We start from the raw sequence: 115,343 nt of genomic DNA, 5'->3' as shown, positions 1-115,343 counted from the left end.
GTCTTTGACGTATGTTCGGACCGGTGGCTCCATACGGGACCATCTGCAGACGTGCCGGCACGCCCCGTGCGGCGCTGGAAACCGAAGATGGAGGAGTCGACATGGCTCAGACTATTTCCGCTGAAGAAGGAGCCCTTCGCAAGGGACAGCAGGCCGTCGCCGAGGCGAAGGCCGGCATCGACCAGCAGACCAAGAAGGTCCGCGGCGATATCGAGCAGCTGCGCGCCTACTGGACCGGTGCTGCCGCCGGTTCGTTCACCCAGCTCATGCAGCGCTGGGACGCCGAGACGAGCAAGCTCAACAACGTGCTGATCGATCTCGAGAACGCGCTCCGCGGCACCGAGCAGGATCAGGCCGCGACCGAGCAGGAGCACCAGCAGGCTATCTCGGGCCTCGGTGCGATGATGTCGGGCGCCTGAGCGCCGCCTACGTGAGTTTTTGAGACCAAGGAGAATTTGATGCAGTCGATGTCGGTGCAGACCGCTCAGGTGAGCGTGCTGTCGCAGGAGATCCGTACCGGAGCCCAGAACATTCGCGCGGAGCTGGAGCGCCTCGAGTCCGAGGTCTCGCGCCTGCGCGCGGCCTGGAACGGTGAGGCCCAGAACTCGTACGACGCCGCCCAGCGGCAGTGGACCCAGTCGCTCACCGAGATGCAGAGCCTGCTCGAGCGCATCTCGAGCAGCACCGAGCAGATCTCGCAGGCGTACAACGCCAGCGACGCCCGCAACGCGGGTCGCTTCGGGGGCTGATCCCCGGTTCCGGGCCTGCCGAGAGCGGGCCCGGGCATTCCGAATCACGGCCGTCTCGGCCGCGGCGATGCGCTGCGGCCGGGGCGGCCTGCGCGGCTCCGTCCGCTGAGCATGATCCGAGGAGCACGATCCGATGACGAGCACGATCGCCTACAGCCAATCGTCGATGCAGTCGGCGCTGGACAACGTGCTGGAGTGCGAACGCGCGCTGCAGCAGACGGCGTCGTACGCGCGGCAGTACTGCTCGCTCGACGGCGCGTTCGGGCTGCTGATGCAGCCCCTGCAGCCGATCCATAACGCCGCTCGCGACGCCGTCATGAAGAACCTGCAGACGCTCGGCGAGACCCTGCAGCAGACGGCTCGGAGCGTGCAGGACGGCATGACCGACATGCGCGGCTGCGAAGACGACCTCGTGCGTCGGATCAAGGCCCTCGAAGACGAGGTCGCGGCGCTCAAGGCGGGGTCCGGTGGCACCGGCGGTGGCGCGCCCGTCGGCGGTGGTGGCGGTGGCGTTTCCGGCGGTGGTGGCGGTGGCATGTCCGGCGGTGGCGGTGGCGGGGTCTCCGGCGGCGGTGGGGGCGGCGCACCGGTGCCGGCGCCGGTCGCGCAGCCCGAGGTCCCGAAACCCGAGGTGAAGCCCGATCCCGTGCCGAAGCCCGAGCTGGAGGACGACCACGGGAAGGACCGGGATCACGACGATCACGGGAAGCACCACCACGGAGAGCATTGCCAGTGCGGGTGCGGCGATCACCGCGATCCGAAGGACACAGAGACGCAGCCCGGCTGCCCGCGTGGATGCGCGGATTGCGCCGCAGGGAAGACCCATCTGCCCGAGTGGATCCGAGAGCACCTGGTGCGGGACGGCGTGCCCGAGTCCGAGATCGAGGAGCTCGCCCGGCGCTGGGGTGAGCGGGAACCGCTCGTGGCCGAGCACGAATCGAGCATCGGGTACGAGCCGATCAGCGAGAGCGACGGATCGCAGGTCCGACCGCAGCACCCGGACCCGCGTGCCGGATCCGTGTTCTCGATCGACGCGGTGCTGGGCCGGGTATACGGCGACCGAATGTCGCCGGCAGATGTGAAGGAGATGGCCCGATGAGCAGCGCGAGCGCACCGCCGATCGGCGTCGATACCGTGCTGGTGCCGCCGAGCACCCCCAGCCTCGTCGAACAGACCAAGCAGCGGGTCGCCTCGCAGAGCGGATCGCTGCTCGGACAGATCGACGCGGTCGTCGGTCTGCTGATCGGTTTCAGCCCGCTCGAGGAGTGGGTGTACAAGCCGTTCATCGGGGACTGGAACGCGATGGAGGTCGCCGGCGAGGCCTGGCCGAAGTGCGGCCAGGCGGTGCAGCTGATCAACGAACGGGTTTCGACGCTCGGGAGCTTCGTGGACGACGGCTGGCAGGGCAAGGCCGCCTACAGCTTCGGCGAGTGCCACGCGAAGCTCGGGCAGCTGCTCGAACGGCTGCCGCAGCAGTGCGAGCAGGCCGGTGAGATGGACAAGCACCTCGCCGAGTTCGCGCGCAAGATCCTCGACTTCATCAACGAGGTCATCTCGGGCATCGTCGGTTTCGGCCTCGAGATCCTGTCGATGCTCGCGGTCCCGGTCGTCGGCGAGATCAACCTCGCCGCGGTCCTCGAGATCGCGATCCCGATCGTCGCGGGTTGGGCGATCGAGATCGTCGACCTGTTCAACGAGTTCCTCGGCTTCCTCGACGCGGTCATCGCGATCCACACCGGCATGGTCGGTCTGCTCGGCGGGGTCCGCGATGCGCTCACCACCCTGACCTCCCTCGCATCGGTGGGGCTCGCGATCTACGACGTCGGGTCCTCGGTGAAGGGCGCGGTCGGCGACATCAACAAGATCGGCGGCGCGGGCGAGCATGCCCCGGGCGGCGGACACGCCCCCGGAGGCCGTGCACCGCGCATGCCGCGGATCCCGGTCTGAACCCAGAGCAGACCGAACAGACCACGAACGAGCAGAAGAGGAATCGGCGATGATGGATCCGGCTGAGGCGATCGCGCGACTGAGCGAAGCATCGGAGCGCCTCGGCGCGCGCACCGAGCAGCTTGCGATCGAGCGACAGCAGCGGGAGGCCGCGCGCGCGAAGCTCAACGAGCAGATCGCCGAGGCGCGACGCTCGGGCGAGCACGGGCGCGACTGGCAGGTGCTGCAGCAGCGCATCGATCTCGGGCAGACCAGCGAGTTCCAGATCGTGCAGGGGCTCGACTTCTCGGCCGAGGCGCGAGCGGTGCGCGCGGCCATGGGGAAGGCGCTGGGCCAGGCGTTCGAGGAGCAGGAGGCCGACGGTCCGAGCCCGGTGGCGATGGATCCGGGTCTCGCCGCGGCGCAGGAGCGCCTCGTCGCGACCCTGCAGCGGCTGCGGGAGTTCGGCACCCCGGAGCAGCCGTGAGCATGATGGTGTGCGGGTCGACTTCTTCGGGAGCCGACACCGGTGAGAACGAGCAGAATCAGAAGATGAACGTGGGAGAGCGCAGTGGGAGCTAAGCGGATCAGCCTGTCGGACGGGTTCGAGGACCTGCTCGGCACCCTGCGCGGTGCCACGGGGGACTACCCCAGCGAGACAGAGATGTCGGTAGTGAGCGGTGAGGGGGCGGGCGTTGCGGACCTGTATAAGAAGGCCCTCCGAACGTCTGGCGGTGAGATATTCAAGCAGATCAAGCTTCTAGACGAACGCTTGCAAGAAGCCGAACAGAAGATGCGCCAGTCGATCGCTGAGCAGAAGAACACCGAGTCGCAGGCGGCGGACACGCTGCGCAGGCTGCTCGCCGATCTGGAAGGCGTTCGGGGCGATGTTGTGGGCGAGGCGCCCGTGCCCGCGAAATCGGCGAATAAGTCTCCTGCGCCCAAGAACACGGATTTCGGAAAGCCGGGGTCCGCCTGATGCGCCGCAGATTGACTAGCCTTGCCGCGGTCACCACCATCGGCTTCTTGACGCTGCTCTCGACGCCGGCGATGGCATCCTCCGTACTGTCAGAAACGCAGCGGTCGGATGCACTGTGGTACGCCGACAAGTGGTTCGATTTTGCGAAGCTGCGTGCTGAGGGTGCGACGGGTAAGGGTGTGAAGGTCGCGGTGATCGATCAGGTGCTCAATCCTGATGTGCCTGAGTTGCGGGGTGCGAATGTCACGGTGAAGGGCACGACGTGCGTTGATCCGAGGACGAAGAAGCCTGCGCAGATCGTGTCGTCGGATCCGAAGCTTGCTGAGCATGGCACGAATGTGGTGTCGATGCTGGTGGGCAATGGCAAGGCGGGTGATGGTGGTGCGGGTGCGCGTGGGATTGCTCCGGATGCTGAGGTCTGGTTCTACGGGATCGGTGCGTTGAGTGATGCGAAGTCGTGCACGGTGCAGGATCCGACGGTGAAGCCGGGCGGGATCGACCTCACCCGAGACATCTATATGAGCGACGCGACCTCCGAGCATCCCTCGGTAATGGAGAACGTGAAAGGCCTTTCGACGTTCGATCCGACGTCGATGGCGGCGCGTGCGGCGATTCGTGACGGGGCGGACGTGATTTCGCTGTCGGTATCGGGCGGAGCAGCGCCCGATTGGTATCACGCGGTTGCTGAGGCTCAGATCGCGGGTGTGCCGATCGTCGTGGGTACCGGGAACCCGGACGAAGGCTTCCGCCTGGTTGGCGGACCAAGCAATATGAACGGTGTCGTGCCCATTTCCGCGGTGGACTCGGACGGGGCCCAGATCAAGGGTCCGGAAAGCGGGACGACCGGAGTCGGCTCGACCTCGATGGCATTCGCGGCGCCCGGCCAGAACCTGCTCGGGGTCGGAACCGCTGATGAGTGGGGTCCGTCGTCGATCTCGGGCACCTCGTATGCGACGCCGCTCGTGGCGGGCGGGATCGCATTGGGACTGCAGAAATATCCGGAGGCATCGGCGTTCCAGGTGCTGCAGGGGCTGGTGCGTACGACCGGCAAGGGTGCCGTGCACGAGCCGGTCTGGGCCGACGAGCATATGGGTTACGGTTATGCGAACCCGGCCGGGATGCTCGCGACCGATGTGGCGAAGTTCCCGAACGAGAACCCGCTGTTCGTGACGAGCCTGGAAGACCCTCGTTGTCACCTGAGAGGTTTCTCCGGAGAAGTTGATTCGGAAGGCGAATGGAACTGTTCGTGGAGTACAGGCCCATTCCCCGCGGGAGTGGGGTTGCTGAAGGCGGTGAAGGCGGGTGAGAAGAGCGCGGTGAACAACACCGGTCAGCCGGCCTGGTCGCCGTATTCGAAGGAAGCGAAGCCCGGCGCTCCGAAGGGGGCGGAACCTGTGGCGTTGCTGGCCGGGCTGCCGATGTGGGCGTGGGTGCTCGTAGGAATCGGCGCTTTGGTGCTCATCGGAGCGGTCGTCGCGATCGTCGCGGTGACGGCATCCAACCGGAAACGCGCGGCACGCCTGCAGCATGACGCCGCTGGAGACGTGTCCGGCGGCGTTGCGCCGGGGCATTCGGTCCCCGTACCCACTGACTCCAAGCTCCCGGGAGGAACCTCATGAGCGCCGCCGAAGACGAACTGGTTCGCCTCACTGCCGGTGTGTACTGGCGCATCGACAAGCTCACACAGATGATGAGCTCCCTCAATGCGCTGGAGCGCCGAGTGACGACCGTGAGCAGCGCGATCGAAGGCGGAGAATGGGAAGGGCAGGCTGCGCTGGTCGCCAAATCGCAGCTCGACGCGATCGCGGAGACCTTCACGAAAGCCTCTGATTGGGTGGGCAAGGTCTACCAGCTGATCGGCGACCACAGCGGTGAGGTGCAGCGCGAGGCCGAGACGAAGCTGAACGGGCTGCCGGGCGGCGATCTGCCCGCTGCGGTACGCGACGCGATCGACAGAGGACGGCCGCAGCCGCTGCTGGAGTTCGGGCTCGATGCCGCGCTGCGCGGACCCGCGGCGATCTTCGCCGCGGGCGAGTTCTTCTCGAACCGGCGCGCGGAAGCGGCGCAGCACGCGCTTGAGCAGCTACAAAGTTCGATCGCTAAGAAGAAGCGTGCGCTGGACGACTTGGTCGCACGTGGATTCGACAAGGTGCCACCGAAACCGGTCGCAGGGCTGACACCGATCCCGGGCCCGCAGCCAGGAGGCCCCAGCGGTTCGCAGCTCGGACCGGGAACCGGAGGCACCGGTGGCGGGCCCGGCAGCTTGGGCGGCGGCCCCGGCGTCGGTGGCGCACCGCACCTCCCTGGTCCGAGCACTCACCCGGGTGTTCCGGGCCCCGGGCCGGGCAACGAAGTACCGGGTCCCGATCCCGACGGACCGCCGAACCCGGGACGCCCGCCGTTCCCCGGAGAGCCTCCCGTACGGCCCGAACCGCCGGTTCCGGGTGGTGGTCCGGACGACGGTGGCCCGCGGAACCCCGGTGACGGCCCCAGCGTCGACAGTCGGCTCGACGGTACCATCGGGCGGACGGGGCTCGGCGCTGCCGGTCTCGGTGCGGTCGGTCTCGCCGCGGGTGCCAAGATCGCGAGCAGCGGCAGCGGGCTCGGCGGTGTGCTGGGCGGAGTATCAGGGCTCGGCCAGGGTGCCGCCGGTCTCGGCGCGAGCGGAGGCCTGCGCGGTGCCGCGACGGCGGCGGGCGCGGGCGGCGCGAGCGGTGCGGGTACCGGCGGGTCCGGTGCCTCGGGCGCTCGTGGCGGCCGCCCGGGAATGATGATGGGCGGTGGCGGCGGAGCCGCAGGTGCCGACAAGAAGGGCAGCAAGCGCGGCCTCGGCGGCTACCTGGCGCCGAAGCTCGAGGACGAGGGCGACGGCGGTCCCGCCTCACGCGCTTCGCGTGCGGGCAGCCGAGGCGACGACCCCTCGGATGGCTGATTCGGGAAAGCGCCAGTTGAACGAATCGAGCGTGCGCGTCTCCCGCGAGCGGAACCCGAGGTCTCGAGAGGGAGGAGCGCCGTGAAGAAGGTGCGTTTCGCCGGTGCCGCAGCGGCTGTCGCTGTCGGCCTTCTTCTCGCGACCCCGGCGGCGGGCATCGCATCCGATCGGATGACCGCTGAGGAGCGGTCGGGTGCGTTGTGGAACACGCGGAAGTGGGACTTCGATGCTCTGCGTGCTGAGGGTGCGACGGGTAAGGGTGTGAAGGTCGCGGTGATCGATCAGGTGCTCAATCCTGATGTGCCTGAGTTGCGGGGTGCGAATGTCACGGTGAAGGGCACGACGTGCGTTGATCCGAAGACGAAGAAGCCTGCGCAGATCGTGTCGTCGGATCCGAAGCTTGCTGAGCATGGCACGAATGTGGTGTCGATGCTGGTGGGGAACGGCAAGGCGGGTGATGGTGGTGCGGGTGCGCGTGGGATTGCTCCGGATGCTGAGGTTTGGTTCTACGGGATCGGTGCGTTGAGTGATGCGAAGTCGTGCACGGTGCAGGATCCGACGGTGAAGCCGGGCGGGATCGACCTCACCCGAGACATCTTCCTGGGCGACGCAAACAAGAACACCCCCTCGGTAATGGAGAACGTGAAAGGCCTTTCGACCTTCGATCCGACCTCGATGGCGGCGCGTGCGGCGATTCGTGATGGGGCGGACGTGATTTCGCTGTCGGTCTCGGGAGGCGCAGCGGCCGACTGGTATCACGCGGTTGCTGAGGCTCAGATCGCGGGTGTGCCGATCGTCGTGGGTACTGGAAACCCGGACGAAGGCTTCCGCCTGGTCGGAGGACCCGGGTATATGAATGGCGTCGTCCCCATTTCCGCGGTCGACTCGGACGGGGCCCAGATCGAAGGTCCGGAAAGCGGGACGATCGGCAGGGGCTCGACCTCGATGGCGTTCGCCGCACCTGGTCAGAACCTGCTGGGGGTCGGCACTGCTGATGAGTGGGGTCCGTCGTCGATCTCGGGCACCTCGTATGCGACGCCGCTGGTCGCCGGCGGGATCGCATTGGGACTGCAGAAATATCCGGAGGCATCGGCGTTCCAGGTGCTGCAGGGGCTGGTGCGTACGACCGGCAAGGGCGCCGTGCACGAGCCGGTCTGGGCCGACGAGCATATGGGTTACGGCTACGCGAACCCGGCCGGGATGCTCGCGACCGACGTGGCGAAGTTCCCGAACGAGAACCCGCTGTTCGTGACGAGCGTGGACGACCCGCGCTGCCATGCACGGGACTATCCCGCGAAAGTCAACGCAGAAGGTATCTGGAAATGTGCCTGGAGTACAGGCCCCTTCCCGCCGGGAGTGAACTTCCTCAAGGCGGTGAAGGCGGGCGAGAAGAGCGCGGTGAACAACACCGGTCAGCCGGCCTGGTCGCCGTACTCGAAGGAAGCGAAGCCCGGCGCCCCGAAGGGGGCAGAACCTGTGGCGGTGCTGACCGGGCTACCGATGTGGGCGTGGGCGGTCAGCGGAGTCGGCGTGCTCGTGCTGATCGGGGCCATCGTCGCGATCGTCGCGGTAGCCGCATCGAAGGGCGGGCGTGCGCGGCTCGGCCGGGAACTCGGGGCCGAGACTTCCCGCTCGGCGTCCGGTTCAGCAGCGCCGATCGGCCGCCCGCCGAGTTCGTCGTGATCGTCGACAGAGTCAGGTGCTGCGCCTTCCCTGACGCGCAGATGCGTGCTGAAACAGCGGATCGAAGCGACTAGGCTGCCAGTACGAACCGGTACGGTCGTCCGACGAGCGCTAAGGAGCACAACCGAGTGAGCAGTCGTCTCGCCCCGCCGCGAGTGCCCTCCGGCAACGTCACGCTGCAGACCCCGCCCGAGCTCGAGGCGGGCGACGGCGGCAGCAGCATGTTGACCTCCGCGCTGCCCATGCTGGGCAGCGTGGGCGCGATCATCATGGTGTCGGTCAGCAACGCGGGCCCGACGGGATGGATCACCGGCGGGATGTTCCTCATCTCCGCCCTCGGCTTCGTGTTCGTGAACGGCTGGCGGCAGCGCGCCACCCGCCAGGCCACGATCCTCAGCTCACGGCGCGAGTACCTCGCCTACCTGTCCGAGCTGCGCACCACGGTGCGCACGGCAGCGAAGGCGCAGCGGCGCGAACGCAACTGGCGGTATCCGGCGCCCGAAACGCTCTCCTATCTGGTGGAGGACGGCACCCGCGTCTGGGAGCGCGATCCCAACGTCGACGACCACCTCGCCGCTCGCATCGGCGTCAGCGACCAGCCGCTCTGCCTGAACCTGGTCGCTCCCGAGCTGCCGCCGATCACCGACCTCGACCCGGTCGCCACGACGGCCGCGCACCGCTTCATCATGACGCACGACACGCAGAGCGGGCTGCCCACCTACCTGCGGCTCAGCCGGTTCCGCAGCATCCAGCTCGTCGGCGAGGATCTCGATCCGTTGCGGGGCCTGGCCCGCGGCATCATCACCCACCTCGCGTCCTTGCAGAGCCCGGACGACCTGCAGATCGTGATCGCGGCGAGTCCCGACGCGCTCCCGCACTGGGAGTGGGCGAAGTGGCTGCCGCACACGCAGTCCTCCCGGCTGCGCGATTCGCTCGGAACCGCGCGCATGATCGGCTCCGACCTGCCGACGCTGCTGCGGATGCTGCCGGCCGACCTGCGGGAGCGCCCCCGATTCGTCCCCGACACCCCATTCCCCGGCCCGCACCTGCTGGTCGTGGTCGACGGCGCCCGGGTCTCGCCCGGCGACTCGGTGTTCGCCGGCGGACTCCAGGGCGTCACCGTGCTCGACCTGCCGAACACCTGGGACGACAACGACGACCCGGAGACCGCGCGCATCCACGTCTCGGGCGGCATCGCCGAGCTCGCGGAGGGGCGGGCGCAGCAGGAGACCATCGTGCCGGACGACATGAGCCTCGTCGAAGCCGAGGCCGTCGCGCGACGACTGGCGCCGCTCGCGCGCGAGCTCGGCGGGAACGGTCCGGTGTCGCGCACCAGCAAGCGGCAGCAGGATCTGCTCGAGCTGCTCGGAATGCCCGACGTCCGCGACCTCGACCTGTCGCAGCAGTGGCGGATCCTCCCGGAGCGCGACCGGCTGCGCGTGCCCATCGGCCAGGACGCCGACGGCGCCCCGCTGGTCCTCGACCTCAAGGAGTCCGCCTCGCAGGGCATGGGCCCGCACGGCCTGATCATCGGCGCGACCGGTTCGGGCAAGTCCGAGGTGCTCCGCACGCTCGTGCTCTCCCTCGCCCTCACGCACTCGCCCGAGCAGCTCAACTTCGTGCTGGTCGACTTCAAGGGCGGCGCGACGTTCGCGGGCATGGCCGACATGCCCCACGTCTCGGCGATCATCACGAACCTCGGCGAGGAGATCAGCCTCGTCGACCGCATGCAGGACGCGCTGCAGGGCGAGATGGTGCGCCGGCAGGAGCTGCTGCGCTCCGCGGGAAACTTCGTGAACGTCGGCGAGTACGAGAAGGCGCGCAAGAACGGCCGTGACGACCTGCCCCCGCTCCCGGCGCTGCTGATCGTCGCCGACGAGTTCTCCGAGCTGCTGAGCGCGAAGCCCGAGTTCATCGAATCGTTCGTCGCGATCGGCCGGCTCGGCCGATCCCTGCACGTCCACCTCCTGCTGGCCTCGCAGCGGCTCGAGGAATCCCGACTCAAGGGCCTCGACACCCACCTCTCGTACCGGATCGGCCTGCGCACCTTCTCGGCCGCGGAATCGCGCACCGTGATCGGGGTCCCCGACGCCTACCACCTGCCGCAGGAGCCGGGCGGCGGCCTGCTCAAGGTCGGCAGCGACACCGAACTCACGCAGTTCCGCGCCGCCTACGTCTCCGGTCCGCCGCCGGCCCGCCGCATCACCGCGGCCGCCGACGCCGCGGACGGCACGGCCCAGGCCATGCGGATCGTCCCCTTCACGGCCGCCGCGCAGGACCTCTCGGACCCCGTGGCCGAGGCCGCAGCGGCCGAGGCGACCGCCGAGCGCCGGGCCGCCGAGCTCGCCGCCGCGGAGCCGGTCGAGGACCGCAGCACCTTCGAGCTGGCGGTCTCCCGCATGGCCGGTCAGGGCCCCGCGGCCCACCGGGTGTGGCTGCCCCCGCTCGAGGAGCCCGCCACCCTCGACCAGCTGCTCGGCAAGCTGGCGGTCAGCTACGAGCTCGGCCTGCACGCCCCGCGCTGGCGGGAGCACCGCCGGCTCACGGTGCCGATCGGCATCACCGACGTGCCGCTGCAGCAGCGCCGCGACGTGCTCACCCTCGACCTGTCGGGGGCCGCGGGCCACGTCGCGATCGTGGGCGCGCCCCTGTCGGGCAAGAGCACGGTCGCCCGCACGCTGGTCTCGGCCCTGGCGCTCACGCACACCCCGTTCGAGGTGCAGTGCTTCGTGATCGACTTCGGCGGCAGCTTCGCGGGCCTGCGGGACCTGCCGCACCTCGCCGGACTCGCGACCCGCGGCGAACCCGAGGTGATCCGCCGTACCGTGGCCGAGGTGACCTCGCTGCTCAACGCGCGCGAGGCGTTCTTCCGCGAGAACGGGATCGACTCGATCGACACCTACCGCGCTCGCCGCGAACCCGGGGTGCTCGACGACGGCTACGGCGACATCTTCCTCGTGATCGACGGCTGGGCGACGCTCCGCAGCGACTACGAGGCGCTCGAGGTCGCGATCCAGCAGATCGCCGCCCGCGGACTCAGCTTCGGCGTCCACATCGTGCTCACCGCCAGCCGGTGGCTGGACGTGCGCCCGAACATCAAGGATCTGCTCGGCGGGCGCATCGAGCTGCGGCTCGGCGACCCCTCCGACTCCGAGGTCAACCGTCGGGCAGCGGGCAACGTCACCGCGATCCCCGGCCGCGGCCTCGACCCGGCCGGACTGCAGATGCTCACCGCGCTGCCCCGGATCGACGGCGACACCGCAGCGGACACCCTCGTCGACGGCGTCGAGGACCTGGTCGCGAAGATCGGCAGCGCCTGGCAGCGCGAGCCCGGACCGAAGCTGCGCCTGCTGCCCGAGCGGCTCCCGCTCGACGAGCTCCGGGCGCACCCGGCCGCGAACCCGAAGACCCTGCTGCTCGGCCTCGACGAGGCGGAGCTCGCCCCGATCGGGATCGATCCCGCCCGCGAACAGCACCTCTTCCTCTACGGGGATTCGGGGTCGGGCAAGTCCTCGATGCTGCGCACCCTCGTCCACGAGATCAGCCGACGCTACGAACCGGGCGCCGCCCGCATCTTCATGGTCGACTACCGCCGCGCCCACCTCGGCGAGATCCCCGAGGAGTACCTGGGGGCCTACCTCACGACCGCCGACCAGGCCGTCGGCGCGGTGAACCAGCTCGTCGAGTTCTTCCGCGACCGGCTCCCGGGCCCGGACGTCACCGCCGAGCAGCTGCGGAACCGCAGCTGGTGGAGCGGCGCCGAGGGCTTCGTCATGATCGACGACTACGACCTCGTCGCCACCCAGCAGGGCAATCCCGCCGCCCCGCTCGCGCAGCTGCTGGCGCAGGCCGGCGACGTGGGGCTCCACGTCATCGTCACACGGCGGTCGGGCGGCGCATCGCGTGCGGCCTACGACCCGATCCTGCAGGGCATGACCGACCTCGGCGTGACCGGCATCCTGCTGAGCGGGAACCCCGAGGAGGGGCAGTTGATCGGCAAGGTCAAGGCGATCCCCAGCGTTCCCGGGCGGGCTCAGGTGATCTCGCGATCCCGGGGCCTGCAGATCGGCCAGCTCGCGTACGTGCCCACCGCGCACGAGGCGGCCGGATAACCGCAACGCGATATCCGGGGAGGAACGGCAGCGCGGATTCAGAATTCCGGATCCGCGAATTCCGCGGTATTCTGCGGCAAGGTTTGCCGCTGAGCTGCCGGTAAGGAAGAATCGGCAGCGTATCGGCGCTTGCGGGGAACGTGTAGAGGAGTTCGCGATATGGGGAATGCTCCCTTCTGGGTCATGTTCGGGGTGTCCGGTCTGATCGGTCTCGGACTGTACATCTGGTACCTCGCCGCGCTCTCGCGGCTGTTCCCCAAGCTCGACCTGCCGTCGTCCCACGGATGGATCCCGGTCTGGAACGACTGGCGCCTGCTGCAGCGCGCCGATCTGCCGGGCTGGCTGATCCTCGCGTTCCTCGTGCCCGGCCTCGCGATCATCGGCTACATCGTGCGACTGATCGCCTACCACCGCCTCACCACCGAGGCCCGGGGCAGCGTCGGCTACACCGTCGCGGGCGCGTTCATCCCCGCGCTCTGGGCGACCCTGCTGAATGGGCACATGGCGCGTTCGGGCGGCGGCGTGATGCGCCAGTCCTCCGGATTCTCCGATTTCGCTCCGGCCGGTCAGCAGCCGGGTGGATTCGCGCCGCAGCCCGGTGGGTACGCGCCCCAGCCGACCCAGCAGCCGACCGGTTTCGCGCCGCAGCCCGCGCACCAGCAGTTCGCGGCTCCGGCGGCCCCGGCGCAGCCCGCGGCGCCGCAGTTCGCGCCGCAGCCGGGCCAGCCGCAGGCCGCCGCGTATCAGCAGCAGACTCCGCAGCAGCCGGCGCCCCAGCAGTCGTTCGCGCCGCCGCAGCCTCCGGCCGCCGCGCAGCCCGCGCCCGCCGTCCAGGATCCGTGGGCGGTGCAGCCGGCGCAGCCCGCACCGGAGCCGACCGACTTCGACGCGCTGCTCGCCGAGGGGAAGCAGCCGGCCGCGTCCGAGGCGGCGCCCCCGGTGCCGCGGCACGCCGCACCCGAGGCGGCTCCCCAGCTCGACGGCCCGCTCGGCAGCGACACCGAGCGGGAGTACGCCCGGCTCGCGGCCGAGGGGCTCCAGGCGCCGCCGGCGTCCCGCCTCGAGCCGCAGGCGCCGCCGCAGCCGTTCTCCTGGCCGGATTCCGCACCCGCCGCACCCGCCGCACCCGCCGCGCGGGCGGCCGCTCCCGCGCCCGCCGTGCCTCACGCGGAGGCGCCCGTGGCGCCCGGCGTCCCGCCGGTTCCGGCCGCGGCGCCCGCTCCGGTGCCGCCGATCGTCAGCGCCCCTCCGATCCCCGTCCCGGTCGCACCGGCGGCCGACCCGGCGCTCGATCCGTCCGTCGTGAACACCGACTCCGAGTCCGCATACACGACGCGCAAGGTCCGCAAGGCGGAGCCCGCGGCCGACGCCGCCGATGCCGCGCCGCAGGCGATGCCGGCCGAGGTCGAGCGCACCGACGACGAGCTGGACCGCACCGTGGTCGTCGCCCGCCGCCCGCGCATCGATTGGGTGCTGGAGCTCCCCGACGGCGAGCGGTTGCCGCTGCGCGACGAAGAGGTCATCATCGGCCGGAAGCCGCGCGGGCCCGAGGGCATGGCGCTGCTCACGATCCCGGATCCGACGCGCACGCTCTCGAAGTCGCACGCGCGCCTGCGGTACGACGGCGACATGTGGTCGATCGAGGATCTCGGCTCGACCAACGGCCTGGTGCTGCTGTTCGACGACGACACCGAAGAGGACGTGACCCCGCACTCGGAGGTGCTCGCCACCGAGCGCATGGTGATCGGCACCCTCGAGGTGCGGCTGATCCGCAACGGTGACGCGTGATCGGACTCGAGGCCGCGGCCCTCACCCACCCCGGCCTGCGCCGCGCGGTGAACGAGGATTCGCTGCTCGCCAGGGACCCGGTGTTCCTGGTCGCCGACGGTATGGGCGGGCACGACGCGGGTGACCGTGCCAGCCGCGCCGCCATCGAGGCCTTCTCGGGGCGGTTCGCCGCGACGCCCGAGGGCGTGCCCATCACCCAGATCGAGGGCGCCATCGACAGCGCCCGCGCCGCGGTCGCGGGGCTCTCCGCTCAGACCGAGCGCGGCGCCGGGTGCACGCTCACCGGCGCGATCCGCACCTCGGTCGAGGGCGTACCCCACTGGTACGTGCTCAACATCGGCGACTCCCGCGTCTACCTCCACCGGGGCTCCGAACTCGTGCAGGTGACCCGCGACCACTCGCTGCAGGAGGAGCTGCGCGCGGAGGGCAGCGCGGACGCCGAGCGCGTGTCGCGCAACGTGATCACCCGGGCCCTCGGCTCGCTCGACTCCCGGCACGACGCCTGGCTGGTGCCCATCGAGGCGGGAATGCGCGTGCTGATCTGCTCGGACGGCCTGACGACGGAGGTCGGCGACGACGACCTGCGCGCGGTGCTCACCATGACCGCCAACGTCGACGCCGCGGCCGACGAGCTGGTGCGGCGCGCCTGCGCCGCCGGCGGCCGCGACAACATCACGGTCGTGCTGGTCGAGGTCGCCGGGGGCGGATCCGCGCCGAGCGGCGGGTTCGACGACGAGGACGAGAACGACCGGACCATCGAACGGACCCGGCCCGGCGCGCGGGCCTGAACAGCGCGGAACGCCCCTCCGAGCGGGCGTTCAGAGCGCATCGTGGGAGAATGCTCCGGTGCTCGCTCCGGGGATCGGCCCGCGCGACCGCTGCGAGGAAGGAACACGGTGAGGATCGAAGTCGAGGCCGTCACCAAGGGGCCGGGCGGCCGTGCGCTGCCGCAGACCTCGCTGACCGTCGAGAGCGGCCGTGCCGTGTTCGTCGAGGCGGAGACCGCCCAGCGGCCGACCGTGCTCGGGCTCATCGCCACGGGCCGCATGAAGCCCGACACCGGCTCGGTCCGCCTCGACGGCGAAGCCGACCGGCGCGCGCTGCGGCACCGCACCGCGCTCGTGGACGCGCCCGACGTGAGCGAGCCGCACGGCGACGTCCGGCTGGGCGACGTGGTCGCCGAGGAGCTCATGTTCGCCGGGCAGCGCCGCGGACTGCTCGCGGTCCGGCGCGAGCTCGATCGGCTCGGGCTCCGCGACGAGGAGCGCACGATCATGGCCGACCTCGCACCCGGGGCGCGCGTGCGCGCACTGAGCGAGCTCGCCCTGCTGCGGCCCGACGTCGAAGCGCTCGTGATCGTCTCGCCCGACCGGCACGGCGGCGATCCCGAGGAGTGGTGGCGCATCGCGTGCGAGATTGCCGAGCGCGGGACCGCCGTGCTCGTGATCGCGGGTCTCGCGGCCCGCGCCGCGATCGAGGCCCACCCCAACGGGTGGGGGACGGGCGAGGTGACGCCCCTGCGCGCCGAGCATGCGGCGAGCATCGCGGCAGCGCTCGCGGCCGGTGAGGCGGAGAGCGCCGGCACCGACGCGCACGGAACGGGAGCAGACGCGTGAAGATCCTGCAGATGATCCGCTCCGAGTTCGCCCGCCTGTGGGCGACCAAGATGGCGCGTCTCGCGTTCGTGGCGCTCATGTGCGTCCCGCTGCTCTACGGCGGGCTCTACCTCTGGGCCAATCAGGATCCCTACGCCAAGCTGGACCAGGTGCCCGTCGCGCTCGTCGTCTCGGACGAGGGCGTGCAGCACGGGGATACGACGCGCAACGTCGGCGACGAGGTCGCGAAGCAGCTCATCGACGACGGCAGCTTCGACTGGAATCGAGTGAGCGCGAAGGAGGCGAAGCGCGGCGTCGGCGCGGGGGACTACGACTTCTCGGTCACGATCCCGAAGGACTTCACCGCGGCGCTCGAATCGTCGCGAGGCACCGATCCGCATCGCGCGGAGGTGTTGCTCACCACCAACGACGCGAACAGCTATCTCGCCTCGACCATCGGCGAGCAGGCGGTCAAGCAGATCCGCCAGCAGATCGTGAAATCGGTCAACCAGGAGGCCGCGAAGCAGTTCCTCGACGGGCTCGCCCAGGTGCGCACCTCGCTGGGGGAGGCGCACGAGGGCACCGTCAAGCTCGGCACCGGCGCGGGCTCCGCGAAGGACGGCGCGAAGAGCGCGAAGGACGGCGCGGGCAAGCTCGCCACCGGACTCGATCAGCTGCGCACGGGGACCGCGTCGTTGCCCGCCCAGACCGAGCAGCTCGCGAACGGCGCGGCGAAGGTCGCGGGAGCCGACGCCGAGATCGCCCGGATCGGGCGCGAGGTCGCGGGCGGCAGCCAGCAGGCGGTGGATCGGCTGTCGGGGGACCGTCAGGCGATCATCGACGAGCTCAAGAAGGCCGGCCTCGACCAGGCGGCCATCGACCGGGTCGCGGGTCGCCTCGACCAGGCCGGCTCCGCGCTGCGCGAGGCGAACACCAAGGTGCAGGGCGCGAGCGCGCAGCTCGATCAGCTGCAGGCCGGATCCCAGCAGGTGGCCGACGGTGCACGCAAGCTCGCCGACGCCACCCCGCAGCTCGCGAACGGCATCGCCACCGCGGCGGACGGGGCCGGAACGCTGACCGACGGGCTCGGCACGCTCGAGACCGGGCTCGGCACGCTGCAGAACGGCATCGGGACGCTCGGTCAGGGACTCGCGGCGGGCATCGAGAAGATCCCCGAGAGCGACGCCGCGCTGCGCGCGAAGCAGGCGCAGAACATCTCGGATCCGGTCGACGTCCAGACCTCGAAGGTCACCTCCGCGGGCACCTACGGTGCCGGTCTCGCTCCGTTCTTCGTGAGCCTCGCCGCCTGGATCGGCATCTACGCGCTCTTCCTGATCCTCAAGCCGGTGTCTCGCCGGGCGATGACCGCGCTGCGCAGTCCGCTGCCCGTCGCACTCGCGGGCTGGGCGACCCCGGCGCTGCTGGGCGCGATCCAGATGGCCGCGCTGTACGCGATCGTCACGGGGACCCTGGGCTTCAGGGCCGAGCATCCGTGGGCGGTGTACGGCATGATGGCGCTCGCATCGGCCACGTTCGCGGCCATTATCCTGGCGCTCAACGTCTGGTTGGGCAGCGTCGGCCAGTTCATGGGCCTCGTGCTCATGGTGCTGCAGCTCGTCACCGCCGGCGGTACGTTCCCCTGGCAGACGCTGCCGGAACCGCTCGCGACGCTGCACCACTACCTGCCGATGTCGTTCGCGGTCGACGGGATCCGCCAGGTGATGTACGGCGGCAACCTCTCGCACGCGGTGAACGACGCGCTGCTGCTCGGGCTCGTGCTCGTGGCCGCGGTGCTGCTCTCCGCGGTCGGAGTGGGGCGCCAGATGCGCTCGCGCACGCTGCGCGACCTGCAGCCGAGCCTCATCGGCTAGCCCCCGCAGGCCGAGCACTGCCGCCGGCCCGCGGCCCGCGGCCCGCGGCCCGCGGCCCGCGCATCGCCGTGTGCGTCGAGGTTGCAGTCGTGCATGGAATGACGCGGGATTCCATGCACGACTGCAACCTCGACGGGCTCCGCGGTTGCTCGCGAAAATTGGCTATGTCATATTTCCGCGGTGCACGCCGGGAGAACGGTGCACAAACTCGCTCCGTATAAGGGGCATGCACCGCACGGGATCCAGTGCGCGTACACACGCGCATCAGCGTGCCAGAACTGTGACCTTTTCCGGTTCCTCGACGCCGAACCCGTCAGTACCATTGCACTGGTAGTCGAGGCGGACTCCACCGGGAGCCGCACCGATCCGACGATTCGACGAAGCATCACCGGAAAGGAACACCGATGTTCTCACGCCCCTCCACCCGCCGACTGGCAGCTGCCACGGCGCTCGCCGCAGGCGCGGCACTCGCACTCTCCGGCTGCTCGGGCGGCCTCGCAAGCGGCGGCTCCGGCGGCGGTGACGACAAGGGCGCCATCAAGCTCGGCATGCTCGCCCCCTTCTCCGGCTCCGAGGCCGCCTTCGGCGACTACATGAAGAACGGCGCGCAGCTCGCCATCGACGAGATCAACGCCAAGGACGGCGTCGACGGACGCAAGCTCGAGCTCGTGACCGAGGACGACGCCTGCGACGCGACCACCGCCGTCGCCGCCGCGCAGAAGCTCGTCACCGCGGGCGTCAAGGGCAGCGTCGGCGGATACTGCTCCGGCGCCACCCTACCGACCCTGCCGATCTTCAAGGACGCCGGCATCGCCATGGTGATCCCCGCAGCGAACTCGAACCAGCTCGTCGGCCAGGGCGCGTTCCTCGTCAACGGCACCGGCACGCAGCAGGCCGAGGCGGCCGTGAAGTGGGTCACGAAGGCGAACGCGAAGACCGTCGTGATCGTTGACGACAACCAGGCCTACCCGAAGGACCTGGGCGACTCGATCGAGAAGCAGGCCTCCGGGTTCACCGTCAAGCGCGAGCACGTGAACCCGAAGGAGAAGGACTTCTCGGCGAACGTCAACAGCATCCTCTCGTCGAAGCCGGACTACGTCGTCTGGACGGGCTACTACCAGGCCGGCGGTCTGCTCATCAACCAGCTCCGCGGCGCGGGCTACACGGGCCCGATCCTCGTCGGCGACGGCTCGGTCGACGCGCAGCTCTCGGCCATCGCCGGAGCCGACTCGATGAAGGACGTGTACGGCACCTTCACCCGCACGCCCGACATGCTCGAGAACGGCGACAAGTGGATCGCCGACTACAAGAAGGTCTCGGGCGGGAAGGCCCCCGGCCCCTACTCGATCCAGACCTACGAGGCGGTCAAGGTGATGGCGCAGGCCATGACCGACGCCAAGGGCACCGACTACACGAAGGTCGTCGATGCGCTCAAGGGCCTCAAGGACTTCCCGCTGCTGACCGGCAACCTGACCTTCGCCGCGGACGGCTCCCGCGAGGGCGGCGGCTTCGTGATCGTGGCCCCGACCGGAACCGACGGCGCGTTCGTGCTGAAGGACGACCTGAAGTAGCGGGCGCTCGAGGACGGGGAGTCCGTCGTCGCGCTCGACGACGGACTCCCCGCCCCCACGCGTCCTCTCAGGCCTGAGAGGCACCACATGTTCCAACTCATCTGGAACGGGCTCTTCGTGGGTTCGTTCTACGCCCTGGTCGCCCTGGGCTACAGCATGGTCTACGGGATCATCAAGCTGCTGAACTTCGCGCACGGCGACCTCTACATGCTCGGCTCGTTCTTCGCCTTCGTGGTGCTCGGCGGGGTCACCGGGCTGTTCGGGATCGGTTCGATCCCGATCCTGCTGCTCGTGCTGCTCATCGCGATGCTGCTGACCGGCGGCATGGGCGTGCTCATCGAGCGCGTCGCCTACCGTCCGCTCCGCAAGAGCCCCCGGCTCTCGGCGCTGATCACCGCCGTCGGCGTCTCCTTCACCCTCGAGTACGCGGTGCGGCAGATCTTCGGCGCGAGCCCCCTGGTCTTCCCCGTGCGCCTCGGCGGCGGCCAGATGGAGATCCTCGGCGCCCGCGTCACCATGCCGCAGATCGTGCTCATGGTCGTCGCGGCCGTGCTCATGTTCCTGCTGCAGCGGTACGTGATGCACTCGCGCGAGGGACGCGCGATGCGCGCGATCGCGCTCGACCAGAACGCTGCGCTGCTCATGGGCGTCAACGTCAACAAGGTCATCTCGCGGACCTTCTTCATCGGATCGGCGCTCGCGGGCGCGGCCGGTGTGATGGCGGCCGCCTACTACGGATCCATCGACTTCCTCATGGGATTCGTGATCGGACTCAAGGCGTTCACCGCGGCGGTGATCGGCGGCATCGGCAACCTCTACGGCGCGATGGTCGGCGGCATCGTCCTCGGCATGCTCGAGTCGTTCGGCACGAACTTCTTCGGCGGGGAGTGGCGCGATGTGTTCGCGTTCGGGTTCCTGATCCTGTTCCTCGTGTTCAAACCCACCGGCCTGCTCGGCGAGCGCGTCGTGGAGAGGGTGTAATCATGGCGAAGACCACTCGGCGCCTGGAAGCGCCCAAGCCCTTCCTCGATCGGCCGCCGGCCGTCTCGGGCCTGCTCGCCCCCGAACGGTTCATGAAGGTGGTCGCCCTCGTGCTGTTCGTCGCGGCGGCCGTGCTGCCGTTCATCTCGGCGAGCCCGTACCTGATCTCGATCCTCACCTCGGCCATGATCTACGTCGTGCTCGCGATGGGGCTCAACGTGGTGGTCGGCTACGCCGGGCTCCTCGACCTCGGCTTCATCGCCTTCATGGCGGTCGGCGCCTACACGAGCGGGATCCTCACCACGACCTTCGGCTGGAGCATGCTCGAGACGATCCCGGTCGTGGTGCTCGCCTGCATCGTCGCCGGCCTCGTGATCGGCGGCCCGACGCTGCGCCTGCGCAGCGACTACCTCGCGATCGTCACGCTCGGTTTCGGCGAGATCATCCGCATCACGGCGAACAACCTGGACATCACGGGCGGCCCCTCGGGCATCCACGGGATCCCCACCTGGTCGTTCTTCGGCTGGTCGTTCTCGGACGGGCTCGTGCTCGGCGGCATCACGTTCAACTCGAAGATCCTCTTCTACTACTTCGTGCTGTTCGTCGGCATCGGTCTCGCGGTCGTCGCGGTCTCCCGCCTCGGCAAGGGCAAGCTCGGTCGCGCCTGGAAGTCGGTGCGCGACGACGAGGACGTCAGCGAGGCGATGGGCATCAACGGCTACAAGACGAAGCTGATGGCCTACATCATCGGCGCCGTCTGGGGCGGCTTCGCGGGCACCCTGCTCGCGGCGCACCTCTCGGCCATCTCGCCCAACAGCTTCGAGTTCCTGTACTCGGCGCTCGTGCTCATGGCGGTCGTGCTCGGCGGCATGGGATCGACGCCCGGTGTGATCATCGGCGCGCTCTTCGTGTCGCTCGCGCCCGAGTTCCTGCGCGAGTTCAGCGAGTGGCGCTACCTGCTGTTCGGCGTGCTGCTCGTGGTCGCGATGATCTTCCGCCCCAAGGGGATCTGGCCGGCCAACGCGGTGCTGCCGTTCCTGAAGAAGCGGCAGATCCCGCAGGTGCCGCCGACGGCGGTCGTCGGCGTGGTCGGCGAGCTCGATGACGACGCAGAGGAGGGACGACGATGAGCGATATCCAGGCAACCGCCGCGGCCCCGACGGATCCGAGCCCGGGCGGCGCCCGCGGCCCCGTGATCCTCGAGGTGCGCGACCTCGCGGTCTCGTTCGGCGGCATCAAAGCGGTCGACGGCCTGAGCTTCTCGGTGCACGAGGGCGAGATCGTCTCGGTCATCGGACCGAACGGCGCGGGCAAGACGAGCGCCTTCAACTGCATCTCGGGCTTCTACCGGCCGAACGCGGGATCCGTCGTGTTCGACGGCGAAGCGATCACGCGCAGGAAGCCGTCACGGATCACGCAGCTCGGCATGGCGCGCACGTTCCAGAATGTGCGGCTCTTCAAGGAGATGACCGTGCTCGACAACGTCAAGACGGGCATGCACTCGCGGCTCCGGCAGAACGTGTTCGACGCGATGCTGCACACCCCGCGATACCGCCGCAGCGAGGCGAAGTGCACGGAGGACGCGCGCGGCTGGCTCGACTTCGTCGGCTTCCGCGCCGACGACGAGCTGCTCGTCACGCAGCTGCCCTACGGCGAGCAGCGCCGCGTCGAGATCGCCCGTGCGCTCGCGACGGAGCCGAAGCTGATCCTGCTCGACGAGCCCGCCGCCGGCCTCAACCACAACGAGAAGCAGGAGCTGATGGCGCTGATCCGCAAGATCCGCGCGCTCGGCGTCGGCATCGTGCTCATCGAGCACGACATGGGCCTCGTCATGGAGATCTCCGAGCGGATCGTGGTGCTGAACTACGGCAAGGAGATCGCCGACGGCACCCCCGCACAGGTGAAGAACGATCCGCTCGTGATCGCCGCGTACCTCGGAACGGAGGAGGACGAATGAGCAAGCTCGTGCTCGAGGACGTCGAGCTCTACTACAACCGTGTGCACGCCCTGCGCGCGCTGTCGTTCGAGGTCGGGGAGGGCGAGATCGTCGCCCTGCTCGGCAACAACGGCGCCGGCAAGACGTCGACGCTGTCGATGCTCTCCGGGCTCGTCCGCGCGAAGAGCGGCCGGGTGACGTGGGGCGACAAGGACCTGACGAAGCTCCAGCCGTGGGACATCGTCGGTGCCGGGCTCCTGCACATCCCGGAGGGGCGGAAGATCTTCTCCACCATGACGGTGCACGAGAACCTGCTCCTCGGCGGGTACCTCGTGAAGGATCAGAAGCTCATCCAGGAGCGCGCGGACTACGCCTACGAGCTGATGCCGCGCCTCGCGGAGCGGCGCACCCAGCAGGGCGGCACCCTCTCGGGCGGCGAGCAGCAGATGCTCGCCCTCGGCCGGGCGCTCGTCGGAGGGCCGAAGCTGCTGCTGCTCGACGAGCCGTCGATGGGTCTCGCGCCGCTGATCGTCAAGCAGGTGATGGAGATCATCGCCGCGGTCAACAAGCAGGGCACCACGATCCTGCTCGTCGAGCAGAACGCGCGCGCCGCGCTGAAGATCGCGGACCGGGCCTACGTGCTCGAGTCGGGCCGCGTCACCATGTCGGGCCCGGCGAACGAGCTCGCCGCCGACCCGCGCGTGATCGAGGCGTACCTGGGGGCCTAGGCGCCGACCGCCGGTTGAGCGAGCGGAGCGAGTCGAAACCCATCCGGTCTCCTCCCGTTCCCCGCTCAACCGGCGGTTCGCTGCGCTCTGCGCAGCGCCAGCCCCGACGCGACCGCGCTGCTCGTGACGATGAGCGCGACACCGATCCACTCGGCGGGCTGCAGCCGCTCGCCGAGCAGCGCCCAGCCGACGAGCGCGGCCCACACGGGGCTCGTGCTGGTCAGGATCCCGAACAGGCCGGCCGGGAGCCGGCGCAGGGCCAGCAGGTCGATCACGTAGGGCACGATCGACGAGAGCAGCGCGCAGCCCGCCGCGAGCAGCAGCGCCGTCGCGGTCGGCGGGTGCCCGGCGAACCAGACGATCGCGACCGGCAGCCAGACGACGGCCGCGACCGCGCTCGCCGCCGCGGTCCCCTCGATGCCGGGCAACCGCCGGCCGAGCGTGCGGTTGAGCAGGATGTAGCAGGCCCAGGCGGCTGCCGCGATGAGCCCGAACCCGATCCCGACGAGGTCGGATGCCGGGCCGGGGTGGGTGAGCACGACCACGCCCGCCGCCGCGAGGAGCGCGCATGCGGCATCGACGATCCGGCGCGAGCTGAGCAGCGCGACGGCGAGCGGACCGAGGAACTCGAGGGTGACGGCGAGGCCGAGGCCGATCCGCTGCACGGAGAGGTAGAGCGTGAGGTTCATGATCGAGAAGACGAGCGCCAGCCCGAGCACGGGCCACCACTCGGCGGCGCGGTAGCGCGCGAAGCGCGGGCGGGCGACGGGCAGCAGGATCGCCGCGGTGACCAGCTGCCGCACGGCGACGACGCCGACCGGACCCATGACGGGGAAGGCGAGCGCCCCGAGCGCGGCGCCCACCTGGTTGACCGCGAACCCCGAGAGCGACATGGCGATCCCGAGCGCCCGCGCTCGGGTCGGTGCGGGTGCGGGCGCGGTCGGCGCGTCCGGGATGCCGGTCGCGGTGCTGCGGGCGATGGTCATGCGGGCAAGGATAGGGGCGATCCGTACGCGGGCGTGGTGCGTTCTGCGACGCTGCCATACGATGTGGTTATGGAGTGGACGCTGCGCGAACTGCGGTGCTTCGTGACCGTGGCGGACGCCGGATCGTTCACCGAGGGCGCCGCGCGGCTCTTCGTCTCGCAGGCCGCCGTCTCCCGGACCATCGCGGGCCTCGAACGCGGTCTCGGCGCGCAGCTGCTGCGCCGACTGCCGAGCGGGTGCACACCGACACCGGCGGGATGGGAGCTGCTGCCCGCGGCCCGGCGCGTGCTCGCGGAGGCCGACCGGTTCACCGAGTTCGCGGGATCGCGGCGCGAGGTCCTGCGGGTCGGCTACGCGTGGGCGGCGCTCGGCGTGCACACGGCCCGACTGCTGCGGGACTGGTCGCCCGCCGACACCGGATCCGACCTCGAGCTGGTGCGCGTCGAGACGGCGGAGGCGAGCCTGCTCGAGCAGCGGTGCGATGCCGCGATCATGCGCCGCCCGCCGAGCGATCCGGTGTTCGAGTCGACGGTGCTCGGGCACGAGCGTCGCGTGGTCGCCTTCGCCGAGGACGACGCCGGCTGGGGCCGCCGTCGGCAGCTGAGCCTCACCGAGATCGCCGAGCGCACCGTCGTCATCGATGTGCGCTCGGGCACCACCGACGCCGGGCTGTGGGCGGGGAACGCCGCGCCCGCGTTCATCGAGTCGAACAGCGTCGACCAGTGGCTCGACCTCATCGCCGCGGGCCGCGGGGTGGGCATCACCGCGGAGGCGACCTCGCACCACCACCGACGGGACGGGGTGCGGTACCGCGGCATCTCGGACGTCGAGCCCGTACCCGTGCTGCTCGTCTGGCGGCGCGGCGAACGCGGTCCGGCGATCGACGCGCTCGTGGGGCGTGCGCGGTCGCTGTACGCGAGCGGATCCTAGGCCGCTACTCCAGGTCGAGGAACGCGCCCAGCGGGAGCGGCTGCGCCACCGGACGCTTCGCCGAGGTGCTCAGCGAGCCCCGGGCATCGCCGCCGCTGAGGCACGACACCGCGAACCCGCAGACGCGCCCCTGGCACCAGCCCATGCCGGCCCGGGTCACGCCCTTCTCGGTGCGCAGATCCTCGGCCGCGAGCTCCGCCCGTGCTTCGAGCAGGGCACCCGCCGAGACCTCCTCGCAGCGGCACACGACGGTCGACTCGGTGAGCCGATCCCGCCATCCCGCGGGAACCGGGTGAGCGAGGTGCATCGCCTCCGCGAACCCGCGCTGCCGCGCGAGTGCGCGCAGCTCCCCGGGCGCCACCGGACCGGACGCGCCCGACACGACCTCGGCGCCCGCGGAGCGTCCGGCGATCCGCCCCTCCAGCACCGCGAGCACGGCTCCGCCGACACCCGTGAGCTCGCCCGCGAGGAACAGGCCGGGCACCGAGGAGCGCCCGTGCTCGTCGACCTCGCAGACGAGCGAGCCGTCGACGTCCACTCGCGTCGCCGCGCCGAGCTGCACGGGGAGTTCGAGCTGTGGGGTGAACCCCCAGCCGAGGCCGACGCCGTCGATGCCGTCGATCACGCGCTCCGACCCGGGCACCACGCCGCCCGCGCCCGAGACGCGCGCCGTGCGCACCGCCTCGACCCGGTCGTCGCCCAGGATCTCGGTGATGACCGTGCGGATCCGGTACGGGATCCGGTGCCGCAGGAACGCCCAGGCGTACTCGGCTCCCTCGAGCGCCTTCGCGGGCACACCCGCGGCACGGTGCGCGCGCGGCAGCCAGCCGGTGAGCGACGCCGATTCGCAGACCGCGGCGACCGCGCCGCCGGCCTGCACGATGTTGGCGGCGACGGGCAGGAGGAAGGGGCCGGTGCCGGCGATCACGAAGCGGCGGCCCGGCAGCATGCCGTTCTGCTTCACGAAGGCCTGGATGCCGCCCGCCGCCATGACGCCGGGCAGGTCCCAGCCGGGAACGGGCAGCTGCCGGTCGTAGCCGCCGGTGGCCAGAACGAGGCGCGATGCGCGGATCGACGGTACGGGTGCAGATCCCGCGCCGTGCGCCGGCGCGAGCTCGAGCGCGAAGCGATCGCCGCCCCCGGGCCCGCCGCCGATGCGCCGTGCCATCCAGACGCTGGTCGCAGGGAAGTACGCGATGGCCCCGGACGAGACGCCGGAGTCGAACGCGGCCCGCAGCGCGAGATACTCTCCCCAGCCGTGGTGGAACGCGCCGTCGTCGGTCACGCCGGCGGCTTCGGAGCGGTGCCGCCAGAACTGGCCGCCGGGCTGCTCGGCGGCGTCCACCACCGCGACGCGCGCGCCCTGCGCGACCGCCGCGCCGGCGGCGGCGAGGCCCGCGGGCCCGGCGCCGACGATCGCGACGTGGAGCGCGGGCGCGGCGCCGGTGCTCCGGGCGGTCATGCCGCGTCGCCTTCGACCGTGGGCGCCTCGGATGTCTCGGGTGCCCCGGATGTCTCGCTGCGCGGTCCGCCCGCAGAGCACACCCGCATGCCCTCCGTCAGAGGGATCATGCACGCGCGCTGACCCGATTCCCCGTCGATCTCGACGAGGCAGTCGAAGCAGACGCCGATCCCGCAGAAGAGGCCCCGCGGCTTGCCCTCGCGGGTCGTGCGCCAGGCCGCGCGACCGGTGGAGATCAGCGCGGCGGCGACGCTCGCGCCCGGTTCGGCCTCGATCGGCTCGCCGTCGAAGCTCGCGCGCACGCGCGCGCCGGGATCGGGGCTCATGCGGACGCCTCCTCGGGTGCGGGGACGGCCTCGGGATGCGCGGCCAGGAACTCGGGTTCGTCGAAGCGCTCGGGTCGGAACGGCGCGAGCGGCAGCTCGGGGGCGGCGCCCGCGATGGCCTGGGCCAGCAGCTTGCCGGTGCCGGCCGCGAGGCCGATGCCGGCTCCCTCGTGGCCGCAGGCGTGCCAGAGACCGGGCGCGCGCGGATCGGGGCCGATCACGGGCAGGTGGTCGGGGCAGTAGGGGCGGAAGCCGTGGTAATGCCGCAGGATCCGGGTGCGTTCGAGGAACGGGAAGAGCTGGATCGCGTTGCCGGCGATGGTGCGCAGCGCTTCGGTGCTGATCGCGCCGTCGAAGCCGACGCGCTCGCGGCTCGACCCGATGAGGATCGTCCCCGCCGGCGTGCCCTCGACCACGGGCGAGGCCTGCAGGCCGGCGTCGGAGCTGCCGACGTTGTCGACGTACTCGGCGGCGTAGACCTTGTGGTGGACCATCGGCGGCAGCGGCTCGGTGACCAGCACGAAGCCGCGGCGTGGCAGCACGGGCACGTTCACCCCGGCCATCCCGGCGAGCTGACCGGCCCAGGTGCCGGTGGCGTTGACGACGTGCGCGGCCGAGAAGTCCCCGCGCGGGGTCTGGACGCCGGTGACTCGATCGCCCGAGCGGAGGAACCCGGTGACGGGGGTGCGCACTTCGAGGCGCGCGCCGAGATCGCGGGCCAGGCGCAGGAGGCCGGTCGCGGCGAGGATCGGCTGCACCTGGCTGTCCTCGGGGTAGAACGCGGCGCCGAGGGCCCGATCGGTGACGTGTGGCTCGAGCTCGCGGAGCCCCGCGGCGTCGAGGCGTTCGGCGACGATGCCGAAGTCGCGCTGCGATGCCGAGAACCGCTCGAGCGAGGCGAGGCTGCTCTCGCGCGAGGCGACGATGATGCCGCCCTTCGCCTCGAACTCCCAGCGGTGGCCGTGCTCGGCGAGCTCGCCCTTCCAGAGATCGAGCGAGTACCGGGTGAGTTCCAGCTCGGGGCCGAGCTCCTTGTCGGAGACGAGGATGTTGCCCTCGCAGCGCGAGGTGGTGCCGCTCGCGGGCAGATCCCGTTCGAGCACGGTGACCGAGAGGCCCGCTCGGGCGGCGAAGTAGGCGGTGGCGGCTCCGATGATCCCGGAACCGATGATGAGGACGTCGGAGGTGCGGCGGGTCATGCGCTCCCGTCCTCATCGGATCCCGGCGGTGCCTCGGAACGGTCGATCTCGCCCGTCGCCCACGACTTGCGCGCGTGGCCGATGTGCTCGCGCATGAGGCGTTCCGCGGCGGCGCCGTCGCCCGCGCGGAGCAGCTCGATGAGGCGGTGGTGCTCGCCCGCGCTCTCGGCGAGGCGGCCGTCGCGCGCGAGCGTGGCGATGCCGTACATGCGGGTGCGCACGCGCAGCGACGTGGCGAGCGAGACGAGCTGCGGATTACCGGTGAACGAGAGCACCAGCGCGTGGAACTCGCGGTCGTCGCGCAGGTATTCGACGAGGTCCTCGCGCTCCGCGGCGCGACGGCAGGAATCGGCGAGGCGCGTCAGCTCCTCGTAGGCCGCCTCGGGAACGTTGCCGACGACGCCGTGCATCGACGGCGGCTCGACCAGCAGTCGGATCTCGGCGAGGTCGTCGAGATCCGACTGGCTCATCGCGGTGACGCGGAAGCCCTTGTTCTTGATCGTCTCGACGAGGCCCTCGCGCGCCAGATCCATCATCGCTTCGCGCACGGGTGTCGCCGAGACGCCGAGCGCCTGGCCGAGGGTGGGCGCCGAAACCAGCGAACCCTCCGCGAGTTCGCCGGTGATGATCGCGGTGCGCAGCTGGTCGAGCACGGTCTCGCGCAGGTTCAGCGGACGCTTGAGCGGTGTGAGACGGGCGCGGGGCTCGCGGGCGGGGACGGTCGACATGGGATCTCCTCAGTTCTCCCTGGCGAGCCGGCCCTCGGCGAACACCACGGAGGCGCAAATCAGATCCTCCCATGACATCCCGACACCCGTGTAGACGGCGGGGCGTCCCGGGGTGCGGACGACGCGTCCCGAGACCAGATCGTGCAGGTTCGCGGGAGGAGCCGATTCCCACCCGGCGTCGTCGATCGCGGTGGCCAGATTGCCGTTCTCGCGGCGGGCGGAGTCCCGGCCCTCGACCACGATGTCGGCGCGCGATACGAGGGCATCGTCCAGCTCGCGGAGCTCGCGCCCGTGCGTGCCGACGGCTGCGACGATCGCGTGGTCGCGCACGAGCGAGCCGTCGAAGAGGGGCGCGCTGGCGCTGGTGACGCACAGGATCACGTCGGCCTCGCGCACCGCGTCCTCCGGATCCGACGTGCGATCGCGGAACTCGATGGGCGCGACCGTCTCGCGCAGCGCGGCGACCCGCTCGGGTCTGCGCCCGACGACGTCGAATCGCGCGCCGGGGAACGCGGCGAGGGCCGCCTCGATGTGGCTCGCGGCCTGCACGCCCGCGCCGAAGACGAGCACGCGCGGCTCGGCGGGCAGCTCCGCGCCGGACGGTGCGGCCTCGGCCAGCGCGCGCACGGCGGTGAGGGCGACCGCCGGCGTGCGGATCGCGGTGAGGCTCGCGCCTTCCATCACGGCGACGGGGGCCAGTGTGTCGGACGAGTAGAGCACGTAGAGGCCCTGGATCTTCTCGAGGCCGCGTGCGGGATTGCCCGGCGCGACGGTCAGCGCCTTGAGGCCGCTGTATTCGGCGCCCTGCGCGGGCATGAGCAGGAACTCGCCGCCCGGTGCCGGACTGAAGAGGCGCGGGCCGTCGAGCTCGGGATCCACACCGTGCAGCAGGCCCTCGCGGATCGCGCGCATGGCGCGGTCGTAGGGGAGCGCGGCGCGTACGGCGTCCGCGTCGAAGTAGGGGAGGGAGGTCACAGCAGGAACCCCCTCGGGAAGGGATCGCTCGGGTCGAGCATGTACTGGGCGGTGCCCGTGATCCAGGCGCGGCCGGTGACGGTGGGGATCACGGCCGGTCGGCCCGCGACCTCGGTCTCGGCGATGAGCCGCCCGACGAAGCGGGAGCCGATGTAGGACTCGTTGACGAAGTCGGTGTCGAGGGCGAGCTCGCCGCGCGCGTGCAGCTGGGCCATGCGCGCGCTCGTGCCGGTGCCGCAGGGGGAGCGGTCGAACCAGCCGGGGAAGATGGCCATCGCGTGGCGCGACCGCTCGGCGGTCGATCCCGGGGCCTGCAGATAGACATGGTGGCAGCCGCGGATGTCGTCGCGCTCCGGGTGCACGGGCTCGTCCGAAGCGTTGATGGCGTCCATGATCGCGAGGCCGGCCGAGAGCAGCTCGTCCTGGTTCGCGCGATCCTCGCGCCACTCGATGCCGATCGACTCGAGCTCGACGATCGCGTAGAAGTTGCCGCCGAACGCGAGATCGTAGGCGACGGTGCCGATCCCGGGGACTTCGACGCTGGCGCCCAGCCGTTCGGAGAACGACGGGACGTTGGTGATGGTGACGCTGTCGGCGTGGCCGTCGGTCACCGCGACCTCGGCGATGACGAGGCCCGCGGGGGTGTCGAGCCGGATCGTGGTGACGGGCTCGGTGACCTCGACCATCCCGGTCTCCACGAGCACGGTGGCGACGCCGATGGTGCCGTGGCCGCACATGGGCAGCAGACCGGACACCTCGATGTAGAGCACGCCCCAGTCGCAGTCGTCGCGGGTGGGCGGCTGCAGGATCGCGCCGCTCATGGATGCGTGGCCGCGGGGCTCGAACATGAGCAGCTGCCGCAGCTCGTCGTTGTTCTCGATGAACCAGGTGCGGCGCTCGGCCATCGTCTTGCCGGGGATGACGCCGACCCCGCCCGTGATCACGCGGGTGGGCATGCCCTCGGTGTGGGAATCGACGGCGTGGTAGACGTGCGAGGTGCGCATGGGGTTCCTCGGGTTCGTGGGCTGCGGTGCGAAGTGGGAGTGGCGGTCCCGGTGCGGCGCACGGCGCCGCACCGGGACCGGTTCGGGTTACTTGTCGTAGCCCTTGGCCACGGCTGCTCGGGTGTCGGCGATGATCCGGTCGGCGACGCTCTGCGCGAGCGGCAGGCGCGGGGGACGGCAGGCGCCGCCCTTGCGACCGAGCACGTCCATCGAGAGCTTGATGGCCTCGACGAACTCGGTCTTCGAGTCCCAGCGCAGCAGCGAGTGCAGGTCGCGGTAGATCTCCTGGCCGCGCACGAGATCCTCGACGTTGCCCGAGGTGCAGAGCTCGAACAGCTCGATGCACGACTTCGGGATCGCGTTCGGGTACCCGGAGACCCAGCCCACGGCGCCGGCGAGGCCGACCTCGAGCACCGTGTCGTCGGTGCCGATGAGGATGTCGAGGGTCGGAGCGAGCTCCTTGATCTCGTAGATGCGGCGCGGGTCGCCCGAGAACTCCTTGATGCCGACCATGTTGCCCGCGGCGTGGATCTCGGCGACGAGCTCCGGCACGAGGTCGACCTTGGTGTCGATCGGGTTGTTGTAGGCGACGACGGGGAGGCCGACCGAGGCGACCGTGGCGTAGTGGTGCTTCACCTGCTCGTGGTTCGCGCGGTAGACGTTCGGGGGCAGCTGCATGACGCAGCTCGCACCGGCGTTCGCGGCCTGCTCGGCCCAGTGCGCCGACTGGAGCGCACCGTATGCGCCGGTGCCCGCCATGACGGTGAAACCCTCGGGCGAGGCCTGCACCGCGGTCTCGACGACCTTCGCGCGCTCGACGTCGCTGAGGTTCTGGTACTCGCCGAGCGAGCCGTTGGGTGCGACGCCGTCGCAGCCGTTCTCCGCGAGCCAGGCGACGTGCTCCGCATAGGAGTCGTAGTCGACCGACAGGTCGTCGTTGAAGGGCAGAGCGGTGGCGACGATGACGCCGTGCCAGGGCTTCTTCTCGGTCATTGCGAGCGGTTCCTTTCGGGCGGTCCGGGTGCCGATCGGTCCCGGGAAGTCTCTATGGTGTGTGACATTGCACAAGCTAGCACGCTCCCGTTCCGGGCTGCAAGAAGCGATCCGCGCGACCGCTTCGGAGTCATCCGGATGATCAGCCTCTCCACGGCCGAAACGGAGTAGCGTCGGACCCATGAGCCCCGCACCGATCCGTGAGATCCCCGTCACCCTGCTCTCCGGCACCGAGACCCGCTTCGGCGAACTCGCGCCCGGAGCAGCCCTCGTCGTCAACGTCGCCTCCAAGTGCGGCTTCACCCCGCAGTACGGCGGGCTCGAAGAGCTGCATCGGGAGTTCGGCGAACGAGGGCTCGCCGTCCTCGGCATGCCGTGCAACCAGTTCCTGCGCCAGGAGCCGGGCACCTCGAACGAGATCTCCGAGTTCTGCCAGATCAACTACGGCGTCACCTTCCCGCTGCTCGAGAAGGGCAAAGTGAACGGCCGCGGTCGGCACGCCCTGTTCGAGGAGCTGCGCCGCGGCAAGGACGCGGAGGGGCGCGGCGGCGTCGTCCGCTGGAACTTCGAGAAGTTCGTGGTGTGGCCCGACCCGGCGAACGGCGGGCAGCCGCGCATCGCGCGCTTCCGCTCGGCCGTCGAGCCGCAGGATCCGGCGCTGCGCGCCGCCATCGAGAGCGCTCTGGCGGGCTGAGGCGGCTCGACGCTACGGTGAGGTGGGTGCGGCATCCAACCGCCGCACCGCGCAGCAGCAAAGGAGCGGAATGCGAACGGGATCGCTGAACATCGTCGGAGCGCACGTGTGGGACGGCGAGGCGTTCGTCGACCGTGAGGTGCACATCATCGAGGGGCACGTCGCCGACGGCCCGGCCGAGGGCGCCGAGACGCTCGACGCGGCGGGGCGATGGCTCGTGCCCGGCCTCATCGACGCGCACTTCCACGCCTACGCCACGAGCATGGACGGCATGGAGAACGAGCGGGGGCCGCTCAGCTTCACCGCGATCAACGGCACCCGTCGGCTCGAACGTGCCCTGCGCCGCGGTTTCACGACCGTGCGCGACGTCGCCGGCGGCGACATCGGGCTCGCCCGCGCGATCGACGCCGATCTCTTCGATGCGCCCCGCTACCACTTCACCGGGCCCGCGCTCAGCCAGACCGGCGGGCACGGCGACCCGCGCGCGCCCCACATCGACGTCTGCTTCTCGCACGGGCACATGTGCCAGGTCGTCGACGGCGTCGAGAACCTCCGCCTCGCGGTGCGAGATCGACTGCGCACCGGCGCGCACGCCATCAAGATCATGACCTCGGGCGGCGTGTTCTCGCTCGCCGATCCGCTGCCCATCCCGCAGTACTCGCCCGAGGAAGTTCGCGTCGTCACGGAGGAGGCGAAGCGCCGGGGCAGCTACGTCGCCGCTCACGCCTACTCGTCCGAGGCGGTGCTCCACTCGATCGAGAACGGGGTTCGCTCCATCGAGCACGGCAACCTCATCGACTCAGCCACCGCGGTCCGCATGGCCGAGCTCGACGCCTTCCTCGTTCCGACGCTCGCGGCGTACGACGCGATGGACCGTCGCGGCGCGGGGATCGGCCTCAACGCGATCTCGCTCGCGAAGAACGCCGAGGTGCTCTCGCGCGGCCAGGAGGCCGTGCGGATCGCGCTCGCCGCCGGAGTGCGGGTCGGCTTCGGCACCGATCTGATGGGCGATCTCGAGGACGACCAGCTGCGCGGTGTCCGGCTGCAGATCGAGGCGAGCGGCGCGGCAGCGACGCTCAGGGCGATGACGGAGGTCAACGCCGAGCTGATCGGCGACCCGGCGCTCGGGCACCTCGGAACCGGTGCCTACGGTGACGCCCTGCTGCTCTCGGCCGACCCGATCGCGGAGCCGGCCGCCCTCTGGGAGGAGGACGCCCGCGTCTCGGTCGTGCGGGGCGGCCGCGTCGTCGCGTAGCCGGCCGGACGGGTTATCCACAGGTCTTCGCACCCCGGTGACGCGCCGCGCGGCGCTCGGGTACCTTTGCGGTCAGGCGCGGCAGGTCGCGCCGGAAAGCGAGGGTCGACATGCCTCCTGAGACGATCGGCACGCTCGTGGCGGTCATCGGCGCGGTCGCGACGATCTTCGGTGGTCTCCATACGATGCTGCGGCGGTTGGAAGGGCGATTGGACGGTCGCTTCGCCCAGATCGATCGCAGGTTCGAGCAGGTCGACCGCCGGTTCGAACAGGTCGACCGCCGGTTCGAACAGGTCGACCGCCGGTTCGAACTGATGCGACAGGAGATCCAGGAGGTGAAGGCGGACGTGCACGAGCTGCGCGGTGAGGTGCACGAGCTGCGCGGCGAGGTGCACGAGCTGCGCGGTGAGGTGAACCTGGTGAAGGCCGAGGTGCACGAACTGCGCGGTGAGGTGAACCTGGTGAAGGCCGAGGTGCACGAACTGCGCGGCGAGGTCCACGAACTGCGCGGCGACGTCCGCGCGGTCGAGGCTGGGCTGAGTGAGGTGAAGGTCTCCGTCGCGCGCCTCGAAGGGCCGCATCCGGGGCCGAGCACGGGTCTCGTCGGCGTGCGCTGACCCATCGGGGCGCGGGCGGCCAGGAACCGAGGCCGGTGCCAACGCCGGCCCCGGTACCGGTCGAGCGCGTCCTATCGCTGAACCGGCACCGGCCTGAGCGGAGTCAGCGCAGCACGAAGCCGTCGCCGAGTGCATCGGCGGGGTCGAGCACGAACCGGTGCTCGCCGGTCCGGTATGCGGTTCCCGAGACCGAGGGGATCACGGTCGGGCGCCCGTCCGCAGCGACCGGTCCGGCGGCCCAGCTCGCGGCGAACACGGTATCGACGATCGAGCGGTGCTCGAGCGTCTCGTCGGGGCCGAGCGTGCCGTCGTCGGCGAGCAGGGCGACGCGCGCGCCCGTACCGGAGCCGCACGGGGAGCGATCCACCTCGCCGTCGGCGAACACCGTCACGTTGCGCTGGCGGGGGCCTCCGTCGTGGCGGCCGAGATCGTCCCACAGGATCGTGCCGTACACCCCCGAGAGCCGCGGGTCCGCGGCGTGCTGCGCCTCGGGCGACTCGTTGAGCGCCCACTTCACCTCGCGCCCGAGCGCGATCAGCTCGGTGTAGTGCGCGGGGGTCACCGAGAGCCCGAGATCGGCCGCGCGCACCGACGCGTAGATGGCGCCCGAGAAGCTGAGGTCCGCCCGCACCCTGCCGCGCGAGGTCCCGACTTCCACGCCGCGCGCGATCGCGTGCGAGGCGACGTTGCGGAACGTGGCCCGCACGAGGGCGCCGCCGCGACGCTCCACGAGCGCGGCGACCCGGCCCGACGGCACGTCGATGCGGACCTCGGTGATGCCGTCGGGATCGGACTCGACGAGGCCGGTGTCGGTGGCCCAGACGCCCAGCGCGATCGTTCCGTGCCCGCACGCGGTGGAGAAGCCGTCCTTGTGCCAGAACAGCACCCCGAAGTGCGCGCCCTCATCATCCGGCGGGGTGATGAAACCGCCGTACATGTCGGCGTGCCCGCGCGGCTCGTTGCACAGCAGACGGCGCAGCGCGTCGATCCCGCCCTCGTCGGCGATCGCGTTCACGCGCCTGGCGCCCACGGTCGCGCCGGAGGGCACGGGTGCCCCCTCCGTGACGATCCGGAACGGCTCGCCGGCGGTGTGGTAATCGGTGGTCGAGATCCAGGTCTCGGTCATGGCGCCTCCTCGCGCGTTTGTGGGGTGTGACATTGTATTTAGAAGCGAAGTGAACCGCGGAGCGGTCGGCGGTCCCGATCAGCGGAGCAGCAGGAGCAGCGCCGCGGTGAGGACCAGCGCGATGCCGCCGGGCGCGAGCCCGGGCAGCCAGGACCGCAACGGGAGCGAGAGCCCCCGCTGCACCCGGCTGAGCCCGGCGAGCGCCGGATCGCCGGCCGCGGCCGCGTGCTCGGCCGGAGCGGCGAGCCCCTCGATGACCGCGACTGCGGGATCCGTCGGGGCGAGACGCAGCCGCGCACCGCTGAACTGGGGCGGGGGAGTGCCCGGTGCGATGCGGACGGCCACCGGCAGGACGCCGTGCCGCTCGGTGCTCGCGACGTAGAGGGCCGTGCGGAACGCCGCGCGCTTCCTCACCGGCATCGCCCGCGAGAGGATCGCGTTCACCGCGGGCCACTCTGCGACCGCGGCGGGGTGCAGCGCGGCCGCCTCGGTGGCCGCTGCGAGTCGCCGTTGCAGCTGCGCTTCGTTCCGGGCCGTCAGGGTCAGCGTGATGACGAGGCCGAAGAACCAGAGCAGCCAGCCGACGATGAGCGTCACGATCGGAGCCGGGCCGAGGGACGGGCCGCCCAGCAGGAGGCCGATCAGCGCGCCGAGCATGATGCCCAGCGGAACGGACTGCAGCAGTACCACGAGCCGCAGGAAGGCGGTCTGCTGTTCGGGAATCGTGCGCATCGGGGAATCCTCAGCCGCGTCCAGCGGAGCGACCGCGTCCCGGTACGACGCGCAGCGGCATGGTGCGCGTGTCGATGAACGGGTTCTCGTCCTGCGTCGCGACGAGCTCCTGAGCCTCGGCGCGCGTGGCGACGGTGGGCACGGAGCCGAGCAGCGGGCGGGCTCCGGTCTCGCGCATCGCGAGCACGGCGAGCACGGCGATGGCCGAGAACGTCATGATCCACAGCGCGGGCATGAACGGACTGATCCAGGATCCGGCCGTCGCGTTGACGAGCAGATCGGCGATCAGCGGGGTGGTGCCGGCGAAGAGCGAGGCGGCGAGGTTGTAGGTGATCCCCATCCCGCTGAAGCGGGCCGCGGTGGGGAACAGCGCCGGCAGCGCCGACGCGGTCATCGATACGAAGAATGCGACGGGGATCGCGACGATCCCGAGCGCCAGGAACACGACCCACATGCCGGCCTGCGGCGCCGTCTGCAGGATCAGGAACGCGGGCAGCATGAGTACGAGCGAGGATCCCGTCGCGAGGAAATAGACCCGCCTGCGCCCCACCCGATCCGACCAGCGGCCGATCGTGGGCAGCAGCAGCGACATGATCACGAGCACCGGGACCGTCGCGATGGCGGCGTTCAGGTTCGAGATCCCGAGATCCTTCTCGAGGTAGGTCGGCATGTAGCTCGTGAGCGCGTAGCCGGCCGTGCCCTCGGCGGCGACGATCGAGATGCCGATGAGGATCTGCTTCCAGTAGACGCGGACCAGGCTGCCGAGGCCGTGCCGATACTGCAGGTCGTGCGGGTCGGTCGGCGGCTGCTCGTGCTGCAGCTCCTTCGTCTCTTCGAACCCCGGAGGCTCGGGGATCCGCATGCGGAAGTAGATGGCGATCGCACCGAGCGGGATCGCGAGCAGGAACGGGATGCGCCAGCCCCACTCGACCATCGCGCCCTCGATGCCGAGCAGGTTCTCGGTGGTGAGGGTCGTCAGCGCGACGACCGTGGCCCCCGCGGCGAAGCCCAGGTAGGAGCCGACGTTGAGCTTCGACGCCCAGTAGCCGCGGTCCTTGTCGGGCGAGAACTCGGAGACGTAGGTGGTGGCGCCGGCGAATTCGCCGCCCGTCGAGAAGCCCTGCGTCATCTTGAGCAGGTAGAGCGGGATGATGACCCAGAAGCCGCCGGCCTGCGCCGCCGACGGGAGCATGCCGATGAGCGCGGTGGAGATGGCCATGATCGCCATCGTGAAGTAGAGCACCTTCTGGCGGCCGATGCGGTCGCCGATGGGGCCGAGGATCATGCCGCCGAAGGGGCGGACGAGGAACGAGACGGCGAAGCCGAGCAGGGTGACCGTGAGGCCGAGGGAGTCGGGCATGCCGGCGGTGAACACCTTGGTCATGGTCACGGCCAGATAGCCGTAGATGCCGAAGTCGTACCACTCCATGAAGTTGCCGACGAAGGCGCCGCGGAGGGCGAGCTTCATCTTCGCGGGCTCCACGACGATGACGTCGTCGACCTCCAGGCGTCTGCCGGTCGGCGCGTGCTGCGTGCCGCTGGTGTGCTCAGGCATCGTTGCCTCCTCCTCGGAGTCGAGCCGTGCGGCTCGCGTGTGCGGAACGGTCTGCGCTGGTGCCGAGCCTACGCGCAGAGCGCGGGGGCGGGCCAATCGTTCGGATCGGCCCGCCCCCGCCCAGTGCTAGACCAGGCCGTCCGACAGGTGGTTCGGCGTGCCGAAGCGGTGCGCCGTGATCGAGACCGCCTGCTCGTGCAGGTGCGGCAGCAGCTCGACGCGGCCGGCCGACACGACGGGGCCGTCGTAGATCGCCACGTCGGGCTTGCCGTTCGCCGCGGCGTGCGCGGCGGCCGACACGGCTTCGCGGGACTCGCCCGCGACGATCCGGATCCGTGCCGAGGCGTGCGGGCCGTCCTGCGCGGCGATCGCGGCGACGCGGCGGGTCCACGCCGCCGCGTCCTCGACGAACACCGGCACGCGCGCCGCGGCGAGGGCCGCGGTGACCTGCGCGGGCAGCGCGGCCTCGGTGCTGACCGTGGGCGAGCCGCCGGCTGCGAGGCCCGCGGCGATCGCGCGCACGGTCTCGCGCAGCGGCGCATCGTCGGTCACGCGGACCGTGACGGGCACCGGCAGGTAGCGCAGCACGTTGCGCTCGACGCCGAGCTGCGAGGCATCGCGGGTGATGCCGAACTCGTCGTCCCAGGCGCGGGCGTCGGAACCGAGCGCCGCGCGCAGCCAGGCGAGGTCGTCGCCGGCGACGCCGGCCTGCTCGGCCGCGAGCAGCAGCGGAGCAGCCGCCCGGCGCGGCGCGCGCAGCTCGGACTCGACGGGGGCGTCGATCCAGGAGCCGAGGCCGTGCAGGTAGTTCGGGCCGCCGGCCTTGGTGCCCGCGCCGATCGCCGACTTCTTCCAGCCGCCGAACGACTGGCGGCGCACGATCGCGCCGGTGATGCCGCGGTTGACGTAGAGGTTGCCGGCCTGGATGCGGCGCAGCCACAGCTCGAGGTCGTCGCGGTCGAGGGAGTGCAGACCGCTGGTGAGGCCGTAGTCGATCTCGTTGACCATGTCGATCGCCTCGTCGAGGGTCTTCGCGGTCATGACGCCGAGGATCGGGCCGAAGTACTCGGTCAGGTGGTACTCGGATCCGCGCTTCACGCCCTCGCGGACGCCCGGGCTCCACAGCTTGTTCTCGCCGTTGCGGTCGACCGAGAGGGGGCTGGCGCTCGCGACCGGCTCGGGCGTGATCGCCCAGGTCTCGCCGGCGCCCAGCTGGGTGAGGCCGCGCAGCAGCTTGCCCGAGGGCGCGGTGATGATGGTGCCCATCTGCGTCTCGAGGTTCTCGGGGGTGCCGACCTTGAGCGAACGGACCGCGTCGAGCAGCTGCCCGCGGAAGCGCTTCGACGTGGCGACGGAGCCGACGAGGATCACGAGCGATGCCGCCGAGCACTTCTGGCCCGCGTGGCCGAAGGCCGACTGGGCGACGTCCTTCGCGGCGAGGTCGAGGTCGGCGTTCGGGGTCACGATGATCGCGTTCTTGCCGCTCGTCTCGGCGAGGATCGGCAGATCCTGGCGCAGCTCGCGGAACGCGACCGCGGTCTCGTAGGCGCCGGTCAGGATCAGGCGGTCGACGCGCGGATCGGCGACGAGCTTCGAACCGAGCTCGCGGTCGCCGAACTGCACGAACTGCAGCACGTCCTTCGGGACGCCGGCCTCCCACAGCGCCTCGATCATCACGGCGCCCGAGCGGGCCGAGTTGGTCGCGGGCTTGATGATGACGGAGGAGCCCGCCGCGAGCGCCGCGAGGGTGCCGCCGGCCGGGATCGCGACGGGGAAGTTCCACGGCGGGATCACGGCGATGAGCTTCTGCGCGCGGTACTGCGCGCCGTCGACGAGGTCGAGCTGCTGGCCGAGCATCGCGTAGTAGTTCGCGAAGTCGATGGCCTCGGAGACCTCGGGATCGCCCTGGTCGAGGGTCTTGCCGCACTCGGAGCCCATGACCTCGAGCAGTTCGGCGCGACGCTCCTCGAGCTTCTCTCCGGCGCGGTACAGGATCCGGGCGCGCTCGTCGGCGCCCAGCGCCTGCCAAGCGTCGGCGGCCGCGACGCCGCGCGCGATGGTCTCGTCGAGGGTCTTCGCGTCGGTGATGCGCGACGACGCGACGAGCTCGGAGCCGAGGGTCGACGCGACCATGCGCTCGGAGATCTCGCGACCCCAGACCCGGTTGCCGGGCAGATCGGGGTCGGAGTCGGGTGCGTTGTCGAAGCGGCCCTCGCGGCCGTCGGCCACGCGCGCCTCGACCCGCGCCTCGGAGCCGGCGGCGTCGTAGGCGCGGCGATCCTGCTGCCGATTGGCGGGCGGGACCGCGTAGCTCTCGACGGTGCCGTCGCCCGTGATCGCGGCGAGGTCGGCGAGCGACGCGAGGAAGCGATCCTGCTCGCGGGCGAACAGCTGCGCACTGTCGTTCAGCTCGAAGACGGCCGACATGAAGTTCTCCTGGCTCGCGCCCTCCTCGAGGCGGCGGATCAGGTAGGCGATCGCCACGTCGAACTCCTGCGGGTGCACGACGGGGGTGTAGAGCAGCAGCGAGCCGACCTCGCGCTTGACGGCCTCGGCCTGGCCGGTGGCCATACCGAGCAGCATCTCGAATTCGACGCCGCTCTCGGCGCCGCGCGCCTTCGCGAGCAGCCAGGCGAGGGCCACGTCGAAGAGGTTGTGACCGGCGACGCCGATCCGCACATTGCGCACGCGCTCGGGGTCGAGGGCGTAGTCGATCACGGCCTTGTAGCTGGTGTCGCTCTGCTGCTTCGAACCCCAGGTGGCGGTGGGCCAGCCGTGGATCGCGGCGTCGACGTGCTCCATCGGCAGGTTCGCGCCCTTGACGATGCGCACCTTGACGGGTGCGCCGCCGTCGGCGACCCGCTTCGCGGCCCATTCCTGGAGCTGCATCATCGCGCCGAGGGCGTCGGGCAGGTAGGCCTGCAGCACGATGCCGGCCTCGAGGGTCTTGAACTCGGGGCGGTCGAGGATCCCCGTGAACACCGCGAGGGTGAGGTCGAGGTCCTTGTACTCCTCCATGTCGAGGTTGATGAACTTGTTCGGGCTCGCAGCCGCGGCGCGCTGGTAGAGGGGGAGGAGCTGATCCTCGATGTGCGCGACGGCCTCGTCGAACGCCCAGTGGTTGTGCGGGGCGACGGTGGAGGAGACCTTGATCGAGACGTAGTCCACGTCGTCGCGCGCGAGCAGCTTGTGGGTGCCCTCGAGGCGGCGCTCCGCCTCGTGCTGGCCGAGGATCGCCTCGCCGAGCAGGTTGATGTTGAGTTTGACCCCGTCGCGCTTGATCTTCGCGATGGCCGGGCCGAGCTTGGCGTCGCTCGCGTCGATGATGAGGTGGCTGACCATCTCGCGCAGTACGCGGCGGGCGATCGGCACGACCACGCCGGGCAGGGGCTTCGCGAAGGCGCCGCCGAGGCCGATGGCCCCGCGCAGCGCGGCGGGCAGGAACTTGGGGGTGAGCGGCGTGAGCTCGTTCAGCTTCTTCGCCGCGGCGCCCAGATCCTCGGGGCGGACGACGCCGTCCACGAAGCCGACGGTGAAGTCGAGGCCGTTCGGGTCGCGGAGCACGCCGGCGAGGCGGGCGGCCGAGGCGTCGGCCGGGATCTCGGCGGCTTCGCGCAGCCAGCGCTGGACGAGCGCGATGGCGTCGTCGGCGAGGTCCTGCGGGCGAACGGTGGGGCTCCCGGTGCGGGTGCTCTGGGTCGTGGTCACGTCTGGTCTTTCTTCGATGCTGGGATGCACGGCCTCGTGCTGATGGGGTCAGTTTCCCGCGGTTCAAGCATGAAGAAAAGCGATTCTTTCTGAGCAATAATATGAAGCAGAACTGATGGATTGGATTCCGCCCCGATGCTCGACATGAAACGCCTCCGACTGCTCTGGGAGCTCTCGGCCCGCGGCACGGTCGCGGCCGTCGCCGAGGCCCTCAACTACACGCCCTCGGCGGTGTCCCAGCAGCTCGCGATCCTGGAGCGCGAGGCCGGCGTCCCGCTGCTGCGCAAGGCGGGACGGACCCTCGAGCTCACCGCAGCTGCCGAAGCGCTCGTCGGCGACACCGAGGGGCTGCTCGCGGGTCTCGAACGCGCCGAAGCCGCCCTGCACCGCGGCCTCCCCGAGGTCTCGGGCAGCATCCGCGTCGCGGTGTTCCAGACCGCGGTGCTCGCGATCATGCCGCAGGCGCTGCGCCGCCTCCGCACCGAGCACCCGCAGCTGCGCGTCGAGATGGTGCAGTACGAGCCGGAGCAGGCGCTGCGCGAGACCTGGGCGCGCGGCTTCGACCTCGTCGTCGCCGAGCAGTATCCGGGGCACGCCGCCCCGCACTTCGCGGGGCTTGACCGGCAGCCGCTCACGAGCGACCGGATCCGGCTCGCCCTGCCCGCGGTCGGCGCCGGCGGCGAGGCGTTCGACCGCGTCCGCACCCTCGCCGACGCCGCGGACCTGCCCTGGGTGATGGAGCCGCGCGGCGCGGCCTCGCGGCACTGGGCGGAGCAGGCTTGCCGGGCCGCCGGCTTCGAACCCGATGTGCGCTCCGAGACCGCCGACCTGCAGGCGCACGTGCGCCTCATCGAGTCGGGCAACGCGGTCGCCCTGCTGCCGGGGCTCGTGCACGTCGGCCCGGGTTTCGGCGCCGACGCCGGCGCGGAGCGGCCGGGGCTCAGGCTCCTGGGCCTCGCGGGGGATCCGCACCGCACCATCTTCACCGCGGCACGGGCGGCCTCCGGCGGGCACCCCGCGCTCGCGGCGGTGCGCGAAGCCCTCGAGCGCGAGGCGGCGATCCTCGATCTCGCGTGACCCGTGGCCGTCCGCCTGAGGAAAAGCGGGGAAACTCGGCCGGGGCATAGGCGGACGGGCATAGGCTGGCGGCGTCGAACCGAATGGGGTGAGCGTGAAGATCATCAGCTACAACCTGCGCAAGAACCGCGCGGTGCGCGAACTCGAGTCGCTCGCCTCCGACCACGGACCCGACGTGCTCTGCCTGCAGGAGGCCGATGCCGTCACCCTGCCCGCGCGGCTCGACGCCCCGGGCGGCGCACTGCGCCTCGTGCACGCCACCGAGCGCAACCGGCTCGGACTCGCCATGTACGTGCGCGACGAGCAGCTGCACGTGCAGGCCGCGCACACGTACGAGCTCAAGAAATCGCTGCACGACCGCGTGCTGGCTCCCGCGCACGAGCGCCTCCTCGGGGTGCGTCTGCACGACCGGGGAACGGGCCGGGACCTCGTGGTCGCCTCGTTCCACGCGGCTCCGCTCACGGCGCTCAACTCCCTGCGCCGTGCGCAGATCCACGCATCGCTCGACCAGCTGCGCCAGCTCGGGCCGGGACTGCCCGCGCTCATGGTGGGCGACTTCAACTACCCGGTGTTCCAGAACCGGCTCGACGCCGAGATGCGCGAGGCCGGCTACGAGCTCTCGATCAGCGACAAGCGCACCTACACCCGGTACAAGGTGTTCCGCGGGCACTTCGACTTCGCGACGTCGGCGGGCTTCGACATCGACCGGGTGCGCACCCTGAACCGCGGCACCTCGGACCACCTGCCGATCCTCGTGCACGCCCACCCCAGCCTCGCCACGCAGGCCATCGCACCCGAGGTGCTGCAGACGGAACGGGCTCACTCCGTCGCGTGACGCGCCGCATGCGCCGCTAGCATGAGCGCATGGCAGGGGCGTCGAGGAGCGGATCACTGCTCGTGCTCGTCGCCGCGATCCTGTGGGGCACCACCGGCACTGCGGCGACCTTCGCCCCGCACGCGGGACCGCTCGCCATCGGCGCAGCGGCCATGGGCCTCGGCGGCCTGCTGCAGGCGCTCATCGCGGGACCCCAGCTGCGTCGGGACCGCGTGCTGCTGCGAGGGCACCCCGTTCTGATCGGGGTCGGCGCGCTCGCGGTCGCCGTCTACCCGCTCGCCTTCTACGCGGGGATGCACCTCGCCGGCGTCGCGGTGGGGACGGTGGTCGCGCTCGCATCGGGTCCGATCTTCGCCGCGATCCTCGAGCGTGCGATCGACCGCACGCCGCTCGACGCGCGCTGGTTCGCGGGCGCCGGGCTCGGGATCGCGGGCACGGTGCTGCTCGCGTTCGGCGGGCACGGCGGAGCCGGCGGATCCTCGATGCTCGGCGTCGCGCTCGCGCTGCTCGCGGGTCTCGCGTACGCCGTCTACACGTGGGCCGCCCGGCGGCTCATGGCCGCCGGTTGCGGCTCGCGCTCCGCGATGGGCGCCGTGTTCGGGATCGGCGGGATCCTGCTGCTGCCCGTGCTCGCCGCGACGGGCGGACCGTTCCTGCAGGATCCGCGCGATCTCGCGGTCGGCGCCTACATGGCGATCGTGCCGATGTTCCTCGGCTACCTCGCGTTCGGCGCCGGGCTCCGCACGGTGCCGGCCCGCACCGCGACCGTGCTGACGCTCGCCGAGCCCGCCGTCGCCGCGGTGCTCGCGTGGGCGGTGGTCGGCGAACGGCTGGGCGGACTCGGCTGGGCCGGGATCGCGCTCATCGCGCTGAGTCTCGTCGTGTTCTCGCTGCCGCGCGCCCGGTCGTAGCGGCCGCGCGGCGGCGTCGGCTCAGGAGACGCGCGACTCCAGGTACGCCGGGATCTCCGCGACCGAGCCCAGCAGCTCGGTGAACGGCTGATCGGCGAACGCGGCGCGGTCGAGCTTGCCGCTCAGCACGCCGATGGTGATCGCCGCACCGGAGTTCGCTCCCGCCTGGACGTCAACGGCGGTGTCGCCCGCGACGACGACGCCCGCGACGTCGAGCACGCCCGTGCGCTCCATGGCGCGGTGGATCATGTAGGGCGCCGGGCGGCCCTGCGCGACCTCGTCGCCGCACACGAGCGCGTCGATGACGAGCTCCGCCTCGGTCTCGGCTTCGGTGCCCGCGACCGCCCAGCCGAGCTGCTGCAGGATCCCCTCGGCCACGTCGCGCGAGAATCCGGTGGTGAGGGCGACGCGGATCCCGCGGCCGCGCAGCTCGTCGATCGCCTCGGGGACGCCGGGCATCGCGACCGGCGGTTCGGCGGTGTAGAGCTCGTCGAGGATCACGCGGAAGCGCTCGAACGCCGCGTCGACGAGCTCGTCGCTCGCCCGTCCGCCGCCGAGCCCGACGAGCGCCGTGATGGCGGCCCGCTTCTCGGTGCCCATCCAGGTCTGCAGATCGGCGGGAGCGACGGTCGCACCGGTCTCGGTCACCGCCTGCTCGAGCGCGCGGTACACGGCTCCGCGGTCGTCGATGGTGGTGCCGGCCATGTCGAATGCGGCGAGGGTGATCATGCGTGCTCCTTGATGAGGCTGGCCGGCCGTACCGGCTCGCGGGGTTCGGGCGACGAGCCGACCGGCTCGCGCGTGATGGGGGTGCGGTGCGCGGCCGAGTTCTCGATCACGAAGGTGGCCATGCTCGGCAGGTAACGATCGTCGGCGACCTCGATGAGCGCGCCGTGCGCGTCGAACGCGATGCGGCGCGCGCGCAGCAGGGGGTTGCCGGGCACGACGCCGAGCCACTCCGCGTCGAGCTGGTGCGCGGCGACGGCGTCGATCGTGTGCCGCGCGCGCACCGGGGTGATGTAGAGCGCGCTGAGGTGCTGGTAGATGCTGCCGCGGTCGAGGTCGGCGGTGAGCAGGTGCTTGCCGACCCAGAACGGGAACAGCGAGCGTTCGAGCATCGCCGGCTTGCCGTCGAGCAGGCGGAGCCGCACGATCTCGACGACCGGATCGCCCTCGGTCAGCTGCAGGTCGCGCGCGATCTCCTCGGTCGCCGGCCGCCTCGCCGCCTCGATGACCTGCTGCCCCGGCACGTAGCCCAGGTGGTTGGCCCACTCGGTGAACGAGAGGAAGGTCTCGAACGACTGCGAGGGGACGAGACGCTGGACGCGGGGCGGAGCGCCGCGGCCGCCGACGATCATGCCCTCCGCGCGGAGCGCGGCGAGGGCCTGCCGCACCGGCCCCCGCGAGGTGCCGAACTCGGCGATGAGCGACTTCTCGCTCGGAACGCGTTCTCCCTGCACCCACTCGCCCGTACGGATGCGCTCGATCATCGCATCGTACAGCTGTGCGTGCAGCGGCTTCGTCTCGGTCATGTCAGCAGCGTACAAGTTGTCAAGACTGGTTTGGAGGGCTCCCGAAGCCCGTGAAGTGAACAGTTGGTAGCCGGATCGATGCGAAACCTGAACGGCGGTGAACACTCCGCGAACTCACCCGTTTCGAGTTGTCATGACTACTTGCCGCGCCGCATCCTCGTTGCCATGACACCTCGACCCTCACCGCTCCACGTCGCGATCGTCGGCGCCGGGATCGTCGGCCTCGCTCACGCGGTGGCCGCGCTCGACGCCGGCCACCGCGTGACCGTGGTGGAGCAGGACTCCGCCGCCGTGACCGCGAGCGTCCGCAACTTCGGTCACGCCTGCGTCTCGGTGCAGGCCGGCGAGATCGGCGAGCTCGCCGTGCGGGCCCGCGAGATCTGGCTCGGGCTGATCGAACGGGCGGGGCTCGAGGCCCGCGTCTCGGGCACCCTCGCGGTGGCGCGCAGCGCGGCCGAGGCCGCAGTGCTCGAGGACCTGGCCGCGCGCGACACCGCGATGCCCTCCGAACTGCTCACCGGCGAGGCCGCCGGCCGCGTGCTCGGGACCGCGGGTTCCGCCGCCGAGCCCGTCGCCGGACTGCTGCTGCCGAACGATCTCACTGCGAACCCCCGCACCGCGGTCGCCCGGATCGCGGCCTGGGTCGATGCCCACGAGCGCGGCGAGGTGCGGTTCGCGACGACCGCGACCGCCGTCGAGACCGGGGTGCTCACGACGAGCCGCGGAGCGATCCGCGCCGACCGCATCGTGGTCGCCGCGGGGCACCTGCTCGGTCGCCTGCTGCCCGGGACCGCCGAGACCGGCGAGGTCCGCGAGTGCGCGCTCCAGATGACCCGCGTCGTCGCTCCGGCAGGGCTCGCGCTCGGACCGGCCGTGCTCACGGGCACCTCGATGCTCCGGTACGGGGCGTTCGCGGGTCCGGCGGCGGAGGCGCTGCGCGCCGAGATCCTGCGGGACCGGCCCGAGCTGCTCGAGATCGGCGCCAACGTCATGTTCACCCAGCAGCAGGACGGCACACTGCTCGTCGGCGACTCCCACGAGGACTTCGACAGCGCACCGCCGTTCATGCACGAGCGCTGGAGTCGGATCCTGCTCGACGAGGCCGCGCGCGTGCTCGGCCTCGGCTCGGGCGCCGACTTCGACGTGCTCGAGCGCTGGCAGGGCGTCTACGCCACGAGCGCCCGCCAGGACCTCCTCGTCGAGAGCCCGATCGACGGCGTCACCGCGGTCGCCGTCACCACCGGAGTCGGCATGACCGTCGGCCTCGCGCTCGGAGAGCGCGTGGTCTCCGGCTTCTAGCCGCAGCCCCTCAGTTTTCACCGGCCCGCTCCACCCACGCACACCTCACACCCACCCTCACCACACACAGGAGAATCACCGTGAGAAAGTCCCTCGCCATCGCCGCATCCGCCGCGGCGCTGCTCGCCCTCGGGCTCACCGGCTGCTCGTCGGCCGCATCCGGTACCGCCGCCGCGGGCAAGGACGTGACCTGCCCCAACGGAAAGATCAAATTCGGAATCCTCCCCTACGAGGATCCGAGCCGCCTCGAGCCCGCCTACAAGACCCTGGCCAAGGCCCTCGAGAAGAAGCTCGACTGCCCGGTCGAGGTCGTCATCACCGAGGACTATGCGGCCGAGGTGCTCGCGATGGAGAACGGCAAGCTCGACGTGGCCGAGTTCGGCCCGCTCGGCTTCGTGTTCGCCAGCGAGCGCGCCAAGGCCGTGCCGCTCGTCTCCTTCGGTGATTCCGAGGGCAAGCCCACTACCTACACCGCGGGCATCTGGGTCAAGAAGGACTCCCCGGTCAAGACCCTCGACGACCTCAAGGGCCACACCCTGGCGCTCGGTAGCCCCGGCTCGACCTCGGGCGACGCGTTCCCGATGTCGGCGCTGAAGGACGCCGGCATCGACAAGGAGGTCCGCTCCGACTACGCCGGCGGCCACCCGGAGGCGCTCCTCGCGCTCGTCAACGGCACCGTCGACGCGGCCGAGATCAACTCGCAGACGCTCGAGAGCGCCAAGTCCGAGGGCAAGTTCGACGAGAGCAAGTTCCGCCAGGTCTGGAAGTCGAACCCGATCCCGAACGACCCGATCACCGTCCGCAGCGACGCTCCCCAGGAGTTCCAGGACGCCGTGAAGAAGGCGTTCCTCGAGCTCGACCCGAAGGACGTGGCCGAGGTCGGCAAGTTCCTCGACGTGGATCCCGCGGGCCCCATGATCGAGGTCACCAAGGAGACCTACCAGCCGCTGTTCGACCTGGCCAAGACCATGGGCCTCACCGAGAAGGACGTCTGATCCGATGACCACCGACACCGCTCGCGAGGTCCTTCTGGACGTTCGCAAGATCTCCAAGAGCTTCGGCGACCGCGTCGTGCTGCGCGATATGAGCATGCAGGTGCACGCCGGTGAGGTCGTGGCGTTCCTCGGGGCCAACGGCTCCGGGAAGTCGACCACCCTCCGAGCGGTGAACGGTCTCATCGAGGCGGACTCCGGGGACATCGAGATCTCCGGGGTCCGCCTCACCGAGGCCAGCGGTGCGCGCCGGTCGGAGGCCCGGCGCTCGGCCGCGACCGTGTTCCAGAAGATCCACCTGGTGGGTCGCCGCACCGTGCTGCAGAACGTCTGCGCCGGCGGCTTCGCGCGCCTCGCCACCCTGCGCTCCGTCCCTCCGCTGTTCGGCACGGAGCTCAAGGAGGAGGCGATGGCCTGCCTCGACCGCGTCGGCCTCGCCGATCGGGCCCACGACCGCGCGGGCAGCCTGTCAGGCGGTCAGCAGCAGCGCGTGGCGATCGCCCGCGCGCTCTGCCAGCGCCCCCGGATCCTGCTCGCCGACGAGCCCGTCTCGGCGCTCGACCCGCGCGCCGCGGACGACGTGATGGCCCTGCTGCACGAGCTCGCGGTCGAGGAGAACCTCGGAGTCGCCGCGGTGCTGCACCAGCCCCATCTCGCCCGCAAGTACGCGCACCGCGTGATCGGGCTGCGCGACGGCAATCTGGCGTTCGACGCGCCCATCGACGACATCGACGACGCGGCGCTCGCCGCCCTCTACGTGTAAGGGATCCCTCGTGACCGCAACCATCGATACCGCTGCCGACGCCGGCGCCGAGCCGGACGCCCGGTCCCCGCGCCGCCTGCCCGTCCCGCGCGACGCGAAGGCGCCCATGCGCGCCACTTCGTGGACCGTCGGGATCCTGATCCTCGTCGCCCTGCACTGGATCGCCTTCGAGAGCACCGACTTCCGTCTCGACTCGCTCGTCTCGGGCGCGCAGGGCATGGGCCGGTTCATCGCCGAGGCGTTCCCGCCCGACCTCAGCCCCGAGGTGCTCAGCGACGGCATCCAGGGCGTGCTGCAGACCCTCTGGGTCGGCCTGCTCGGCACCACGGTCTCCGTGCCGTTCGCGCTGCTGCTCGCGGTGTTCGGAGCGCGCACCACCGCGCCCAACGCCTTCGTCTACCAGGTCGCCCGCGCGATCCTGTCGTTCTTCCGCGCCGTGCCCGACATCGTGTTCGCCCTCATCTTCGTGACCGCGGTCGGCCTCGGCCCCTTCGCGGGCGTGCTCGCCCTCATCTGCCACAACACCGGCGTCATGGGCAAGCTCTGGTCGGAGGCGATGGAGGAGGTCGATCCCGGCCCCGAGCAGGCGCTCGGCACCGCCGGCGCGAACCGGTTCCAGGTCGTCGCGAACGCCACCATCCCGACGGTGCTGCCCCAGCTGACCGGTCTGCTGCTCTACCGCTTCGACGTCAACGTGCGCTCCTCGCTCGTGCTCGGCCTCGTCGGCGCCGGCGGCATCGGGCTGCTCATCAACAAGTCGATCAAGACCTTCCAGTTCGACCAGATGCTCACCTACCTGATCATGGTGCTCATCCTCATCGTGGTCGTGGACCTCGCCTCGGCGTGGATCCGCAAGCGGCTCCAGTAGGGCCGGCCGTGTACGACGACGACCTGCGGCTCGCCCACGAGCTCGCCGACCTGGCCGACTCCATCGCCCTGCCGCGCTTCACCGCCGAGGGGCTGCGCAGCAGCCGGAAGCCCGACGGATCATTCGTCACCGAGGCCGACACCGCGACCGAGCGCGCGCTGCGCGACCTCCTCGCCGAACGCCGCCCCCGCGACGGGTTCCTCGGCGAGGAGACGGGGGAGTCCGACGAGACCGGTGCACCGGGCACCGCTCGCCGCCGGTGGATCATCGACCCCATCGACGGCACCGCCAACTACCTGCGCGGCGTACCCAACTGGGGCGCCCTCATCGCGCTCGAGGTCGACGGAGTGCCCGTGCTCGGCGTCGTCTCGGCGCCCGCGATGGGCGCCCGCTGGTGGGCGATGACCGGCGCCGGCGCGTGGAAGCGCTCGACCGCGCCGGGCGGCGCCGGAGAGGCGGGCGAGCCCCGCCGACTGCGCGTCAGCGGGGTCGACGAGCTCGGCGACGCGTCGCTCAGCTTCCAGGGCATCGACACCTGGGAGGCCGCGGGCCGTCGCGAGCAGCTGCTCGACCTCGCCTCCCGCGTCTGGCGGGATCGCGCCTACGGCGACCTCTGGTCGTACATGCTCCTCGCCGAAGGCGCCGTCGACATCGTCTGCGAGTTCGACGTCAAGCCCTACGACATCGCCGCGATCCTACCGATCGTGCGCGAGGCCGGCGGCTCCTGCACCGACGCCGCGGGCGAGGAATCCCACACCTCCGGCGAACTGCTCGCCACCAACGGGCGCCTGCACGCGGCCGCGCTCGCCGCCATCGCGCCGCAGGCCTGACTCCGCACCGCTCCCCGCTTTCCTCCATCCGATTCACCCTCCCCTCCCTGAACCGAAGAGAGCAGATGCATCCCTCAGCCCCCTCGGCGTCCCGCCGACGCTCCGGCCTCGCCGCCGGCGCGCTCCTCGCCCTGATGTCCGGCCTCGTCGTCGCTCCCGCGGCGGCCCCGGCGTTCGCCGCTCCCGCCCACCTCACCGAGGCCTTCGAGACCGCGTCGTCGGCGCAGACCCCGCCCGCGGGCTGGCTCGTCGACCGCGTCAACACGACCGGCATGCGCGCCGGCTGGGAGGGCTGGACCTTCCACACCACCGCGGAGGTGACCAAGGAGTTCGGCAACACCGGCGACCGCGGCAGCTTCGGCAAGGCCTCCGGAATGGTCGCCGTCGTGCAGTCCGACTCCAACCGTCCCACCACGGGCAACTTCGACTCGACCCTGTGGTCGGCACCGCTCGTGCTCGCCGATCGTACGGGCGCCGTCACCGTGAAGTTCGACAGCCACTACAAGCAGGGGCAGAACCCGCCCTCGCAGCTGCTCGCACGCATCGACGGCGGCGCGCCCGTCGTGGTCAAGTCCTACGGGGCCAACGGACTCAACACGAGCGAGTCGGTCACCTTCGACGTCCCGAAGTCCGCGACCAAGGTCGAGGTCGGCTGGGCCTACCTGCAGAGCAGCAACAACTGGTTCTGGATGATCGACAACGTCGACATCGCCGAAGCTGCGCCGAAGGCCGTCGACCTCAAGATCCTGTCGGCCGCGAAGCCGCTCGCGATCCCCGGCGCCCCGCTCGCCGTGCGCGTCGGCGGTCTGCGCGAGGGGCAGCAGCTCGTCGCCGACCTCGCCGGCACCCCCGTGACCGGGATCCCGAAGGCCGGCGCCGACGGCACCGCGAGCTTCGACGTGACCGTCCCCGCCGGATCCGCAGCGGGTGTGCGCACCCTCTCGCTCAGCGGCGACGGGATCACCCCGGCGAAGCTGCCGGTGACCGTCGTCGCGAAGGCCGTCGGGACCGCGAACAGCACGGAACCGCAGCGCTGGTTCGACGGGATCGAGTCGACCGAGCGCTGGCAGTTCCCCGCCTCCGGCTGGGAGCAGACCACGCTCGCCCAGGTCGTCGACACCTACGGGGTGGATCGCCGCCAGGCCTTCACCCGCGCATCCGGCAAGATCGCCGTCGCCGACGCGTCGAAGACCGCCGTCGACAGCGTGCTGAAGACCCGGCCGATCCGGGTGACCTCGCGTGACGCGCTCGAACTCCGATTCGACAGCCACTACCGCAAGCGCGGAGGCGCCCAGCGCGCCGCCGTCACCGCTGTGTTCGACACCGGCCAGCGCGTCGCGCTGAACGAGTGGACGACCAAGGACCAGGAATCGGCCCAGCCCCGCCTGCCGTTCACGGTGCCCGCCGGTGCCAAGTCGATGACCCTCGAGTTCGGCTTCACCGCCGACGCGGGCGCCGGATCCTGGATGATCGACGACGTCGCGATCGTGAAGCCGCTCCCGGCGCTCGCCGCCGATGCGCAGCCGGTCGCCGCGGTCGATGTGATCAGCGACATCCAGGGCGCGACCGCGCGCCTGCGCGACCAGACGCTGCCGGGCCTGCGCTCGCTCAGCCCGAAGGCGAGCACGATCGTCGCGAACGGCGATCTCACGAGCAACGGCACCGCGACGCAGTACGACGACTACTTCGCGGCGTTCAACGCCGGCGGCGGCAAGGACTACGCCACCCGCATCTCGACCATCGGCAACCACGAGTACTACGGTTCGGATGGCGTGCCCGCCTACGTGAAGCGCTTCCTCGACAAGACGAGCATGCGCGAGGTCGGCGGCCAGGGCGGCCTCTGGGGCGAGCAGCTCGTCGACGGGCAGCTGCCGCTGATCTGGCTCGGGAGCGAGGGCCACGTGTACCACGGGGGCGGCGGACCGTTCGTCGACCTCTCGGATCAGCAGTTCACCTGGCTGAGCGAGCGCCTCGCCTACTGGAAGTCGCAGGGCAAGCCGGTGCTGCTCATGACGCACCACGTGTTCAACAACTCCGTCTCGGGCACCTACGCCAAGTTCTACCAGGGCGACTACGGCGCCGACACCGAGCGCATCGAGGCCCTGCTCGCGCAGTACTCGAACGTGACCGCGCTCACCTCGCACACGCACTGGTCGCCCGAGCTGAACGACTGGTCGGTGGAGCAGCGCTTCGACCCGACCACGGCCTCCGGCCCGACGATCGTCAACACGGCGGCCGTGACCACCCAGTACGGCCCGAGCGGCGACTGGAACGAGACCGCGGTCGGCGGTGCCGACCCGATCGGTCTGCGTGTGGGGCTCTACCAGGACCGCCTGCGGGTCACCGCCTACTACTTCGGAGCCGGCGGGGCCGCGCGCGAAGCCAAGCACATCGACGTCGCGCTGCCCGCCGAGGCCGAGCAGCCCGCCGTACCGAAGCTGACGGTGCCGGGGAACGACGCGGGATCGCCGATCTCGGTCGAGGCCGGCGGCACGGTCGGGCTCGCCGGGGCCGGCTTCGCACCGGACGAACAGCTCGCGCTCGAACTGCACTCCGCACCGGTGGCCCTCGGCGCGGTGACCGCGGACGAGCACGGCGCGTTCTCGCAGCAGGTCACGATCCCGGCCGACGCCCCCGCGGGAGCGCACACCGTCGTCGCGCTGCGCGACGGAGAGACCGTCGCCGAACTGCCGATCACGGTGACCCGCGCCGATACCGGTGCGAATGCCGGTGCCGGTGCTGGTGCTGGCGCGAATGGGAACGCGAGCGCTGGCGCCGGTGCGAATGCCGGTGCCGGTGCGAACGCCGGTGCCGACGGGAACGCAAGTGCCGGGGCCGGGGCCGGTGCGAACAGCAGCTCCGATACCGGGTCGACCGGAACCGCCGATGCCGGTGCCGCCGGCGCGAACGCCGGATCCTCCGCGAACGCCGGATCCTCCACCGGAGGGAGCGCCTCTTCCGCGGCCGAGTCCACGGGCGCGGCATCGGGCGAGACCGGCGGATCCCTGCCCGTGACCGGCGGCCAGAACCTCGCCCTGTTCGGGATCGCGGCCGCGGTCCTGCTCGGTGCGGGCGCGGTGCTCCTGATCCTGCGCCGGCGCCGGGCGAACGGCACCGGCGCGGAGACTCCGGGCGAGGCCGGCACCGAGTAGCGCGGCGGGCTCGCGCTCGACCGACGAGGCCCTCGACTCCACCCCCTGCGGAGTCGAGGGCCTCGCTCTGCGTGTGCGCAGCGTCCGACATGCCGGGTGCTGCGTGCCGCGTGCCGAGCGGGGCTGCCTCAGCCGCGGGCTCGATGAACGGCCACCCCGTCGAGAGTGGGGACGACTGTCGAAGAACCCTCGAAAACCCGCGCTTTTGGCCCGATTCTCGTCAGCGGGACCGGCTTTCGACACCGGAGCCGTTCCCCGGGCAAGCGCACGCCGCTCGCCCGAGACCCGGCGCGTCCGTTCTATCGCCGGTCGAGCACCCGGCGTTCGCCGCGCACCGCGAGTCCGGCCACGATCCCGGCGGCCGAGGCGAGCAGCACGACGGCGAGCGGCAGCAGCCAACCGCCGGTCAGCTCGTGGGCGAGGCCGAAGAGGATCGGCCCGAGCCCGGCCAGCAGGTAGCCGACCGACTGCGCCATGCCCGACAGCGCCGACGATGCCGCGTGGCTGGCGGCGCGCTGCGCCATGAGCGTGAGGCTGATGCTCAGCGCACTGCCGCACGAGAATCCCGCGAGCGCGAGCCAGAGCGCGGGGACGACGCCGGGCAGCAGCACGATGCCGAGCGCTCCGGCGATGCAGAGGAGCGGCGGGACGATCGGCAGGATCGCGCGCAGTCGGGTCCGGGCGAGGAACGGAGCGGCGAGCGATCCGAGCACGCCGCAGACGTGGAACAGCATGACGTCGAGGCCCGCGACGACGGGCGGGACGGAGCGCGAGAGCTCGATCGGCGCGAGCCACGTCGCGAACACGTAGAAGTTCCAGGACTGCATGCCCATGTAGATCGCGATCCACCAGGCGAGCGGGTCGCCCCAGATCCGGCGGCCGACCCGGTCGTCGGCTGACGCCGATCCGGCTGACGCCGATCCGGCAGCCGGTGCCGCCGCCGGTCCGACGGCGGAGACATCGGCGCCGCCGGCATCGGTGGATCCATCAGCGGAGCTGCGGGCCCCGCGTCCGGCGAAGATCCCGCGTCGGTGGGTCAGGCCCCAGGCGACGAGCGCGATCGGTACGACGAGGCCGCTCGAGAGGAGCGCGATCCGCCAGCCGAGCGGCTCGCCGCCGGCCGGGGCGAGGTGCGAGATCGGCACGACGAGTCCGGCCGAGATCGCGGCGGCCCCGCCGAGCAGGGCCGAGTAGACGCCCATCACCAGGGGGATCCGGGTGCCGAAGTCGCGCCGGATCGTGACGGGCAGCAGGACGTTGGCGACGGCGAGGGCCGCGCCGATGAGGCACGTGCCCAGCCACAGGTTCAGCGAGGGACCGGGCAGCGAGCGCCAGACGGTCCCGGCGGCGAGCACGAGCAGCGACCAGGCGACCGCGGCGTCGGTGCCGATCCGCGTGGCGAGCCCGTGCGCCAGCGGCGACACGAGCCCCCACGCGATCAGCGGGATCGACGCGAGCAGCCCGAGCGCGGCGGGCGTGGTGCCCTGCGAGGCCGCGATCTCGTCGAGCAGCGGCCCGACGCCCGTGATCGTCATGCGCATGTTGAGCGCGACGAGGCAGACGGTGACGAAGAGGGCGATCCAGTGCCGCGGGGCGGCGCCGGCGCTCAGGCCGCCGCGGGGATCAGACAAGCGCGCGCACGCGGACCGACAGGCAGGTCGGGCAGCCCTCGAGCTTCTCGTACTCCGAGATCTCGACCTCGGTGACGGTGTAGCCGAAGTCGCGCAGCATCGCTGCGGTGCGCGGCGCGGAGGCCGAGATGATCAGCTCGCTCTCGCTCAGGCAGACGACCGCGGTGCCGTGCGGTTCGGGCACGGGCACGAAACGGTCGAAGATCGCGGGGTCGTCGACGAAGTCGGGGAAGCCGATCACGGTGCCGTCGGGCAGCGCGGTGACGGCGGTCTTGAGGTGCAGCACCTTGGTGACGGGAACGGCGACGACCTTGCCGCCGAGCGGGGCGAGGATCGCGCGCAGCTGGGCGACGCCCTCGGCGTTGGTGCGGCCGCCGCGGCCGACGTAGACGGTGTCGCCGATCTTGAGCACGTCGCCGCCGTCGAGGGTGCCGGGCTCGCGGATCTCGGCGATGGGGCAGCCGAGGGCCTCGAGCGCCTTGCGGGTGCCCGCGGTCTCGGGCTTGCGGCTGTCGGCGCCGGGCCGGCTGATCACGGCGACGTTGCGGAACATGACGACCGTGTCCTCGATGAACACCGAGTCGGGGCAGTCGTCGGCGGGCTCGACCTCGATGGTCTGCCAGCCGTGCGACTGGAGCGTCGCCACGTAGCCGCGCCACTGCTCGCGGGCCCGCTCCAGATCGACCGCGACCTTCTCGATGTGATCGACGATGCCGTCGTCGAGAAGGGGGCTGGGCTGGCGGACGAGTGCGATGCGCGACATGGCTGGGGCTCCTCTGCGGGTGGCTCGATGGGGGATAGCTCCAGGCTATCGCCGACGGGAGGCATCGCCGTTGGAGCGGGGCCACGGAACCGGATGGGCACCGTTGCGCGGGGTGGGCGCATCGCCGAGGATGAGCGGGACGAGTCAAAGAGTCAAAGGAGACAACGTGACGTTCAGCAGCCCCTACGGGGAGATCGAGATCCCGAACATTTCCATCACCGACGCCGTGTTCGGCGGGTTGACCGAGGCGGAACTGGGGCGGGTGGCCCTGGTCGACGGGCCGAGCGGCGCCGAGACGACGTACGCCGAGCTCCGGGGTCAGGTGCTGGCGATCGCGGGCGGGCTCGCCGCCCGCGGCATCGGGGTGGGCGACGTGGTGGCGCTGCACGCGCCGAACGTGCCCGCGTTCGTCGCCGCGTTCCACGGGATCCTGCGCGCCGGAGCCACGGTGACCCCGGTGGCGGCGCTGTCGACGGCCGAGGACCTCGCCCGGCAGCTGCAGGATTCGGGTGCGGTCCTGCTGCTCACCGTCTCGCCGCTGCTGCCGAACTCGGGCCCGGGCGCCGAGGCCGCGGGCCTCGCGAAGGATCGTGTGATCGTGCTCGACGGCGCCGAGGGCTATGCGAGCCTGCGCGATCTGGCGGGCGGCGGGCACGCCGCTCCGGAGGTGTCGTTCGATCCGGCGACCCAGCTCGCGGTGATCCCGTACTCCTCGGGCACCACGGGACGGCCGAAGGGTGTCATGCTCACGCACCGCAACTTGGTCGCGAACGTGCTGCAGTCGAATCCGGCGATCGGGCTCGACGCGCACGATCGTGTGCTGGCGGTGCTCCCGTTCACGCACATCTACGGGCTCACGGTGCTGCTGAACCTCGCGCTGCGCGAGCGGGCGACGCTGGTCACGGTGCCGAAGTTCGATCTGCCGGAGTTCCTGCGGATCATCCAGGATCAGCGCACGACCGCCGTGTTCGTGGCGCCCCCGATCGCGGTGGCGCTGGCGAAGCACCCGATCGTCGCCCAGTACGATCTGTCGGCGGTCGAGTTCGTGCTGTCGGGCGCGGCCGCGCTGGACTCGAGCCTCGCGAAGGCGGTGGGGGACCGGCTCGAGACCCTCGTGCTGCAGGGGTACGGCATGACCGAGATGAGCCCGGTCTCGCACGTGATCCCGCGCGACCGCCCCGACATCGACCGCGGTTCGATCGGGGCCCTGGTCGCGAACACCGAGATGCGCATCGTCGACATCGAGACGGGCGAGGAGATCGGGCGTCCCGAGGCGGGGCGCAGCCTGCCCGGCGAGCTGCTGATCCGGGGACCCCAGGTGATGGTCGGGTACCTGAACAACGCGGAGGCGACCTCGGCGACGCTCGAGCCGGACGGGTTCCTGCACACGGGCGACATCGTCGAGATCGACGCCGACGGGCAGGTGTTCGTGGTCGATCGGCTCAAGGAGCTCATCAAGTACAAGGGCTACCAGGTGCCGCCGGCCGAGCTCGAGGCGCTGCTGCTCACGCATCCGGCGATCGCCGATGCCGCGGTCGTGGCGCTCCCGCACGAGGAGGCCGGCGAGGTGCCGAAGGCGTTCGTGGTGCTGCAGGAGAACGCCTCGCTCACGGCGGAGGAGGTCGTGGCCTTCGTCGCGGAGCACGTCGCCGCGCACAAGAAGGTCCGCGCGGTCGAGTTCATCGACGTGATCCCCAAGTCGAGCTCGGGCAAGATCCTGCGGAAGGACCTGCGGGGTCGGGACGCGGGGTAGCGCTTCCGCGGGTCCCGGCGTAAACTTGAGTCAACTGAACTCAAGTTTGCGATGTCGCGGGTGCTCGGGTCAGCCGGCACTCGCGACATCGCGCCCGTCTGCTGAACAGAGAGGACCCAGATGCAGGCCAATTGGACGCCCGCCCAGGGCGAAGAGGGCGCGCAGAGCGCGCTCGAGCAGTTCGGCGTCAACCTCACCGAGGTCGCCCGGACCGGCAAGCTCGACCCCGTCATCGGCCGCGACGCCGAGATCCGCCGTGTGAGCCAGGTGCTCACCCGGCGCACCAAGAACAACCCCGTGCTGATCGGCGAGCCCGGCGTCGGCAAGACCGCCGTCGTCGAGGGCCTCGCCCAGCGCATCGTCGCGGGCGACGTCGCCGAGTCCCTGAAGGACAAGGAGCTGATCTCCCTCGACATCTCGGCGCTCATCGCCGGCGCGAAGTACCGCGGCGAGTTCGAGGAGCGCATGAAGGCGGTGCTGCAGGAGATCAAGGACTCCGACGGCAGGATCATCACCTTCATCGACGAGCTGCACACCCTCATGGGCGCCGGCGGGGGCGAATCCTCCGTCGCGGCCTCGCAGATGCTGAAGCCCATGCTCGCCCGTGGTGAGCTGCGGCTCATCGGCGCGACGACGCTCGACGAGTACCGCGAGTACATCGAGAAGGACGCCGCGCTCGAACGGCGCTTCCAGCAGGTCTACGTCGGCGAGCCCTCCGTCGAAGACACGGTCGCGATCCTCCGCGGCCTCAAGGAGCGCTACGAGGCGCACCACAAGGTCACGATCGCCGACTCGGCGCTCATCGCCGCGGCCTCGCTGAGCGACCGCTACATCACGGCCCGGCAGCTGCCCGACAAGGCGATCGACCTCATCGATGAAGCGGCGAGCCGCCTGCGCATGGAGATCGACTCGGCCCCGGTCGAGATCGACGAGCTGCGCCGCGCAGTCGACCGCATGAAGCTCGAGGAACTGGCGCTCAAGAAGGAGAAGGACGAGGCCTCGAAGGAGCGCCTCGCGAAGCTGCGCGGCGACCTCGCCGTGAAGCAGGCGGATCTCGACGTGCTCGAAGCGCGGTGGGAGCGCGAGCGTGCAGCGCTGAACCGTACGGGCGAGCTGCGCGAGCAGCTCGACCGTCTGCGCATGGACGCCGAGCGCGCCCAGCGCGAGGGCAACCTCGAGCGGGCGTCGAAGCTGCTCTACGGCGAGATCCCGGTGATCGAGAAGCAGCTCGCCGAGGCCGAACGGGCCGAGCACGAGGCCGAGGCGGCCGAGGGTGGCGAGCCGCCCATGGTCAACGACCAGGTCACCGACGAGGACATCGCGGGCGTGGTCGCGGCCTGGACGGGGATCCCCGTCGGGCGCCTGCTGCAGGGCGAGACCGAGAAGCTGCTCGCGCTCGAGAGCGAACTGGGTCGCCGGCTCATCGGCCAGACCGACGCGGTGCGCGCGGTGAGCGACGCCGTGCGGCGCACCCGCGCAGGCATCGCGGATCCGAACCGGCCCACCGGTTCCTTCCTGTTCCTCGGCCCGACCGGTGTCGGCAAGACGGAGCTCGCGAAGGCTCTTGCCGAGTTCCTCTTCGACGACGAGCACGCGATGATCCGCATCGACATGAGCGAGTACGGCGAGAAGCACTCGGTGTCCCGGCTGGTCGGCGCCCCTCCCGGGTACGTCGGCTACGAGCAGGGCGGTCAGTTGACCGAGGCCGTGCGGCGCCGGCCGTACTCGGTGGTGCTGCTCGACGAGGTCGAGAAGGCGCACCCCGAGGTGTTCGACGTGCTCCTGCAGGTGCTCGACGACGGCCGCCTGACCGACGGTCAGGGGCGCACGGTCGACTTCCGCAACGTGATCCTGATCCTCACCTCCAACCTGGGCTCGCAGTACCTCATCGATCCCGAGCTGGACTGGGGCGAGAAGGAATCCGCGGTGCGCGAGACGGTGCGCCGGGCGTTCAAGCCCGAGTTCATCAACCGGCTCGACGAGATGGTGATCTTCCGGCCGCTCTCCGAAGCGGACCTGGCGCAGATCGTCGAGCTGTCGGTCGACCGGCTGCAGACCCGGCTCGCGCCGCGCCGGCTCACCGTCGCGGTCACGCCCGAGGCCCGCACCTGGTTGGCGCAGACCGGGTACGACCCGGTCTACGGCGCGCGTCCCCTGCGTCGGCTCATGCAGCGCGAGATCGAGGATCGGCTCGCGCGGGCGATCCTGTCGGGCGAGGTGCGCGACGGCGGCACGGTCCGTGTCGACGTCGCCCCCGACGGCGAATCGCTGGCGGTCGCGGCGGTGTAGCGGTGCCGCCGGGCTCCGGCCCCGTCCGCCCGGCCCGGCCCGGTCCGGTCCGACCCGGCCCCGCCTGGCCCCGCCGAGATTGCAGTTGTGTATGGAATGGAGCGCTATTCCGTGCACAACTGCAATCTCGACTCCGCGCACGCACGTCATCCTGACCCGCCGCCCAGCGCGGGGGAATAGCGTGGACGGTGTCCGCGCTGCACCCGACGTGCGCGCATCTGCGCGGCCCGCATCGACTCGCGAAGGAGCGTCCTCCATGACCATCGCCCGCACCCGCATCGGATCCTCGGAGCTCGAGATCGCTCCCCTCGCCCTCGGCGGCAACGTGTTCGGCTGGACGGCCGACCGGGACGCATCGTTCGGGGTGCTCGACGCGTTCGTCGCCGGCGGCGGCGACTTCATCGACACCGCCGACGGCTACTCGCACTGGGCTCCGGGCAACGGCGGCGGCGAGTCCGAGCGCCTCATCGGCGAGTGGGTGCGGGACCGCGGTGCGCGCGATCGCGTCGTCGTCGCGACGAAGGTCTCGACCCACCCCGAGTTCTCGGGGCTGTCCGCGGCGAACGTGCGCGCGGCGGCAGATGCGTCGCTCGAGCGGCTCGGCACCGACCGGATCGATCTCTACTATGCGCACTTCGACGACGCCGAGACGCCGCTCGCCGAGACCGTCGCCGCGTTCTCGGAGCTGGTCGATGCGGGCAAGGTCCGCGCGATCGGCGTCTCGAACTACACGGCCGAGCGGATCGACGAGTGGTTCCGCATCGCGCGGGAGGGCGGCTACCACCTGCCCGTCGCGCTGCAGCCCCACTACAACTTGATGGAGCGCGACTTCGAGACGAACGGCCTGCGCGACGCGGCCGAGCGCGAGGGCCTCTCGGTGTTCCCGTACTTCTCGCTCGCGAAGGGATTCCTCGCGGGCAAGTACCGCGACGCGATGGACGTGAACAGCGCCTCGGCGAGCCCGCGCGCCGAGGACGCCGCGGCGTACCTCGACGCGCGAGGTCTCGCGGTGCTCGCCGGGCTCGACCAGCTGGCGGAGCTGCACCGGGTGCCGGTCGCCGCGATCTCGCTCGCGTGGCTGCGGCAGCAGCCGACCGTCGCGGCGCCGATCGCGAGCGCGCGCAACACGGATCAGCTGCCCGCCCTGCTCGACTCGCTCGAGGTCGAGCTGAGCCGGGCCGAACTGGACCTGCTGAGCGCGGCGTCCACCGATGCCGACCGCTGACCCCTTCACCGTGGATCCGTCGGTTCCCGAGCCGCTCGTCGGCCAACGGCACTCGGCCGAACCGCTCGGCGTCCGGTGGATCCACGGCTCCCCGTCGGCGAAGCACAACACCGACCCGGATCTGCAGGTGCACTGGGTGGATCCGCACACCGCGATCCTCCGCCAGAACAAGGCGATCGACTACGAGGCGCCGTTCCTGTTCCTGCTGTTCGGCGAGGCGCGTGCGGTGCTGATCGACACGGGTGCGACCGTGGATCCGGACCTGCTGCCCCTGCGACGCACGGTCGACGAGCTGATCGAGGGCTGGCTGGGGCGGCACCCGCGGCCCGGGTACGAGCTGGTGGTGCTGCACACCCACGCGCACGGGGATCACGTGGCGGGGGACGCGCAGTTCGCGGACCGGCCGGGCACCGTGGTGGTGCCCGCGGATCGCACGGCGGCGTGGTCGTTCCTCGGCATCGCGGACGACGACGCGGCCGCCGAGCCCGGTCGGGTCGAGCTCGGCGGCCGCGCCCTGCTCGCCATCGGCGCACCCGGGCACGAGCGGTCGGCGGTCGTGTTCTACGATCCCTGGACCGGGTTCCTGCTGACGGGCGACACCGTCTACCGGGGACGGCTCTACGTCGACGACTGGGCGGCCTACTCGCGCACCATCGATCGGTTGATCGCGTTCGCGCAGGAGCACCCGGTGACGCTCGTGCTCGGCTGCCACATCGAGATGACCTCCGAGCCCGGCGTCGACTACCCGATCCGCACCACGTACCAGCCCGACGAGCCGCCGCTCGAGTTGCCGCCCGAGGTGCTGGGGCGGATCCGGTCGGTGCTCGACGCGGTGGGCGACGCGCCCGCGCGTCGCGCCGACGGCGACTTCATCATCTGGCCGGAATGATCGGCGGGACTCCGCGTGCGGCGGGGGCGCCGACGCCGCAGCCGGGGATCCGGGAGAATGCTCGGGTGACCGAACAGCATCCCGAGCGCACCACCGCAGGCGTCGGCCCCTGGCCGGGCGGCCCCGAGGCCTGGCCCGACGACGAGCACTACGACCCCGAGCTGCTGGAGCACGGCGACTCCCGCAACGTGATCGACCGCTACCGGTACTGGCGCATGGAGGCGATCGTCGCCGACCTCGACGAGCACCGGCACCCGTTCCACGTGGCGATCGAGAACTGGCAGCACGACATGAACATCGGCTCGATCGTGCGCAGTGCGAACGCCTTCGGCGCGGACACGGTGCACATCGTGGGCCGGCGGCGCTGGAACAAGCGGGGCGCCATGGTGACCGACCGCTACCAGCACGTGCAGTACCACGCCGACGTCGCCGAGCTCGCCGCGTGGGCCGAGGCGAACGGGCTGCCGATCATCGCGATCGACAACGTGCCGGGCTGCGTGCCGGTCGAGACCTTCGCGTGGCCCGAGCGCTGCATCATGCTCTTCGGGCAGGAGGGACCCGGGCTGACGGACGACGCGGTGGCCGCGGCCGAGGCCGTGGTCGAGATCACGCAGTACGGGTCCACGAGGTCCATCAACGCCTCGGCGGCCGCCGCGGTGTCGATGTTCAGCTGGGTGACGCAGCGCTCGGCGCTCGTGCCGGGCGGCCCGTCCCGCCCGTGGGCGGGGTCCGAGAGCGCGCCACGCTCGCGATAAAGTTATCAAGATCCATTCGGCTGATAAAGTTATCGAATGAGGAGCTCGCTCAACAACCCGTTCAGCCCCGGATCCGACATCGTCCCCGAGGTCTGGGCCGGACGCAGCGAGCAGCTGAGCGACTGGCGCGATGTCGTCCGTCCGCGTCGGATCGTCGGACTTCCCGAGCGCGGGCGCACGATCCTCGGCGAGCCCGGGCTCGGGAAGTCGTCCCTGGTGCGCCGCATCGCGCAGACCGCCGCGGCGCACGGGGACTGGGTGACGCCCCAGCTCCGGATCCCCTCGGGCGCGGATCCGCTGAAGCTCGTCGCGGAGGCGATCCTGCGGCTCGCCGAGACCGCGGGGCTGTCCTCGAAACCCGCGAACGAGATCGCGGCGGCGCTCGCCCGGGTCCGGGCGGTCGCGGCCGCCGGGATCTCGCTCACCCTGCAGGGCGCCGAGGGCCCGGATCCCTACCGGGCCCTGACCGACCTCCTCATCGAAGTCGGGCGCGCGGCGATCCGCCGAGGCGACGTCGTGGCGCTGATCCACATCGACGAGGTGCAGAACATCACCGACGAGCACGCGCTCTCGCAGCTGCTCATCGCGCTCGGCGACGCGCTCACGCACGAGATCGAGGTCGAGGTGCCGGGCGGCAACCGGGTGCTGCGATCGTTGCCGATCGCCGTCTACCTGACCGGTCTCCCCGACTTCGAGGACATGACGGGTGCGCGCAAGGGCGCGACGTTCGCCCGGCGGTTCAAGACCACCACGCTGACCGCGATCGACGAGGAGGAGCTCGCCGAGGCGCTGCAGGGCTTCGTGCTCGCGGGTCGGAGCATCGCCGTGCCGGACGGCGGGATCGAACGGGTCCGCATGGACCCCGCGGCGGCCGCCGCGATCGTCGACCTGTGCCGGGGCGAGCCGTTCCTGTTCCAGCTCGCGGGGGAGCAGGCCTGGTACGCCGGCACCGGCCCCCTCATCACCGAGGAGCAGGTGCTCGCCGGCTGGCGGAGCGCCAGCCGGGAGGCGGGCGCTCACGTCGAGCGGATCCTGAACCGGCTGCCCGAGCGTGAGAAGCAGTTCCTCGAGGCCATGGCGGAGCTGCCCCCGAAGGAGCGGACGCTCACGCGGATCGCGGCCGACGCGGGGTTCGCGAAGGCGACCGATGCCGGTCCCACCGCGCAGCGCCTCGACACGGTGCGGGGGATCATCTCGCGGGGCAAGCCGTACGCGTTCCGCCATCGGGCGGTCGAGGCCTATCTGACGAGCGAGTGGCCCGACGCTCCGGCCGGTTCGCCCGGCGGACGCTGAGCCGCGCTCAGTCGAACAGGGCCTGGCCGACGAACTCGCCGGCGCCGACTCCGCGGGGCACGGCCCAGAGCCCGGAGCCGACGTGGCGGATGTACTCGTTCAGCGCGTCGGTCTTGAGCGCACGCTGCACGGTCACGAACGCTGACGGGTCGCTCTGGTACGAGATGAAGAAGAGGCCGGCGCCGAGCTGGCCGAGCGGGTTGTTGCCGTCGACGTAGTTGTAGCCGCGGCGCAGCAGGCGGATCCCGTGGTTCTTCGTGGGGTGCGCGAGGCGCACGTGCGCGGCGATGTCGATCGCGGTGCCGCCGGAGGTCCGGGTGCGGGCGAAGTCGGGCTCGGTGAACTCCCCGCCGCCCGAGAGCGGTCCGCCCTCGCCCTTGGTGCGCCCGATCACGCGCTCCTGCTCCTGCAGCGTGGTGCGGTCCCACGATTCGATGGTCATGGCGATCTTGCGCGCGACCAGGTAGCTGCCGCCGCGGATCCACTCGGGTCCGTCGGCGACCCACACGTGCTGGGCGAGGGCCTTCGTCTCCTCCGCCTTCACATTGGCGGTGCCGTCCTTGAACCCGAAGAGGTTCCGCGGCGTCTCCTGCGACTGCGAGGTGGACGAGGTGCGTCCGAACCCGAGCTGGCTCCAGACGATACGCGCGCGGCCCATCGCGATGCGGCTGAGGTTGCGGATCGCGTGCACCGCCACCTGGGGGTCGTCCGCGCAGGCCTGCACGCAGAGATCGCCGCCGGTCGTCGCGGGGTCGAGCAGGTCGAACGCGAACGAGGGAAGCGGGGCGAACGAGGCGGGCATCCGCTCGCGCAGTCCGAACGGGTCGGCCTCGGTGCCGCCGCCGCGCAGCGACCGGTCGGCGAACAGCTCCCGGCCGAGTCCGAAGGTGAGCGTGAGGTTCGACGCGCTCAGCCCCTGCGCCTCGCCCGTGTCGTCGGGCGGGGCGAGCAGCGGTCCGTCGACGGCGCCCGAGCCGATGTCGCGCCCGGCGGTCAGTTCGCGGGCGGCGGCGGTCCAGTCGCGCAGCAGCGAGATGAGCTCGTCGCGGCCGGAGCTGTGCAGCATCTCGAAGGAGGCGAAGTGCAGCCGATCCTGGGCCGGGGTGACGATCCCGGCCTGGTGCGCGCCCTCGAACGGTACGACGCCACGCGACGCTCCTGCGGTGCCGGAGCCGAGCGGTCCGGAGGCAGCGAGGGCGCTGTTCGCGACCGCGCCGGCCGCCGCGCCGACGGCGAGCCCGGCCGCACCGCCGCCGAGCATGCCGAACAGGGCGCGGCGGGAGGGCTGCGGCGCGGACTCCTCCGGAGTCCGCGGGCCTTCCTGCGGGCGCGGCTCCTGCTGCGGCTCGGGGCGAGTGGGCTCGGACATCGTCGACAGACTACCGACTACTTGGACGCGGGAAGGCCGAGCACGGTGTGCGTGAGCTTCGACAGGGGCTCGCTGAGAGCGTTCAGCTGGGCGCCGAGCTCGTTGCGGGCGTTCTGGTCGACCGTCGAGTAGTCGACGAAGCCCTTGTCGAACGAGCCGTACTGCGCGAGCAGGTCGAGCATGCCGGCGAACTGGCGGTCGAGCTCGGCGACGAGCTTCTTGCCCTCGGGTCCCTTGGCCTCGGCGATCTTCTTGACCGTGTCGAACGCGACCTGCGCGCCCTCGACGTTCGCGGTGAAGTCGTAGAGGTCGGTGTGGGCGAACTCGTTCTCCTCGCCGGGCAGCTTGCCGTCGGGGGCGGCGACCTCGTCGAGCAGGCTCACGGCGCCGTTGGTGATGTCGGCGAGGGTGAGCGTGAAGTCCTTGGAGTTCACGAGGTCGTGCAGCTTCGTCACGTCTGCGACGAGCTTGTCGCCGACCTGCTTGCGGCCGGCCTGGTCGAGCGGGGCGAGCTTCTCGTTCGGGTAGTTCTTCTTGGCCTGGTCGAGCCACAGGTCCATCTCGATGCGGTGGAAGCCGGTGAAGGGGATCCCCTCGGCCTCCGCACCGGGCTTGCGGTAGTCGATCGCCGGGTCGAGATCGCCGAACTGCGAGGCGGTGGGCTCGATGCGCTCGTAGTTCACGCGGGCCAGCGGGAACAGCTTGCGCGCCTCGTCGTCCTTGCCGGCCTCGTAGGCGTCGACGAACTTCTGCACGTTCGGCAGCAGCTCGCTGGCCTGAGCCTTGACGTAGCCGACGTAGGAGGCCACGGCGGCGTCGGCCGCCTTCTGGTCGTCGCCCGAGAGCGCGGTGGCCTTGCCGGTGACGGCGAAGGCGGCCTGGCCGACGTTCGCTCCGACCATGCCGGGCTTGCACGCGGTGAAGTAGCTGCCGGGATCGGCGACGACGGTCAGATCGCGGGTGCTGTTCGGGGCGATGTTCTCGACCTCGCCCACGATGGAGAGCTTGTTCTCGCCGAGCAGGTAGAACTCGGTGACCTTGTCGCTCGTGTTCTTCACCCGGAAGGTGACGGGGCCGCTCGGCGCTTCGGCCTTGGACACGGTGCAGGCGTCGGCGGTCGCGGTGACGTCGAGCACGGTGGTGGCCCCGCCCGAGGTTCCGGCGTTCGGCACGCAGCCGGTGAGCAGTGCGGCGACGGCGATGCCGGCCGTTCCGAGTGCGAGCGGAGCGGAGGTGCGTCGGGCGAGGCGGAGGGTCATCGGGGGTCCTGTTCTGTGGGAGGGATCGGTCTGCGGGGTCGCGCGATGCGCCGATGCCGTCGGGCACCGGGCGAGCGCGGCACCGCTAGGAGAGAGCGGGGGCGGCGGTCGGTTCGGCGGGCTCGGCCGGAGCCGAAACCGGCTTGGAGCCGGTCGCGGGCTGCGGGCGGGTGCGCAGCAGGAACCAGGTGAGGGTCGGGATCAGGTAGAGCGCCCAGACCAGCACCTCGAGCTTCGTCATGTCCGGCGAGAACCCGAGCGTTCCCTTGAGGATCACGCCGAGCCAGCCGTCGGGTGCGATCACGTGCGAGAGCTGGAACGCCCAGGCGGATTCGCCGTACCAGGAGGCGACGAAGGCACCGGCTCCCGGGGGAACGGGGGCGAAGGGGCCGGGCAGCACGGCGGCCTCCTGCAGATCGTGGATCGCGTAGGCGAGCACGCCCGCGGTGAAGACGACGAGGATCGCACCGCTCCAGCGGAAGAAGCGGCTGAGTCCGATGCGGAGCAGGCCGCGGGAGATCGCCCAGCCGAGGGCGGCCGCGACGAGGATCCCGGCGACCGCGGCGAGGAACCCGAGCAGTGCACCGGTGCCGGTGGCGCGGGTGGTGGCCCAGATGAAGAGCGCGGTCTCGATGCCCTCGCGGCCGACCGAGAGCAGCGCGACGGCGACGATGCCCCAGCCGGTTCCGCCGATGACCGCGTCCAGGCGGCCGCGGAGTTCGCCGCTCATGCTGCGCGATGCGCGGGCCATCCACATGATCATCCAGGTGACCATCACGACGGCGAGGAGCGAGAGGCTGCCTCCGATGATCTCCTGGGCCCGGAACGAGAGGCCGTAGGCCCCGTAGGTGAGGATCGCGCCGACGGCGAGGGAGATGCCGATGGCGACGCCGACGCCGAGCCAGATCCGGACGACGACGTCCTTGCGATCGAGCTTGCGTGCGTACGCGATCAGGATTCCGACGATGAGTGCGGCTTCGAGGCCTTCGCGGAGGCCGATGAGGAAGGTGCCGAGCATGGAGCGTGGATCTCTCGTGAGGTGGTTCTTCGGGTGCACCGGCACGGAGATGTCGGGGCGGATGCGGCGGTGCGCCGCGTGGGCGTCACTCGGGCTCGCCGAAGCGATCCCGACGCCGGCGTCCTTCATCAGATGTTAGTGAGTCGAGCCTCATTTGCCAAGAACGAGTGCTGTGAATCCTGCGTCGTCGTGCGGATCCGGACGTATCCTGAGGACAACCGGTCGCGACCGGTCGAGCCGCGGCCGCACGTGAGGTGAGTGCGATGAAGCAGAAGAAGCGGGACCGGCCGCACGCCGCGACCCGGCACGACGCCGGCACCGGGCAGGGAACGGTGCACGACCCGCACTACGAGTGGAGCACCCTCGACCACCCCGTGCTGGACGGTTCGACCGAGTCGAAGCGCGCGCAGGCCAAGGTCGAGAATGTCTACCGGGGCGTCGAGGATCCCTCGTTCGTGCACGGGATCCGCAAGCACGGTCTCGGCGTGGCCGATCCGCCCTCGGGTGTCCGCGGGCTCAGGCCGAACTGATCGCGGTGGGGGCCTGCGGCACGCCGCAGGCCCCCACCGTCCTCAGGATCGTCGCTCGGACCGATGCCTCAGCACGAGCACCAGACCGCCGGCCAGCAGGGCGCCCGCCGCAAGCGCGAATCCGGTCCAGGGCGAGCCGCCGCCCGTGGTGGACAGTCTGTCGTCCGCGCCGGATGCGTCGGTCCCGGCCTTGGCGCCGGCCCCGGCGTTGGCGTCCGCACCGGTTCCGTTCGCGGAGGCTGAGGAGCCCGATGCGTCGGCGCGGCCGGAGGCCCCCGATCCGCTCGATGCGTCCGCGTTGCTCGATGCGTCCGATCCGCTCGATGCGTCCGCGCTGCTTCCTCCACCGCCGTTCCCGATGACCCGGAAGTCGGCGCTGGCCCGGTTGTTGCCGGCCTCGGGGTCGGGGAACCGGCCGGTGATCTCCGCGGTGACGGTGCCGGAGGTTCCGGCGTCGCCCGCGGTGACCGTCAGCGGCAGGGTGCCCGAGAAGCCCTGGGGAAGCGGGGCGTCCGAGACGCAGGTCGCGGTCTGCCCGCCCCCGGCTCGATCCTCGATCGTGCACGTCCAACCGGTCGATTCAGACGTCGACGTGCCGAGCGTGAGACCCTTCGGGGCGGTCACCGTGACGGTCGCCGCGCCGTCGCTCGGGCCGTCATTGCTGACGGTGATCGGCAGGTCCGAGGTCGCGTTCGGCGAGAGGTCTCCGCCGACGATGCGCACGCCGAGGTCTGCGACGGCGATCTCCACGCCCACGGGCATCGGCTCCGCGGCGATCTTCTGCGCGTTGTCGGTGCGCGTCGCCGAGAACGCCGCCGAGTTGAAGGCGGTCAGGGCGGCGGGAGTCGTCTGCGCGATCTCCATGCTCCAGGTCACCGGGGCTTCGTCACCCGGTGCGAGCGAGGCGCCCGCTTCCTGCGCGAACCGCAGCGCGCGCACTGAGGCGTAGTCGGCGGGAGTCGCGGTCCAGTCGTCGACGCACCCGGTGGCCGACGGGTTCACCTCGGGGCGGCACGGGTTGGTCGAATCGGAGTACTCCACGGTGAACCCCGGGGGAGCGGTGACCGCGCCCTGCAGGATCGGAGTGAACTGCGAACCGCGCGGCTGGTTCGCCGTCGCCTCGCTGACACCGGTATCGCCGATGTGCGGCAGGATGTCGTACACGACGATGTCGGTGAGCGGCACGTTGCCCGTGTTGCGGATCGGCAGCGAATAGGTGATGGCCTTGCCGGACTCGCTCGCCGCGAGCTGCGGTGCCGAGACGAACTCGGAGTCGAGGGAACCGCGCGCGACGAGGGCGGACTGCAGGGACGCGCCGGTCCCCGTGGGCACGCTGGCCACCGAGCGGGCCAGACGCGAGGCGGCGCTGCCGCCGTCTGCGATGCCGCGGTCGTCGAGCGCCATCGTTGCCCAGGGGTCGCTGTTCGAGCTGTCCTTGGGCACGCCGGTCATGGGAGCGGCCGGGATCGGCCCGCGAGCGTCGCCTCCGTAGAGGCGGGCTTCGATGGTTCCGGCCGGTGCGGTGGTGACGACGGTCCGGAACTCGCCGGTCCAGAGATAGCCGCCCGGTTCGATAGCGGCCGAGTCGGGCCAGCGCACCTCGACGAGGTCCTGTCCGTCAACCGCCTTGGGGTGCACGGTCACCTCGGGATTCTCGAAGGCGGGATCGCTCGGCGAGTCCTGCCAGACGAAGGGTTCCTTGGCCGCCTTCGTCCCCTGGGGGACGAGGAAGTACAGCACGGGCTGCCAATCGCGATTGCCGTACACGGGGTTCGACAGACCCGCCTGCCAGGTCACGGTGTCGCCTGGCCGGAAGGTCTCCCCGCTGTTCGGCGCGTAGAGCGAGAGGTTCGGCGCGATGAAGGGATCGACGACCCGGTAGTTCCCGCAGTTCTGCGCCGAAGCCGTGCCGCCGGACGCCGAGGTCATGTCGAGCTTCGCGCACTGCTCGACCCGGTCCACCGAGGGGTCGGTGGTCGTCGCGATGAGCGAGAACTCACGAGAGCCGGGGGCTTCGACCGCGCCGAGCTCGACTTCGAAGCGGGCCAGGAGGTCGCCCTCGGGCATGCCGAGGTCGCCCATATCGATCATCGTGTACTCGTCGCCGGCGGTCACCGTGCCCGTCTTGCCCGAGCTGCTCGTCCAGGTGAGCGTTGCGCCCTTGGGGAGCGACATTCGCGATGCGATGAGGCCGGGCGCCATGTCGGAGGACATGATTGCGCTGGTGGAAGGGACCGTGCTGTTCCAGTTGTTCAGGTAGTAGCTGAACGAGTACTCCGCGCCACGGGCGACGACCCCGTTGAGATAGGAGTAGCTCGAACCGAGCACTTGCACGTGCGGCTCCAGCTTCTCGGTGAAGGCGAGGAGCTGGACGCGGCTCGTGTTCGAGGCGGTGAACGGCACACCCGACACCGAGGAGCCCGCGACAGAGGGCTTGAGCTCGATGGTCTGCTTGTCGGCGAACACCGAGGAGGGGAACCTCAGCACGAGCTCGACCTCGCGTCGTCCGGGTTCGCCGTAGGGCTGGGCGGCCGGGGGGACGTCCTTCCAGACGATCTCGGTGGCCGAGACCGACTCGGGGGCGGGCTTCGCCGAGACGAACTCCGCTCCGGCCGGAATCTCGACGGCGTAGCGGTCGACCGTCCCGATGCCATCGGAGCCGACGGCGGACCCGTTGGTGATCGAAGCCGTCGGCTTGAAGGTGAGGTCCCGGTCCAGGTAGTTGAAGATCTGGCCGGGCCCGGCCTGCGTGGCGACGGTCGAGCCGGTCGTGGTGAGGGTCATCGTCGCCTCAGCGCTCGACGGGTCGATCGTGGCCCCCGTGGCAGAAGCGACGACCGTCAGTTTCGTGCCGTTCGGGGTGATCTGGGCGGTCGGCGTGTACCGGACTCCGAGGGTGCCCGTGGTTCCCGGGGCGAGCGGCTTCATGGCGAAGGTGACGGTGCCGTCCATCGCCACCTGCGACGACGCGACATCGTTCGAGTTCGTCGGCCGCGGCTGCTGCCACCAGTTCCATCCCCAGAGCGGCTGCGTCGCGGAGACATGCTCGGGGAGCGGGACGGTGATCGTCACGCCGTCGCAGGTCGCGGCCCCCGAGCAGGTGTAGCCGACGGTGAAGTCGGCGGCGGTGCCGGTGACCGCGGTCGGGGTGTCGGCGCTCATCGAGAGGGCGAATGAAGCGGCAGTGGGTGCGGGTGCCGCCTGCGCCGGGAGCAGCCCGCCTCCGAGCGTGCCGAGGACTCCGACGACGGCGGCGGCCAGGGCGACGAGCGAGGGTTTGCGTGACATAGAGATCCTTCGGCGGAGAGGGTGATCTGGGCATATGATGACACCTTGTGATACTGATATATTAATGTACGCCTGAGGATCTCACAACTGCTCCTTTGGGCAGGGCCGTCTGGACGAGGGGTCGCCGGCACGGCGCTTGCGGGAGAAACGCAAGCGCCGTGCCGGAACCGCCGTCCGCCGTCCGCCGTCCGGCGTCCGGGGGGGGCGTCAGGCCGAGGCGATCGCGAGGATCGGTGCGGTCGTCGGAGCTCCTGTCGGGGAGCCGCCGCGATCCTCGACGGTCACCGCGACCGTGTCGCCGGGCCGGAAGCCCTTCGCGATCACCGCCGCGCGCGAGCCGTCGGGCCGCACGACCCCGAGCGAGATGGGTCGATCGCCGCGCACGATCCACAGCTCGTAGTCGTGCCCGGACGCCGCCTTCGGCAGATCGTCCAGCACGAACACCGCCCGCTGCTCCGAGTCGGACCAGTGCAGGGTGCCGCGCGCCGCCGTATCGGTCGTGCCGGTCGCGCTCCGCGCGTCCGGGGCGGCCTCGACCTGCTCCAGCGCGGTGGCCACCGGATCCTGCGGGAACAGGCTCTCCCGCACCCAGGGCGAGAGCCCGATGCTCAGCAGTACGGCGATCGATGCCGCCAGAGCGAACCAGCCGGCGCGTCCGCGCGCGCGGCGCGGGGCGGGTGCGGGCGTCGTCGGGGCGGGCTCCGGATCGGCCGCCGCCGCGGAACCCGATGCCGTCGGGTCCTCGGACCCCGCCTGGGGGAGTTCCGCGATGGCGTCCAGGATCGATGCGCGCACCGACGCGGGCGGCACGGCCTCCGGTACCGATCCGCCGAGGTCGGCCGCCGCCTCGCGGTCGGCATCGAGGATCGCGCGCCACTCGGGGTGCGCCTCCAGCGCCTCGGCGAAGGCGAGCTCCTCGTCGGGCGACAGCGCGTCGAGCGCGTGCGCTGCGGAGAGCTCGCGGAATTCCTGCTCGTTCATCGCGGTGCCTCCAATACGCTCCTGAGCCGGGTGAGCCCGTCCCTGATCCTGGTCTTCACGGTGCCGAGAGGTGCCCCGACGATCACGGCGATCTCGCGCTGACTGTATCCGCCGAAGTAGGCGAGCACGAGCGCTCGCCGCTGGGGTTCCGGGAGCTCGTCGAGGCCGTGCACGGCGCGGGCGCCGTCGATCCGCAGTTCCACGTCCTCCGTGACGCTCGGGGGTGGCTCCGCGGCCTCGCGAGCTCCCACCAGCAGGTCGCGACGCCGTGCCGCCTGCGCGGACCGCACCCGATCGACCGCCCGACGGTGGGCGATGGTGAGGATCCAAGCGCGGGCCCGGCCGCGGTCGGGATCGAACCCCGAGGCCGTCTGCCAGGCTTCGAGGAACACCTCCTGTAGCACCTCCTCGCTCTGCGAGCGGTCGACGAGGACCCGCAGGATGAGTCCGAAGGTGCGCGCCGCGAGCAGATCGTAGAACTCCGCGAACGCGGTGCGGTCGCCGGCCCCGGCGCGCGCGAGGGCGTCGTCGGCGGGATCGGCGCGTTCGCCGTCCTCCGGAACTTCGACTCCGTCGATCACCATCTCACCCAGCATGCCCCATTCACCTCCGTCCGTCACCGAAGCGGTGTCGATCACCCGAAGGTGAACGAGTACACCTGGACGCCGCGGGGCACGCTGAGCCGCAGCGCGCCCGCCGTGTCCTGCGCCGTCTGCAGCAGGCGGTACGACCGCGGAGTCCCGCTGACCGCGATGTCCTCCGTCGAGCCGTCGGGCAGAGTCGCGGTCAAGGTGCCGTCGCCCGAGACGACGACCCGCACCTCGCGGGCGCGGAAGTCGAGGCGGACGGTGCCGCCCGCGGCGTCGGTCGGGGCCGCGAACTGCGTCTCCACCGTCCACCGGCCGTCGAGCGCGAAGGTGTCGCGATCCTGCTTCGCGGGGAGGCCGAATGCGGCGGTGCCCTGCTCGTAGGCCTCGGTGCCGCCGAAGTTGCGGTCCTTCGAAGAGCCGAGGAACGTCTCGGGCGTCGTGCTGCCCGTCTTCGGCGTGCGATCGGCCACCTCGGTCGCCTTCGGCAGCGAGGCGCTCGGGTCGGCCTCCTGCAGCAGCTCCCGGATCATCCGCTCGGTCGTGGCGTAGTCGCCCTCGCCGAATGAGATGTGCCGGACCGTGCCGCTCGCATCGATCAGGTAGTGCGCCGGCCAGTACCGGTTGCGGTACGCGGTCCAGGTCGCGAGCGAGTTGTCGAGCGCGACGGGGTAGTCGATCCCGAATCCCTCCGCCCCCGCCGCGACGTTGGCCGGGTCCTTCTCGAACGCGTACTCGGGCGAGTGGACGCCGATCACGGCGAGTCCGGCGTCGCGGTAGGCGCGATCCCACGCGACGACGTGCGGGATCGAGCGCTGGCAGTTGATGCAGGAGTAGGCCCAGAAGTCGATCAGCACCACTCGGCCGCGCAGCGAGGCGAGGTCGACGGGCGCGCCGCCGGGGGTGTTGATCCAGTCGGTGAGTCCCCGCAGCGCGGGGGCGGTTCCGCAGTCGCGCAGCTCCGGGGCGTCGTTGCCGCACTTGGCGAGGTCGCGGTTCTCGTCGGTGACGAGACCGCCGAGGTTCAGGGCGCTGCGCCCGGCGTCGCTGTCGGCCAGATCCTTCTGCAGGCCGGCCGTGTAGTCGGGCACGAGCCGCTGCAGCACCTGGGGAAGGTCGAATGCGAGCCCCACCGCGAGCGCGATCAGCGCGATGCCTCCGGTGATGCGGATGGCGCGCTCGCGCTTGCGGAAGCCGCGGATCCGCTGGGCCACGCTGCGTCCGGCCAGCGCGAAGACGAGCAGCGGGACGGCGACACCGATCGCGAAGGCGAGGGTCAGCAGCACCGTGCTCGGGCCGACCGTGCCCGTCGAGCCGGCGACCACGATCGCGGCGAGCACGGGGCCGGCGCAGGGCACGAACACCGTGCCGAGCGCCAGACCGGTGCCGAAGCCGGAGCCTCCCTCGCCGACCCGACGGCGAGGGAGACGTTGGAACGGGCGCTCGAGCAGCCGCTCGAACCCCGGGAAGAGCATGCCGACGCCGATCAGCAGGAGCACGGCCACGCCGGCCCAGCGGATCGTGCTCTGCGGCAGGCCGATCAGGCTCAGCAGCAGCGAGCCGAGCAGCGTCACGACCGAGAAGCTGACGACGAGGCCGGCGATGATCCAGTAGGGCCGCGCCCGTTTCGCCGGGATCACCTCGGGCAGTTCGCCGGGCAGCGCCGGCTTGGCTCCGGCGGTGAGGAAGATGACGGGGAGCACGGGGAGGATGCACGGCGAGATTCCGGTGATGAGTCCGCCGAGCAGTCCGATGAGCACGATATCCATGAGTTCTCCTCCTGTTGCCGAGCTATTCGGAGCGCCGCGCCGAACGGATTGGCGGGGCGCGCGAAAAAAGTTCCGCCGATTTCCCATCCGGTTCGCGATCCGCTCCGAACGACCTCACAAGCCGCGAAGATTCGCGGTCCCGAGACCCGAGGAGGGGCCATGTTCACTCAGAAGAAGACCGTCGGTGCCGCGTTCGCACTGCTGCTGATCGGTGCCGCCACGCTCACCGGATGTTCCATGGGAGCGTCGACGGACGGCGGAGCGAAGACCGAGACGTCGCAGTCTCCGTCGAAGGAGAGCACCCCGAGCCCGAGCAGCACGAAGATGGATCCGTCGGCGAACCTCGTCGGGCCCGGATGCGCCGCGTACGCCGCGCAGGTGCCCTCGGGCGCGGGTTCGATCCAGGGCATGTCGCAGGATCCGGTCGCGGTCGCGGCCTCGAACAACCCGATGCTGAAGACCCTCGTCGCCGCGGTCAGCGGCAAGCTGAACCCGAAGGTGAACCTGGTCGACACGCTCAACGGGGGCGAGTTCACGGTGTTCGCCCCGGTCGACGATGCCTTCGGCAAGATCGATGCGGCCACCATCGACAAGCTCAAGACCGACGACGCGCTGCTGACCTCGATCCTGACCTACCACGTGGTGCCCGGACAGATCGAGCCCGCGAAGATCGACGGGACGCACAAGACCGTGCAGGGCGGTGAGCTCACCGTCACCGGCTCGGGCGACAGCCTCAAGGTCAACGGCGCGAACGTGATCTGCGGCGGGGTGCAGACCGCCAACGCCGTGGTCTACCTGGTCGACGGTGTGCTGATGCCGCCGGCCGACGCCAAGCAGTAGCGTCCGCTTCGATCCGGAGGCCGGCACCCGCGATGACCGCGGGTGCCGGCCTCCGGCGCGTCCGGCCGCGGGGCGGCGCGAGCGCTGCCGCGGATCAGGCGGGCTCGGTCAGCGGCACGACCCGCTCGACGAAGGCGAACGCAGCGGCAGGATCGTCAGCGCCCGCGCGCCAGGCGAGGCGCGTGACGGATCCGTTCGCGGCTGCGCCGGGGTAGTCCGAGAGGTCGCGGCGGCAGGCCCGCTTGACGACGGCGTTGATGAGGGCGCCGTGGCTGACGGCGACCAGGACGCCGCCCGGGTCGATCGCGACGGCGTGCGCGTGCAGCGCGCGGTGGGCGCGGGCGACGAGATCGAGCTTGGACTCCGCACCGGGGACGTGGCCGTCGGGGAAGCGGCTCTCGAACTCCGGCCAGAGCATGCCCTCCGCGATCCCGAACCCCTGCTCGGTGAGGTCGGCGTCGAGCGCAGGCGAGGGGAGGTCGAGCGCGTCCGCGATCCGCTCCGCGGTGACGGCGGCGCGGCGGAGCGGGCTCGAGACGACGCGCAGCGGTGCGTGCGCGCGGAGCAGCTCCGCGGCGAGCACCGCGTCCAGGTGGCCCTGCTCGTCGAGCTCGATGTCGGTGCGGCCCTGGATCCGACCCTCGACGTTCCAGGGCGTGCGGCCGTGCCGCACCAGCAGGATCGTGACGGACGACTCGCTCATCCTCTAACGGTAGCGGGGGTCGGGACCGATGTGCAGGCCCCGACCCCCGCTCTCCGGATCAGGCGTTCCGTCGACGACGGAGCAGCAGCCCGCCGCCCGCCGCGGCGAGTGCGAGCGCGGCGCCCGCTGCGGGCAGCAGCGACTCGGCGCCGGTCTTCGCGAGCCCATCGCCCTCGTCCGTGCCGGATCCCGTTCCCGTGCCGGTGCTCGGCGGGGTGCTCGGGCCCGTGGTGGGCTTCGGGGTCGGCTGCTCGGTCGGCTTCGGCGTCGGCTTCGGCGTGGGCGTCCCGGCCGCGCGGTAGGCCTCGACCGCCGCATCGAGCTCGTGCGCCGCCGCGTCGATGCCGGGCTGGGGCACGTTCAGACGATCGGACACGCCGGCCGCCGAGCGCTGCGCCGCACGGAGGCGATCCGCGACCGCACGGGTGTCGTCCTTCGCCCGGGCGACGACGGGCTTCGCAGCGTCGAGCGCTGCGGTGAGCGGAGCGCGATCCACCGTCGCGACGAGCTGCCGCAGCGCCGAGGTGCCCTCGACAATCTGCGCGGCGGCCGCGTCGACCTCGTCCTGGGTCGCGGGTCCCGCGGCCTCGCGGGCGGCGGCGTTCGCGCCCTCCGGTGCGCCGGCCGCGTCGATCTGCGCCGTCAGCTGCGAGATGCGGTCCCGTGCGGCTGCCGGATCCGCGATCGCGAAACCGAAGTCCGCGGCCTGTGCGGGAGTCTCGTCGCCGAGCACCCGGGAAGCGGTGCCGATCAGCTCCTGCGCCTTCGGGATCGCGGCGTCGAGCGCGGCGCGGTCGAGCGCGCCGGCCACGAACCGGAAGGTGCGCGGGGCGCTCGCGTTGCGGTAGGAATCGTAGGCGACGAGCGTGGCCTCGTACTCGCGGCCCGCGACGAGCGGGCTCGGCGTGACGGGCTGGTTCGTCTTGCCACCGCCGCGCACCGCGAGCGGGATGTCGAGTGCGGCCGGACGAGGCGTGAACACGTAGTCGGCGGCGAGCCGGTCGTTCGCGCCGACGAGGTTCACCGTCGTCCCCGCTGCGACGTCCTTCAGCGCGAGGGAGTAGTCGTTCACGAACTGGTCGTCGGCGGCCTGCGGCAGACGGAGCACGGGCCCGGTCGCGGTCTGGCGCACGGTCGGCTGCTCAGCGCCCCAGCTCGGGGCCGAGGCGTTGCGATTCGCCTTGGTGTAGACGAACTTCGACTTGATCTCGGCCGGGGTCGCGCCGCGCCCGATGACCCAGGTCGGGCCGGCGAGCGTGCCGGTCGAGCGGAATGGCGGGTTCTGCTGGAAGCCCCACTTGCCCGCGTCGTCGTAGGTGCGTCCGGCGTCGGCGGCGTAGTTGATGCGGTCGACCTCGACACGATCGCCGTAGACCTCGACCAGCACGGACTGCGCGGTCGGGATCGTGTGCTCCTTCGCGAGGCCGGCACCGAACGCCTGGTACATGCTGTCGATCTCCTCGTAGGACATCGATCCCTCGTTGACCGAGGTGAAGGTGTCCTGGTGGATCGACCGCTCGTCGGTGATGTTCAGGTGCGAGTGGCCCGAGAAGAAGACCACCTGCGGGAAGTCGTCGAGGTTGGTCTTGAGCCCCGGGTTCGAGGTCTGCGCACCGTCCCACACGGTGTTCGGGATCGGGCGGTGTCCGAAGACGAAGATCGGCTGGCCCTGCGTCGCGGGATCCTTCGACAGGGTGCTCAGGCGGCCGTAGAGCCAGGTCGCCTGGGCGGAGGTCCACGACTCGGTGTTCACGACGAACGCCGGGAACCCGCCGAGCTTCGTCTCGTAGTAGCCCTTGCCGTCGAGCTGCGGGAACCAGTCCTTCGGGTACTGGGCCGCCATGCGGTCCACGTAGTCGTCGTGATTGCCGAAGGTGACGAGCACGTCCGTGTCGGTCATGCCGGTGCGCGCGAGGTTCTGCTCGAGCATGGCACGCGGGAACCGGTGGTCGGCCGCGGTGTCGTGGTTGTTGTCGTTGATCTGGTCGCCGTTCGACACGATCGCATCCGGGTGCGGGGCGATCCGTTTGAGGGTGTCGAAGTAGCCCTCCCACTTCTTCACGAGCGCGGGTGAATCGGAAGACAGGTGGATGTCGCTCATCACCGCGAACTGCGCCAGCGGCTGCTCCGCGGTCTTGATCAGGTAGCCGCGGATCGTCGGCGCGCTCGCCGTCGTCGGGGTGAAGGCGATCGCCGTGAGGTTCGCCGAGCGCTCGATGCGGATCGGGCCGGAGTAGGCCGTGCTCGCCCGCGTCGGCATCGTGCCGTCCAGGGTGTACCGGATCTCCGCACCGGGCGCGGCGGTGAGGGTCACGGACTGCGCCCCCGTGTACCGACCGGTCTCGAGGCTCACGGCCGGTCCCGCCGCTGCGGTCTCGGGCGCGGCCCACGCGACCGCGCCGGTTCCGGCGGTCGCGGCCCCCGCGGCGAGCAGGATCGCTCCTCCGAGAGCCAGTGTCGTTCCCCATCTGCTGCGCATCGCGCCTCCTCGCTTTCGGCGACGGCGCACCGTCGCGGGTGCGGCGGTGCGCCGCGCCAGGGACCAGGTTGCTGAGCGGAGGCCAACGAGTTGTATATACATCCTTCACGGGGCGCGAATTCTCGATGAACGTGCAACAGGGATGTTCACCGGCTGTTCCCGCGAAGCGGGTGGCGAGGTCGGTGCCGTGTGGGGATCTCCGCCGGAGCGCTCCCTTGTCGAGGGCGGCCGGCTCGACCGGCGAGGTCCGTGCGCGATGCGCCCGGAGAAGCTCCCGGAGATGCGACGTGGTCCCGCAGCGGATGCTGCGGGACCACGTCGCGGTCGGCTCGGATCAGACGTCCCAGCCACCGCCGTCGTCCCAGCCGCCGCCATCCCAGCCGCCGCCGTCCTGCGCGGCCTGGTCGGCGGCTCCCTGGTCGTACGCGGCCTGTTCGGCATCGGCCTGGGACTCACCCTGCGCGTCGGCGTTCTGCGCGCCGTCGCCGGCGAACAGGTTCGAGATGCTCGACGCGAGCAGTACGCCGCCGGCGACGCCGAGCGCCCCGGCTGCGGCGGTGCGGAGGAAGCTGCCGCCTCCGCTCGCGGCGGGGGCGCCCAGGACGGGGCCGGGGGTCCCCTGCTGCGGCTGGGCTGGTCCGGCCGCAGCAGGGGGCGCCTGCTGGGCGTACGCGGGGCTCCGGCGCGGTTCCGGTGCCTCCGGCTCGCCTCCGCCGAACAGGCTGTCGAGGAAGCCTCGGCGCGGTGCCGGTTCGGTGCGCGCTTCGAGTTCGCGCTCCAGCTCGGCGATCCGATCCTGCGAGACCCGCATGGCCTGTTCCTGCAGCAGCACCGCCTGGACGAGGACGTAGAGCGAGTCCGGCTGACGGCCGATCTGCTCGAAGATCAGCCGTTCGGCGTCGGGGTCCTTGGCGGCGGGGCCGGCGGCGCGGATGCGATCGGCCAGGTCGGTGATGAGACGGGCGTCTGCGGCGTCCATGGGGGTCCTTTCTCGGCGGCGGCCCGTGCGCTCGCGCGCTCCGGGTGCTCTCGTCGGTGGGCTCCTCCACGCTAGGAAGCGCGGCTTTGCCCGGGCCGAGAGGACGCTGCGGAGCGGCTGCGAGCCGCGCGAAGTTTGGTGCCGAGCACCGCGCGGACCGGTCGGCGTGGTGCTCCGGCACCGCGCGGACTCCGGCGACGCTCAGCGCGAGAGCGCCTGGTCGATCTGCGCGGCGAACGCGGCCGGGGGCATCGCGCCGGTGAAACCGTCGAGTACGCGATCGCCCTGCTGCACCACGAACGACGGCACCGCGGTCACCCGGTAGCTCGCGGCGAGCTCGGGGTGCGCGTCGATGTCGACGCGGGCGACCTCGACCCGATCCTCGTGCTCGGCCGCGAAGCGATCGACGATCGGGATCATGGCACGGCAGGGCGCGCACCATTCGGCCCAGAACTGGATGAGGACGGGGCGGTCGCCGTCGAGCGCGGTCTGCAGCGTGGTCGCGGTGGCTTCGATGGTCATGGAGGAGTCCTCTCTTCGGGGTGGACGGGGATTCCAGCATCGCGATGCCCACACCGCTCGGCAATCGGATTTGCCCCATCGGCAAAGGGGGCGCGACGCGGGGAATTCGCGGGCCGGGGCGGGCGTTGGGATCCCGTTCCTCCGGCAGAATCGAACGCATGACGATGGAGATCCTGACGGTGCGGCCCGACGACGCCGAGGCGGTCGCGCTGATCCGCGACTACCTGAGCGATGTCGTCGCGCGCTGGTGGGGGAGGCCTGCCGAAGCGCACGAGGTCGATCGTGCCGTCCGTGAGGAGCCGGCGGACGGGCTCCGGGAACCGGCCGGGATCCTGCTGATCGGGCGCATCGACGGTGCGGCCGTCGGCATGGCCGGCCTGAGATTCCCGGGCGACGGGACCGCGGAACTCACGAAGGTGTTCGCCCGCCCTTCCGCACGCGGTCGCGGGGTGGCATCCGCGCTGCTCGATCGTCTCGAGGCGGAAGCCCGGGCACGAGGAATGCGGGAAGTGCGGCTCGAGACCCGGAGCGACCTCGTCGAGGCCTGCCGGATGTACGAGCGTCGCGGCTATGAGCCCGTCGCGCCGTTCAGCGATTCGCCGTACTGCGACCGCTGGTACGCGCTGCGGATGCTGCCGGTTCCGGTCGTGTGATCGCGTGCGGGGCGCGGCCGCGCCCCGCACGCTGCGGCCGCATCGCACGGCTGCAGAGGACGCTCCCGTGCAAGGGGGGATCGGGGCGCCCTCGAGAACTGGAACGAGCGAGACCCGGGAATCTGTCGCGCTCTCGAGAGCGGACCGTGTCCCGGTCTTTCCAGACCAAGGGCAGGTAAGATCTCCAGCCATATTCACACGCGGTGGGGACTCTGATGACTCGAACGACCGACGACCCCGCGCCGGGCTCCGCGGAGCCCGGCGCTACGGAGGTCGAGAACGACCGGCTCGCCGCCGCGGCGAACGCGGGAGACCAGGACGCGATCCGGCGCTATCTCGAACTGAACCTCGGACCGCTCCGCTCCCGGGCCCGCTGGGCGTCCGCGGGCGTGCTCGATCCCGACGACCTGCTCGCGGACGCGATCACGGCGCTGCTCGGGCTCTGGGCGGAGGGCCGTGGACCGACGGACCACCCGAACGCCTACGTCGTTCGGTCGATGCGGAACCGTGTGATCGACGAGCGCCGCTCTCCGAGATCCCGTGTGCGTGCGCTGCCCGAGAATGACGCGGAGCTGCCGGGGCTGCAGCCCGAAACGCGTGAGGCCGACCTGCACCGGGAGATCGCGGTCGTGCGTCGGGCGTTCGAACTGCTTCCGGAGGACCAGCGCGTCGCGCTGCACGGCACGATCGTGCAGGTGCGGAAACCGGCGGAACTGACCGCGGAGCTGAACCGTCCGGCTCCCGCGATCTCATCGCTGATCCAGCGGGCCCGAGCGAATCTGCGGAGGCTGACGCTCCGGGTGCTGCTCGACGAACGCGCACCCGAGCAGTGCCGCCGCGCATCGGCGCGCCTGCCGAAGGCCGTCGCCGAGCGCCTCGAAGACGCGCCGGACTCCCGTGGCATGACGCACATCAGGGAGTGCGATCGCTGCCGTTCGGCGTGGGCGAGATTCGGTGCGATGTCGACCGCGTTCGGGGTGGTGACCCTGCTCGTGGTCCAGAACGTGCTCGAACCGAGCGGTGCGGCGCAGGCCGCCGGGCTCGGTGCGGCGGGCTCCTCCGGTGCCGAAGCGCCTCCGGTGAAGAAGCCGACGGCGAACCGCGCGATCACGGCGGCGGCGGCCGGGGCGATGGTCGTCGGAGCGGGACTCGTCGTCGTCCCCTTCTGGCTTCCGGGAACGTTCGGGGGAGCGACCGAGACACCGGTCGAACTCACCGTCACCGCCGCAGCTCCCTCAGCGGGTGCGGCCGAGATCCGGATCGACTTCGGCGGACAGGTACCCGAGGACGCCCCGATGCGTATCGACCTCGCGCTGCCGAGCGGCCTCGGCCTCGTGGAGGCACCGGCCGGATGGGCCTGCGATTCGGGCGCGCAACGCGTGACGTGCGGAACCGTCGGATCGGTGCGCGGCACGCTCCGCTTCGACGACTCACGGGCCTCGCCGAACGGCGAGCGCTACGCGCTGACCCTGACCGCCGACGTGGGAGGACGCCAGGTCAACGGCCGTGCCACCGGTTCGATCGAACGGACCCCGGCGACCGTCTCGGCCACCGCCCGATGAGATTCTCGAAACTGCGACAGATTCCGACGGCCGGCTCGTTCCAGTAATCAGTCGGCGTCCGAACGAATCGGTCCGGGGCAGCCGACGGCCCCGCGGCGAACGACCGACGGGAGCCGGGACCCGTTCAGGGCTCTGAACCTCCGACCGACCCAGCCGAAAGCAGTCAGAAACGTGAAACTCTCCCGCAAACTCCCGATCGCCGCGCTGGCCGCGGGCCTGTGCCTCAGCGCACTCGCCGCCACGCCCGCTCAGGCCGCTGACGTGGTCTTCGAAGACAGCGCGTTCGCCGCGTGCGTCAACCAGAAGCTCGGCCAGCCCGCGAACGCGCCGGTCTCGGACGTGCAGGCCGCGTCGATCACGAGCCTCGGCTGCTACGACTCGAGCATCGCGAAGGTCGGCGGCATCGAATCGCTCACGAACCTGCAGTCGCTCGTGCTGTTCGGTTCCTCGGTCGCCGACATCACGCCCATCGCGTCGCTGAGCCACCTGAACTACCTCGACCTCAGCGGCAGCAGCAGCGTGAACATCGCACCGATGGCCTCGATGACGGGGATCACCCGGTTGATGCTGAGCAGCACGAACACGAGCGACCTGAGCCCGATCGCCTCGCTCACCGGACTGCAGATCCTGCTGCTCTCGGGCAACCAGGTGTCGGACCTCTCGCCGCTCTCGGGGCTGACGAACCTCACGCAGCTCGACTTGGCGAGCAACCGGATCACCGATCTGTCGCCGCTCTCGAACCTGCACCAGCTCGACATCCTGTTCCTGCACTACAACCGGATCACGGACGTCTCACCGCTGTCGGGCCTCACGAACCTCAAGCAGGTGCTGCTCAACAACAACCGGATCGCGGACATCTCGCCCGTCGCGGGGATCGCCGCGGGGCTCGTCCCCTCGCCGAACCAGTACCTGACGGCGGACAACCAGCGCATCGACCTCCCCGCGATCGCGGTGGGCGCGACGCAGCAGACCCCGCTCACCGGGTTCGACGGGGCGAGCCTGCCGGTGAGCACCGTCTCGGCAGGCTCGCAGGTCGCGTCCGACGGCATGTCCTGGCGCTTCCTCGCGCCGAGCACGGGCAATCAGTTGAACTGGCAGGTCCCCGCGAACGGCGGGTACGCCGGATCGGTGACCTTCTCGGGCACCATCGTCCAGGACGCGACCGAGGCGCCGGCGCGTCCGACCACGCTCGTGAACGATCACGCGACGACGCCCTACGGCACCGCCGCCACCCTTTCGGTGCTCGCGAACGACGGGCTCGCCGGAGAGCCCGCGCTCGACCCGGCGACGCTGATCCTGCTCGACGCGAACGGTGTCGCGGCGAACTCGGTCTCGACCCCGGCCGGAACGTTCGAACGTTCCGGTTCGACGGTCGTGTTCACCCCCGCTGCGGGCTTCAGCGGCGAGGCCGGACCCGTGCGCTACCGGGTGAGCAACGCCGAGGGTGTCGTCGGGACCGCCGAGATCCGCGTGACGGTCAAGAAGCAGGAGGGCGGCAGCAACACAAGCAGCAGCGCTGCGGCGAACAGCTCGAGCGCGGCGAACAGTTCCAGCAGCGCGAGCGCGGCCTCCTCGGCGAACAGCTCGGCGAACGCGACCGCCCAGGCTCGTGCGAACAGCGCATCGAATGCAGCGGCCGATGGAACCAGCACGGCCGGCAGCACCGCCCGGGCGAACGGTGCGAACGGATCGGCGGCGAACGGGAGCGGCTCGGCCGATCTTGCGGTGACCGGTGGTCAGGTCCCCTGGATCCCCGTCGCGGCCGGGGTGCTGCTCCTCATCGGAGGCGCGACGGTGCTGGTGCTCCGCCGTTCGGCCCGCGTCTGACGTCCGGACCGGACGGAAACGGGGAGGCCCCCACCGCTTCGGCGGTGGGGGCCTCCCCGTTGCTGCGCGCGAATGCTCAGTAGGAGCTGTTCATCACGCTCGTCATGATGATGACGCCGATGATCGAGCTCGACAACGAGCAGAGGATGCCGATGGCGCCGGTGATGATGCCGGTGAGCGCCATCCCCTTCGACTGGCCCTTGCGCAGGGCGAGGATGCCGAGGACGAGGGCGGTGATGCTCGCGCCCCAGCCGAGGATCGCGATGAGCCAGGCGACGAGCAGCGAGGCGATGCCGAGGATCATGCTCGTGATCGCCATGCCGTTCGAGGCCGAGGCGGGCGCCGTGTAGGACGCGGTGTAGGTCGGAGCCGCGGGTGCGCCGTAGGCAGGGGCACCGGTCGCGGGTGCGCCGTACGCAGGGGCCGCGGGGGCCGTGGGCGCGGCGTAGGCCGGCGCCTGCGGTGCTGCGGGAGCCTGGTACGCGGGAGCCTGGGCTTCGGGTGCTTGCGGTGCCGCGGTCTCCTGCGGCTGCGGGGTGGCCGGATCCTGCGGGGGAACCGGAGGCTGGGCGGCGGGCTGCTGGCCGTTCGGCTGCGTGTCTGACATGTTCGCTCTTTCGGGGGGATGGTGGTTCGGATGCGCGCTCGCCGGGCGACCGCGCCCGTTCAGCCTATGCGCAGGCGCCGACGTTCGACCCCGGAAACGGCGAAACCCCCGCCGCTTCCGCGACGGGGGTTTCTCTCTGCGCGCCCCGAGGGATTCGAACCCCCGACCTTCTGATCCGTAGTCAGATGCTCTATCCAGCTGAGCTAGGGGCGCACTGTTGATCTCTCAACCCGGAAAACATTACCCGAAGTCCGGGGGAATGTGAAATCGGGCCGGGGATCCCGGGCGTGTTCGGCGCGGTGGCGCTGCGAGCGGCCCCGCGAGGACGCCTGCGGTGAGCCGCCCGAACCCGCGCGCTGCGCCCCGCCCCCGGCAGCGGTTACGCTTGCTCCGTGTCTACCGAACTTCCGGCCGATCTGCAGCGCGCCGAGTCCCTGATCCGCGACGTCCTCGACTTCCCGAAGCCGGGCATCGTCTTCCGCGATATCGCGCCCCTGCTGGCCGATGGGCCGGCGCTGCACGCGACCGCCGCGGCGCTCGTGGAGCCGTTCCGCGGCCAGTTCGACGTGGTCGCCGGGGTCGAGGCCCGCGGCTTCATCCTCGGTACGGCCGCCGCCGCGGTCGAGGGCGTCGGCTTCGTGCCGGTGCGCAAGGCGGGCAAGCTGCCGCGGCCGGCGGCGTCGGAGGACTTCGCGCTCGAATACGGCACGGCCACGATCGAGGTGCACGACGACCTGCCGCGCGGTACCCGCGTGCTGCTCGTCGACGACGTGCTGGCTACGGGCGGCACGCTGGCGGCCGGGCGCCGCCTGCTGGCGCACGTCGGCTACGAGGTGGTCGGCACCGCGGTGCTGTTCGAGATCGACGAGCTCGGCGGTCGGGCGGTCGTCGGCGACGAGCACCTGCACACGGTGTTCCGCGGCTGAGGCGCCCCTCCCGCGACCCGCGAGACGGGCGCGCATGCTGCACGACGCGGGGTCGCGCGGCAGAATAGCCGCTATGACCGAGAACGACGCCACCGCCGCCTTCTTCGCCGCACGCGATCAGCTGCTCGACCTGGCGGGGGATCCGGCGCGGGCCCGCGCCGAGTTCCGGTGGCCCGACTTCGGCCCGTCGTTCAACTGGGCCCACGACGTGTTCGATCGGATCGCCGAGGGCAATGAGACGACCGCGCTGCGGATCGCCGAGGAGGACGGGACCGAGCAGGCGCTGAGCTTCGCCGAACTTCGGCGCCGCAGCGATCAGGTCGCGAACTGGCTGCTGCGCATCGGCGCGCGCCCGGGCGACGTGGCCATGCTCATGCTCGGCAACCGGGTCGAGCTCTGGGAGCTCATGCTCGCCGCCATGAAGGTCGGCGTCGTGATCCTGCCGACCTCGGTGGTGCTGAGCGCGCACGAGCTCGCGGACCGGGTCGAGCGCGGTCGCGTGCGCTTCGTCTTCGCCGGGCCGGAGGACGCGGTCAAGTTCGCCGGGGTGCCGGGCGACTACCGCGGTGTGGGCGTGGGGCTCGATGCGGGCAGCCAGGATCAGCGCGCCGCCCTCTACGACTGGCTGCGCTTCGAGGAGTCGCGCGCCGGCTCCGACGCACCCGTGGCGAAGACCACCGCGAGCGACGATCCCGCCCTGCTCTACTTCACGAGCGGCACGACGAGCCTGCCGAAGATCGTGGTGCACACGCACACGAGCTACCCGCTGGGCCACCTCACCACCATGTCGTGGATCGGCGTACGGCCGGGCGACGTGCACCTGGTGATCAGCGCACCGGGATGGGCGAAGCACGCCTGGTCGAGCTTCTTCGGACCGTGGCACGTCGGCGCCACCATCTTCGTCGCGAACTACGCGCGCTTCGAGCCGGTGCGTCTCGTCGCCGAGCTCGACCGGGCCGGTGTCACCTCGTTCTGCGCGCCTCCGACGGTGTGGCGCATGCTGATCCAGCAGAAGCTCGAGCGGAAGCCCCGTGCGCTGCGCGAGCTGGTCTCGGCGGGGGAGCCGCTGAACCCCGAGGTGATCGCCCGGATCCGCGAGTGGTGGGGGCTCGAGATCCGCGACGGCTACGGTCAGACCGAGACGACCGCGCTGATTGGCACCATGCCGGGCGAGGCCGTGGTGCCCGGCGCGATGGGGCGGCCTCTGCCCGGGGTCGACGTGGTGCTCGTGAACCCCGCGACGGGCGAGCGCGGCGATGAGGGCGAGATCTGCCTGCCGATGGAGCCGCGACCCACGAACCTCATGCCGGGCTACTTCGGCAACGATGGGGCGACCGCGAAGGCGACGAGCGGGGGCCTGTTCCACACGGGCGACGTCGCTCAGCGCGATGCCGACGGGATGCTGACCTTCGTCGGCCGCACCGACGACATCTTCAAGTCCAGCGACTTCAAGGTCTCGCCGTTCGAGGTCGAGAGTGCGCTGCTGGAGCACGCGGCGGTGGCCGAGGCGGCGGTCGTCGGGGCGCCCGACGACACCCGGCTGAACGTGACCAAGGCCTACGTCGCGCTCGCCGCCGGTTGGGACGAGAATGCGGACACGGCGCGCGAGATCCTGGCGCACGCGCGGGTCGCGCTGCCGCCGTACATGCGGGTGCGGCGCGTCGAGTTCTTCGAGCTGCCCAAGACGACGTCTGGCAAGATCCGCCGGGTCGAGCTGCGGCAGCGGGAGGAGGCCGCGCACGCGGCGGGTGAGCGACCCGCGGGCGAGTGGCGCGAGGGTGACTTTTCCGACCTGAAGGGGTAGCTTCGGGCTTGTAACCGGATGGCCGTTACTGTAACGTTCAACTAAATCCGGGTGGCAACGGTGCTCCCGGGGTTGCATGGGGGAAAACAATGACCGTTTCCAGTCAGACCGAATCCATTGACGTACAACGCCGAGCCGCGAAGCGGCGCAAGATCGGCGCACTGCTCGCGGGCGGGCTCGTGCTCGGCGTGGGCGCCGCAGTCACGCTCGCATCCTGGAACGATTCCGAGTTCGCGAAGGCCAACCTGACGGCCGGAACGTTCGTGTTCCAGGGATCCACCGACGGCACCACCTTCGCCGACCACGCCAGTTCGGGCGGCGCAGCCTCGCTGACCTTCACCACGGGCTTCGACAAACTCAGCCCGAACGACGTCGTGTACGCGCCCTACGCGCTGAAGCTCACCGGCTCCTCGCCGGCGACGCTCACGCCTACAGCTCCCGCGGTGACCGGAGCGCTCAACGGCAAGGCGACCTTCGCCGCAGTGCAGACGACGACCTTCGGGTGCAACGCCGGGGCGTTCACCGGCGGCACCACGCTGGTGACGACCATGTCTCCCGGCGACACGGTGAACCTCTGCCTCAAGGTCACGGCCGGCTCGACCATCGCCCAGGGCGATACCGGAGCCGTCGTCTGGCAGTGGGACGCCGTTTCGCAGTAGGCCCGGAGCACTGCTGTGACTGCGCCTGCGCCGAACGAGTCGGGGCGGTCGCGCCGAGCGCGCCGCCTCGATCTGGTCGCGCGCCGACGCGGCCTCACCTTCCGCCGAGCCCGTGCCCTCCTGGCCGGAGCACTCGTGCTGGGGATCGGCGCGACCGCGACGCTCGCCGCCTGGACCGATCAGGAGAACGCGAAGGCGACCCTGACAGCGGGCACCTTCGCGCTGGAGTCCCTGGTCTCGGGCGGCAGTTGGACCGACACGACGGCGCCGGCCGCGGCCGCGGTGCTCCCGCTCGCGGCGACCGGCATGATGCCGGGCACGAGCAAGGCGGCATGGATCCAGATCCGCACCAAGGCCGGCAGCGGAGCCGGCACCGTGAACCTCACCGGCGTCACGCTCGCGACGACGCCCGCCGACCCGACCGTCGACCCGAACAAGTCGTTCAGCGATGCGCTCACGGTGCGCATCGGCACGGTCGCGACGACGGGCGATTGCGTTCCGAGCTGGACCGGTGGTTCCCTCGCGACCAAGGTCGGAACACTGCCGACCGGGCTCACGCCGGCGACCGTCGGTGCGAACTCCACGCTCGTCGCGATCTACTGCGTCGTGGTCACGCTCCCCACGAACGCGGCGAACGCGGCGCAGGGCGGCAGCGTGACCCCGACCTGGGCGTTCACTGGAACCTCGAGCTGAGCGGGCGCCGATGACTCAGGAACGCGCGGGCTGGGGGCGGGCGGCGCGGACGACGGGACGCGTCGTCCGCGAGACGCTGCTCACCGTCGCCGCCCTCGGGGGCGCCGCGTGCATCGTGCTCGTGATCCTCGCGTTCACGGGCGGCTACTCGCTCATCATGTTCAAGACCGGGTCGATGTCGCCGACGATCCCGACCGGTTCCGTCGCGCTGGTGCGCGAGATCCCGGCGTCCGAGGCGAAGGTCGGCGACGTGCTCACGGTCGACCGGCCGGGCAAGCTCCCGGTGACCCACCGCGTCACCTCGGTCGCGCCCGCGGACGGCGACCCGAGCGAGCGCGTGATCACCCTGAAGGGCGATGCGAACCAGACCGAGGATCCCGAGCCCTACCGGATCGCTCACGCCCGGATCGTGATCGGTTCGGTGCCGGGGCTGGCGACGGTGATCGTCTGGTTCGGCAGCCCGTGGATCATGGGCGGGGTCACCATCGCGGCCGCGATCCTCGTCACCTGGGCGTTCTGGCCGCGCGAGCGGGAGTACCGAGAGCGGAAGGCGGGGAAGCGATCCGCCGCTCCGGTGGCGAGCGGCGCACTGGCGCTCGCCGCGGTGCTCGGTGCCGGCGGCCCGCTGCTCCTCTCGGCGCCGACCCCGGCCGGCGCTGCTCCGGTCGCGGCCGCCCCATCGAGCGCCTCCGGCATCCTGAACCTGAGGTCCGACCTCGCGCCGGACGCCGTGCTGCAGCTGAGTCGTGATCGTCCGGTGTACTGGCACGTGGACGCCGACGCATCGCGGGCGCCCGGCGACGGATCCCTCTCGATCTCGCTCGCCGGGGCGGGCGATCACTCGCTCGGACTGCACGCCGAGGTGCGGACCTGCGCCGCGGCCTGGACCTCGACCGGATGCCGGGCAGGGGAGCGGCTGCTCCGGGCCGACGGGCCCGTGCTGCTCGACGGGCGGTTCTCGCGCGTGCTCACGGTCGCCACGCCCTTCGAAGCGCACCTGCGGATCGCGCTCACCGCGGATCCGCAGACCGGAAGCGGGGCGAACGGAGCCGATCCCGGGGCGCTCGCGCGCGGCAGTCTCACGCTCCGCGCCGATGCGGGCGAAGACACCGAACAGGTCGGGATCGGCGGGGAGGGCCCGCTCGCCCGCACCGGCTGGGAACCCGTGCGCCTGATGGCGGCGCCGGCCGCCGCAGCCGTGGGCCTCGGGATCGCGCTGCTCGCTCGGCGCCGGGCTCGAGATGCGGCGGGCGATGCCGCCTCCGCCGAGGGGAACGTCCGGTGATGCGCCGACGAAACCCGGGGTGGAGCAGGGGGATCGCCGCGATCCTGTCGCTCGGCATGTTCACCGGGCTCGCGGTCGGAACTCCCGCGGTGCTGCGTCCCCAGCCCGTCGCCGCGGCGTGGACGGATCAGGAGAACGGGAATGCGACCATCACGGCCGGGACGGTGCCGAACCCGACCAATCTGACGTGCACACTGAACGGCCTGCTCGGTGCGGTCGCCAGCATCACGTTGACTTGGAAGACGACCGTGCCTCCGCCCGCGATCTTCCGCATCGGGATCGTGGCTGGAGGGAATGGGACACCGACCAGCGGCAACGTCACGGCCACGCCGACGCTCGTCTCAGGGACGCAGGACACCTACACTGCGACGATCCCGGTGGACCTGCTCACCTCCCTGCTGACCAGCTTGCTCGGGAGCACGGCCACGCTCGGAGTATCGGGGACCGCGGGGAGTAACTGGGTATCGCCCGGTTGGGCGAGGGCGGAAGTCAAGATCGTGCTGCTCGGCCTGCTCCTGGGCTCCAGCTGCACCCCGCTCTGAGCCGGCCGCTCAGCCGAGCAACTCCGCGCAGCGGGCGATCCGATCCCGCCACCAGCGTTCGCGCTCGGTCGTGGCGCGGAAGCGGTCGAGCGCGAGCGCATCGAGCGTCGGACGGCGCACGGCGATCGCGCCGTCGACGGGGAGGAGCGGGGCGGCGGTCACATCGCCGTCGAGCAGCGCGACCGTGCCGAGTCCGCAGGCGCCCGCGAGCATCCCGTCGGGGAGCGCCGCGGCGAGGTGCAGACCCATCGAGATGCCGACCGAGGTGTCGAGCGCGCTCGATACGATCACCGGCAGCCCGGCCTCGGTCACGATGTCGAGCGCCCGACCGATTCCGCCGAGCGGCTGCGCCTTGACGATCAGCAGGTCGGCGGCACCGGCGCGGGCCACCGCGAGCGGATCCTCGGCCTTGCGCACGCTCTCGTCGGCCGCGATCCGGACCGGGGTCCCGTTCGCGGCGAGCCGGCGGCGCACCTCGGCGAGTTCCGGAACGGTGATGCAGGGCTGCTCCGCGTAGTCCAGGTCGAACGCGGCGAGCGCGGTGAGCGCGGCGACCGCCTCGTCGATGCTCCACCCCGTGTTGGCGTCGACGCGCACGCGCGCGTCGGAACCCATCGCCTCGCGCACGGCGCGCACCCGCGCGACGTCGTCGACGAGGGCCTGGCCGCGCTCGGCCACCTTGACCTTCGCGGTGCGGCACCCGGGGAAGCGGGCGAGGATCCCGGGCACCTCGGCGGCGGACACCGCCGGAACCGTGGCATTGACGTCGATCGACTCCCGCAGCGGTGCCGGGCTGCCGCCCCAGCCGAAATCGACGGCGGCGCGCAGCCAGTGCGCGGCCTCGGCGTCGCCGTACTCGACGAAGGGCGAGAACTCGCTCGCACCCATGGGCGCGTCGAACAGCACGGCCTCGCGCACCGAGATGCCCCGGAACCGGGTGCGGGTCGGGATCGCGACCACGCGAGCGCTGGCGAGGAGCTCGTCGACGGGCACGTGCGGGGTCTGATCCATGCCCCCATTCTCGCGGGTGCGCATCCGATCGGAGTGCAATCACATCGCAAGCGGCCTGCGTAGGCTTGAGCCATGAGTGATCCCGCAGCGTCCGGCGCAGCAGCGAACCCGGTCTCCGACATCTTCGATCCCGCCGAGTGGGAGCTCGCGCCCGGCGCGGAGCGCTACACCGACATCACCGCGCACCTGAGCCGCGACGGTCGGATCGCCCGCGTCGCGTTCGACCGCCCGGAGGTGCGCAACGCCTTCCGGCCGCACACCGTCGACGAGCTCTACGACGCGCTCGAACGGGTCCGCGTGAATCCGCGCGTCGGCGTCGTGCTGCTCACGGGCAACGGTCCGAGCCCGAAGGACGGCGGCTGGGCGTTCTGCTCGGGCGGCGACCAGCGGATCCGCGGTCGCGACGGCTACAAGTACTCCGATGACGAGGCGACCGTGGGCCCCGAGGGGCTCGCGCGCGCCGGCCGTCTGCACATCCTCGAGGTGCAGCGTCTCATCCGGTTCATGCCGAAGGTCGTCATCGCCTTGGTGCCCGGGTGGGCCGCGGGCGGCGGGCACTCGCTGAACGTGATCTGCGATCTCTCGATCGCGAGCGAGGAGTACGCGCGGTTCAAGCAGACCGACGCCGACGTGGGATCGTTCGACGCCGGCTACGGCAGCGCCTACTTCGCGCGGCAGATCGGCCAGAAGAACGCCCGCGAGGTGTTCTTCCTCGCTCGGGAGTACTCGGCGCAGCGCGCTTACGAGATGGGCGCCGTCAACGCGGTCGTGCCGCACGCCGAGCTCGAGCGCACCGGTATCGAGTGGGCGCGCGAGATCCTCGGGAAGTCGCCGACCGCGATCCGCATGCTGAAGTACGCCTTCAACGCGGTCGACGACGGGCTCGTCGGGCAGCAGCTGTTCGCGGGGGAGACCACCCGCCTCGCCTACGGCACCGACGAGGCCGTCGAGGGTCGCGATTCCTTCCTCGAGAAGCGCGAGCCCGACTGGTCGCCCTTCCCGTACCACTACTGAGCGGTCGGGCCTACGCGGCCGGTGCGGTCGGCGCCGCCTACGCGGCCTGCTCGGCCTGCTCGGCCTTCTTCGCGCGGCGCAGCTCGTGCAGCAGCGGCTCGGTGTAGCCGCTCGGCTGCGCCGCGCCCTCGACGATCAGGCGCCGTGCCGCGGTGAACGCGAGGCCGGGGGTCGCGCCGTCGGCCCCGAGCAGCGCCTCGTAGGCGGGGTCGGCGGCGTTCTGCCGATCCACGACCGCGGCGGTCGAGGCGAGCGCCGCGTCCACCTGTTCCTCGGTGATGACGCCGTGCAGCAGCCAGTTGGCGAGCAGCTGCGCCGAGATGCGCAGGGTGGCGCGATCCTCCATGAGCGCGACGTCGTGGATGTCGGGCACCTTCGAGCAGCCGACGCCCTGGTCGATCCAGCGCACCACGTAGCCGAGGATCGACTGCGCGTTGTTCTCGAGCTCGGTCCGCACCGTCTCGGGATCGAGATCCGCGGGGCCGGCGAGCGGGATGTCGAGCAGCCGGTCGAGGCTGTCGGCACCCGCCGGTGGCAGCGCCGCCCGCTCGGCGAAGGCGTCGGCGAGGTGGTAGTGGATCGCGTGCAGCGTGCCGGCAGTGGGCGACGGCACCCAGGCGGTCGAGGCGCCCGCGCGCACGTGGCCGATCTTCTGCTCGAGCATGTCGTGCATGAGGTCGGGCATCGCCCACATGCCCTTGCCGATCTGGGCGTGCCCGGTCAGGCCGCAGGCGACGCCGATCTCGACGTTGCGCGCCTCGTAGGCGGGGAGCCACGGGCGGGTGCGCACCGCGGCCTTCGGCAGGAACGGCCCCGCGTGCATGGAGGTGTGGATCTCGTCGCCCGTGCGATCGAGGAAGCCGGTGTTGATGAAGACGACGCGGTCCTGCGCCTCGGCGATGCAGGCCGCGAGGTTCGCGGACGTGCGGCGCTCCTCGTCCATGATCCCGATCTTGAGGGTGCGCTCCGGGAGCCCCAGCAGCTCCTCGACCCGGGAGAACAGGGCGACGGTGAACGCGACCTCGTCGGGGCCGTGCATCTTGGGCTTCACGATGTAGACGGAGCCGGTGCGCGAGTTGGCGCGGTCGCCGCGCAGGTCGTCGAGGGATCCGAGCGCGGTCATGATCGCGTCGACGATCCCCTCGGGCACCTCTCGGCCGTCGCGGTCCAGGATCGAGTCGCCCGTCATCAGGTGGCCGACGTTGCGCACGAACAGCACCGAGCGGCCGGGCAGCGAGACCTCGCCGCCGCCGGGCGCCGTGTAGACGCGGTCGGGGTTCATCGAGCGGACGAAGCTCTCGCCGCCCTTCTCGACGCGTTCGACGAGCGTGCCGGCCATCAGGCCGCGCCAGTTGCGGTAGCCGAGCGCTTTGTCCTCGGCGTCGACCGCGGCGACCGAGTCCTCGAGGTCCATGATCGTCGTGAGCGCCGACTCGAGCACGATGTCCTGCACTCCGGCGGCGTCGGTGGAGCCGATGCGACCGGAGCGGTCGATCGAGATCTCGACGTGCAGGCCGTGGTGCGCGAGCAGGATCGCTGCCGGCGCTTCCGGCGCGCCCGTGTAGCCGACGAACGCCGCGGGATCCGCGAGGCCGACCGTGCCGCCGGCGGTCGCCACGACGAGCGCACCGTCGCGCACCGCGTACCCCGTCGAGCCGGCGTGGGATCCGGAGGCGAGCGGGGCGACGGTGTCGAGGAGTCCGCGACCGCGGGCGATGACGGCGGCGGCCCGCGTCGTGTTGAAGGAGGAACCCGGAGCGAGGTCGCCCTCGCGCGGGATCGCGTCGGTGCCGTAGAGCGCGTCGTAGAGGGAGCCCCAGCGGGCGTTGGCCGCGTTCAGCGCGAAGCGCGCGTTCAGGATCGGCACGACGAGCTGGGGGCCGGCGAGCCGGGCGATCTCGGGTGCGACGTCGGCGGTGCTCGCGGCGACCGACGCAGGTTCGGGGCGCAGGTAGCCGATCTCGGTGAGTAACGCGCGGTAGGCCGCCGGGTCCGGGGCTCCCGGCGCGGCGCGGTGGTAGTCGTCGATCCGGGTCTGCAGTTCGTCGCGCACCCGCAGCAGGTCGGCGTTGCGCGGGGAGAGCTCGTGCACGAGCCCGCTCACCCCGGCCCAGAACGCGGCGCGGTCGATGCCGTGCCGGTCGAGGGATTCCTCGGCGAAGGCGGCGATGGGTTCCGCGACGGAGAGGTCTGCGCGGGTGGCGTGAGCGGTCATGCGGGACTCCTGTGTCTGGCCGACTCCGGGTCGGGGCGATGCGGTCCACCATAGCCACTCGATCCACTATTCGGAGTCTTTGTTCCGTATAGTGGAATCGTGATCGACGGTGCGCAGAGCGGAACCGGCCCGGCCGGCCAGGTGCAGTCGGTGGCGCGCGCGTTCGGACTGCTCGAGGAGCTCGCGGCCGCAGCGGTGACGGCCCCCGACGGGGCGATGCAGCTCGCCGAACTGGCATCACGGACCGGGCTGGCCGTCCCCACCGCGCACCGCCTGCTCCGCACGCTCCAGAGCCTCGGCCACGTGCGGCAGCTCGAGTCGCGCGCCTACGCGCTCGGCCCCGGGCTCATCGGCCTGGGCGAGCGGGCCACTCCGCGCCTCGCCGAGCGGGCTCGCGCGGCGCTCGTCCGCATGGAGGAGGCGGCGCAGGAGACCGCGAACCTCGCGATCCTCGACGGCGACGACGTCGCCTACATCGCGCAGGTGCCCTCGCGGCACCGGATGCGCATGTTCACCGAGGTCGGCCGACGCGTGCTGCCGCACGCGAGCGGCGTCGGCAAGGCCATGCTCGCGACCCTGCCCGAAGCCCGGGTGCGCGAGATCGTGGCGCGCACCGGCCTGCCGGGGTACACGCCGACGACGCTCACGACCGTGGACGCGCTGCTCGCCGACCTCCGCGAGATCCAGCACCGGGGCTTCTCCATCGACGACGGCGAGCAGGAGGTCGGGGTGCGCTGCATCGCGGTCGCGATCCCCGGGGCGCACCCGCCCGCCGCGCTCTCGATCTCGGGCCCGGCGACCCGCATGACCGACGCGATCGTCCGCACCGCCGTCGACGAGCTGATCCGGGGGGCCCGGAGCCTCGGAGATCCGGCGGGCTGAGCGCGCTCCGATGTTCGGCCGGGATCCGGCAGCGGCCGGTATCCTGGAGGGTGTGACTTCGAAAGCTCCGATCCGAGCGATCCCCACCGGTGATCGGGCCTGGCTGCTGGCCGCGCTGACCGACGCGCTCGACGGCGGGACCCCCGTGCTCCCCGTTCCCGACGGCTCCGAGACCGCGGCGCTGAGCGCCCTGCAGCGGCTGCCGGAGAGCGAGCTGCCCGAGGGCACCGCGCTCGTGATCCTGACCTCGGGATCGAGCGGAGTCCCGAAGGCCGTCGCGCTCTCGGCGTCCGCGCTGCGCGCCAGCGCCGAGGCGACGCACGAGCGGCTCGGCGGGCCGGGCCAGTGGATTGTGGCGCTGCCGACCCACCTGATCTCGGGCGTGCAGATGCTCGTCCGGTCGATCGTGTGCGGCACCGATCCGGTGTTCTTCGACGACCCGAGCGGTCGACCCTTCGATCCCGCCGCCTTCCTCGACGCCTGCGACGCGGCCGACGGCGGCTCGACGGGCCGTCGCTACGTCTCGCTCGTGCCGGTGCAGTTCGCGCGCCTGCTCGAGCTCGCCGAGCAGGATCCCGAAGCCGCCGATCGGCTGCGCGCCATCGACGGCGTGCTCGTCGGCGGGCAGGCCGTGACCCTCGAGATGCGCCGCCGCGCGCACGCGCTCGGTGTGCGGCTGCGCCGCAGCTACGGCATGACCGAGACCGCGGGCGGCTGCGTGTACGACGGCGTCGAGATCGGCGACACCCGGGTGCGGATCCGCGCCGGGGAGGTGCAGCTCGCGGGGCCGAGCCTCGCGCTCGGTTACATCGGGGATCCGGTGCTCACCGCCGAGAAATTCGTCGAGGAGGTCGGGCGCGACGGTGTTCCGACCCGCTGGTACCGCACGGGGGACGCCGGCGAACTGCTCGGCGGCATGCTGACCGTGACCGGTCGGCTCGACCGGGTCCTCGTCTCGGGCGGCGTCAACGTGTCGCTCGACGAGATCGAGCGGATCGCGCGCGAGCACGAGGGCTGGGACTCCGCCGTCGCGGTGCGGGTGCCCGACGCCGAGTGGGGCGAACGGCCCGGCCTCGTGGTCGAGATCGCCGATCCGACGGGTGCCGCGCGCGCCGACTTCGACGCGATCCGCGCCGTGATCCGCGAACAGCTGGGCGCAGCGGCCGCCCCCGAGTGGTCGACCGAGATCGACCGCATGCCGCGCCTGCCGGGCGGCAAGCCCGACCTGCGCGCCATCGACGAGTGGATCGGACGGCTCCGCGCGAGCTTCGCCGAGACCCGCGCGGCAGGCAGCGCCGCCGCGCACAGCCAGGAGGACGACGCATGAACCAGCACGCCAAGCACCCGCGCCACTCGGGCAACCCCGCGGTGCGCGCCGCAGCGGAGCGCCTCGAGCGCGAGGGGCACCGCGCAGCCATCACCTGGCGCGACTGGGTGGGCGGTGCGCGACTGCGCACCCTGCCGCTCGCGATCGCGCCGGTCGCGGCCGGCGCCGGCGTCGCCCACATGGTGCGCGGCTTCTCGCTGCCGCTGACGCTGCTCGCGCTCGCCGTCGCGGTATTCCTGCAGATCGGCGTGAACTACGCGAACGACTATTCCGACGGGATCCGCGGCACCGACGCGTTCCGGGTCGGCCCCGCCCGCCTCACCGGCTCCGGCCTCGTCGACCCGAAGCGGGTGCTCCGCACCGCGCTCGTGTTCTTCGGCCTCGCCGCGATCGCGGGTCTCGCCGCGGTGATCATCAGCGGCCGCTGGTGGTTCCTGGCGCTCGGCGTCGTCGCGATCCTCGCCGCCTGGTTCTACACCGGAGGCAGGCGGCCCTACGGGTACGCCGGTCTCGGCGAGCTCATGGTGTTCATCTTCTTCGGCCTCGTCGCGACCGTCGGCACGGTGTACCTGCAGACCGAAGTGCAGACGCAGGAGGCCTGGATCGCGGGCGCCGGTGTCGGGCTCTTCGCCGTCGCGGTGCTCGTGGCCAACAACCTGCGCGACATCCCGACCGACACGCTCGCGGGCAAGAAGACCCTGTCGGTGCGGATCGGCGACCGCGCGTCACGGATCCTCTACGTCGTCTGCGTGCTGCTGCCGTTCGTGGTCCCGGCGCTCTACGTCGTGGTCGACCCCGGCATGGTGCTCGTCTGGTTCGTGCTCTTCCTCGCAGTGCCCTGCGCGGTCATCGTGCTGTTCGCCAAGACGGCGAAGGAGCTGGTGCTGGTGCTGGCGCTCACGAGCTTCGCGGCGCTCGCCTACGGCGTGCTGGTCGGCGTCGCCTTCGCCTTCTGAACCGGGCGGGCCGTCGCCGGGGCGCGGCCGGTGCGGCTGGCGAGCAGCCCCGCGCCCATGAGCGCGGCGCCGATGATCCAGGCCCAGAGCGCTCCCGTGCCGACGAGCACGGTCAGCACGCCCGCGGCTCCGGCGACGGTGCCGAGCACGGCGCGCGCGAGCGGTGACCGCTCGGCCGATCGGGTCGCAGCGGTTGCGATCCCGGTGACCGGTGCCCGTTTCGGGCCGCGCTCGAAGCGGGCGAGAGCGAGGACGACCGGGGCGACGGCGATGCCTGCGGCGACCAGCCAGGCGGGCCGGGTCGCCCACCACTCGAACGACAGCGGGACGGGGAGCGCGGAGCCGCCGACGAGCAGTAGCCCGGCGAGCAGCACGACGACGGGCATATGCCAGGAGTACACCGTCATCGCGCGCGAGTTCAGTGCGTCCGAGGCACGCTGCACCGCGGGCAGCTCGGCCCAGCGGGCGAGCGTCGGGCGGACCGCCGCGAACACGGCGCACTGCGCGATCCCGAGCAGCGCGAGCGCCGCGGTGGGCGGGTTGAGCGCCTCGAAGAGGTTCGCCGGGGACGCGCCGATCGCGACCAGGGCGACGATCCCGCCGAGCGCGACCATCGCGGCGCGCGGGCTCGGTGTGACGCCGTCGGCGAGACGGTAGCCGAGCTGCTGCACGAACACCCAGACGAGCAGCAGGTTCGCGAAGCCGATGGCGTCGACGCCGGTCAGCAGGCGCAGGCCGTCGACGGCGCCGATCGCCAGGCCGAGTCCGAGCAGCGTCGCGCGAGGGGCGCGCTCGTGCAGGCGGAGGGTGAACGGGACGAGCGCCGAGCAGAGCACGTAGACCCCGAGGAACCACAGCGGCTGGCTGATCCGCCACCCCGCGGTCGCGACCACCGAGGGGTCGAGCCCGGCGGCGCCCAGGCCGGCGAGTGCGAGCGCAGTGACGGCCGCCGCCAGCAGCGGCACGGGGAGCAGGCGCCGCAGCCGCGCGGAGACATAGCCCGCGGCCGATGCTCCCCGTGCGCGCATGCGACGGTAGTGCAGGGCCGAGGCGAACCCGCCCATGATGAAGAACAGCGGCATCATCTGCGCGAACCACGAGAACACGGTGAAGCCGTCCCAGCGCTCGAGCGCGTTCTCGAGCACGACGGAGCCGTCCGAGACGCTCACACCCACCATGAGCGCGTGCACACCGACGACCGCGAGCAGGCAGGCCGCGCGCACGAGGTCGACGGCGCGGTCCCGACCGCTCGGCGCTGCGGTCGGTGCGGAGCGGGCGATGCGGCGGGCGGTCGCGGTGCGTGGAGCCGGGGCGATGATGGCCATGGGGCGGTCCTTCCGATGAGGTCGGAAGAAACGGTCCCGCGCGGGGTCGGGGGTCGGCATCGCCCTCGGGCGCCAAATCGACCCCCTACCGCGGTGCTACCCCGCGTCGTTCAGCGGTCGGGCTGCACGAGGCCCGCATCGTAGGCGAGGATCACGGCCTGCACGCGATCGCGCAGTCCGAGCTTCGCGAAGATCCGCGTCACGTGGGTCTTCACGGTCTGCTCGGCGATGAAGAGCTCCGCCGCGATCTCGGTGTTCGACCGCCCGCGCGCGATCCGCTCCAGGATCTCGCGCTCCCGCTCGGTCAGGTCCGCGAGCCGGAGGGCGTGGCGATCGCTCGGCGGGCGCTGCTCGGCGAAGCGCTCCAGCAGCCGACGGGTCACGCTCGGGGCGAGCAGGGCATCGCCCGAGGCGACGACGCGCACGGCCTGCACCAGGTCCGCGGGCGGCGCGTCCTTCAGCAGGAACCCGCTCGCCCCGGCGGCGAGGGCGTCGTGCACGTACTCGTCGATGTCGAACGTGGTGAGGATCACCACTCGCGGACGGTGATCGACCCGAGGCGGGGGATCCATGAGACGGCGGGTGGCCTCGAGCCCGTTCGTGCCGGGCATGCGCACATCCATCAGCACGACATCGGGGCGCAGCCGATGCGAGAGCGCGACACCCTCCTCGCCGTCGGCGGCCTGCCCCACCACCTCGATGTCGGGCTGCGCGTCGAGGATCGCCGCGAAGCCGGCGCGGACCATGGCCTGGTCGTCGACGATGAGCACGGAAACGGTCATGGGGTTCGAGCCTCCGGGGACTGGGGATGCAGGGGGACGAGCGCGGCGACGGCGAACCCGCCGTCGGGCGAGGGTTCCGCGGTCAGGACCCCGCCGAGCGCGACCACGCGTTCGCGCATCCCGCGGATCCCGTGACCGCTCGGGTCGGCTGTGGGCACGGCGCGACCCGGCAGCGCCGTGTTGCGGACCCGGACGATCAGCGCATCGGCCTCGGGGTCGAGGTCGAGCTCGACGACGGCGTCGGCGCCGGGGGCGTGCCGAGCGACGTTGCCGAGCGATTCCTGCACGACGCGGTACACGGTGAGCGCCGGGAAGGGATCCACCGACTGCCGGACCTCGGCCGGCAGTCGGTCGAGCAGCTCTGCCCGCGACCGCGAGACGAGCTCGGGCAGCTCGGCGAGGCCCGGCTGGGGCGCATCCTCGGCATCGCCGTCGGCGCGCAGCACACCGAGCAGCGTGCGCATCTCGCCGAGCGCGAGCCGCGCGGTCGCGGCGAGCTCGTCGAACTCCGAGGCGACCTCGTTGGAGATCCCCGGGTGCCGGTAGCGCGCGCTCGCGGCCTGCACCTGGATCACCGACATCCCGTGCGCGACGACGTCGTGCATCTCGCGCGCGATCCGGGTCCGCTCCTCGGCGACCTGCCTGCGTGCGAGCGAGAGTTCGGAGGCCTCCTCGGCCTCGGCCAGGCGCTGCCGGTTGCGGATCCAGGACCGGGCGAAGAGCGCGATCAGGATCGCGAGGCCCGCCAGCGCAACGAAGACGATCAGGTCGGCGATGACGGGTCCGACGGCGAGGCGCTGCCCGCGCGCCAGGGTCACGGCGAGCGCGGTGCCCGCGGTGAGGATCCCGCCCGCCGTGGATATGAGCCACTGGCCCTGCAGCGCGGCGATGCCGAGGGTCGCGGCGAAACCGATCGTGGTGGCGACCGGGACCGGCCACGGTGCGGCGCCCGTCGCCGCGAGCGCGTTCAGCTCCGAGACGGCACCGACGACCGCGACGGCGACGCCGACCACGGGGAACCGGACCGCAAGGAGCAGCCCGGCGGAGTGAAGCAGAGCGACGACGATGCTCACGACGGGCGGGACCCCGTAGACGGTCGCGCCCAGCGAAGCGCTGACGGCGAGGAGCGCGAGCGCGAGCGCCGAGACGGCCGCCCAGGCGAGGAGCGGGATGCGGGGCCGGGCGGTCATGCGGCAAGGGTACCGCGCGGGCTGCGCGGGACTCCGGCGTTGCTCCGAACGGGTGCGGCGGGCGCGGTTCGGGAATCCGTTGCCCGATTCGAAATCGACCCTTGCCTCCGGCTCCGCGGCGGCGATAGGCTGACTTCTGGTATCCCACGACCCGGAAAGGAGCAGGCACATGGTACGCATCATCCCGTCCCCGTTCGCAGCTCTTCCGGGCATCGCGCTGTCCGGCCGGTAGCTTCACCGCTCCGCTGCCCGCTCCAAGAGCCCGCCAGCAGCAGAGCCAGCCGCACGACTCCAGCTCACGCGCATCTTCGCGCACGCACGCATCTCAGGGAACATGACCACTTCACACGCCGACACGGCACCTCAGACCCAGCGACTCTCGACGCTGCGCGCACTCGCGCGGCTCCTGCCCTTCGCGAAGCCCGCCCTGCCCCGTCTCATCGGCGGGCTGTTCGTCGGTCTCGCTGCGGCCGTCACCAGCCTGCTCATCCCGCTCGCGCTCCAGTACGTGATCGACGGTCCGCTCACCTCGGGCGACCGCACGGCCTTCCTCTGGGCGGCCTTCGGCGTGCTCGCGCTCGGTGTGGGCGAGGCGCTGTTCGTCTTCCTGCGCCGCACCCTCGTGCTGACGCCCGCCGCCGCGGTCGAGTATTCGGTCCGGCAGGCCTTCTACCGGCGGCTGCAGCGCCTGCAGGTCGCTTTCCACGACCGGTGGCAGTCCGGACAGCTGCTCAGCCGCATGATGCAGGACATCGGCCTCATCAGGCGCTGGCTGGCCTTCGGCTCGATCCTGCTCGTCATCAACGTCACCACCCTGGTCCTCGGCATGGCGCTGCTGTTCCGCTGGCACTGGGCGCTGGGCGTCGGCTTCGTCGTCTGCAGCATCCCGATCTGGGTGGTCAGCTACCGCTTCGAGCAGCGCTACGGCGTGCTCACCCGCACCAGCCAGGACCAGGCGGGCGACCTCGCGACCGCGGTCGAGGAGAGCGTGCACGGCATCCGGGTGCTGAAGGCCTTCGGGCGCGGCGGCCACGCGCTCGGCGCCTTCGAGCGTAAGGCCGAGACGCTGCGCGCGACCGAGATGAGCAAGGCGCGCGAGATGGGCGTGATCTGGTTCTGGTACGAGCTGGTGCCGATCATGGCGCAGAGCGCGTGCTTCATCATCGGCGTCGTGCTGGCCGCCCAGGGGCAGCTCACCGTCGGCGAGCTGTTCGCCTTCTTCGCGCTGGCCGCGGCGATGCTCTGGCCGATGGGATCCCTCGGCTTCCTGTTCTCGTTCCTGATCGACACCCGCACCGCGACCGATCGCGTCTTCGAGGTGTTCGATGCGCCGATCCTCATCGAGGATCCCGCCGACCCGCGCACGATCGCGGAGCCGAGGGGCGCGCTGGCGTTCCGCGGCGTGCACTTCCGCTACCCGGATGCGAAGGAACCGGAGACCGACCTGATCGACGGGCTTGACCTCGTGCTGCGCCCGGGCGAGACGATGGCGCTCGTCGGCGCGACGGGCAGCGGCAAGACGACGCTGACGGCGCTGCCGACCCGGCTCTACGACGTGACCGCCGGGTCGGTTGAGATCGACGGCGTCGACGTGCGCGAACTGCGGCTCGAAGACCTGCGCAGCCTCATCGGCGTCGCCTTCGAGGAGCCGATCCTGTTCTCGGCGAGCGTGCGCGAGAACGTGCTGCTCGGGCGCCACGACCTCGACCCGGGAAGCGCCGAGGCGGACGCGGTGCTGCGCGAGGCGCTCGACGTCGCGCAGGCCGGTTTCGTCCACGAACTGCCCGACGGGGTCGACACCGAGGTGGGGGAGGAAGGGCTCAGCCTCTCCGGCGGCCAACGGCAGCGCCTCGCGCTCGCCCGAGTGGTCGCGGCCAACCCGTCCGTGATGGTGCTCGACGACCCGCTGTCCGCGCTCGACGTCGACACCGAGGCGCTCGTCGAGGCCGCGCTCCGGCGCGTGCTCGCGGGCACGACTGCGCTGATCGTCGCGCACCGGCCGTCGACGGTCGCCCTCGCCGACCGCGTCGCGGTCATGCGCGATGGCCGCATCGACGCGGTCGGTACCCACGGCGAGCTGCTCCGCAGCAGCGAGCACTACCGCTATCTGATCTCCAGCATCGAAGAGGAGGGCCGGCGATGAGCCCCGAGACCGTCCGCGGAACCCGCGGAGAGGATCGCGAGCACTACACCCGTGCCGAGAGCCGCGCGATCCGTCGGCGCTCGCTGCGCCTGCTCGGCGCGATCCTGAAGCCGCTGCGCCGGCTCGTCCTCCTCACGATGGTCGTCGTGATCGCGTCGACCGCGCTGCGGGCCATCGGGCCGACGCTGCTCGCATTCGGTATCGACGAGGCGCTGCCGCGCGCCGTCGACCAGGGCGACTGGTGGCCGGCCATCGGTATCGGGGCCGCGTTCCTCGCGACCGGCGGCATCGGCGCGGCGCTCGTCGGCTGGTACGTGGTGCTCATCGCCCGGGTCACCCAGGCGGTGATGCTCGAGCTGCGCATGCGGATCTTCCGGCACACCCAGCGACTCAGCCTGGAGTTCCACGAGGGCTACACCTCGGGCCGCATCATCTCGCGGCAGACGAGCGACCTCGAGTCGATCCAGGAGCTGCTGCACGGCAGCCTGAACGAGCTCGTGGACGCCGTGCTGCTGGGCACGTTCACGCTGATCGCCCTGTTCCTGATCGACTGGCGCTCGGGTCTCGTGCTGCTCGGTTTCGGTCTGCCGCTCGTCGTGCTCATGTGGTGGTTCGTGCGCGAATCGCAGAAGGGCTTCCGCTCGACGCGCGTCGTCAGCGCCCGGCTCATCGTCCAGTTCGTCGAGACCATGACGGGCATCCGCGCCGTGCAGGCCTTCCGGCGGGAGAAGCGGAACGACGCGGTGTTCGGCAGGGTCTCCGACGACTACCGCCGGGCGAACGTCCGCGTGATCCGGCTGTTCGGCGCGCTCGATCCGGGCCTGATCCTGCTCGCGAACCTGACCATCGCGGTCGTGCTGCTCTGGGGCGGACTGCGAGTGATGGATGCCGGTCTCGCGATCGGCGTGCTGCTCGCGGCGGTGCTCTACGTGCGCAACTTCTTCGGGCCGATCGAGGACGTGGCGATGTTCCTCAACTCCTACCAGTCCGCGGCGGCGGCGCTCGAAAAGGTGTCGGGCGTGCTCGAGGAGGAGCCGACCGTGCGCGATCCGGCGGCGCCGGTGCGGCTGTCCGCCGCTCGCGGTGCGCTCTCCTTCGAGGGCGTGCGCTTCGGGTACGCGAATGGACGCACGGTGCTCGACCTCGCCGAGTCCGGGCAGCGCGATCTCGTGCTGCCCGCGGGGCAGACGGTCGCGCTCGTCGGAACCACGGGAGCCGGCAAATCGACCCTGGCCAAGCTGGTCGCGCGCTTCTACGACCCGAGCGAGGGTCGGGTCGCGCTCGACGGCGTCGACCTGCGCGACCTCGCGCCGGCGGACCTGCGGCGCGCGATCGTCATGGTGACGCAGGAGGCCTACCTGTTCAGCGGGACCGTCGCCGACAACATCGCGCTGGGCAAGCCCGATGCGACATCGGACGAGATCCGGGCGGCGGCGCGGGCGGTCGGAGCCGATGCCTTCATCGAGTCCCTGCCCGACGGCTATGCCACCGACGTCAACAAGCGCGGCGGTCGCGTGTCCGCGGGGCAGCGCCAGCTGATCTCGTTCGCGCGCGCGTTCCTCGCGGATCCCGCGGTGCTGATCCTCGACGAGGCGACCGCGTCGCTCGACCTGCCGAGCGAGCGTCAGGTGCAGGATGCGCTGCAGCGCCTGCTCGCCGACCGCACCGCGATCATCATCGCGCACCGGCTGTCGACGGTCGCGATCGCGGATCGGGTGCTCGTGATGGAGCACGGACGTGTGATCGAGGACGGGACCCCCGGCGAGCTCATCGCTTCGGGTGGAAAGTTCGCCGGCCTGCATGCGGCGTGGGAGGACTCCCTGGCGTAGCGGGAGGCGGAGTTATCCACAGACCGGGGGATCCGGGCCCACCGCCTCGGATCCCCTGGGAGCATGGGTACTCCATCCCCTTCCCCTCGAGAACGGAGCCCCGTGGCATGACCGAACCCCAGATCTGGACCATCATCGGTGTGCTCGCGGCGAGCACGGTCGGCCTGGCGGCCTTCATGACGCAGACCCTCCAGCGCAGCGTCGCGGGACTGCGAGACGAGATGGTGGGCCGGTTCACCGCCCTCGACGGGCGTGTCGAGCGACTGGAGGGACGCTTCGATCGGCTCGAGCACAAGGTCGACGGTCTCGAGGGAGATATGCGTGTGGTGTCCGAGAAGGTCGATGGCCTCGAACGCGATATGCGTGTGGTGTCCGGGAAGGTCGATGGCCTGGACCGGGACATGCGCGTGCTCTCCGGCAAGGTCGATGGTCTGGAACGCGATATGCGTGCGATGTCCGAGAAGGTCGATGGCCTGGACCGGGACATGCGTGTGGTGTCCGAGAAGGTTGATGGCCTGGACCGGGACATGCGTGTGGTGTCCGGGAAGGTCGATGGCCTGGACCGGGATATGCGCGTGCTCTCCGGCAAGGTCGACGGTCTCGACCGAGACGTCCGCGCGATCTCGGAGCAGATTCTTCCGGAGTGAGCCTCCGGCGGAACTCTCGCTACTGTTCGCGGGCTGCGGGAGGGTGCGCTGAATCCGAGGTGTCGTCTGCGGCGCCGGATTCGGCGGCGTCCACCGCCTCGTCCTCGATCACGTCGTCCTCGGTGCGCTCCTTGGTGCGCCAGGCATAGATGCTCTCCGAAGCCGCGGAGCGCTGCCGGTTCAGGAAGATGACCGAGAGGCTCACCGCCGCGAGCGTCGCCACGATCGCCGACAGCCACCACGTCCATCCGATGAGCATGAGGGCGGCGAAGGGCACCACGAAGAACACGAGGCGCAGCACGACGTAGACGAGCCAGGCAGAGCGGGATTTCACCCTTCGAGTGTACGGGTGCCGGCTGAGCCGCCCCTCAACGGTCGGATCCAGCGCACCGACAGGCGGGCTGGGTACGATGGGTGCATGGTACGAGTGGCGATCATCGGAGTGGTCGTCGCCGTTGCATTCACGCTCTATGCGCTGATCGACGCGGCGATGTCGGAACCGTCGCGGTCCCGGGGCGTCAGCAAGCCGGTCTGGGTGGTGCTCACCGTCGTGCTGCCGGTGATCGGTGGGATCCTCTGGTTCACGATCGGCAAGGGGCAGCCGCAGCCCGCGCGTCCGGCCGCACGCCCCGACGACGATCCCCGCTTCACCGCGACGCGACTGACGCACGATCAGCTCGACGACCACATGCGGGAGCTCGAGGACCGTCTGCGCGAACTCGACGCCGAGACCTTCCCCGGCGAACCTCCGGCAGTCGACGTTCCGGATCCCACCCGAGACACCGAGCCCGAACGGACCGGAAATCAGGCTCCGGACGCACCCGAGCCCGGCGCCGGCGATCCGTTGCATCCCCGAGAGCGGCTGAGCGGGACGGACCTCCGGCCCGACGACCCCGAGCCGGGCCGGAAGTGAGCACGGCGCCCGCCGCCGAGTTCTCGATCGCGCTGCTCGCGGGACTCGTCCGCGGCGGAGTACGCGATCTGGTGGTCTGCCCCGGATCCCGGTCGCAGGCGCTCGCGCTGGCCGCCGCAGCCGCGGAGTCCGGCGGTGCTGTTCGCCTGCACGTGCGCGTCGACGAGCGCTCGGCCGGGTTCTTCGCACTGGGCGTTGCACGTGAAACGGGCGTTCCCGCACCGATCATCGTGACGAGCGGCACCGCGGTCGCCAACCTCGTGCCGGCCGCGCTCGAAGCGCACGAAGCTCGTGTGCCCATGCTGCTGCTGACCGCGGACCGGCCGGACGAACTCCGGGGCATCCGCAGCAATCAGACCACCCGGCAGGGTGAACTGGTCGGCGCGTTCGCCCGGCTCGTGCTCGACGTGCCGGCTCCCGCCGCAGTGCCGGACTCGACGGAACCGCCCTGGATCGCCGGATTCGAGCCGGACCGTCTGGCTCGGACGGCGCTGCAGGCCGCCCGCGGCACCTCCGAGCGACCGGCGGGTCCGGTGCAGCTCAACCTCGCGTTCCGCGAGCCGCTCTCCGGCCCTCCGCTCGGCGGGAACCTGCGCGTCGGAACTGAAACGGTGACCGTTCCCGAGCTCTTCGCCACCGTGCGCGCGGACGCCGATCGCGAGCTCGACGGGGAGGAACCTGTCGCAGGTACTGCCGGAGACCGCCCGAGGCTCCGGGCGACGGGCGGCGGAGATCGAGCGGTGCCCGAGCGGTCGGGCGCAGAGACCTACGTGCACGACGACGGCGCCCGCGCGGTGGTCATCGCGGGTGCGGATGCCGGAGACCGGGCCGAGGCCTTCGCCCACGACGCCGGTCTGCCGCTGCTCGCCGAGGTCGTCAGCGGTGTGCGGTTCGGGCGTGAAGCGGTGACGAACTACTCGGCGCTGCTCGACGACCCCGAGCTCGGTGGCGCGGTGGAGCGGGCGATCGTGTTCGGCCACCCGACGCTGACCCGGCAAGTGCCGGCGCTGCTGAAGCGCGACGGTGTCGAAGTCGTCGTCGTCGACCCGCACCTCGGTCGCGGAGTGGAGCACTACGATCCGAGCGGCGCTGCACGAGTGGTGCGCACCGCGAGCGTGGGCGAGGCACACGATCCGCGGGCGGTCCGGGAGTGGCTCGGTTCCTGGATCGTCGCCGATCGCGCATTGCGCGAGGCCCGCAGCACGGTGCACGAGCCAGATCTCGCCGCTGCGCTCGCCCCGGGATACCGGGAGCGCAGCAGCTACGCGCGCGCCGAGGTCGCCGTCATGCGTGAACCCGTGACACGCGAGATGCTCGCCGAATCCGTGTGGCGGGCGACCTGGCCGCACGACCGTCTGGTGGTCGCCGCGTCGCGGTTGGTCCGAGTGCTCGACGGGATCGCCCCGCCTCGACGGATCCGGGTGCACGCCAACCGCGGCCTCGCCGGGATCGACGGGACCGTGGCGACCGCGCTCGCCATCGCCGCGGTGAGCCAGTCCGCGGACGATCCGCGGCAGGCGGCGGGAACCACCCGCGTGCTGATCGGCGATCTCGCGCTGATGCACGACGCGGGTTCCCTGCTGCTCGATCCGGAGGAGCTCCGCCCGCGCATCCAGGTGCTCGTCGGCGTCGACGGCGGCGGCACGATCTTCGACGGGCTCGAGGTCGCGGGAACCGCGGATCGCGACGCCTACCGCAGAGTCATGACGGTGCCCCGGTCGATCGGGCTGCGCGAACTCGCCGAGGCCTACGGATGGGCCTACGAGCGGGCTGCGACGCGGAGCGAGCTCGACCGGATCTTCACCGCCCCCGTGACCGGTCCGACGATCGTCGAGGTCCCGCTGGCCGAGTAGTCCGCGGGCTCAGGCCGGCCAGCGCAGGTCGATCGAATCCTCGATCCGCGCGCGTTCGACTGCGACGTCGAAGTCCGGTTGCGGCCATTCCGGGGCCATGCGGTGCAACTCCGAGATGACGATCCGCTGCACCGCGGCTCGGGCGTACCACTTGGCGTTCGCCGGGACGACGTACCAGGGCGCGTGCTCGACGTTCGTGCGCTCGATCGCGATCCCGAACGCGTCCATGTAGTCGGGCCAGAGCAGCCGCTCGTCGACATCGCCGGGGTTGTACTTCCAGTACTTCTCGGGGTCGTCGAGGCGCGAGAGGAGCCGGGCCGCCTGCTCCTCGGGGGAGATGTGCAGCATGATCTTGACGACGCGCACACCGGCGTCCGCGATGCGGCGCTCGAAGTCGACGATGGCGCCGTAGCGCCGTTCGATCTCCTCCGGCGGGGCGAAGGCGCGGACGCGCTGGATCAGCACGTCCTCGTAGTGGGACCGGTCGAAGAGCCCGATGACTCCGGGGCCGGGGACCCGGGGTTCCACCCGCCAGAGGAAGTCGTGCGTGCGCTCCTCCGGCGTCGGGCTCTTGAACGCGGTGAGCGCGAGCCCGTACGGCTCGAGCTGGGCGAACACGTGGTTCACGATCCCGCCCTTGCCCGCGGCGTCCATGGCCTGGAGGACGACGAGCAGCCGATCTTCAGCTCCGAGCCGACTCTGCGCGAAGAGTTTCTCCTGCAGGCCGCGCAGTTCCTGTGCGGATGCGGCGAGCTCGGTAGCGCCCGCGCGCTTGTCGGCGGCGGTTCCGGGGGTCGAGGATGGATCGACCCTCCGCAGATCGAAGTCGGGTCCGACGCGCAGCAGCGCCGAGACGTCGTCGGTCCAGAAGTGCTTCGTCATGGGGCCTCCTTCGGCCTGGGCGCGGACGTTTCGGTCCACGCTACTCCCGGCCCGGGGAAACCCGATGATTCAGGCGGAGAAGGCCTCGACGACAGGGCGGAACTTCGAGACGGTCTCGACGAACTCGTGCTCGGGATCCGAACCGGCCACGATCCCGCCCCCCGCGGTCGCGGTCAGGGTTCGGGTACCTGCGGAAGCGGATTCGAGCTGCCCGCAGCGCAGCGCGATCACCCATTCGCCGTCGCCGGCGGCGTCGATCCACCCGACCGCCCCCGAGTACCGGCCGCGGTCGAACGGCTCGAGCTCCGCGATCGTCTCGATCGCAGCGCCGGTCGGCGTGCCGGCGACCGCCGCGGTCGGATGCAGGGCTCCGACGAGCTCGAGCGCCCCCCGTTCGGCCCCGAGCCCGGCGCCGAGGTCGGTCGCGAGGTGCCAGACGTTGGGCAGACGCAGCGCGAACGGCTCCTCGCTCGTGTGCAGCGATCGCACGTGCGGGGCGAGCGCCGTCACGACGCTCTGCACGGCGAACGCGTGCTCGTGCTGATCCTTCGCGCTCGTCAGCAGCTCGTCGCGCGCGCGCCCGTCGGCGGCGGCGTCCCCGGCGACCCGTGCGCGCGTGCCGGCGAGCACCCGCGCCGAGACGGCGCCGCCGGTGGACCGGATGAGCGTCTCGGGGCTCGCGCCGATCAGCCCGTCGACCGCGAAGGTCCAGCAGTCGTCGTAGCGCTCGGCGAGGCGGCCGAGCGGCACGCGCAGGTCGTCGCCGGCGGGGATCTCGGCCACGGTCTGCCGGGCCAGCACCACCTTCTCGAGCGCTCCGTCGTCGATGCGGCGGACGGCCTCGCGGACTCCCGCGAAATAGGCGTCGGTCTGCGGTCCCCGCTCGGTGACGTCGAGCGCGGCGCCGCGCCACCCGCCGAGGGGAGGCGCCTCGGGCAGTTCGGGATCGAGCGCGGTCGCGGCGGCATCCGCGCCGGTCGGAGCGAGCGTCACCTCGGTGATCCAGGCGAGGCCGCGGTGCCGCGCGATGAGCAGGCGGGGGACCACGAGCACGCTCTGCGCACCGCTCGTCCCGGCGAACGCGAAGGTACCGAGGGCGACCAGGCCGCTGCCCGGCAGGCGCACCGGATCGTCGATCTCGGCCGCGGCCGCGATCTCGCGCCAGGCGGCTGCGGCTCGGTCGAAGCGGTCGGGACCGGAGAACATGAGGCGCAGTGCTTCGCCGATACCGACGCAGCCGCGATCCCCGCGGGTCCAGACGAGCGGCTCGGCGGGATCGGCGTACGCGAGGAGGTCGGGGAGCTCGGCGAGGGGTCGCGTGACGGCGCGAAGGCTCGGAACGGACACGCTGCTCACCCTGACAATCTACTCTCCCGCGATGCGCGAGCCGTGCGGGGCCCGCGCGCGGAGCCGTCGTCCGCGCCCGCGCAGGAGCGCGCATCCGGGTGCGCGGAAAGCCCATGCGATGGGTTCAGCGGAACGGGCTAGCATGGTGGGGTGACCCGCCCCGATACCGCCACGAAGCTAGCAGCCGATGTTTCCGCGATGTTCGACGAGGTGTCACCGCGCTACGACCTCATCAACGATGTGCTCTCCGTCGGCAACTCCCGACTGTGGCGCGTCGCCATGACCAAGGCGCTGCAGCCCCGGAAGGGCATGCGGATCCTCGACCTCGCGGCCGGCACCGGAACGGCGAGCGCCGCGATCGCGAAGCACGGTGCCCACGTCACGGCCGCGGACTTCTCCGAGGGCATGCTCGCCGAGGGGCGGATCCGCCAGGCCGGCAACGACCTCATCGACTTCGTCTGGGCCGATGCCACGCAGCTGCCCTTCGACGACAACAGCTTCGACGCGGCGACCATCTCCTTCGGCCTCCGCAACGTCGAGGGCCCCGAGCGGGCGCTCGCCGAGATGTTCCGGGTCGTGAAGCCCGGGGGGCGCGTGGTCATCTGCGAGTTCTCGCGGCCGACCTCGTCCCTCATGCGGGGCCCCTACACGGCCTACTCCCGAGCGGTGCTGCCGCGCATCGCGGGGCTCATCAACAAGTCGGCGGCCGAGGCCTACCGCTACCTGAACGAGTCCATCGAGGCGTGGCCCGCACAGGACCGTCTGGCCGCCATGCTGCGCGAGGTGGGCTTCGAGCGGGTGGCCTACCGCAATCTGACCGGCGGGATCGTCGCGCTGCACCGCGGCTTCGTGCCGCGCGAACCCGTCGAGATCCCGGCTGCGGAGCCGGCGGCTGCGGAGCCCATCGCGAAGACGCCTGCGCGGGCGAAGAGCACCGCGAAGCCGAAGGCCGCCGCGTCGAAACCGAAGGCGACCGCCCGGGCGAAGGCCCCGGCCAAGCCGAAGACCGCGCCGGCGAAGCCCGCACCGAAGCGCACCGAAGCACCGTCAGAGGAAGAGGCATGAAGCTGACGAACGCCGCAGACACCGCGACGCAGGCCCTGCCCATGCGGCTGTTCCGCGGGGCGCAGGACCGGAGGCACGCGCAGCGCGTGCAGGAGCAGCTCGAGCTCGTCGAAGCGGGGCTCATCGAGCACCTCGGCTTCGCCTCCGACGTCGCCGACGCGCCCGCCCGCTACCTCATGGAGGCCGGCGGCAAGCGGATCCGACCGATGCTCACTCTGCTGACGAGCGAGCTCGGCACCGGCCCGAACGAGCTGGTGCGCCGCGCGGCGCAGGCCGTCGAGATGACCCACCTGGCCTCGCTCTACCACGACGACGTGATGGACGACGCGAAGCTCCGCCGAGGCGTTCCGGCCGCTCAGACGGTCTGGTCGAACTCGGTCGCGATCCTCGCAGGCGATCTCCTGTTCGCCCGGGCGTCCAGCCTGGTCTCGGGCATGGGCGAAGAGGCGATCCTGCTGCAGGCGCAGACCTTCGAACGGCTCTGCCTCGGGCAGCTGCACGAGACGGTCGGCCCGAGGGAGGGCGACGATCCGATCGCGCACTACATCCAGGTGCTCGCGGACAAGACGGGCGCGCTGATCGCGACCGCCGCGCGCATGGGCGTGATGTTCGGTGAGGCCGCGGCCGAGTACGCCGATCCGGTGACCGAGTACGGCGAGCGCATCGGCGTCGCGTTCCAGCTCGTCGACGACGTGATCGACCTGTCGCCGAAGAAGGAGGCGACGGGCAAGCGGGCCGGTACCGATCTGCGCGCCGGCGTCGCCACGCTGCCGGTGCTGCTGCTCCGCCGCCGGGCCGAGAACGGCGATGCCGCCGCGAGCGAGCTCCTGGCGCGCATCGACGCGGGCGTGGCCCGCATCGCCGCGGGCGAGGATCCCGCGCTGCTCGACGCCGAGGTCGAGGCGCTGCGCGAGCACGAGGTGACGCGTGAGACCGAGGCCGAAGCGAAGCGGTGGGCGTCCGAGGCGGTGGCGCAGCTCGATGCGCTGCCCAAGTCCTCGGTGCGCCGTGCGCTCGAGCGCATGGCCGATTCGATCGTGAACCGCGAAGGCTAGATTCCGCGAGCGTGCGGAGGCGACTGGAAGAGATAGAGGGCTGATGGAGAAGATGCGACTGGCGATCGTCGGCGCCGGACCGGCGGGTATCTACGCCGCCGACCTGCTGATCAAGGCCGAGCGCGACTTCGAGGTCGAGATCGACCTGTTCGAACAGCTGCCCGCCCCGTACGGGCTGGTGCGCTACGGCGTCTCTCCCGACCACCCCCGCATCAAGGGCATCATCACCGCGCTCCGCGAGGTGCTCGATCGGGGCGATATCCGCTACTTCGGCAACGTCCGCTACGGCACCGACATCACGCTCGACGACCTCAAGAAGCACTACAACGCGGTGATCTTCTCGACCGGCGCGATCCGGGACGCCTCGCTGAGCATCCCGGGGATCGACGCCGAGGGCTCCTACGGAGCCGCGGACTTCGTGAGCTGGTTCGACGGGCACCCCGATGTTCCGCGCACCTGGCCGCTCGAGGCGGAGCAGGTCGCCGTGATCGGCAACGGCAACGTGGCGCTCGACGCCTCCCGCATGCTCATCAAGCACGCGGACGACCTGCTGCCCACCGAGATCCCGGCGAACGTCTACGACGGGCTCAAGGCGAACCCGATCCAGGAACTCCACCTGTTCGGACGCCGCGGCCCGAAGTACGTGAAGTTCACTCCGCTCGAGCTGCGCGAGCTCGGCGAAGTGCGCGATGTCGACATGGTCGTCGACGAGCGGGACTTCGACGTCGACGACGCCTACGCCGACGAGACCCTGGCGAAGAACAAGCAGGTCATCGTGATGTCGCGCATCATGGACAAGTGGCGCCAGGAGCAGCGCGATCGCGTGAGCGGCGAGGTCGCCCCCGCGTCGCGTCGCCTGCACTTCCACTTCTGGTCGAAGCCCGTCGAGGTCGTCACCGAGGGCGGTCGGGTGACGGGGCTCCGGATCGAGCGCACCGCGCCCGACGGCAACGGCGGCGCGGTCGACACCGGTGAGTTCGAGGTGATCCCGGTGCAGTCGCTGTACCGTGCGATCGGCTACTTCGGGTCCCCGCTCGACGAGATCCCATTCGACGACCGTCGCGGAGTGATCCCGAACGAGGCCGGGCGCGTGCTCGATGCCGCGGGCGAGCGCCTGCACGGTGTCTACGCGACGGGCTGGATCAAGCGCGGCCCCGTCGGACTGATCGGGCACACCAAGTCCGACGCGATGGAGACGCTCGAGTCCCTCATGGAGGATCGCGGTACCTGGTGGACGCCCGAGGACGCCTCGCTCGAGGCGATCCCGGCGCTGCTCTCGGCGCGGGAGGTCCCCTACACGACCATCGAGGGCTGGCACCGGCTCGACGAGCACGAGCTCGGGCTGGGGGAGGCCGAGGGGCGCACGCGCATCAAGGTGGTTCCCCGGGACGAGATGACCCGGATCGCTCGGGGCGAGTAGTCCTCCGTCCGCTCCCGCGGGCGCACCGCACGTAGGCCGTCCGGCCGGCACCGATCACGGTGCGGGCCGGGCGGCCTTCGTCGTTCCGCCGGTGGTCGGGCACGGGGTTCGCGGAGCGTTCCGAGGGGCTCGAAGCAGGAATCCGCGTGATTCCGCGGATCTGCGGTGAGACACGCGCGGGATTACGCCTCGTGTTGCGGGTGGGGTGGGGTGCGCGTAATGTATTCCCTTGTCAGCGCGACAGTGCGAGACGCGGAAGCGGCTCGGGCGGTCAGCGCGGATGGATCCCTCTGGATCACCGAAACCCCGACTTGTTGTGTCGGCAGGCGCGGTGCTAGAGTGAGGATCCGCTTCTTACCACTACCGGGTGGTTCTGGTTCCTTCGGGGGCTGGGGTTCTGCAGGGCTGTTGTCGTGTGGGTTCTGGTGCTGGCTCGTTTGGGTCTGGTTGCTGGTTCGGTTTTGGTGTGGTAAGTTGGAGAGGTTGTCTTTCGGAAAGCTTCGGCGAGTACGGGGGGCGTCTGGTCCTTGAGAACTCAATAGTGTGCACTTGATTGTCAAATGCCAATTTATTATCCCGTCCATCTGCACCTTTGGGTGTGGGTGAA

At 71.3% G+C, this 115,343-nt stretch carries 97 protein-coding genes and 1 tRNA gene; 61 read left to right on the top strand and 37 right to left on the bottom strand.

The features are described 5' to 3' along the window. The first annotated feature begins 101 nt into the window (after positions 1-101). The 19 genes from ABD169_RS00490 to ABD169_RS00400 all read left to right on the top strand — a co-directional run bounded on the left by ABD169_RS00490 (position 102) and on the right by ABD169_RS00400 (position 22,851). Positions 102-419 carry a WXG100 family type VII secretion target gene (locus tag ABD169_RS00490; RefSeq protein ID WP_344027889.1) on the top strand — a complete coding sequence of 106 codons (318 nt, stop codon included), beginning with the start codon at positions 102-104 and terminating at the stop codon, positions 417-419. Positions 420-458: 39 nt separating this feature from the next. After that, positions 459-749: a WXG100 family type VII secretion target gene (locus ABD169_RS00485; protein ID WP_344027886.1), complete on the top strand. Its 291-nt coding sequence runs from the start codon at positions 459-461 to the stop codon at positions 747-749. A 133-nt stretch (positions 750-882) separates the two neighbouring features. Further along, a complete protein-coding gene (locus ABD169_RS00480) occupies positions 883-1,848 on the top strand; it encodes a hypothetical protein (protein WP_344027883.1) in 966 nt (321 codons plus the stop codon). Beyond that, the gene (locus tag ABD169_RS00475; RefSeq protein ID WP_344027880.1) at positions 1,845-2,696 is read left to right on the top strand and encodes a hypothetical protein; all 852 of its coding nucleotides are present in this window, start codon (positions 1,845-1,847) and stop codon (positions 2,694-2,696) included. Before ABD169_RS00480 ends, ABD169_RS00475 begins: the two co-directional genes overlap by 4 nt. Before the next feature lie 49 nt (positions 2,697-2,745). Next, a complete protein-coding gene (locus ABD169_RS00470) occupies positions 2,746-3,162 on the top strand; it encodes a hypothetical protein (protein WP_344027877.1) in 417 nt (138 codons plus the stop codon). A gap of 84 nt (positions 3,163-3,246) precedes the next feature. Further along, the gene (locus tag ABD169_RS00465) at positions 3,247-3,654 is read left to right on the top strand and encodes a hypothetical protein (RefSeq protein ID WP_344027874.1); all 408 of its coding nucleotides are present in this window, start codon (positions 3,247-3,249) and stop codon (positions 3,652-3,654) included. Positions 3,655-3,701: 47 nt separating this feature from the next. Continuing rightward, complete coding sequence (locus ABD169_RS00460; RefSeq protein ID WP_344027871.1) at positions 3,702-5,273, top strand: S8/S53 family peptidase; 1,572 nt, start codon at positions 3,702-3,704, stop codon at positions 5,271-5,273. Next, a complete protein-coding gene (locus ABD169_RS00455) occupies positions 5,270-6,586 on the top strand; it encodes a hypothetical protein (protein WP_344027868.1) in 1,317 nt (438 codons plus the stop codon). Before ABD169_RS00460 ends, ABD169_RS00455 begins: the two co-directional genes overlap by 4 nt. A gap of 81 nt (positions 6,587-6,667) precedes the next feature. Next, positions 6,668-8,269, top strand: coding sequence for a S8/S53 family peptidase (locus tag ABD169_RS00450; RefSeq protein WP_344027865.1), 1,602 nt, complete (start codon positions 6,668-6,670; stop codon positions 8,267-8,269). Positions 8,270-8,397: 128 nt separating this feature from the next. Beyond that, positions 8,398-12,381, top strand: a complete 3,984-nt coding sequence (gene eccCa, locus ABD169_RS00445) for a type VII secretion protein EccCa (RefSeq protein ID WP_344027862.1) — start codon at positions 8,398-8,400, stop codon at positions 12,379-12,381. A 159-nt stretch (positions 12,382-12,540) separates the two neighbouring features. Further along, complete coding sequence (locus ABD169_RS00440; RefSeq protein WP_344027860.1) at positions 12,541-14,169, top strand: FHA domain-containing protein; 1,629 nt, start codon at positions 12,541-12,543, stop codon at positions 14,167-14,169. Further along, a complete protein-coding gene (locus ABD169_RS00435; protein ID WP_344027857.1) occupies positions 14,166-14,957 on the top strand; it encodes a PP2C family protein-serine/threonine phosphatase in 792 nt (263 codons plus the stop codon). The genes ABD169_RS00440 and ABD169_RS00435 overlap by 4 nt, the downstream gene beginning before the upstream one ends. Positions 14,958-15,065: 108 nt before the next feature. After that, positions 15,066-15,785, top strand: coding sequence for a hypothetical protein (locus tag ABD169_RS00430; RefSeq protein WP_344027854.1), 720 nt, complete (start codon positions 15,066-15,068; stop codon positions 15,783-15,785). Further along, positions 15,782-17,635, top strand: coding sequence for a YhgE/Pip family protein (locus ABD169_RS00425; RefSeq protein ID WP_344027851.1), 1,854 nt, complete (start codon positions 15,782-15,784; stop codon positions 17,633-17,635). The genes ABD169_RS00430 and ABD169_RS00425 overlap by 4 nt, the downstream gene beginning before the upstream one ends. A 404-nt stretch (positions 17,636-18,039) precedes the next feature. Next, complete coding sequence (locus tag ABD169_RS00420) at positions 18,040-19,206, top strand: branched-chain amino acid ABC transporter substrate-binding protein (RefSeq protein WP_344027848.1); 1,167 nt, start codon at positions 18,040-18,042, stop codon at positions 19,204-19,206. Positions 19,207-19,293: 87 nt separating this feature from the next. Further along, entirely contained in the window at positions 19,294-20,187 is an 894-nt protein-coding gene (locus tag ABD169_RS00415; protein WP_046453886.1) for a branched-chain amino acid ABC transporter permease, read from the top strand. Positions 20,188-20,189: 2 nt separating this feature from the next. Beyond that, the gene (locus ABD169_RS00410; RefSeq protein ID WP_344027843.1) at positions 20,190-21,317 is read left to right on the top strand and encodes an ABC transporter permease subunit; all 1,128 of its coding nucleotides are present in this window, start codon (positions 20,190-20,192) and stop codon (positions 21,315-21,317) included. Next, a complete protein-coding gene (locus ABD169_RS00405; protein ID WP_344027840.1) occupies positions 21,314-22,144 on the top strand; it encodes an ABC transporter ATP-binding protein in 831 nt (276 codons plus the stop codon). Before ABD169_RS00410 ends, ABD169_RS00405 begins: the two co-directional genes overlap by 4 nt. Continuing rightward, positions 22,141-22,851 carry an ABC transporter ATP-binding protein gene (locus ABD169_RS00400; RefSeq protein ID WP_344027836.1) on the top strand — a complete coding sequence of 237 codons (711 nt, stop codon included), beginning with the start codon at positions 22,141-22,143 and terminating at the stop codon, positions 22,849-22,851. Before ABD169_RS00405 ends, ABD169_RS00400 begins: the two co-directional genes overlap by 4 nt. 65 nt (positions 22,852-22,916) lie before the next feature. On the opposite strand, the gene ABD169_RS00395 is transcribed toward ABD169_RS00400, so the two are convergent. Beyond that, a complete protein-coding gene (locus ABD169_RS00395) occupies positions 22,917-23,837 on the bottom strand; it encodes an EamA family transporter (protein ID WP_344027833.1) in 921 nt (306 codons plus the stop codon). Positions 23,838-23,906: 69 nt separating this feature from the next. Between ABD169_RS00395 and ABD169_RS00390 the strand changes: the two genes are divergently transcribed. After that, entirely contained in the window at positions 23,907-24,767 is an 861-nt protein-coding gene (locus ABD169_RS00390) for a LysR family transcriptional regulator (RefSeq protein WP_344027830.1), read from the top strand. Positions 24,768-24,771: 4 nt separating this feature from the next. Here ABD169_RS00390 and ABD169_RS00385 read toward each other — a convergent pair whose 3' ends face one another. The 7 genes from ABD169_RS00385 to ABD169_RS00355 form a co-directional block, all read right to left on the bottom strand. Then, positions 24,772-26,229, bottom strand: a complete 1,458-nt coding sequence (locus tag ABD169_RS00385) for an FAD-dependent oxidoreductase (protein ID WP_344027827.1) — start codon at positions 26,227-26,229, stop codon at positions 24,772-24,774. Beyond that, entirely contained in the window at positions 26,226-26,555 is a 330-nt protein-coding gene (locus ABD169_RS00380) for a (2Fe-2S)-binding protein (RefSeq protein WP_344027824.1), read from the bottom strand. The genes ABD169_RS00385 and ABD169_RS00380 overlap by 4 nt, the downstream gene beginning before the upstream one ends. Then, positions 26,552-27,754 carry an NAD(P)/FAD-dependent oxidoreductase gene (locus ABD169_RS00375; protein ID WP_344027822.1) on the bottom strand — a complete coding sequence of 401 codons (1,203 nt, stop codon included), beginning with the start codon at positions 27,752-27,754 and terminating at the stop codon, positions 26,552-26,554. The genes ABD169_RS00380 and ABD169_RS00375 overlap by 4 nt, the downstream gene beginning before the upstream one ends. After that, positions 27,751-28,482 carry a GntR family transcriptional regulator gene (locus ABD169_RS00370; RefSeq protein ID WP_344027819.1) on the bottom strand — a complete coding sequence of 244 codons (732 nt, stop codon included), beginning with the start codon at positions 28,480-28,482 and terminating at the stop codon, positions 27,751-27,753. Before ABD169_RS00370 ends, ABD169_RS00375 begins: the two co-directional genes overlap by 4 nt. Positions 28,483-28,491: 9 nt before the next feature. Next, on the bottom strand, positions 28,492-29,457 hold the full coding sequence (locus ABD169_RS00365; protein ID WP_344027817.1) for an ornithine cyclodeaminase family protein: 966 nt from the start codon (positions 29,455-29,457) through the stop codon (positions 28,492-28,494). Continuing rightward, positions 29,454-30,461, bottom strand: a complete 1,008-nt coding sequence (locus ABD169_RS00360; RefSeq protein WP_344027814.1) for a proline racemase family protein — start codon at positions 30,459-30,461, stop codon at positions 29,454-29,456. Before ABD169_RS00360 ends, ABD169_RS00365 begins: the two co-directional genes overlap by 4 nt. An 87-nt stretch (positions 30,462-30,548) precedes the next feature. Next, a complete protein-coding gene (locus ABD169_RS00355) occupies positions 30,549-31,454 on the bottom strand; it encodes a dihydrodipicolinate synthase family protein (protein WP_046454103.1) in 906 nt (301 codons plus the stop codon). Positions 31,455-31,635: 181 nt separating this feature from the next. On the opposite strand from ABD169_RS00355, the gene ABD169_RS00350 reads away from it, so the two are divergent. The 3 genes from ABD169_RS00350 to ABD169_RS00340 all read left to right on the top strand — a co-directional run bounded on the left by ABD169_RS00350 (position 31,636) and on the right by ABD169_RS00340 (position 34,020). Further along, positions 31,636-32,148 carry a glutathione peroxidase gene (locus ABD169_RS00350; RefSeq protein WP_046454102.1) on the top strand — a complete coding sequence of 171 codons (513 nt, stop codon included), beginning with the start codon at positions 31,636-31,638 and terminating at the stop codon, positions 32,146-32,148. Positions 32,149-32,218: 70 nt separating this feature from the next. Next, complete coding sequence (locus tag ABD169_RS00345; protein ID WP_344027805.1) at positions 32,219-33,403, top strand: metal-dependent hydrolase family protein; 1,185 nt, start codon at positions 32,219-32,221, stop codon at positions 33,401-33,403. A gap of 110 nt (positions 33,404-33,513) precedes the next feature. Next, a complete protein-coding gene (locus ABD169_RS00340; protein ID WP_344027802.1) occupies positions 33,514-34,020 on the top strand; it encodes a hypothetical protein in 507 nt (168 codons plus the stop codon). A 103-nt stretch (positions 34,021-34,123) separates the two neighbouring features. Here ABD169_RS00340 and ABD169_RS00335 read toward each other — a convergent pair whose 3' ends face one another. From ABD169_RS00335 to ABD169_RS00320, 4 genes are all read right to left on the bottom strand, one after another. Beyond that, entirely contained in the window at positions 34,124-35,146 is a 1,023-nt protein-coding gene (locus tag ABD169_RS00335; RefSeq protein ID WP_344027799.1) for a proline racemase family protein, read from the bottom strand. 78 nt (positions 35,147-35,224) lie between these two features. Continuing rightward, positions 35,225-35,878 (bottom strand): hypothetical protein, encoded by a 654-nt coding sequence (locus ABD169_RS00330; protein WP_344027797.1) that lies wholly within the window; start codon positions 35,876-35,878, stop codon positions 35,225-35,227. Positions 35,879-35,888: 10 nt separating this feature from the next. Next, entirely contained in the window at positions 35,889-37,433 is a 1,545-nt protein-coding gene (locus ABD169_RS00325; protein WP_344027794.1) for an MFS transporter, read from the bottom strand. Positions 37,434-37,559: 126 nt separating this feature from the next. Further along, positions 37,560-41,141 carry a proline dehydrogenase family protein gene (locus ABD169_RS00320; protein WP_344027791.1) on the bottom strand — a complete coding sequence of 1,194 codons (3,582 nt, stop codon included), beginning with the start codon at positions 41,139-41,141 and terminating at the stop codon, positions 37,560-37,562. A gap of 135 nt (positions 41,142-41,276) precedes the next feature. Between ABD169_RS00320 and ABD169_RS00315 the strand changes: the two genes are divergently transcribed. The 3 genes from ABD169_RS00315 to ABD169_RS00305 all read left to right on the top strand — a co-directional run bounded on the left by ABD169_RS00315 (position 41,277) and on the right by ABD169_RS00305 (position 43,964). Continuing rightward, positions 41,277-42,218 carry a LysR family transcriptional regulator gene (locus ABD169_RS00315; RefSeq protein ID WP_344027788.1) on the top strand — a complete coding sequence of 314 codons (942 nt, stop codon included), beginning with the start codon at positions 41,277-41,279 and terminating at the stop codon, positions 42,216-42,218. 94 nt (positions 42,219-42,312) lie between these two features. Next, positions 42,313-43,053 carry an endonuclease/exonuclease/phosphatase family protein gene (locus ABD169_RS00310; RefSeq protein ID WP_344027785.1) on the top strand — a complete coding sequence of 247 codons (741 nt, stop codon included), beginning with the start codon at positions 42,313-42,315 and terminating at the stop codon, positions 43,051-43,053. A 29-nt stretch (positions 43,054-43,082) separates the two neighbouring features. Beyond that, positions 43,083-43,964, top strand: a complete 882-nt coding sequence (locus tag ABD169_RS00305) for a DMT family transporter (protein WP_344027782.1) — start codon at positions 43,083-43,085, stop codon at positions 43,962-43,964. A gap of 21 nt (positions 43,965-43,985) precedes the next feature. Here ABD169_RS00305 and ABD169_RS00300 read toward each other — a convergent pair whose 3' ends face one another. Then, positions 43,986-44,693 (bottom strand): phosphonatase-like hydrolase, encoded by a 708-nt coding sequence (locus ABD169_RS00300; protein WP_344027779.1) that lies wholly within the window; start codon positions 44,691-44,693, stop codon positions 43,986-43,988. Beyond that, positions 44,690-45,496: a GntR family transcriptional regulator gene (locus ABD169_RS00295; RefSeq protein WP_344027775.1), complete on the bottom strand. Its 807-nt coding sequence runs from the start codon at positions 45,494-45,496 to the stop codon at positions 44,690-44,692. Before ABD169_RS00295 ends, ABD169_RS00300 begins: the two co-directional genes overlap by 4 nt. 165 nt (positions 45,497-45,661) lie before the next feature. Here ABD169_RS00295 and ABD169_RS00290 point away from each other — a divergent pair, with 165 nt between their 5' ends. From ABD169_RS00290 to ABD169_RS00265, 6 genes are all read left to right on the top strand, one after another. After that, entirely contained in the window at positions 45,662-46,795 is a 1,134-nt protein-coding gene (locus ABD169_RS00290) for a TIGR03364 family FAD-dependent oxidoreductase (RefSeq protein WP_344027772.1), read from the top strand. 80 nt (positions 46,796-46,875) lie between these two features. After that, on the top strand, positions 46,876-47,790 hold the full coding sequence (locus tag ABD169_RS00285) for a phosphate/phosphite/phosphonate ABC transporter substrate-binding protein (RefSeq protein WP_197074142.1): 915 nt from the start codon (positions 46,876-46,878) through the stop codon (positions 47,788-47,790). A 4-nt stretch (positions 47,791-47,794) separates the two neighbouring features. Next, positions 47,795-48,550 carry a phosphonate ABC transporter ATP-binding protein gene (locus ABD169_RS00280; RefSeq protein ID WP_344027769.1) on the top strand — a complete coding sequence of 252 codons (756 nt, stop codon included), beginning with the start codon at positions 47,795-47,797 and terminating at the stop codon, positions 48,548-48,550. Positions 48,551-48,560: 10 nt separating this feature from the next. After that, on the top strand, positions 48,561-49,418 hold the full coding sequence (gene phnE, locus ABD169_RS00275; protein ID WP_231580799.1) for a phosphonate ABC transporter, permease protein PhnE: 858 nt from the start codon (positions 48,561-48,563) through the stop codon (positions 49,416-49,418). A gap of 8 nt (positions 49,419-49,426) precedes the next feature. Beyond that, on the top strand, positions 49,427-50,248 hold the full coding sequence (locus ABD169_RS00270; RefSeq protein ID WP_344027764.1) for an inositol monophosphatase family protein: 822 nt from the start codon (positions 49,427-49,429) through the stop codon (positions 50,246-50,248). Between the two features lie 65 nt (positions 50,249-50,313). Next, positions 50,314-53,400: a metallophosphoesterase family protein gene (locus ABD169_RS00265; RefSeq protein WP_344027761.1), complete on the top strand. Its 3,087-nt coding sequence runs from the start codon at positions 50,314-50,316 to the stop codon at positions 53,398-53,400. 299 nt (positions 53,401-53,699) lie between these two features. On the opposite strand, the gene ABD169_RS00260 is transcribed toward ABD169_RS00265, so the two are convergent. Together ABD169_RS00260 and ddaH are read right to left on the bottom strand one after the other, a co-directional pair. Then, the gene (locus ABD169_RS00260) at positions 53,700-55,031 is read right to left on the bottom strand and encodes an MFS transporter (protein WP_344027758.1); all 1,332 of its coding nucleotides are present in this window, start codon (positions 55,029-55,031) and stop codon (positions 53,700-53,702) included. After that, positions 55,024-55,794, bottom strand: a complete 771-nt coding sequence (gene ddaH / locus ABD169_RS00255; protein WP_344027755.1) for a dimethylargininase — start codon at positions 55,792-55,794, stop codon at positions 55,024-55,026. Before ddaH ends, ABD169_RS00260 begins: the two co-directional genes overlap by 8 nt. Before the next feature lie 166 nt (positions 55,795-55,960). Between ddaH and ABD169_RS00250 the strand changes: the two genes are divergently transcribed. From ABD169_RS00250 to ABD169_RS00225, 6 genes are all read left to right on the top strand, one after another. Continuing rightward, positions 55,961-57,547 (top strand): AMP-binding protein, encoded by a 1,587-nt coding sequence (locus ABD169_RS00250; RefSeq protein ID WP_344027751.1) that lies wholly within the window; start codon positions 55,961-55,963, stop codon positions 57,545-57,547. Between the two features lie 120 nt (positions 57,548-57,667). After that, positions 57,668-59,836, top strand: coding sequence for an ATP-dependent Clp protease ATP-binding subunit (locus tag ABD169_RS00245; RefSeq protein WP_344027748.1), 2,169 nt, complete (start codon positions 57,668-57,670; stop codon positions 59,834-59,836). A gap of 256 nt (positions 59,837-60,092) precedes the next feature. Beyond that, positions 60,093-61,061 carry an aldo/keto reductase gene (locus ABD169_RS00240; protein WP_046454582.1) on the top strand — a complete coding sequence of 323 codons (969 nt, stop codon included), beginning with the start codon at positions 60,093-60,095 and terminating at the stop codon, positions 61,059-61,061. Beyond that, positions 61,048-61,950, top strand: a complete 903-nt coding sequence (locus ABD169_RS00235; RefSeq protein ID WP_344027743.1) for an MBL fold metallo-hydrolase — start codon at positions 61,048-61,050, stop codon at positions 61,948-61,950. The genes ABD169_RS00240 and ABD169_RS00235 overlap by 14 nt, the downstream gene beginning before the upstream one ends. 65 nt (positions 61,951-62,015) lie before the next feature. Further along, positions 62,016-62,705, top strand: coding sequence for a TrmH family RNA methyltransferase (locus ABD169_RS00230; protein WP_344027740.1), 690 nt, complete (start codon positions 62,016-62,018; stop codon positions 62,703-62,705). Positions 62,706-62,741: 36 nt separating this feature from the next. Beyond that, positions 62,742-63,998, top strand: a complete 1,257-nt coding sequence (locus ABD169_RS00225; RefSeq protein WP_344027737.1) for an ATP-binding protein — start codon at positions 62,742-62,744, stop codon at positions 63,996-63,998. A gap of 7 nt (positions 63,999-64,005) precedes the next feature. Here ABD169_RS00225 and efeB read toward each other — a convergent pair whose 3' ends face one another. The 3 genes from efeB to efeU form a co-directional block, all read right to left on the bottom strand. After that, positions 64,006-65,367: an iron uptake transporter deferrochelatase/peroxidase subunit gene (efeB, locus tag ABD169_RS00220; protein ID WP_344027734.1), complete on the bottom strand. Its 1,362-nt coding sequence runs from the start codon at positions 65,365-65,367 to the stop codon at positions 64,006-64,008. A 17-nt stretch (positions 65,368-65,384) separates the two neighbouring features. Then, positions 65,385-66,626, bottom strand: a complete 1,242-nt coding sequence (efeO, locus tag ABD169_RS00215) for an iron uptake system protein EfeO (protein WP_344027732.1) — start codon at positions 66,624-66,626, stop codon at positions 65,385-65,387. Between the two features lie 85 nt (positions 66,627-66,711). After that, positions 66,712-67,773, bottom strand: a complete 1,062-nt coding sequence (gene efeU / locus ABD169_RS00210; RefSeq protein ID WP_344027729.1) for an iron uptake transporter permease EfeU — start codon at positions 67,771-67,773, stop codon at positions 66,712-66,714. Positions 67,774-67,907: 134 nt separating this feature from the next. On the opposite strand from efeU, the gene ABD169_RS00205 reads away from it, so the two are divergent. After that, positions 67,908-68,174: a hypothetical protein gene (locus ABD169_RS00205; protein ID WP_344027726.1), complete on the top strand. Its 267-nt coding sequence runs from the start codon at positions 67,908-67,910 to the stop codon at positions 68,172-68,174. 42 nt (positions 68,175-68,216) lie between these two features. Here the strand turns inward: ABD169_RS00205 and ABD169_RS00200 are convergent, their stop codons facing one another. From ABD169_RS00200 to ABD169_RS00185, 4 genes are all read right to left on the bottom strand, one after another. After that, positions 68,217-71,462 (bottom strand): hypothetical protein, encoded by a 3,246-nt coding sequence (locus tag ABD169_RS00200; protein ID WP_344027723.1) that lies wholly within the window; start codon positions 71,460-71,462, stop codon positions 68,217-68,219. A 207-nt stretch (positions 71,463-71,669) separates the two neighbouring features. Then, on the bottom strand, positions 71,670-72,443 hold the full coding sequence (locus tag ABD169_RS00195) for an anti-sigma factor (protein ID WP_344027720.1): 774 nt from the start codon (positions 72,441-72,443) through the stop codon (positions 71,670-71,672). Beyond that, positions 72,440-73,039: a sigma-70 family RNA polymerase sigma factor gene (locus ABD169_RS00190; RefSeq protein ID WP_197074143.1), complete on the bottom strand. Its 600-nt coding sequence runs from the start codon at positions 73,037-73,039 to the stop codon at positions 72,440-72,442. The genes ABD169_RS00195 and ABD169_RS00190 overlap by 4 nt, the downstream gene beginning before the upstream one ends. 38 nt (positions 73,040-73,077) lie before the next feature. Further along, on the bottom strand, positions 73,078-74,799 hold the full coding sequence (locus ABD169_RS00185; protein ID WP_344027716.1) for a cytochrome c biogenesis protein DipZ: 1,722 nt from the start codon (positions 74,797-74,799) through the stop codon (positions 73,078-73,080). A 159-nt stretch (positions 74,800-74,958) separates the two neighbouring features. Between ABD169_RS00185 and ABD169_RS00180 the strand changes: the two genes are divergently transcribed. Next, positions 74,959-75,639 carry a fasciclin domain-containing protein gene (locus ABD169_RS00180; RefSeq protein WP_344027714.1) on the top strand — a complete coding sequence of 227 codons (681 nt, stop codon included), beginning with the start codon at positions 74,959-74,961 and terminating at the stop codon, positions 75,637-75,639. A gap of 94 nt (positions 75,640-75,733) precedes the next feature. Here ABD169_RS00180 and ABD169_RS00175 read toward each other — a convergent pair whose 3' ends face one another. The 4 genes from ABD169_RS00175 to ABD169_RS00160 form a co-directional block, all read right to left on the bottom strand. Next, positions 75,734-76,342: a histidine phosphatase family protein gene (locus ABD169_RS00175; protein WP_344027711.1), complete on the bottom strand. Its 609-nt coding sequence runs from the start codon at positions 76,340-76,342 to the stop codon at positions 75,734-75,736. A 58-nt stretch (positions 76,343-76,400) separates the two neighbouring features. Further along, positions 76,401-78,821, bottom strand: a complete 2,421-nt coding sequence (locus ABD169_RS00170) for a chitobiase/beta-hexosaminidase C-terminal domain-containing protein (protein WP_344027708.1) — start codon at positions 78,819-78,821, stop codon at positions 76,401-76,403. A 334-nt stretch (positions 78,822-79,155) separates the two neighbouring features. Next, positions 79,156-79,800, bottom strand: a complete 645-nt coding sequence (locus tag ABD169_RS00165; RefSeq protein WP_344027704.1) for a DUF2076 domain-containing protein — start codon at positions 79,798-79,800, stop codon at positions 79,156-79,158. Between the two features lie 201 nt (positions 79,801-80,001). After that, entirely contained in the window at positions 80,002-80,322 is a 321-nt protein-coding gene (locus ABD169_RS00160) for a thioredoxin family protein (RefSeq protein ID WP_344027701.1), read from the bottom strand. Positions 80,323-80,480: 158 nt separating this feature from the next. Between ABD169_RS00160 and ABD169_RS00155 the strand changes: the two genes are divergently transcribed. The 3 genes from ABD169_RS00155 (at position 80,481) to ABD169_RS00145 (ending at position 84,364) form a co-directional block, all read left to right on the top strand. Further along, the gene (locus ABD169_RS00155; RefSeq protein ID WP_344027698.1) at positions 80,481-80,975 is read left to right on the top strand and encodes a GNAT family N-acetyltransferase; all 495 of its coding nucleotides are present in this window, start codon (positions 80,481-80,483) and stop codon (positions 80,973-80,975) included. A gap of 215 nt (positions 80,976-81,190) precedes the next feature. After that, the gene (locus ABD169_RS00150) at positions 81,191-82,537 is read left to right on the top strand and encodes an RNA polymerase sigma factor (RefSeq protein ID WP_344027696.1); all 1,347 of its coding nucleotides are present in this window, start codon (positions 81,191-81,193) and stop codon (positions 82,535-82,537) included. Between the two features lie 171 nt (positions 82,538-82,708). Continuing rightward, complete coding sequence (locus ABD169_RS00145) at positions 82,709-84,364, top strand: leucine-rich repeat domain-containing protein (protein WP_344027693.1); 1,656 nt, start codon at positions 82,709-82,711, stop codon at positions 84,362-84,364. A gap of 76 nt (positions 84,365-84,440) precedes the next feature. Here the strand turns inward: ABD169_RS00145 and ABD169_RS00140 are convergent, their stop codons facing one another. Beyond that, positions 84,441-84,971 carry a DUF4190 domain-containing protein gene (locus ABD169_RS00140; RefSeq protein WP_344027690.1) on the bottom strand — a complete coding sequence of 177 codons (531 nt, stop codon included), beginning with the start codon at positions 84,969-84,971 and terminating at the stop codon, positions 84,441-84,443. A gap of 139 nt (positions 84,972-85,110) precedes the next feature. Next, positions 85,111-85,184 (bottom strand) — tRNA-Arg (locus tag ABD169_RS00135). Positions 85,185-85,363: 179 nt separating this feature from the next. Here ABD169_RS00135 and ABD169_RS00130 point away from each other — a divergent pair. The 6 genes from ABD169_RS00130 to ABD169_RS00105 all read left to right on the top strand — a co-directional run bounded on the left by ABD169_RS00130 (position 85,364) and on the right by ABD169_RS00105 (position 90,880). Then, a complete protein-coding gene (locus ABD169_RS00130) occupies positions 85,364-85,897 on the top strand; it encodes an adenine phosphoribosyltransferase (RefSeq protein WP_344027686.1) in 534 nt (177 codons plus the stop codon). Between the two features lie 73 nt (positions 85,898-85,970). After that, a complete protein-coding gene (locus ABD169_RS00125; protein WP_344027683.1) occupies positions 85,971-87,701 on the top strand; it encodes an AMP-binding protein in 1,731 nt (576 codons plus the stop codon). A gap of 89 nt (positions 87,702-87,790) precedes the next feature. Next, entirely contained in the window at positions 87,791-88,360 is a 570-nt protein-coding gene (locus ABD169_RS00120) for a SipW-dependent-type signal peptide-containing protein (RefSeq protein ID WP_046455813.1), read from the top strand. Positions 88,361-88,375: 15 nt separating this feature from the next. Then, positions 88,376-89,053 (top strand): SipW-dependent-type signal peptide-containing protein, encoded by a 678-nt coding sequence (locus ABD169_RS00115; RefSeq protein ID WP_344027679.1) that lies wholly within the window; start codon positions 88,376-88,378, stop codon positions 89,051-89,053. Between the two features lie 10 nt (positions 89,054-89,063). Further along, positions 89,064-90,338, top strand: coding sequence for a signal peptidase I (locus ABD169_RS00110; RefSeq protein WP_344027676.1), 1,275 nt, complete (start codon positions 89,064-89,066; stop codon positions 90,336-90,338). Beyond that, positions 90,335-90,880, top strand: coding sequence for a hypothetical protein (locus ABD169_RS00105; RefSeq protein WP_344027673.1), 546 nt, complete (start codon positions 90,335-90,337; stop codon positions 90,878-90,880). The genes ABD169_RS00110 and ABD169_RS00105 overlap by 4 nt, the downstream gene beginning before the upstream one ends. A gap of 9 nt (positions 90,881-90,889) precedes the next feature. Here the strand turns inward: ABD169_RS00105 and ABD169_RS00100 are convergent, their stop codons facing one another. Beyond that, entirely contained in the window at positions 90,890-91,891 is a 1,002-nt protein-coding gene (locus tag ABD169_RS00100; protein WP_344027670.1) for an o-succinylbenzoate synthase, read from the bottom strand. Between the two features lie 72 nt (positions 91,892-91,963). On the opposite strand from ABD169_RS00100, the gene ABD169_RS00095 reads away from it, so the two are divergent. After that, the gene (locus ABD169_RS00095) at positions 91,964-92,905 is read left to right on the top strand and encodes a 1,4-dihydroxy-2-naphthoyl-CoA synthase (protein WP_344027667.1); all 942 of its coding nucleotides are present in this window, start codon (positions 91,964-91,966) and stop codon (positions 92,903-92,905) included. Positions 92,906-92,942: 37 nt separating this feature from the next. Here ABD169_RS00095 and ABD169_RS00090 read toward each other — a convergent pair whose 3' ends face one another. Next, a complete protein-coding gene (locus tag ABD169_RS00090) occupies positions 92,943-95,120 on the bottom strand; it encodes a malate synthase G (RefSeq protein ID WP_344027664.1) in 2,178 nt (725 codons plus the stop codon). Positions 95,121-95,222: 102 nt separating this feature from the next. Here ABD169_RS00090 and ABD169_RS00085 point away from each other — a divergent pair, with 102 nt between their 5' ends. From ABD169_RS00085 to ABD169_RS00075, 3 genes are read left to right on the top strand one after another with little or no spacing between them, the layout of a single operon-like run. Further along, a complete protein-coding gene (locus tag ABD169_RS00085) occupies positions 95,223-96,002 on the top strand; it encodes an IclR family transcriptional regulator (protein ID WP_425560955.1) in 780 nt (259 codons plus the stop codon). Between the two features lie 52 nt (positions 96,003-96,054). Continuing rightward, a complete protein-coding gene (locus ABD169_RS00080) occupies positions 96,055-97,329 on the top strand; it encodes an AMP-binding protein (RefSeq protein WP_344027658.1) in 1,275 nt (424 codons plus the stop codon). Further along, the gene (locus ABD169_RS00075; protein ID WP_344027655.1) at positions 97,326-98,285 is read left to right on the top strand and encodes a 1,4-dihydroxy-2-naphthoate polyprenyltransferase; all 960 of its coding nucleotides are present in this window, start codon (positions 97,326-97,328) and stop codon (positions 98,283-98,285) included. Before ABD169_RS00080 ends, ABD169_RS00075 begins: the two co-directional genes overlap by 4 nt. On the opposite strand, the gene ABD169_RS00070 is transcribed toward ABD169_RS00075, so the two are convergent. The 3 genes from ABD169_RS00070 to ABD169_RS00060 form a co-directional block, all read right to left on the bottom strand. Further along, positions 98,249-99,610 carry an acyltransferase family protein gene (locus ABD169_RS00070; protein WP_344027652.1) on the bottom strand — a complete coding sequence of 454 codons (1,362 nt, stop codon included), beginning with the start codon at positions 99,608-99,610 and terminating at the stop codon, positions 98,249-98,251. The genes ABD169_RS00075 and ABD169_RS00070 overlap by 37 nt on opposite strands. Positions 99,611-99,720: 110 nt before the next feature. Further along, positions 99,721-100,392: a response regulator gene (locus ABD169_RS00065; RefSeq protein WP_046455820.1), complete on the bottom strand. Its 672-nt coding sequence runs from the start codon at positions 100,390-100,392 to the stop codon at positions 99,721-99,723. Continuing rightward, positions 100,389-101,582: a sensor histidine kinase gene (locus ABD169_RS00060; protein ID WP_344027648.1), complete on the bottom strand. Its 1,194-nt coding sequence runs from the start codon at positions 101,580-101,582 to the stop codon at positions 100,389-100,391. The genes ABD169_RS00065 and ABD169_RS00060 overlap by 4 nt, the downstream gene beginning before the upstream one ends. A gap of 334 nt (positions 101,583-101,916) precedes the next feature. Between ABD169_RS00060 and ABD169_RS00055 the strand changes: the two genes are divergently transcribed. From ABD169_RS00055 to ABD169_RS00045, 3 genes are all read left to right on the top strand, one after another. Continuing rightward, positions 101,917-103,725: an ABC transporter ATP-binding protein gene (locus ABD169_RS00055; protein WP_344027645.1), complete on the top strand. Its 1,809-nt coding sequence runs from the start codon at positions 101,917-101,919 to the stop codon at positions 103,723-103,725. Beyond that, the gene (locus tag ABD169_RS00050; RefSeq protein ID WP_046455823.1) at positions 103,722-105,554 is read left to right on the top strand and encodes an ABC transporter ATP-binding protein; all 1,833 of its coding nucleotides are present in this window, start codon (positions 103,722-103,724) and stop codon (positions 105,552-105,554) included. The genes ABD169_RS00055 and ABD169_RS00050 overlap by 4 nt, the downstream gene beginning before the upstream one ends. A gap of 107 nt (positions 105,555-105,661) precedes the next feature. Further along, positions 105,662-106,201: a hypothetical protein gene (locus tag ABD169_RS00045; RefSeq protein ID WP_344027642.1), complete on the top strand. Its 540-nt coding sequence runs from the start codon at positions 105,662-105,664 to the stop codon at positions 106,199-106,201. A 19-nt stretch (positions 106,202-106,220) separates the two neighbouring features. Here the strand turns inward: ABD169_RS00045 and ABD169_RS00040 are convergent, their stop codons facing one another. Beyond that, on the bottom strand, positions 106,221-106,535 hold the full coding sequence (locus ABD169_RS00040; protein ID WP_344027640.1) for a DUF4229 domain-containing protein: 315 nt from the start codon (positions 106,533-106,535) through the stop codon (positions 106,221-106,223). An 84-nt stretch (positions 106,536-106,619) separates the two neighbouring features. Between ABD169_RS00040 and ABD169_RS00035 the strand changes: the two genes are divergently transcribed. Continuing rightward, entirely contained in the window at positions 106,620-107,114 is a 495-nt protein-coding gene (locus ABD169_RS00035; protein WP_344027637.1) for a PLD nuclease N-terminal domain-containing protein, read from the top strand. Beyond that, on the top strand, positions 107,111-108,967 hold the full coding sequence (gene menD, locus ABD169_RS00030; RefSeq protein WP_344027634.1) for a 2-succinyl-5-enolpyruvyl-6-hydroxy-3-cyclohexene-1-carboxylic-acid synthase: 1,857 nt from the start codon (positions 107,111-107,113) through the stop codon (positions 108,965-108,967). Before ABD169_RS00035 ends, menD begins: the two co-directional genes overlap by 4 nt. Before the next feature lie 9 nt (positions 108,968-108,976). Here the strand turns inward: menD and ABD169_RS00025 are convergent, their stop codons facing one another. Further along, positions 108,977-109,849 carry a PPK2 family polyphosphate kinase gene (locus tag ABD169_RS00025; RefSeq protein ID WP_344027632.1) on the bottom strand — a complete coding sequence of 291 codons (873 nt, stop codon included), beginning with the start codon at positions 109,847-109,849 and terminating at the stop codon, positions 108,977-108,979. A 69-nt stretch (positions 109,850-109,918) separates the two neighbouring features. Further along, positions 109,919-111,205: an isochorismate synthase gene (locus ABD169_RS00020; RefSeq protein ID WP_425560934.1), complete on the bottom strand. Its 1,287-nt coding sequence runs from the start codon at positions 111,203-111,205 to the stop codon at positions 109,919-109,921. Between the two features lie 141 nt (positions 111,206-111,346). Between ABD169_RS00020 and ABD169_RS00015 the strand changes: the two genes are divergently transcribed. Genes ABD169_RS00015 through ABD169_RS00005 form a run of 3 tightly spaced genes read left to right on the top strand, consistent with a single transcriptional unit; the run spans position 111,347 to position 114,736 of the window. After that, a complete protein-coding gene (locus ABD169_RS00015; RefSeq protein WP_344027626.1) occupies positions 111,347-112,261 on the top strand; it encodes a class I SAM-dependent methyltransferase in 915 nt (304 codons plus the stop codon). Next, positions 112,258-113,316, top strand: coding sequence for a polyprenyl synthetase family protein (locus ABD169_RS00010; RefSeq protein WP_046455831.1), 1,059 nt, complete (start codon positions 112,258-112,260; stop codon positions 113,314-113,316). The genes ABD169_RS00015 and ABD169_RS00010 overlap by 4 nt, the downstream gene beginning before the upstream one ends. Before the next feature lie 43 nt (positions 113,317-113,359). Continuing rightward, positions 113,360-114,736, top strand: a complete 1,377-nt coding sequence (locus tag ABD169_RS00005) for an FAD-dependent oxidoreductase (RefSeq protein WP_344027621.1) — start codon at positions 113,360-113,362, stop codon at positions 114,734-114,736. Positions 114,737-115,343: the final 607 nt, after the last annotated feature.

It is taken from the genome of Leucobacter iarius (assembly GCF_039530105.1).
Lineage (GTDB): Bacteria > Actinomycetota > Actinomycetes > Actinomycetales > Microbacteriaceae > Leucobacter > Leucobacter iarius.
The sequence above is the reverse complement of the archived record's forward strand: the minus strand, read 5'-3'. Positions and strand labels throughout refer to the sequence as shown.

What these genes read in the sequence shown, in the direction of transcription:
- ABD169_RS00315 (WP_344027788.1), top strand. Translation starts at nt 41,277, where the DNA reads ATGCTCGACATGAAACGCCTCCGACTGCTCTGGGAGCTCTCGGCCCGC.
- ABD169_RS00350 (WP_046454102.1), top strand. Translation starts at nt 31,636, where the DNA reads ATGAGCCCCGCACCGATCCGTGAGATCCCCGTCACCCTGCTCTCCGGC.
- ABD169_RS00420 (WP_344027848.1), top strand. Translation starts at nt 18,040, where the DNA reads ATGTTCTCACGCCCCTCCACCCGCCGACTGGCAGCTGCCACGGCGCTC.
- ABD169_RS00125 (WP_344027683.1), top strand. Translation starts at nt 85,971, where the DNA reads ATGACCGAGAACGACGCCACCGCCGCCTTCTTCGCCGCACGCGATCAG.
- ABD169_RS00150 (WP_344027696.1), top strand. Translation starts at nt 81,191, where the DNA reads ATGACTCGAACGACCGACGACCCCGCGCCGGGCTCCGCGGAGCCCGGC.
- ABD169_RS00155 (WP_344027698.1), top strand. Translation starts at nt 80,481, where the DNA reads ATGACGATGGAGATCCTGACGGTGCGGCCCGACGACGCCGAGGCGGTC.
- ABD169_RS00225 (WP_344027737.1), top strand. Translation starts at nt 62,742, where the DNA reads ATGAGGAGCTCGCTCAACAACCCGTTCAGCCCCGGATCCGACATCGTC.
- ABD169_RS00475 (WP_344027880.1), top strand. Translation starts at nt 1,845, where the DNA reads ATGAGCAGCGCGAGCGCACCGCCGATCGGCGTCGATACCGTGCTGGTG.
- ABD169_RS00235 (WP_344027743.1), top strand. Translation starts at nt 61,048, where the DNA reads ATGCCGACCGCTGACCCCTTCACCGTGGATCCGTCGGTTCCCGAGCCG.
- efeU (WP_344027729.1), bottom strand. Translation starts at nt 67,773, where the DNA reads ATGAAGGACGCCGGCGTCGGGATCGCTTCGGCGAGCCCGAGTGACGCC.
- ABD169_RS00005 (WP_344027621.1), top strand. Translation starts at nt 113,360, where the DNA reads ATGGAGAAGATGCGACTGGCGATCGTCGGCGCCGGACCGGCGGGTATC.
- ABD169_RS00480 (WP_344027883.1), top strand. Translation starts at nt 883, where the DNA reads ATGACGAGCACGATCGCCTACAGCCAATCGTCGATGCAGTCGGCGCTG.
- ABD169_RS00185 (WP_344027716.1), bottom strand. Translation starts at nt 74,799, where the DNA reads ATGGATATCGTGCTCATCGGACTGCTCGGCGGACTCATCACCGGAATC.
- ABD169_RS00455 (WP_344027868.1), top strand. Translation starts at nt 5,270, where the DNA reads ATGAGCGCCGCCGAAGACGAACTGGTTCGCCTCACTGCCGGTGTGTAC.
- ABD169_RS00050 (WP_046455823.1), top strand. Translation starts at nt 103,722, where the DNA reads ATGAGCCCCGAGACCGTCCGCGGAACCCGCGGAGAGGATCGCGAGCAC.
- ABD169_RS00375 (WP_344027822.1), bottom strand. Translation starts at nt 27,754, where the DNA reads ATGACCCGCCGCACCTCCGACGTCCTCATCATCGGTTCCGGGATCATC.
- ABD169_RS00325 (WP_344027794.1), bottom strand. Translation starts at nt 37,433, where the DNA reads ATGCCTGAGCACACCAGCGGCACGCAGCACGCGCCGACCGGCAGACGC.
- ABD169_RS00110 (WP_344027676.1), top strand. Translation starts at nt 89,064, where the DNA reads ATGACTCAGGAACGCGCGGGCTGGGGGCGGGCGGCGCGGACGACGGGA.
- ABD169_RS00175 (WP_344027711.1), bottom strand. Translation starts at nt 76,342, where the DNA reads ATGAGCGAGTCGTCCGTCACGATCCTGCTGGTGCGGCACGGCCGCACG.
- ABD169_RS00305 (WP_344027782.1), top strand. Translation starts at nt 43,083, where the DNA reads ATGGCAGGGGCGTCGAGGAGCGGATCACTGCTCGTGCTCGTCGCCGCG.
- ABD169_RS00180 (WP_344027714.1), top strand. Translation starts at nt 74,959, where the DNA reads ATGTTCACTCAGAAGAAGACCGTCGGTGCCGCGTTCGCACTGCTGCTG.
- ABD169_RS00390 (WP_344027830.1), top strand. Translation starts at nt 23,907, where the DNA reads ATGGAGTGGACGCTGCGCGAACTGCGGTGCTTCGTGACCGTGGCGGAC.
- ABD169_RS00095 (WP_344027667.1), top strand. Translation starts at nt 91,964, where the DNA reads ATGAGTGATCCCGCAGCGTCCGGCGCAGCAGCGAACCCGGTCTCCGAC.
- ABD169_RS00165 (WP_344027704.1), bottom strand. Translation starts at nt 79,800, where the DNA reads ATGGACGCCGCAGACGCCCGTCTCATCACCGACCTGGCCGATCGCATC.
- ABD169_RS00265 (WP_344027761.1), top strand. Translation starts at nt 50,314, where the DNA reads ATGCATCCCTCAGCCCCCTCGGCGTCCCGCCGACGCTCCGGCCTCGCC.
- ABD169_RS00360 (WP_344027814.1), bottom strand. Translation starts at nt 30,461, where the DNA reads ATGCGCACCTCGCACGTCTACCACGCCGTCGATTCCCACACCGAGGGC.
- ABD169_RS00380 (WP_344027824.1), bottom strand. Translation starts at nt 26,555, where the DNA reads ATGAGCCCCGATCCCGGCGCGCGCGTGCGCGCGAGCTTCGACGGCGAG.
- ABD169_RS00335 (WP_344027799.1), bottom strand. Translation starts at nt 35,146, where the DNA reads ATGACCGAGACCTGGATCTCGACCACCGATTACCACACCGCCGGCGAG.
- ABD169_RS00330 (WP_344027797.1), bottom strand. Translation starts at nt 35,878, where the DNA reads ATGCGCACGATTCCCGAACAGCAGACCGCCTTCCTGCGGCTCGTGGTA.
- ABD169_RS00065 (WP_046455820.1), bottom strand. Translation starts at nt 100,392, where the DNA reads ATGACCGTTTCCGTGCTCATCGTCGACGACCAGGCCATGGTCCGCGCC.
- ABD169_RS00170 (WP_344027708.1), bottom strand. Translation starts at nt 78,821, where the DNA reads ATGCGCAGCAGATGGGGAACGACACTGGCTCTCGGAGGAGCGATCCTG.
- ABD169_RS00345 (WP_344027805.1), top strand. Translation starts at nt 32,219, where the DNA reads ATGCGAACGGGATCGCTGAACATCGTCGGAGCGCACGTGTGGGACGGC.
- efeB (WP_344027734.1), bottom strand. Translation starts at nt 65,367, where the DNA reads ATGTCCGAGCCCACTCGCCCCGAGCCGCAGCAGGAGCCGCGCCCGCAG.
- ABD169_RS00410 (WP_344027843.1), top strand. Translation starts at nt 20,190, where the DNA reads ATGGCGAAGACCACTCGGCGCCTGGAAGCGCCCAAGCCCTTCCTCGAT.
- efeO (WP_344027732.1), bottom strand. Translation starts at nt 66,626, where the DNA reads ATGACCCTCCGCCTCGCCCGACGCACCTCCGCTCCGCTCGCACTCGGA.
- ABD169_RS00190 (WP_197074143.1), bottom strand. Translation starts at nt 73,039, where the DNA reads ATGCTGGGTGAGATGGTGATCGACGGAGTCGAAGTTCCGGAGGACGGC.
- ABD169_RS00160 (WP_344027701.1), bottom strand. Translation starts at nt 80,322, where the DNA reads ATGACCATCGAAGCCACCGCGACCACGCTGCAGACCGCGCTCGACGGC.
- ABD169_RS00400 (WP_344027836.1), top strand. Translation starts at nt 22,141, where the DNA reads ATGAGCAAGCTCGTGCTCGAGGACGTCGAGCTCTACTACAACCGTGTG.
- ABD169_RS00490 (WP_344027889.1), top strand. Translation starts at nt 102, where the DNA reads ATGGCTCAGACTATTTCCGCTGAAGAAGGAGCCCTTCGCAAGGGACAG.
- ABD169_RS00070 (WP_344027652.1), bottom strand. Translation starts at nt 99,610, where the DNA reads ATGGCCATCATCGCCCCGGCTCCACGCACCGCGACCGCCCGCCGCATC.
- ABD169_RS00340 (WP_344027802.1), top strand. Translation starts at nt 33,514, where the DNA reads ATGCCTCCTGAGACGATCGGCACGCTCGTGGCGGTCATCGGCGCGGTC.
- ABD169_RS00205 (WP_344027726.1), top strand. Translation starts at nt 67,908, where the DNA reads ATGAAGCAGAAGAAGCGGGACCGGCCGCACGCCGCGACCCGGCACGAC.
- ABD169_RS00470 (WP_344027877.1), top strand. Translation starts at nt 2,746, where the DNA reads ATGATGGATCCGGCTGAGGCGATCGCGCGACTGAGCGAAGCATCGGAG.
- ABD169_RS00045 (WP_344027642.1), top strand. Translation starts at nt 105,662, where the DNA reads ATGACCGAACCCCAGATCTGGACCATCATCGGTGTGCTCGCGGCGAGC.
- ABD169_RS00415 (WP_046453886.1), top strand. Translation starts at nt 19,294, where the DNA reads ATGTTCCAACTCATCTGGAACGGGCTCTTCGTGGGTTCGTTCTACGCC.
- ABD169_RS00395 (WP_344027833.1), bottom strand. Translation starts at nt 23,837, where the DNA reads ATGACCATCGCCCGCAGCACCGCGACCGGCATCCCGGACGCGCCGACC.
- ABD169_RS00280 (WP_344027769.1), top strand. Translation starts at nt 47,795, where the DNA reads ATGACCACCGACACCGCTCGCGAGGTCCTTCTGGACGTTCGCAAGATC.
- ABD169_RS00035 (WP_344027637.1), top strand. Translation starts at nt 106,620, where the DNA reads ATGGTACGAGTGGCGATCATCGGAGTGGTCGTCGCCGTTGCATTCACG.
- ABD169_RS00440 (WP_344027860.1), top strand. Translation starts at nt 12,541, where the DNA reads ATGGGGAATGCTCCCTTCTGGGTCATGTTCGGGGTGTCCGGTCTGATC.
- ABD169_RS00195 (WP_344027720.1), bottom strand. Translation starts at nt 72,443, where the DNA reads ATGAACGAGCAGGAATTCCGCGAGCTCTCCGCAGCGCACGCGCTCGAC.
- ABD169_RS00245 (WP_344027748.1), top strand. Translation starts at nt 57,668, where the DNA reads ATGCAGGCCAATTGGACGCCCGCCCAGGGCGAAGAGGGCGCGCAGAGC.
- ABD169_RS00405 (WP_344027840.1), top strand. Translation starts at nt 21,314, where the DNA reads ATGAGCGATATCCAGGCAACCGCCGCGGCCCCGACGGATCCGAGCCCG.
- ABD169_RS00075 (WP_344027655.1), top strand. Translation starts at nt 97,326, where the DNA reads ATGAACCAGCACGCCAAGCACCCGCGCCACTCGGGCAACCCCGCGGTG.
- ABD169_RS00090 (WP_344027664.1), bottom strand. Translation starts at nt 95,120, where the DNA reads ATGACCGCTCACGCCACCCGCGCAGACCTCTCCGTCGCGGAACCCATC.
- ABD169_RS00140 (WP_344027690.1), bottom strand. Translation starts at nt 84,971, where the DNA reads ATGTCAGACACGCAGCCGAACGGCCAGCAGCCCGCCGCCCAGCCTCCG.
- ABD169_RS00240 (WP_046454582.1), top strand. Translation starts at nt 60,093, where the DNA reads ATGACCATCGCCCGCACCCGCATCGGATCCTCGGAGCTCGAGATCGCT.
- ABD169_RS00370 (WP_344027819.1), bottom strand. Translation starts at nt 28,482, where the DNA reads ATGTCGACCGTCCCCGCCCGCGAGCCCCGCGCCCGTCTCACACCGCTC.
- ABD169_RS00355 (WP_046454103.1), bottom strand. Translation starts at nt 31,454, where the DNA reads ATGACCGAGAAGAAGCCCTGGCACGGCGTCATCGTCGCCACCGCTCTG.
- ABD169_RS00290 (WP_344027772.1), top strand. Translation starts at nt 45,662, where the DNA reads ATGACACCTCGACCCTCACCGCTCCACGTCGCGATCGTCGGCGCCGGG.
- ABD169_RS00295 (WP_344027775.1), bottom strand. Translation starts at nt 45,496, where the DNA reads ATGACCGAGACGAAGCCGCTGCACGCACAGCTGTACGATGCGATGATC.
- ABD169_RS00055 (WP_344027645.1), top strand. Translation starts at nt 101,917, where the DNA reads ATGACCACTTCACACGCCGACACGGCACCTCAGACCCAGCGACTCTCG.
- ABD169_RS00060 (WP_344027648.1), bottom strand. Translation starts at nt 101,582, where the DNA reads ATGACCGCCCGGCCCCGCATCCCGCTCCTCGCCTGGGCGGCCGTCTCG.
- ABD169_RS00385 (WP_344027827.1), bottom strand. Translation starts at nt 26,229, where the DNA reads ATGACCGCCCGGAGCACCGGCGCCGCGCCCGCGCTCCACGTCGCGATC.
- ABD169_RS00025 (WP_344027632.1), bottom strand. Translation starts at nt 109,849, where the DNA reads ATGACGAAGCACTTCTGGACCGACGACGTCTCGGCGCTGCTGCGCGTC.
- ABD169_RS00120 (WP_046455813.1), top strand. Translation starts at nt 87,791, where the DNA reads ATGACCGTTTCCAGTCAGACCGAATCCATTGACGTACAACGCCGAGCC.
- ABD169_RS00200 (WP_344027723.1), bottom strand. Translation starts at nt 71,462, where the DNA reads ATGTCACGCAAACCCTCGCTCGTCGCCCTGGCCGCCGCCGTCGTCGGA.
- ddaH (WP_344027755.1), bottom strand. Translation starts at nt 55,794, where the DNA reads ATGTCGCGCATCGCACTCGTCCGCCAGCCCAGCCCCCTTCTCGACGAC.
- ABD169_RS00300 (WP_344027779.1), bottom strand. Translation starts at nt 44,693, where the DNA reads ATGATCACCCTCGCCGCATTCGACATGGCCGGCACCACCATCGACGAC.
- ABD169_RS00010 (WP_046455831.1), top strand. Translation starts at nt 112,258, where the DNA reads ATGAAGCTGACGAACGCCGCAGACACCGCGACGCAGGCCCTGCCCATG.
- ABD169_RS00100 (WP_344027670.1), bottom strand. Translation starts at nt 91,891, where the DNA reads ATGGATCAGACCCCGCACGTGCCCGTCGACGAGCTCCTCGCCAGCGCT.
- ABD169_RS00485 (WP_344027886.1), top strand. Translation starts at nt 459, where the DNA reads ATGCAGTCGATGTCGGTGCAGACCGCTCAGGTGAGCGTGCTGTCGCAG.